This window comes from Desulfitobacterium hafniense DCB-2, assembly GCF_000021925.1.
Classification (GTDB): Bacteria; Bacillota; Desulfitobacteriia; order Desulfitobacteriales; family Desulfitobacteriaceae; genus Desulfitobacterium; species Desulfitobacterium hafniense.
The window spans coordinates 4,323,525-4,438,867 of the sequence record NC_011830.1 but is presented as its reverse complement, the minus strand read 5'-3'; the positions used below and the strand labels follow the sequence as shown (position 1 = coordinate 4,438,867).

Below are 115,343 nucleotides of genomic sequence, written 5' to 3'. Positions count from 1 at the left end.
TCCAAACGGCTGAAGGAGCTTTGAATGAAACTCACAGCATTCTCCAACGGATGCGTGAACTGGCTGTTCAAGCGTCTAACGATACCAACTCCACCACAGACCGTGATGAAATACAAAAGGAAATTGATCAATTAACTGATGAAATCGACCGGATTGCCAATACCACCGAGTTCAATACCCAGAAGCTTTTGGATGGATCTAAGAAAGGTCTTGTTAAAGCAGAGAATGCTAAAGCTGAAATTGAACTGAACACTAAGGCTAATATTACTGGTGTTTCCGTTACTACTAGTGCAGGAACAAGTGCGACGATCATCATCACTCGTACGAATGATTCTTCTACCGGTTTTGCAGCTGGTGACTTTAGCATTGGAGATCCGTCTTCTACTTCGGCTAGCTTAACCTCGGGAACAACAATCTCTATGGCTGGTGGCGCTACGATAACATTATCGGGCGACGATCTATCTAAGCTTGCTGTTGGTGAGAGCATCACAATCAGTATCAAGGCTAAGGTCGATGTAAGCAATAATGTAGAAGATGCTTTCAGCATGCAGATTGGTGCTAACAGCGGGCAAAATATTCTCGTGGGTATTAACAACATGAAAGCAGAAAAAATCGGAGTCCGTGGTACGGATGGCAAAGCACTTGATGTAAGTGACTATAAAAATGCAACCGCTGCCATTAAAACAATTAACAATGCTATTGAGACAGTATCGGCAGAGCGTTCCAAACTTGGGGCTGTTCAAAACCGCTTAGAACACACTATTAACAACCTGGGAACATCCTCTGAAAATCTAACCGCCGCTGAATCCCGTATCCGTGATGTAGATATGGCGAAGGAAATGATGAACTTCCAAAAGAACAACATTCTTTCCCAAGCTGCACAAGCGATGCTGGCTCAGGCCAATCAACAACCTCAAGGTGTTCTTCAGCTTCTTCGTTAATTTTTAGGCAAACCTTTAGAGGCCAGAGTTTTCATCTGGCCTCTTCTTGTAATGAAAGAGGATTTAGATTATGAAACTATCTGCATGTATGATTGCAAAAGATGAAGAAAAGAATATAGCACGGTGTATTGGAAGTTATAAGGATTCGGTTGATGAAATTATCGTGGTAGACACCGGTTCTGTCGATAAAACCGTAGAAATAGCTGAGACATTAGGTGCTAAAGTTTATCGCTATGAATGGAATAATCATTTTGCGGAAGCGAAAAATTACGCCATAGATCGGGCAAAGGGTGATTGGATCATTTTTTTAGATGCGGATGAGTATTTCGTTAACGATACGGCCCGTAATATTGTTCCTTTGATCCGGCGATTACCGGCCCACTTTAAAGCAATTGCTTGTAAAATGAAGAATATTGATTACACCAATGGTAAACTATTGGATGAAATTACGCATGTTCGTATTTTTCGTCGCGATAAGAATATTCTCTATATGAACAACGTCCATGAATGCTTGACGCATAAAACAAAAAACAAGGCTATTGAAGCTTTCCTTGCAGATGATAAAGACCTGCTTATTTATCATGAAGGATATTCCTTAAGCGATCGGGGGAAAAAGTCTAGGAGGAATTTAGAGCTTCTGCTTAAACGACTGGATAAGGCTCCGGAAGATCCGACCATTTATCAGTATATTAGTGATTGCTACTTCGGTATGGAAGAATGGGAGAAATCCATTGAATATGCTCGGATGTTTATTGCCAGCGGTGCCCGGTTTGTTGGCTATAATGTAAAACCTTATCAGAATGTAATTGACTCCATGCTACGTTTAAAGTGCAACGCGAATGATATTTTAGAAGAGATTTATGCTGGGGTCAATAAATTTCCATGTCATCCTTCTTTTCATTTTTATTTAGCTAATATGTTATTCGATTTGAAGAAATATGATAAAGCACATAGTGAATACAAAAAAACATTAACACTTCAAGAAAAATATGATGATATAGAAATTAACTCTATAGTGCCAAACCTTTATCATGTTTATTATTATATGGCAATTATCGCATCTCATCGTAACGAGCATGAAGATGCCTTGAGTCATTTTGTTGAATCTTTAAAAATGGAAAAAATGCAATATGATTGCTTACGCAAACTTTTGCTGGCTATAAAAAGCTTTCCTGCCGAAGACATTATTTTGTTATTAAACAGTATTTATAATAAAGAGGGTAAAGAGGATTTGGATTTTATTGTCACCGTTCTGACGGGGGTCTCTCTGCCCAAAGTACTTGCCTATTACTCAGCTTTGCGTATAAAGAAATATGGCAGCGAGGATTTAACCGTGGTGTACATGCTTTTGGCCAATGGACAGTATAATAAAACTTTTGCTGTCGCCCAAAAGTGTTTGGATGCAGATCCTGATAATAGAACTTTTGGTACTCTAGCGGTAGTATCGGCTCTTTTGAGTGAGCACGGAGAATACATGGCTTGGGTAGGGGCACAGGCTTCGGAACCGATGCGGCGTTTTGTCAGAGGATTGACTAAGCATGAGATTTTTGTGTTTTCCAAGGAAGATAAGGAAGACTATCTGGATTTGATTACTTATCTGCATTTATTCGGAACTAAGGAAATATTGAATAAAGCTATTGAATTGGCTCAAGATTTTGACGAAAAGGTTATTTATGCGGAACTAGGGAATCTTTTCTTTAAGCAGGAGTGTTATGCGGAGGCTTTGAAATTATACCAACACTATATAAAGCAGGAAGAAGCAAAAAAAGAAAAACAAATCACTCAAATCTATGCCAAGGGTATTTGTTGGTATAAGCTGCGGGAATATGAGAAGGCGGCGACTGCGTTGATCGAGGCCTATGAACTTGGGTATAGACAAAATGATATCTATGAGTTTTTGCGCTGGAGTGTGGATAAGCTTCCGAGTGGCAATAGGTCAGGGGAACGCGGCTTGGAGATAATTGCCGAATCGAAGTGGCAGGAGAGTGCGTTTTTAAAGGTCTAATTTTATTGTAAGTGAGTGACGTGAAAATGAAGGTTGTTATTCTTGCCGGTGGATATGGGACCCGCATTAGTGAGGAGTCTCATCTAAAACCCAAGCCCATGATTGAGATTGGAGAACGTCCTATCTTATGGCATATTATGAAACTATATTCCCGCTATCGGTTTAACGATTTTGTTATCTGCTTAGGTTATAAAGGGCATATGATTAAAGAGTATTTTGCTAACTATTTTTTACATGGTTCGGATGTTACGTTTGATTTGGCCAACAATACCACCTGCACTCATTCCAGTGCCGAAGTGGAACCGTGGAAGGTCACACTGGCTAATACCGGCCTGGATACCCAGACCGGCGGCCGGCTTAAACGGATTAAGAAATATATTGGCGAAGAGACATTTCTGTTTACCTATGGTGATGGAGTCGCTGATATTAATATCGAGGAACTGGTTGCTTTCCATAAATCCCACGGCAAGCTGGCCACGGTGACGGCTGTTCAGCCCAGCGGCCGGTATGGGGTACTGGGGCTGAATGAGGATGCCAGTGTTCTGGAGTTTATCGAAAAGCCCAAGACCTTGGATGCCTGGATTAACGGTGGTTTTTTCGTCTTAGAGCCGGAAGTCTTTGACTATATTGACGGTGATGGGACTGCTTTTGAAGGGGAACCCCTTACCAAACTGGCCGAAGCCGGGCAAATTATGGCCTACCATCATAGTGGCTTTTGGCGGTGTATGGATACGCAAAGAGATAGGGTTATCCTGGAAAATTTATGGGCGAGCGGTCAAGCGCCTTGGAAGGTATGGATGTAGTTTGCGTTTTGAAATACTTAAGAAAGCCTATTCTGGGCGGACGGTATTAGTGACAGGCTGTAGCGGTTTTAAAGGCTCCTGGCTTTCGATATGGCTGACAACTCTGGGAGCAAAAGTTGTCGGGTATGCTCTTAAACCGCCGTCGGAGCCGGCCATGTTTCGCACTTGCAGTATAGATAAGCATATCATCAGTATCGAAGACGATGTTCGCGATGAGGCTGCCTTGATGGCAGCATTTAGAACCTATAAGCCGGATATCGTCTTTCATTTAGCGGCTCAGCCGCTGGTGCGTTATTCGTATCTTGAGCCTAAGGAGACATTTGAGACCAATGTCATGGGCACCGTTAATGTATTGGAGGCAGCCAGGAGCACGGAGACGGTCCAGTCCATCGTGGTAATTAGGGCTTGCTTCATCCCATAAAAAATCAAGCTTTTCCCTGGATTCACAAGGGTTTGCGGGCTTATTGGTCGAATTCTAAGTCCAAGGAAATAGCCATTTTGCTTAAAAAAACCGTGCACTTGGAGGTAAAACCATGTACCGTAAACCGAGTCCTCAGCTTACTATAGATGATTTCATTCTGCCTTTTGCAGGAAAGCTAGACGCCAAGAACCGTTGGGTCCAGCTGGCTTCGCTCATCCCCTGGGATGAATTTGAGGAGGACTATGCTTTCATGTTCCCCAGCGACCGGGGCAATGTAGCCAAACCCGTCCGCATGGCCTTAGGTACGTTAATTATTCAGGCTCGTTGCGGTTATACCGACCGGGAAACAGTGCAACAACTCACAGAGAATCCATACCTGCAGTACTTCATCGGGCTTAAAGAGTTCCAGCTGACGCGGCCGCTTACGCCAGCCGCCTTGGTGAAGTTTCGTAAGCGTTTCAAAAAAGAACGGATGATGCGCATCAACGAACGCATTCTCTTGTCCGAGCAAGCTGCCCAAGCCGCTGAGACTCAGGCTCCAACAGACCGAACAGATGATGAGGAGGATCATGATCATCATGACCCGCAGGATCCGGGAGGTTCACAAGGCCAGTTCACGGAAGATGAATCATCGGCTGACGCTGCCGCAGAAGAAACCAAGCCCAATCAAGGAATCTTGATCCTCGACGCCACGTGTACCCCGGCAGACATCAAATACCCTACAGACCTGGGGCTGCTTAACGAAGCCCGGGAGAAGCTGGATGAGATGATTGACACCCTGCATCAGGCCAGGGGTAGAGCAGCGAAGAGACCCAGAACCTATCGTCAAAAAGCGAGGAAAGCGTATCTTAACCTATCCAAGCAGAAAAGCCCGAGAAAAAACCAGCTGAGAAAAGGCATCAAGCAACAACTGCAGTATTGCAAGCGCAACCTTCGGCACGTGGAGCGCATGCTCAACGGACGTTCTGCAGATGAGGACCTCTTAAGCAACCGACACGTCAGGCTGTTAGAAACCCTACGGACCCTCGTCACACAGCAGGAAAGCATGTATAAAACCAAGCGGCATCAGATCCCGGCTCGAATCGTCAGCCTTTACCAAGACCATGTCCGACCGATAGTAAGAGGCAAGGCCGGTGCCAAAGTAGAATTTGGGGCCAAAGTAGCCATCAGCATCGAAAAGGGCATGTGCCGCATAGAGAAGTTATCCTGGGATGCGTTTAACGAAGCCGACACTCTGATGGAAAGCGTAGAACGCTACAAAGCAAGAAACGGCTGTTATCCGGAAGCCGTCCTGGCGGATCGGATCTATCGCAACCGTAACAACCTGGCTTACTGCAAAAAGCACACCATCAGACTCAGTGGGCCTAAGCTGGGAAGGCCATCGGGTGAGGCGTTGAAGAAAATCGAGAAACAGCTGCAACGAATGGATGCCAAGCTGCGCAATGCCGTAGAAGGAAAATTCGGAGAAGGCAAGAGGAACTATGGATTGAACCGCATTTATGCCAAACTCAAAGAAACGGCAGAATGCATGATCAGCATGCAATTCTTTATCATGAACTTAGAGCGCAAGCTCAGAGTTCTTTTTGTCCAATTTTGGAGGAGATGCTTTTTAGGCATGGCTTTTTCGCCAATTGCTGGATGAAACGAAGATAGGGGTTTGGTTGGCAAGCCCTAATTACATCTGACAAATGCTATGAAAACCGGGAGTGGGTCTACGGCTATCGGGAAACCGACCCCCTGGGCGGTTATGACCCCTATAGTGCCAGCAAAGGTTGTACGGAACTGGTCGTCTCCGTCTTTCGCAATAGTTTTTTTGAACAGCGGAGTAAGTCTGGCCATGGTCGGAGCAGGAAATGTCATTGGCGGCGGTGATTGGGCGGAGGATCGCCTGTTGCCTGATTTTGTTCGAGCAGTTGTGGAAGATCAGCCGATTCGGATCAGAAATCCGCATGCTACCCGTCCTTGGTAGCATGTACTGGAGCCACTGTCCGGTTATCTGCTGCTGGGAGCATTACTTTCGGCTGAGCCGGAAAAGTACAGCGGTGCATGGAATTTCGGCCCAAGAGATACTGATGTGTTGGCGGTAGAAGAGATTTTCAAGCTGGCAATCGCCGAATGGGGAGCGGGAAGGATAGAAAAAGAAACTGTCAGGCAGCTTCATGAAGCGACTTTGCTGAAGCTTGATATTAGCAAGGCCGAGGTATATCTTAATTGGCATCCGGTCTTTTCCTGCCGTGAGGCAATCGAGAGGACGGTTGCGTGGTACAAAAGGCACTATAAAGAGCCATCTGGTAATATGTTTTCCTTTACTGTGGAACAGATCAGGGAATGCGAGTGTATTGTCATGTAAAAGTTTATTAAAAAAAGTCGCCACGTAAAATGATAGCCTATTAAGAACTTTGTTTATTCTGGAGAGGAGCAAATACAAATGATTGATTATGAAGCACAATACATAAGAGATAAGGCAGAAAATATTCGCAAGATGAATATTGACACTGCGCCCAGCCATACCGCAAAGAAATTTATGGAAGCGGTAGGCCCGTATCAGTATGTCAACCATTACACGTGGATGGGACGTCCGATTATTCAGCTTCCTCAGGATATAGTAGCCATGCAGGAAGTTATTATGAAGGTTGCCCCAGATCTTATTATAGAAACGGGTATTGCTCATGGTGGCAGTGCAGTCTTTTTTTCATCAATGTTGGAACTTCTAGATATATACGCGGGATGTGAGATTCCCAGAGAAGTTGTAGCTATTGATATAGAACTGCGGTCGCAGAATCGCACAGCACTTGAAGCACACCCAATGTATAAGCGCATCACAGTATTTGACGGCTCGTCAACTGATTCTAAAATAGCTGAACAAGTCCGCGAAATTGCGTCACGGCATCGTGCGATTATGGTTGTGTTAGATTCCAACCACAGCCATCAGCATGTTTATGATGAGTTAAATATTTACGGTCAATTGGTTACTGTTGGATCTTATGCGCTGGTTTGTGATACTTGCATCGAGGTTTTTGGTGACACCCGTAATGACCGGCCGTGGGGTAAGGGCAACAACCCCTATACGGCGGCAAAACAGTGGCTTAGTGAGCATGACGAATTTGTATGTGATAAGACATATGACGAACAATCGTTGATTACTTCTAATCCAGGAGGATGGCTTTTACGAGTTAAATGATTATGGACAGTGGAGAGTGCGTGGCTCAAGGAATATAAACATGTACTGCAATTGCGAGGTTGAAATGAGATGAATAAGGTTCTTGTGACCGGAGCGACTGGCTTTATTGGATCAAATCTGGTAAAACGTTTGCTGAAAAATAATCTGGAAGTGCATGTCGTTACCCGTGACCGTTCCCATGTAGAACAATCTGCTATCAGTGATTCCCCGGTGGTGATTCACCAGCATGACGGCACAACCGCAGGAATGATAGAAATTTTTCAAGCGGCACAGCCTGAGGTGGTGTTTCATCTGGCTGCTAAGTTTGTGGCTGAGCATGAGAGTCAGGATATAAATGAATTGATGGACAGCAACCTGCTATTTGGTGTACAGCTTTTGGAGGCTATGGCGGTAACAGGGGTTCAACAACTGGTTAATACCGGGACCGCCTGGCAGCATTTTGAACAGGAAGCCTATAATCCGGTTAATCTGTACGCGGCAACCAAGCAGGCATTTGAAACACTGGCCGCTTATTATGTCCGGACCGGTTTGTTGAAGATGATTACGTTAAAGCTTATTGATACTTATGGGCCAAATGATCCAAGAACCAAAATATTTACGTTGTTTAAGCGTATAAGTTTGAGCGGGGAACGGCTTAACATGTCTCCCGGTGAGCAGCGGTTGGGACTTGTTTATATTGACGATGTGGTGGACGCCTTTTTGATCGCGGGACAATATGTTGAAGACTTAACGGATTGCGAAATGCTGTCCTACACAGTTGCCCCTGAGCGGCTTTACTCCTTGCGGGAAGTGGCGGCTTTGTATGAAACGATCAGCGGCAAACGGATGAATATCGGCTGGGGTGAGCGGCCATACCGGAGCAGAGAAGTTATGGAACCATATGTCGGTCCTACGCTGCCCGATTGGGAAGCAAAAGTCAGCTTGGCAGAGGGGATAAGGAAGTGCTTGGATGCTTAAAAAGCAAGAGGGTATACCAGTTATTGTTGCTGGTTTATGAGATTGAGCGGCTATAGCGTAGAAATGTGTGTATAATCGGCGGGCCTCTTTTTTGGGAGTGGGAGATTCTTTTGCTACTCATATTTTAACTGGGAAGTGATATAAATGGCGATCCGGGCAAAAACAAACAACTTAATTCAAATCCGTCCATTAACCGGTCGGCGCTTGGCTAACTCGGAACATAACCGTCAGGAAATGAAGAACGGTGCGACAGTTTTGACAAGTAAACCTCAGAGACTGGTATTTGAGCTGACAAATGCATGCAATTTGAATTGCTTGATGTGCGGGAGAAACTCGGCAACCTTTGAACTGACACGGTTTAATTCTGAATGGTTTAAGAAGTTTGAGCCAATTATGAGTGATATTGAGGAAGTCACGTTGATGGGATGGGGTGAGCCAACTATTCACCCCCAATTTAAGGAGATGCTTCAATATTTACATGAACGCGGAATACGCAAATATTTTTGTACCAATGGCATGCGGCTTGATGTGTTGAAGGATGCGATTTTCGATTATGAAGTGGATGTTTTTGCCGTAAGCATGGATGGAGCGGATGCCAAAACAAATGAATTTTTGCGGCGCGGATTGAACTACCAAAAGGTGATTGAAGGGTTGAAAGCCATAACGAATGAAAAAGCTTTGCGTGGGTTGAATTTTCCGCATATTAATTTCGTTATGACAATGATGAAATCGAATATAAGACAACTACCGGACATGGTTGATCTCGCTGCCGAGTTAGGGTTGAATGAAGTCAAAGGTGTGTTTCTAACCGCGTTCAGTGAGAATCTGCTTGAAGAGACATTATTTGATGATATGGATTTAGTGCGTTATTGCTTCGGACAAGCCGAGGAGCGGGCGGCAAAACTCGGAATCTTGTTAAAGCTGCCTCATCAGCGCGGAGAAGATCCGGCCGGAGACGCGGCGCATAAACCGTGTTTTACTGCGTGGCGTGACTTTTTTCTTGGTTCGGATGGCTATGTCAGAGCCTGCATGTCATCGCCAGAAAAGCTTTTTCATATCGACCAATACCCTGATTTTGAATCAATGTGGAATAGTCGAGAATATCAGGAGTGGAGAGCACAGGTCAACGTTCCGGGTAAGATGTGTCCCAGTTGTGGACGTTGTTATCAGTCGTCTTTCGCAAACTGGAATAAGGAACATGCTTTTATTCAGATAGACACGGAATTTTCACCAAAGTGGGAGAAATAGAGAATTTCGTAAGACTTGGATATTTGAGAGGTTAGTGATGGAAAAGACTAAGGTGGATGTTCATGGCTCTTGTGTCAGCAGGGACATATTTAATCATCCTGACAATAAGCATGCAGATGTAAATCTTTATTTTGCAAGGAACAATATCGTGTCTTGTATAATGCCTCCTGTCGATTTCAGCATCGATGTATTGGATAAGAATGAAATGAATTATTCGGATTATCAATTTCGCTGCTTAAGATATGCACTAGAAAAACAAACAATTCCCATGCTGTTGGATTCAAATTCTCAGTTTTTAGTGATTGACCTTTTTGATTTTTGCCAAGACGTAGCTATATACAAGCAGACGACTTTTTCAACATATGATTATACATTTTATAACAGTTCATTTTACAAAAACAACGCGAACCAGTTTGGTTCGTGTAATATTCTGGAATTGCCTGATTTTATTTGGTATAGCTATGTTGATTTATACTGGCAAAATATCAAGTTGAAATATAAGGACAATATTGTCTTAGTAAGATTGACTTGCTGTGATAGCTATATTGACAGCAACAAAAGAATAAAGTTAATTCCCGATAATAAATTGTTTTTTGGGAATGCAAAGTATAATGAAAAAATAAGGAATATTGAAGATTATATTATAAGTAAATATGAGCCGTACATTATTGATGTATCTAAATACTTCATTGCAGATTACACGTATAATCATGATGTTACCCCGGTTCATTATCAAAGAGCATATATCGATACATCATGGGTGATAATGCAATATATCATAAATGATCACCCGAAAACAAAATATTATGATTGTATCTTGCCCGCGATTTTAAGCTGCATGCTTGATGATGATTTTGAGGATTTTGAATTAAAAAATCTGCTTAGCAAATTGCCCAATCTATTTTCCAGCAGTGAATTTGTTGATGAAATCTTCAGGACGTTTTCTGTTGATGAGATCGTAGATAACAGAAAATTTATTTCTTTTGTGTATGGACAACTCAGCCGGGCATCTTTCATGAGTCAATTTGACCTTGAAATCGACGAAATTAAAACGCTAATAGAAACACTCAATAAAATGGAACCTATCAATGCATTATGTTCCGACGTGGTTGCTTTTTTAAATAACAAATACAAGCTTTTGTCCATGGATGTCAAGCAATTATTGACCAGCTTTCATCAAGCATTTGATTCTGGTGATTTGCAATGGATAACAATATTAAGTTGTTTACGTATTAAAGATTTTTATAATGATGAGGTATTATTATACAGCCAACACTATTACAGCGCTCTTAATGATAAAGATAACGAGCTTAAGTTTTTACAATTGCGAAATGTTGGTAACAACAGAGAAAGTCTATAGGAAGATTAGGGTGGTGTCTTTGCGCTGTTGAAAGTGTTAAGTTATTGATTTCGCTTAACAGATTCAAAGCGATAAGGAGGTAGGATTTATGATTTGCACTTTTTCTGAAATGAGTTTTGCAGATAATAGGGGATAAGAAGTGTTTATCAAATAATGAATGGACTTAAGGATATGGGGGAATCAAACAAGTGAAAAGCGACTATTATAAAGAGCCAATTGTCATTAATACAGACGCCCTGATACCGCCCTCGCCATCTGATGATATGTGGAAAAACCGTAAAAGAGCCTATTATATGTATGATGCACCAGATGTACCGACATGTTCTATTGTCGTGACGGGATATAACCGTCTGCATAAGACTAAATACTGTGTGGAATGTATCCTAAAATATACCCGGGACGTGGACTACGAGCTCATATTGGTTGATAATGGCAGTGATGACGGGACGTTGGACTTTTTCCAGTCGGTGCCATATGAAAATAAGACGATTATCCGTATGACGCAAAATAAGGGAGCAACGTTGCCGTTTAAATATTATATTAATATTCTAAAAGGAAAATATATTGTCAATATATCTAATGATATTTATGTAACTCAGAATTGGCTAAGCAATCTGCTGAAGTGTTATCAATCTGACCCGAAGATTGGTTTTGTTGAGCCTGTTTCTTCTAATGTGTCCAATTTACAGGAAGTTGATCTTGGCTTTTCTGATTTTGATGATATGCAGAAAAAGGCAGCTGCATTCAATCAAAGTGATCCGGCAAAATGGGAGGAACGCCTCCGGCTCATCAGTGTAATTAACGTTTTCTTACGGGATGTTTTAGACAATGTTGGGATAAATGATGCCGCCTATTTCTATGATTTTATTGAAGATGATCTTTGCGCCCGCATACGGCGCATGGGCTATAAACTTGTCCTCTGCCGCGATACGTGGATTTGTCATGATCATGATTTTCGCAATCTGGAGGATAAAGATCCGGTGGCATTCCAGGCAAGCTTAGAGCACGGACGAGCCGTTTACCGCAAAAAATATTATGGTATCGATCCGTGGGATGATATAAACAACTTCGAACTGACGCTGCTTGCGCAGCTTGATACGGCAAAAATACCAAGAGCGGTAAAAGCACTGACTGTTGACGTACGTTGTGGCGCTCCGGCCTTGGAGATACGCAATCGCCTGAAACGGCGTGGGATTACCGACGTTGCATCATATGCCTTTACCACGGCGGCCAAGTATTATCTTGATCTGCAAACGGTGTGCAGTGAAGTCCAATGTGACAGGATTGATTTTATCCAGCAGCATTATGCCAATGGGACATTTGATCTTGTTGTACTCGGCGAGCCGGTTAATACCTATCCCCTGCCGGTTAGACTTTTACAAAATTTATACGATTTCTTAAAGCCGGGAGGGCTGTTACTTTTTAAGGTCCGCAACACCGATGATTATCGTGCGTTTTTGCGCTCTATCGGTATGGAGGTGGCGTCTGATCCTGATTTGCCTGCGAGCACACCGTTGAACGAGGTCTTGGCGTGTCTGAAACTTTTCGGTGCTGTTGATTGTACTGTTGCTGGTGAATTGGAAAGTATATCCGTTGCTGATCAAGAATTCCTGATGAATAAGCTAAAGGCGGCTAATCCAAATGCTGATCAGGCAACGCTGAATCGGTTATGCATCAAGGATTATTGTATAAAGGTTATCAGGAAGTAGCTATGTTTAAAGCTATGGGGTTCATAAAGATTAATTAGCATATTGTTAAATCGTATGATGAGGAGCGCGTAATTTATGAACAAGCTTGAAGCGAAGAGACATGTTCTCGAAACGTTAAACATGCCGCAATGTTATTCTTATGATTTAAGTAAATATATTGATGTCAATGAACCTGTTATTATTTACGGAGCCGGTAATGTTGGAAAACATACAGGCAAAATATTTAAAGAAAAAGGTATTATCATATATGCTTTTTTAGATAGGATGGCGATTCCCGGTCAATTGGTATTGGATATTCCTGTGTATTTGCCTGACGATAATATTTTGGATGCCAGTATTAGAAAAAAAGCAAATGTTTTTATTGCTATTAGTTTTTACCCTGATGAATGGCATAAACGTCAAGAGATTATAGAGTATTTAAAGCATTTAGGCTATGAAAACATATCATTTGGTTATTCACATCTGTCCTCACTTTGTGTTCCGCAACCGTTCAGCTTGGAGGCTATCGATATAGAACTGTCAAACTCGGGTGAAACAAGGATACTTCGAGCATTAGACTTGTTACAAGATGATCATAGCAGAAGTGTTTTTGCAAGTAATTTACGTGCGCATAGGACGTTTGATTACGATTTGACAGTGAATAGCTATAATACAATACAATATTTTAAACCTGATGTTCCATTGAAGAAAGGATATTCACGGTTTGTTGATTGTGGAGCAATGAACGGCGATTCTTTAGTAAAATTACTAAACTATTATAATTGTGATGAATACTATGCTTTTGAAGCAAATATAAAGATTTATGATGACTTGTCAAAAACTGTAGATGAATTAAAAGGAAAAATAAAAGAAAAATATATGACATTTCCCTTAGGAGTCGGAAAAGAAACTAATGAAGTTAACTTTAATATAAGAGCTTCAGGGTTAAGCTATTGTGATTTGGAAGAAAGCAAAGAAGTTGACCTGGGTTATGAGATTTTAGAAACGGATAAGATAAAAATCGTTCGGCTTGATGACGTATTGATGGAAAATAATATTGTGCCAACTATGATAAAAATGGATATTGAAGGAAGCGAAATAGATGCGATAAAGGGATGTCAAAAGATAATTGTAAACGCAGAGCCGGATTTGGCGATTTGTGTATACCACAAGGTTGCTGACTTATGGGAGATACCGTTATTGCTTTATGAATTAGTGCCAAATTATCAATTCTATTTGCGCAGTCATCATCTAAATACTTGGGAAACAGTTTTATACGCTACGCTATAAGAACTTAAAAAGGGTGGGGAATATGCTGGATCAATTCAACAAGTTAATGGGAAAATATCTAAATATTTTAGAAGATGAGAACTATCTATCTGAATCAGTCATATTAGTAAAAGAGCTGTTGAAAGATAAAAAAATTATAATATATGGCGCGGGTTCTTTAGGGGCTACTTTATATAGAGTATTAAAAGCACATGAAATAAATATAGGGTATTTTATTGATAGAGGTGCAGAGAAAATAACCGGTGTTTGTGGCGTTAATGTATATGGTCTGGACAAGCTGTCATCATTGCCGGCTAATCATGTTATTATTATTGCTATTAATTCTAAAAGCATAATAAATAGTGCAGTTATAGGTATTAAGCAATTAAATAGTAATGCTAATATTATAAAATACGGTCATGAAATAGCGCATATTTTACGATATAGTAAATGCTTAGCGAAGAATAAAGATAAAGAAAGCTTCGATATAGTAGATTGTTTAAGTTGTGGCGCCGAAGAACGGGGGTGTAATATATTTCATGATTACCTGCGCAGGATTTCCCCGGCTTGTCCTGTAATTCCCAATGCGAGCCAGGCTTATAGCAAAAGTTATCTAAAATTAGGTTATATCTTAGGTCAGTATTGTACGTTGAAGTGTAAAGCCTGCTGCGAACTTGTTCCGTACCAAGAAAATCCGCATTTTGTGGAAAAAGCTACGGTATTAAATGACATAAAAAAGGTAGTAGAATCATGTGAGTTTGTCGCATTGCTCGAGTTTATTGGCGGTGAACCACTTTTATATCCGGAGTTAGAAGAGCTGTTGCAGGAAGTTTTAAAAATTCCTAATGTAGGTTGTATTCGTTTGTTTACTAACGGGACTGTTGTTCCTAATGAAAAAATATGTGCATTATTAAAGCATCCAAGAATAACCTTGCAGGTTTCAAATTATACGGATACCGTTTCGGAAAGATTAAGAACAAGAATCAGAAGTACAATGGAACAATTAAAGAGCCATGAGATTGATTATATGTATATTTCAAGTACTAACTGGGTGGATTTTACCCCTTTTGATAAAAGAGATGCGGCAATTGAAGAACTGGAAAAAGGCTTTGCCAATTGTTTTATTTCTATTTGCTCCAGACTGCATAACGGTATTTTATATAAATGCCCTCATCAGTATGCGGGAGTCACAGCAGGGAAATTATCCTTGGGGGAAGAAGAACACATAAAAATACATGATTTTAATGCCGGTGAATTAGCGAGCAAACTAGATCAATTTAGTTCGTTATCATATATTAATGCTTGCCGGATGTGCAAAATAAATGCCGGCACCGCAAACGAAATACCTGCGGGGGAACAGATATAGGAAGGAATATAATTATGCTAAGCTTAGCAGAGAGCCGGTTTTTAATTGCTTTCGAAGATAATTTTTCCCAATACAAGAAACAACGAATCGCTCTCTATGGTATAGGTGAAAAAACAAAACTGCTATTAGAACATATTAGTGGCTATGATATTGTAGGTTTGATGGATAAAGATGCCGTTGGCAATATCGTCTACGGCTATAATGTTTTATCATACGATGATGCTATAAAGGACGTTGAATTGATCATTATCGTTGCCAATATCTCTGTCAGCAGCATAATTTATCAAAGGATTGCTTTCCTTTGCCAGCATGGAATAGAGATTCTTTATATAAATGGTAAGCGGCCGGAGCCTAATCCTGCCACAATGGATAATGATTATTGGGATAGAACACTCGAAAAGCTTAAATCAGCGATAGACAAACATGATGTGATATCGTTTGATTTATTTGATACTTTGATAATGCGAAGAATCTTAATGCCGGCAAATATTTTTGATTTAATAGAACGTGAATTGGCTGAACGATTTAATATACATATCAACTTTAAGATTTGTAGGATAGAAGCGGAAAAATACTGCTTCGCCAATATAGATCGACATTTTACCATGGAGCAGATATACAACAGGCTTCAAGAAACGTTGTGCCTTACAGACGAGGTAATCGATCAGATCAAATCTATGGAATATGAATTTGAGTTAAAATATTGTACGCCAAGACATGCCTTAACCGAATGTTTTAATTATGCAGTAAATAAGAAAAAGAAGATTTGTATTACAACGGACATGTATTGGAATAGCGCCGCAATTAAGAAGCTGCTTAAAATGCATCAAATAGCAGGCTATGAAAATCTGTTTATCTCTTGTGAATTAAAAATGTCTAAGACTTCGGGCACCCTATGGGAATATGTAAAAGAAATATATAGTGGAAAAAGCATCTTGCATATAGGAGATAACCGGCAGTCCGATATTGATATGCCACGGAAATATAATATCAGTACATTCGAAGTGAAGAGTGCCTATGATCTAATGTCAATGTCAGTATTAAACTCTGTACTCGTTAAAGCACAGAGCATCAATGACTGTGTAATGCTAGGTCAGTTTGCCGGTCGTTTTTTAAATAGCCCCTTTGCCATTAATAAAGGTAAAGGCAGATTCGCAATCGATAACGCATTCGACTTAGGCTATGTATCTTTTGGGCCCCTGGTTTTGGGTTTTATTTTATGGCTGATCAGAATGGCTAAGAAAAACGGCATTGATAAATTGTTGTTTTTTGCGCGCGATGGTTATATTCTTGAAAAGATTTACCGCAAATTGGTGGATCATTATAACTTGGAAGCGCCTCAGGGAATCTATTTTTTAATATCAAGAAGAGCTGCAAGCGTAGCAGCGCTCAAAACCAAAAAAGATGTAGAGTTCATTGTAAAAACCCTTTGTAAGACTAAAAAGATAAAAATTAGACAACTTTTACTCCATGCTTTCGGCGTATATGCTGAAGCGGAGGATTTGATTGCTGAGAAATATTATTATGAGCTGTCTGAAGATGATCTTATTGATTATATTCTATATAAGTATCAAAGTAAGATACTTATTAATGCTCACAACGAACGAACTAATTATTTAAATTACCTAAGCAATTTAAATATTAGCAAGATTGAAAAGATCGGTGTAGTTAATTTTGTTGGTCGCGGAGTTACACAGCACTTTTTAAGAAAACTATTAATTGACAATGAATTGACTGGATATTATTTTGCAATAGAATATGATGCTTTAAGTATTTTAGGATCAGCCCAGCAGAGTTATTCGTATTACCCCGAAATGGCGTCACCTCATATTGGGGAAACAAATTTAGCCGCAAAATATTTATTTGGGGAAGTTGTTTTTTCGTCTCCGGATGAGCAGCTTATTAAATTTGATAAAAATAATGCCCCGATTTTTGATGCCGGTATTATTGAAAGAAACTTTTCAATGATTCAGGAATGTCATCGAGGTATTGAGCAATATATTGATGATATGGTGGAAATAGATAAAAATTTGCTGGAAAGAACCTTCGATATTAAAATGGTTGATGAGTTTTATGGAATGTTTTCCAATGCCAATTACATTTGTTCGAATGAAGTGAAAAGGATGTTTGTTTTTTCTGATTATTACAATCCGGGTGTTCAAAATCTATTTTAAGAGTTTAAACTTATCGGAAGACATGAGTCAGCTGAGGATGTTAACCGGAGTTTTATGATGAAAGGTGAGTTTCAGCAAAGTGAACATAGTACATATTGCCTCACATATGGGCAATGGGGCAGGTAAGGCAATTGGCGGTATGGCGATATTAGGCAAAATGTCTGGCGAGAACACCCACCGCATTGTACTGCTTGACACACCGCAGAAGTTGAACCACATTGTGCGGTGCCGGAATGCGGGTGTTGAGGTCGTGGAATACGATAAAATACAGATGGTCATTGCCGATGCAGATGTAGTTGTACTTAATTGGTGGGGCGGCAAGCTCATGGATTCGTTTTTGGAGGAATTTCCCGATGTGCCATGCCGGGTAGTTCTGTGGAGCCACAAGAATGGCTATTTTGATCCGCCGCTTCCTGATCTGCTTATCAACGAATGTGACTATCTCCTGGCGACGTCACCACTCACATTGGAAAATCCTAATTGGTGTCGGAATGCCTCGCTTGTATATGGCTGTGGCGATTTCCAGCCGGAGCTTGTGTTGCCTAAAAATGACTATGCTTTAATACAAGATAGATTTACCATAGGCTATGTTGGCTCACCAAGCTATAAAAAGTTGCCGCCGGATTATCTTGATTATTGCAATTCAGTTATTAGGCAGATCCCCAATTGCCATTTTATCCTCGCCGGCGAAACAACGACTGAGTTGCAGAGTGATATTCTGCGGTGCGGTATGGAGCGGTATTTTACTTTAGCCGGCTGGGTGAGTAATGTTGATGCACTTTTGAGGACTTTTGATGTTTTCGGCTATTTGCTGCACCCTCATACATTTGCAACAACGGAAAACGCAGTCCTGGAAGCCATGGCAGCGGCTGTCCCAACCGTGATTTCACGCGACCCTCTGGGAATGTATTTGCTGGAGGATAGGGTTTCGGGTTTTTTGGTTGGCAGTCCTGAGGAATATGGCTCTATTATGCGTGAATTGTACGAAAGTGAAACGCTGCGAAAACTTATGGGACAAGCTGGGCGCATACGTACGATACAGACCTATCGGCCCAGTGAGAACTTTGAAAGGTTCAATATCGCCTGTAGCTTAGTAGCACAGATGGAAAAACGCGTTCACAGCTTCAGAAGAAAGGAATGATGATGTACGTGGCAGTTATCAAACCATCCTATGACACAAACAGAACAAATTTGCGGGATGTTATACCGCTTAGCGGTCCGTTTGGCATGTACATTGAGCCGACACGCATATGTAATATGAGGTGCTTTTATTGCATGCACGCAACTCGCGGCGATAGCGAAGGTGCGCTTGCCAAAACAGGGTTTAAGCTTGCGCATATGGATATGGAATTATATGATAAAATAATTGACGGTATTATGAAGTTTCCCGATCAGCCTAAACGGGTAACGTTTTCCGGGTTGGGAGAACCGCTGACCAATCCAAAGCTTGGCGAGATGGCCAGAAGGTTGCGGAAAGCGGGCTTTACGGGACGCAATGATATCATTACGAATGGTTTGGCGTTTACCCCCAGGCTGGCAGACGAACTGGTTGATGCGGGGATAAACCGTATTCAAATCTCGGTGCAGGGCTTAACAAGCGAAGCGTACAGCAATATAGCCGGTGTATCGGTAGATATAGGAAGCTATATTGAGAATATAGCGTATCTGTATAAGCATAAAAAAAACACTGAAATTTTTATTAAAATTATTGATGCGAATTTAGAGGATGAATCTGAGAAAGCGCGTTTTTTTGAAATGTTTAGCGCTATTTGCGATACGATATTTGTGGAACATCTGGTCGTTATGGAGCATCAGATGGGGGATCACGGCGGTAAGACAGATCGGTCACTGAATTTAAACGGCGAACCTTTTAAACCTTGCCAAGTGTGCGGTATTATGTTTTATTTTTTTCAGATTAATATTGATGGCGATACCTTTCCTTGCTCCACTCCGGGGCTGCCTACCGGTTTCTCAATGGGAAATATTCAGGAAAATACCTTGCAGGAAATCTGGGATGGGAAAAAACGAAACAGTATGCTCCGTACCAATCTGCGAAATGGCTACCGCACGTTTGCCGCTTGCCGGGAGTGTTCGTCAGTCGTATGTATTACCGATCCGGCAGAACGTTTGGACGATTGCCGCGAGGAAATGCTCAAGCGGTTGCCAGAATGAAAGAAAGAGGTATAGTATGCAGTTAGCTGAAACACAACAGGTACTGATGTCGGCAATATCGAAAAAAATGCAAAACCAGCCCTTCACGCTTGCAGGTTTCCTCGCAGATATTGCTCACATACCTGTCTTTCTCTATGGGGCGGGTGCGTTTGGTCGCCAAATGTTCCGCTTGCTTGCCCAAAATGGCATTAGGGTACGCGGTTTTCTTGACCGCAAAGCGCAACCGGGACAAATGTTATACGGCGTTCCTGTATATTCGCCGGACTCAGTGGATATTAGTCAGGAAGAGCGAAAACGTTCGCTGCTTATTGTGTCGATTGTGCTGACGCTTGAGGAAAGGATGCCGCTTTTTCAATCCTTAAATAAACTGGGTTTTTCACAAGTGGTTGACGGTCAATCTATCCGCGCCAGGGAAGTGCCATTCAGTGCAGCGTGTTATGAGGCAAATTGGTCGGATAGTGAGTTGACAGGAAAAATCTGTGCCGCTGCGGAACTTTTGGCCGATGGGGCAAGTCGTGAGGTTTATGCGCGTAATTTACGTGCTCATATTTTACGCAATTACGATGATTACATGGAAAGTACGGATTGTTGTCAATATTTTACGGAAGATGTCCCTTTGGCTAAAGGATTTACACGGTTCGTAGATTGTGGCGCGTATATTGGAGATACATTAACGCAACTGGTGAAAAAATTTGGCAATGTTGAGACTTATGTTGGATTTGAGCCGGATTGCGAAAGCTTCGGACGGCTTGCAAGTACGGCTGCTGCGTTACGGCATAATCTTTCCCAGGCATTTCTCTATCCTTGTGCGGTAGGCGGAGCTAACCAGATGGCTTCAATTATGCTTGCGGAAGGATCCAGCGCGCTTTCTGAATCAGGTGAAACCAGCGTTCAAGTTGTCAGCCTGGATAACGTATTTGTCGGCTTTGCGCCAACATTTATTAAGATGGATATAGAAGGTGCTGAAGTTGCGGCATTGCATGGCGCGGAAAATGTCATTCGTACCTCCCGTCCCGATCTTGCCGTTTGCATATATCACAATATAAGCGATTATTTTGAGATTCCGTTGCTTCTTCATCGCTGGAATCCGAATTATTTTTTTTATTTGCGCGCACACAGCTCCTGTACAATGGAAACTGTACTTTACGTGACGGAAAGGAGAAAACAGCAATGACAGTTCCCGTACGCGTTCCCTTGATTGAACATTTACCGCTTGCCACACCGTTTGCCGTGCATATGTTTACCTCTTATTATTGTAATTTTAAGTGTAGATATTGTATACACAGTTTAGACAAAGAAGAGCAGGACAAATTGCGTTTTAAGAAGCAAACAATGCCAATGGAAATTTTCCAAAAAACGGTTGATGATCTACAGGCATTTCCCTCACAAGTAAAGGCGATGATTTTTGCCGGGCATGGAGAACCTTTAACGCACCCGGCGATTGCTGATATGATCAGTTATGCCAAATTGCATAATGCCGCCGAGCGTGTCGAAATTGTATCGAATGGGAGCCTGCTCACGCCTTCCTTATCCGATAAGTTAATTGAAGCCAAGCTTGATCGCTTGCGGATTTCGCTGCAAGGTTTGAATGAAGAAGATTATCTGCGGGTGTGTGGCACTAAGATTAATTTTTCAGAGTTTGTTTCTTATCTGGAATACTTCTTCCGGCACAAACAACATACAGATACTTTTATCAAGATAATTGATATTGCATTGAATAATCCGACTGGTTCAAAACAATTTCACACAATATTTGATTCGATTTGCGATACGGCGGCAATTGAGTACCTGTTCCCGTTTATTGATCAGATAGATCATAAGGAACTCAGCGGCGAATTGCAAAATACAAAGCATGGAGACGGTAAGGCAATGCATGTTGATATTTGTGCGATGCCGTTTTATATGTTGGTTGTATTGCCAAATGGTGATGTAACCGGATGTTGCGCCATTCAGCCACCTGTTATTTTTGGCAATGTAATGAAAAAGACCTTACTAGAAATTTGGAATAGTGAAGAACGTAATGAATTATTGGTAACACAAATTCTTGGCAGAGCCGCGAATCCTGTGTGCAAAAATTGTACTGTTCCTGATTACGGTATGCAACAAGGCGACTATTTGGATGAATATCGCGCGCAATTGTTAAGGATATTTCGGATAGAAGGGCAAAACCATGGGACAAATGGTCGAATCTCAGGGCGTGATTAGTGATCATGGAATTGATGTCGTATATGTTACGATAACAACAAGTATTAGTACAGAAATTATGAACAGTATTCAAAAAGATTTTTCGCACGTTAAGCGAGTGGAAATCATAGGCGGATTGTTTTTTCCATCATTTAGCTAGAGCCTGGAGGGAGGTTGTCAAATGGCGCAAATTAAGCCGATTTCCGGTGCGGAAGATCGCGTGCTGCTTGCCGAGGCATTACCGTTGGTTTCGCCGTTTACGTTGAATGTATTTCCGACAAATGCCTGCAATTTTAAATGTTCTTATTGTGCTCAAAGCCTTGGTGCTGAAGCACTTGCCGCAACTTATGGGATGGACAGGGGTTTCATGAGTTTGGAAACTATGGAGTTGATTGTTGAACAAAGCAAAGCGTTTGCTCCGTATAAGCTGTTATCTTTTATGGGGCATGGTGAACCGCTGTTAAACAGGGATTTGCCGAAAATGATTTCCCTTGCAGCGCGGGCGGGGATTGCTCAACGCATTGAGATTATTACTAATGCTAGCATGCTGACACATGAATATGCGGATGAATTGATTGACTCCGGTCTTACCAACCTGCGCGTGTCTTTACAGGGGTTAGATATGGAATCGTATAGGAAAATCTGTGGTGTTGCCTTGGATTTTGACCGTTTTATGGAGCGTCTGGTCTATTTTTATACCCACAAGAAAAAAGATATGGGATTGTTCGTTAAAATTATGGATGTTTCACTGCCTATCGGCGGAGCAAAAGAGTTCTATAAATTATTCAATAATATTTGCGACCGCATGTATGTGGAGAATGTTCAGCCTGTGTATCATGCGGTTGATGTTCACAGCAGTAACGGGAGTGATCTTACGCGATATGATCGTTATGGCAACGCCCATCCGCCCAGAACGGTTTGCCCGCTTGCATTTTTTTCGCTTGCTGTATGGCCAAATGGTGACGTTCAACCTTGTGACGCGATTTATAAACCATGTGTTCTTGGCAATGTCCATAATACAAACCTACGTGAAATGTGGGATAGTGAACTGCTTAAACAATTTCGTATTAGGCATTTGCGCGGTGAGAAGGAGATCATTACCGGTTGTTCAAACTGCTGTGCACCGGATGATGTAAGCCATCCTTTGGATGCGCTGGATGATCGCAAAGACGAAATTTTGTGCAGATTATTTGGATAGGATAGTAAATAATATTCCATGGCGGTTATAAGATGAAAATCTGGGGAGAGCGATACGATGAAAATTACAGCAACAAAAATAGCAGGTGCTTATCTTGTCAAACGTGAACCGTTTGCCGATGAACGGGGGACATTTTCACGCCTGTTCTGCCGCCGAGAACTGGAAGCGGCTGGGCTATGCGGTGAAATCTCCCAAATGAATCTATCAACCAATCGTAACAAAGGTACATTGCGGGGATTGCACTCTCAATCCGGTAATGCGGCGGAAGATAAGCTGGTGACCTGTGTTCAAGGCGAGGTATTTGATGTGTGTGTGGATGTCCGCGAGGATTCACCGACCTATTTGCAATGGGTTGGCGAGACACTCTCGGCGGAGAATGGAATGGGTCTGTATGTTCCGAAAGGTTGTGCCCATGGGTATTTAACCATGACGGACAATGCGCAGGTGTTGTATCTGGTGACAGAGTACTATACCCCGGATACAGAGGTTGGATACCGGTTTGACGATTCGGCATTTGAGATAGCATGGCCAATAATGCCTCCGTATATCATGAGTGAGAAGGACAAAAATTGGAGGTATATAAGCAACTCGTAATTGTGAGGGGTGTTGAAGAGACTGTACCGGCAAGAGATGTGGATAAGGCGGGATTTCGATATGAACGATGTTGAGAATGAGGCGGAAGCATCAATACTCGGCACATACCGTAAACCATTGGTATATATCTCTGGCATTAGCCTGCCGAGGAAGAAGTAAAAGCAAGCAATAGTTGGTGAAGTCATGTTATAGGTCGTGTCAGATTCGAAACCGGTTTCGAATTTGGGACATCTTCATTAATAATGCGCTTAGTATAAAATATGTATCTTTCTGTTAGGTGTGATGGTTAGCGTGCCCCAATGGGCTTCAATAATTTCAAGACATTGGCCGGAACAGGCGATTCGGCAGAATCAGTAAGGCTGCATGTCACGAAATAATCCGCTTTATGCCGCTTAGCGTTTCTTTTACATCCGCAGGTACAAGGTCGATCAGCCGAGCGGAGAAAAGTGATAGGGTACGGTTCATTCCGATCAGGCGGGCAATGGACAGTCCGTTACAGCTAGCCAATAACGACTACCCTCCGCTCATAAGGGGCGGAGGGTGATGTTCAAATATTCTCCAAGTAATCAGGGCAGGGTGTCACGACTAAATCACACCTCCAGCTCGCTGCCTGAGTTCCCCCGGATTGGTTTGGGGAAGAAGGTGGAAAAAGGAATCCGTCTTCTGCTGACTTAGAGGTTTGAAGAGACAGAAGATATGATATAATGAAGCTGGCAGGTTATGAAGAACTGTCCCAGGAGGTGCAGGGATTCATTCCCGACTATAAATATTTGCTCTATGATCTTTCGGAGTATACGGGTGAGGAAATAAAAGGCCAGGTCATTAATATAATAGTCATGATCATCATGAGGGATATCCGGAAAAGGGATATGAGAGTCTATTAAAGTCAACCTTTAAAGCAGCGATGTATTTGCGTGAGCTTGAAGATCACCAAACAGGGATAGGCTATTTTGAGACCCTGATGAGATATCTGTTCAGTATCAGAGCCGACCTGACCCGGGATGATTTCCATGAATTAGTTGCGGAGATGAAAGAGCTCCGAATAGCCGAATTAATCGTATCTAAGTATAATGAAATGGTGGGGTAACAGAGGTACTGGCGGTCTAAGACCTTGAAGAAGCTTCATGGGAGGGAGGGTTTTCTCGTGATCATTTACAATAATATTCCTGGACTGAAGGCGTCTAACGCATTAAGTAAGAATATACACAAAGCCGGCACACCCTTAGCAAGGGTGTCGTCCGGCTTAAGAATCAATCATGCGGCTGATGATGGGGCAGGACTTAGTATCAGTGAAAAGATGCGAGGGCAAATCCGCGGTCTCATGCAGGCATCCAGAAATATTCAGGATGGACTTAGCTACCTGGATACTGCCGATGGCTATCTTGGCAGTATTAATTCGCCCCCGCTGCAACGGCTGCGGGAGTTGGCGATACAGGCCGCCAATGATACCTTAACCACCCAGGATCGTGAGACTATTCAGAAAGAAGTTCTGCAAATACAAGAACATTTAGAAAGACTGTTCCGCACAGCCGAATTCAATACCCATAAAATCTTTGCCCAGGATATTAAAAGCACAAAAACGCCAACTCCCGGAATATTGCCGGGAGATACGCTGATTCGTCAATATGGTTTGCAGGTAACAGCCGGCAGAAATGACCGCTTAACCTTTCGTTTGGATGAGCAGCCCTTGGAAATTCATTTGGATCCCGGCAACTATACTTCAGAACAGCTTGTGCATGCCCTGAACGAGAAATTCAAAGGGGCTGGTACTGATGTAACGGTGGGGTTTGAAGGGGATAGCTTGGTGTATCATTCGCCGACCAAAGTTCTGGACAGCTTTGGCGGCTCCATGATTGAGATCGATTCCCCTGCTTCTTACACGTCCATTATTTATGATAACAGTAAACCCGGTTATATTTCCGGCGCCTATTTTTTAGGTGCGGAATATCTATCCGGCGACGTAACTATTGATAGTTCGAATAATACCCTGACTTTTCGTGTGGGTGATAGCGGCACCTATACTAATGTTTCGCTTACCTTGGCAGATGGCACTTATTCGGCCCAAGGATTAGTAGATGCTCTGAATCATCATTTTAATACCAATGGCATTGATGTCACAGCGACCAAAGATGCTTCCAACCGCCTCAAGCTTCAGCATAATAAGTGCGGTGCGGGATATACCCTTGACCAATTAGGCGGAACGGCGAAGCAGGTTATCTTAGACAGGCTGGTCTCTAATCATTATTCTGAATACATACACCCCGGCACGAACGGCTCTCCTGCTGTATTTACCGGGTATAAATCACTTGCAGGAGGCATCACCATTGAGGCTGGGCGCAATGATACTTTGCGTCTGAATGTAGGAGGTACTGTTCATACCCTAACTTTAGCCGCAGGCACCTACGATCAGGCCGGAATCATGACTCAGCTCAATCAAGTGTTTGCCAATCAAAGCCTTCAGGTTGAAGCTAAACTTAGCGGAGACCGTTTACAGCTGGAGTATACCGGTGCAGGTGCGGGGTCGGTCGGCTCTGTGTCAGGGGGTGCGGCCTATACTCTTATGGGCGAACCGGTTTCCGGTCCGAGTCTTATCCCTGGCTCATGGCAGCTGGTTGAAGGAAATACCACCCCAATCGCTGTCGGCAAGGCAAGAGCGACCGGACAAACTAACCTGGCTAATGGCGTACAGATCATTACCGGCTATAACGATACTTTGACCTTTGAGTTGGACGGTCAGGCAAAAAGTATTGCTTTAGATGCTAAATGGTATAGTGCTGCCGAGTTGCTATCGGCAATTAATACCGAGTTAAGCGGTATGGATGTAACAGCAAGCTATGTGGGCCCTTCTTCGCAACAATTAGTATTTGAACATAAAAAAGAAGGCGGCGGTATCCCGGAATTCCCTTATTCGCTGAAAAATTTCGGCGGTAATGCTTTGTCCACGCTTATGACGACAAACATGCCGATGGGGCAGGCCTCCGGGACTACGCCTTCCGCCAGCTATCTACGCGGCACAGCCAATATCAGCAATATCACGATCAGCGCCGGGGTTAACGATTCATTAACAGTAAGTGCCAACGGTAATCCCTATTCTTTTACGCTGGACGCTGGGACGTACAATACGGCTCAATTAGTGACCCAAATAAATGGCAAACTTTCAGCTGCTGGCTTAGGAGGTATGATTGAGGCAACTTCATACAGCTCGTATTTAGAACTTCGTTCCCAAACAACCGGCACAACGACCCAAATCAATTCCGTTTCGGGAAATTCGGTCAATACTTTATTCCGTAGGGTTGATCAGTATTACCAAAATGCCGGCTATATTCCGCCAAGTACATCGGACACCTATATAGATGGGCGTGTCGATTTACGCCAGGGGATTACGATTGGAACCGGAGTCAATGATAAACTTGCTTTTGATCTTCATGACGACGGCACAATTGAACGGAAAACCATAATCCTTGATGCTGGGGAGTATAGCGAAAATGGCCTGATCGATATGATCAACGCCAAATTGCAGGCGCAAAACCTGCAAGTAGCCGCTGCCATCAAGAATATTAATACGCCCCAAGGGCCTAGGACCGTTATGACCTTGACCTACTCTCCAGGCAAAAACGGTTATTTTGCCATCGACGGAGTAGGCGGCAGCGCCTCCTATACTGTGTTTTATCCCGGGCCATATGATATCACATATACCGGCGGAATGGATCTTAAATTGCAAGTCGGCGCAAATTCCGGAAATATGGTCTCAACAGGGACGCAATATATGATGAATACAGAAATCCTTGGCATAAGAAGATTGGATTATACCACCCGCATCAGTGCCGATCGGGCTATCGACACAGTTGCTGATGCTATGGCCATGGTAAGTGCCGCCCGCGGGCTGAACGGAGCCAAGCGCAATGCCCTTGAATCTCTCTATTACAATGTAACCCAGTCGGCAGAAAATTTACAGGCCGCCGAGTCAAGAATCCGTGATGCCGATCTCGCCAAGGAAATGATGGCTCATGTAAAGCAATCTCTGCTGTCACAAGCCGCCGAAGCCGTATTGGTCCAAACAAAGCAGCAACCACAGATGATTCTGGAACTCTTAAAATAACTACTCAATCGAATTTGCCGACACCTCATCGTTCAGAAGACGCCAAACCCAAATGATGCGAAGGGTTTAGGGACTCCCAATCTCCTCCAATGTAAGCAAGATTTCCTGATATCCGCTCCTTCCAAGAGTAAGCTATAAAGTTAATGTGGACAACGTAGGATTGTCACCACTCATCGATGGAAGCGGCATTTCTAAGGAACTTGGGTTCTGTCCAGAATGCGACAACGTTGTCGCATTCTGGACAGAACAGTAATATTTCAAAATTATAGGTCTTTAGGCCTAAAGTCTTATCCCGATTGATCCGATAACTTATATAGAGAGAAAGTACAGCAGTTAGATTTTTACACCAAGTGGATCAACATATAGAGAGTTAAAGTGTAATATGAAGGAGGACTATATATGGCAATACGTACCTACGGCCTAAGTGGTTCGGGCATGGATGTGGATCAAATGGTTAAGGACATGATGTCGGCCCGGCGGGAGCAATATGATAAGCTCTGGCAAAAGAAAACTCAGCTGGAATGGAAAAAAACCGACTATAATACCATGTACAATACAATACAAAGTTTTCGCAATACCACAGCGTTTAATTATCGGTTGTCCAGTACCACAATCCCTAAGATCGTGACATCATCGGCAGAGGGCATCGTTACCGCTACAGCCAATGCTGACGCGGCCAATGTGAGTCGCAGTATTACTGTGGGTCAGCTGGCACAGGGAGCGAATGTCACCAGTACGGGGAAGATTACTGAAGAAGGAAGAACTAAGGACAGCTTAATGTCCCAGTTCGGATTGGAGGAAGGGACATTTGCGGTAGTGCTTGGCGATGGGAGCACCTCCAAAACCATCCAGGTGGATACCAGCAAAAGCATCTATGACTTTGTCAGTGACCTGAATAAATCAGGATTGAAGATTAGAGCCAGCTATGATGCCACTTTGGATCGCTTTAATATCAGTACCACCGGTACAGGGGAAGACGTGGCCATTGATTTTACTGGAACCACAAGTGAAAAAGGTAAAGAGTTTTTGGAGAAACTCCAATTACATGTTGTAAAGGAAGATGGCGGCGGAGGAACAACGACGGAACCCATAACGTCAGAAGCCATAAAAGGCAAGGATGCCGAGGTTGTGTTGGATGGCGCAACCATTACCCATTCCGGCAACACCTTCACCGCCTTTGGCGTCACCTATACCCTGAAAGCAACAGGTGACGCGAATATCCATGTCTCAGCGGATAATGACAAAGCCGTATCTGTAGTCAAGGATTTCGTTGACCAATATAACGCCTTGCTGGAAACCATCAACAGCGAATTAAATGAAGCCAAATACAAAAGCTACATGCCCCTGACCAACGAAATGAAGGGTCAACTGGGTGATTCTCAGATTACTCAGTGGGAAGAGATGGCCAGAAGTGGGCTTCTGCGCAATGATTCCACCCTGCAGTCCCTGATCTATAAGCTGCGCAACGATATAGCGACTCCTGTCAGCGGAGTTGAGGGCAAATATAACTCTTTATCTGCCATAGGCGTGACCACAGGAAAGGATTATCTGGAAGGTGGTAAGCTTTATCTCGATGAAACCGAGCTGAAGAAAGCTTTGGAAGCCGACCCGGATATTGTCAACAAACTGTTTGGTTCTTCCGGAGAAGATCGGAATAGCCAAGGGGCAGCGGTGCGCATCTATGATAGCTTAAAATCAACGATGGATAACATCAAGGAAACAGCAGGTATCACCGGTACCATTAAAGGTGATACGGAAAGTACTCTGGCCAAGCAAATTCGCGATTATGAAGACAGCTTAGATCGCATGAACGACCGCCTTTCCCAAATGGAAGAACGCTACTATAAACAATTTAATGCTATGGAATTAGCTCTGAGCAAGTTAAGCCAGCAAAGCAGCTGGTTGGCCAATATGTTCAGCAGTGGAAACTAAAAGGGAGTGAAAGCATGTTGAATTCCCAAATGGCGGCCGCTTACAAAAACCAGCAGATCATGACGGCTTCGCCGGAGCAGTTGACTTTGTTGCTTTATAACGGAGCTTTAAGATTTCTTAGCGAGAGCATCCAGGCTTTGGAAAACGACGATAAAGAAAAATCTCATCATGCTAATCTTCGCGTACAAGCCATTATTCATGAATTTATGGGTACCCTGGATATGAATTATGAGATCTCCCAAAATTGGGCGGCACTTTATGAGTATATCGAGCACTGCCTAATTGAAGGCAATATTAAAAAAGATGTGCAGCAGCTGCGCAACGCTAAAGAGATCCTGGAGGATATGCGCAATACCTGGCAGGAAGCCATGAAGCTGGCCCAGCAGGCTAAGGTGGCCGGGGTTTAATGAATAGCTCGCTCCTTTTAAGTTTTCTGTTTTGGATGTATACTATTGGTGAGGCAGACAATTCCTTCGATGGAGAGGAGCGACTTCGATATGACGGATAGCATTCAAAACCTGCTGAGCCAGTATACATCAGAAATTAAAAAGATTTATGGGTGCCATTTGAAAAGTATAATTTTATATGGGTCTTATGCTCGTGGAGATTTTACCAACAATTCGGATATAGATATCATGTTGCTGGTGGACCTGACTGATGTTGAACTGGATAATTACTCGGACGATCTAGCAGAACTAGGATTTAAGTATAATGTGGCATACAATATCTGGATGATGCCTGTTGTCAAAAATGTTGTTCATTTCCATCAGTGGGCAAAGGTGTATCCTTTTTATATCAACGTGCAGGAAGAGGGTGTGATACTTTATGAAGCGGCCTAATGACCCTGACGTTGGCAGTTTTTTTGAACTCGCTTATCATCGTATTGATGTGGCCGGGGAAGATTTAGATAGTGCCAGACTCCTTTTTGAGGCGAACCGATATCGAGGCGCAAACAACCGTGCCTACTACTCGATTTTTCACTCTATTTGTGCAGTACTATCGATAGAAGGTAAAGCTTTCAAACGACATAAAGATACGCTGGCCTATTTTAACAAGGAATTTATTCACTCCGAAATATTTCCAAGAGAACTTGGACGAAAAATAATAAAAGCGGAAGAAATTCGCCATGCCAGTGATTATGATGCATTTTATATTGCATCTAAAGTAATTGCTGCACAGCAGATAGATACTGCCGACCATTTGCTTTTTCTTGTTAGGAAATATATAGAAGAACGGAAAGGCGGACCGGGGTATGACTGAGAGAACGCCGCAATCCTTATGGCAGGACTATCTTTTCCTCACAAAAGAAATGCTGAAATGCCTTAACAAACAGGATATGGAGTTGTTCCACGATCTGATGAATCAACGGGAACGGATGCAGACCCTCATTGAGGAGACGCCCGACCATGCTTTCAGAAGTTCCCCTCAGGGGAGAAAGCTCTTGACTGAGATCCGGGGGGAAGACCAAATCCTCATGAGTCACTTTCAAGCGACTCATAGTAAAGCCAAGCACCATCATCAAGTAGCGGAAGCCTACTCCGGCGGGAACCAGCAGCCTGTGAACCACCGAAACTGGGTGCGCTAACCCTAACTACTCAGTTCAGTCCTGAAAGGAGGAATTCTCATGATCGTCATTGAGCCAATTCAGCCTAATCATCAGAAGACCATGATGCCTGTGGATGCCTATCCCGGCCAAAAACTGGAACGATCTCAGGAAATACCCCGGCCGGTTGTCGAGCGCAAAAATGAAATTCCCAATGCCCGGGAAGAGATTCCCCGTGAAGAAGTTGAGAAGGCTGTGGATAAATTGAACCGCTTTATGGGCTTGATCAATAAGGGGATGCGGTTCGAGGTTCATGAAGAGGACGAGGAGGAGATCCTGGTGCGGATCGTGGACCAGGACTCGGAGCAGGTTCTTAAAGAGTCCACACCGAAATGGGTGATGGAGCTGCTCCATAATCTGACCGATGTCGCCGGATTATTCGTTGACCAAAGAGTTTAAAGGATCCATTGATGATAACTGCCTCAATCCTTGGTTGACCAAAGGATTGAGGCAGTGCTTTTGTACAAGCTTTTTGAAAGGAGCAACTCAGAATGCGGAAAAGAATATTAGGATTAATTTTAAGTTTCGTTCTTGCGTCTTCAATTGCTTTCCCAGTCTATGCTTCAAACTCACCAGCAATAATCCGATTAGCAGGAGATGATAGATATGCTGTATCGTCGGCAATTGCTCAACAGTGGGGTCAGTCCGATTATGCAGTTTTAGCTTGCGGCAATGATTTTCCCGATGCATTATGTGCCGCTCCTCTTGCGAAGAAATATAAGGCGCCCATTTTGTTAACTGCCACGAATAATTTACCAGATACAACAAAACAAACCTTAATAAGGTTAAATGTTAAAAATGTTTTTATCATTGGTGGAACAGGGATTATTTCTGCGAATGTTGAAAATCAACTGAATTCAATGCAGATCCAAACAGTGAGGATATATGGGACAGACCGATATGACACTTCTGTTAAGATAGCGAAGCAATTGGATACTCCGACACAATTGGTTGTCTGCACCGGCAATAATTTTTCGGATGCCCTATCAATGGCCCCAATTGCCGCTATAAAACAGATCCCTATAGTATTAGTCCCTAAAAATTCTCTGCCAGATTCAACAAGGGAATATATTTCTTCATTAAATGGTGTAATAAAGACCTATGTGATTGGTGATTCCAGCATAATCTCAGATAGTATTGTTGACCAGCTTCCCAATGCGGAAAGAATTACCGGTTCGAATAAGTATAGCCGTAATGTGGCTATTAATCAAAGATTTGATAGTACATTAGGGAAAGATAAAGTTTGTTTAGCCACTGGAGAAGATTTTGCAGATGCTTTGACAGGGGCTGTATTTGCTGCTGAAATGTCAGCGCCTATTATTCTGGTTAGAGGGGTTAATCCTAGTGAGACAAAAAGTTATTACTGGGCCGGATTAAGCGACATTAATACTGTTTATGTTTTGGGGAGCCCCGACAATATTTCGGACAATTTTATTAGTAACTCAACTTTCGCACCCCAGTTGAGGGAATAGAGCCTTGATATAACTGGGTAATGCAGCAATCCACTTTTGTAATTGACTGAGTGATTCGTTATTCTCTGGTTTATTGGGTAGTAGATTAAGAACAAACGTCATTAACTGACGTAGTGCTGTTTTCAAGTCTAAATCCATAACCTCATCAGCAAAAAGATAAAAGAGTCCCCCAAGAGAGCGTTCATCATTGTTTTCTCTTCGTTCCCACTCCAGGATGAGGTAACGGGTAAAGACTATGGTTGTGTGACTAACCATCATATCGAAGGATCGGCCCTGAAATTCAGTTCCTAGCTTCAAATGCGATTTGGCCATTTTGAAAAACGTTTCGATACTCCAACGCATCCCGTAAATTCTTACGACTTCAGTAGTTTCTAAGGAAAGATCGGTGGTTAAGATCGCTAACCACTCTCTTCGGTTGTTTCGATTCTGGACGAAAACAACTTTTAAAGCTAAGCCTGAAGGGGTATGAACACGCACTGAACCCAGTATTTCTGCTTTCGGGTTCTTTGGGACTCTCGCGTAGAGCTCTCGTAAACTGAGTGATTTTCCTTCAAAGAGATAACGCTGCTTAAGTTCTTTAACCATTCCAATAACGTGAAGCTCCTTATCCCTTAGCTTTTGCAAAAGTGGAGCATGGGTAAACCAACTATCCATTAGGACGTAATCCGCTGAGAATCCGGCTTTGAGAGCTCGTTCAAGCATTTGAACCACGGTGTCCGGTTTAGGGCTCATCGCTTCCAGGCGACGCTTATAGCCTACGGAGCGTTTGTCTAAGTCCTCTCTCATTTCACAAAGACGATTTTTAGCTTTTGCAGAACTCATCAATGTAAAATCAAGGGGTGCGAAGCTGAACCCGTCAGACCAGCCCAAGGTTAGTAAGGTGTAACCGCGAACAAAGCGGCCCGAAACATGGTCAAACACTCGGGCTAAGAGTTCAACTTTCTTGCTTCGTTCGCGCTCCATTACAGAATCATCTACGATAAAAACACGGATACGCTGCGCAGAGGTGAGCTTTTCAAAGCGTCCGACCATCTTGAGGCTGAGTAACTGGTAAAAACGCCTCCAGTTATACCGAGAGTCATTGAGAAACCGATAAACAACATCTTTACCTGGAAGAGATTCTGCCCGGCTTCCTTCTAACAGCCGAAACAGATTTCGACCTTGAAAAACGAGTTGGAAAATGATTTGGAAGACAACGAAGCTTGAAACCCCATAGGACTTGCGGATCCCAGCGGCTCGAAGCAGCTGACTAAGCTTAAGGGAAGAAAAAATTAAAGAAAGCTGATTTTGATGCTGTTCAGGCAGAGAGTTGTGTTGTAACATGGAGATACGCACCTTTCTGTTTTGGAAATTATGGTTGTTTGGTCACTTCCATTTTACCAATTCGAAAGGTGTTTTTCTGTCAATGAACAAAATATTTTTAGCCTAATCCAGTAGTAGACTGAGTTTGAACAGATTTTCGCGCTGCGAAAGTTGAGTTAGTAATTTAGGGAATAGACAAGAAGAGGTCCGTCTATCAGAAACCTATTTATATCTATTTATTGACAGCAATAGTTTGGAATATGAATGGAAATCGCCGGCGGAAATCGAAGAAAAGAATCAATATTTCTCTTGGTTTTATCTGTTTGAGGATATTTATTATTTTAAAATGGGTGGAAGGCTTGAAGAATTTTTTGAAACAAAGCAAGGTGGATGGGTCGTTGTTCCAATCTCTACTATCCAAAGAACACTTTCCCAATATTTTGACGGTATCACCAGAGAAATGATTATTGATTCTTCACAATCATGGTATGATAAAGAACTTGACGCAGTTGTATATGGCGGCGGACGAGGGTCCAGACCTTACAGCCCATTAGTCCTATCCTATGAAATAAAGGATCATATTTTGACTATTGATTACACTCTCCGATATGATTATGACGAGGGGGCTATAGCAAATGATGCTGAGAGATATCGCCTGACCATTGAATTAAAGACCGATGGGTCATATCGATACCTTTCCAACAAACAAATGCAATGACGGGGTAAAGCGTTATAAAACCTGTTCGATAAAGACTGTTCGCTCCTTGGCCAAATCCATATCCACAGGGACGCGCAGGGGCATGTTGACACGATTGTAGTAGATTCTTACAATAGGCCGGGGACCTAGGTTCTGGCGGACATTGATCACGACGCCTACCTGCCCGGTAGACAAGCGGACAAGGGAGCCCAGAGGATAGACGGCCAAATTATTCGTGAAGGCTTGGACAACATGGGGATCGAAATAAAATCCCCCACCGCCATAAAGGTATTCAATGGCCAGGTAATGAGGGATTTTTTCTTGACGGAGCTTCCGGTTATATTGTTCGCAAACAGCTATAATCCGGGAACCAAAGGGGATAGCTTCCCCGGACAGATTTTTCGGGTAGCCCTCTCCGTTCCAGCTTTCATGATGGTGGAGAATATATTTGCAGACCTCTTGGGGCAGACCGGATTCTTTGGTGAGGTAATAGCCGTAAAGAGAGTGCTCTTTCCAGAGATTTTCCTGATGAAGTTGCATTTCAGCCATGTTGATCAGCTGAGGCATCTCACATAGCCCTATATCGTGAAGAAGAGCTGCCATACCGATATGATACAGTTCCCTTTCATCGACACCGAAAGAACCGGCGACAAGCAGACTGAGGACGCATGTTTCCACGCTGTGAGGCAATAAGAAATCATCATCGACAAGTTTGATGCGCATTAAGGAATCTAAAACGACGGAGTTGTCCAATAGTTTAAGAGCTGTTTGACAGGCGACTTGAGAAACCGTGAGCATAAAATCGGAGGTGTTTGCTTCCTCTTTCTCGGGGGCAAGGCGTGTTATCTCTGTTATAAGCCCTTTTTTGAGTTCTTTAACAAGAGAAGAGGTTGGTTCTATCAGTAAAGTATAACGCTCCGTAACGGTAACCGAGCGTATACCCCATTTCTTTATGGCAGCAATATGGGATTCGGTAAGTACTGTTCCATAATTCAACAAAAGATTATTGGTTGTTCCGTCGAATAAGGGTTCGGCCAAAACCATGCCTTCGGAAAGCTCAAAACTGTATAATCTAATCACCTTGCCGCTCCTTTTCAAGGGTTGAATACATTATTATCTATATGATACAGCGGCAATGTAAATGCCGTATTATTTCTTCGTAAATTCTGTGTATGACCTTTAGGGTGTCTAGCTCAACTATTTTAACCGTTCGTCTATTGGGACTTGTTGTTGGTTTGATGTGTGGGTTATAATGGAAGTATAGCAAACCAATGCAAGGGAGGTACTGTCGTGACCAACGAAGAGTTTCAAAAGCTGGTGCTGGAAAAGCTGACGGGTCTCGAACAAGGGCAATCCAAGCTGGGAGAGGGCCAGGTCAAACTGGAGCAAAGGCAGGTCAAGCTGGAAGAAGGCCAGGTCAAGCTGGAGCAAAGGCAGGCTAAGCTGGAGGAAGGCCAGGTCAAACTGGAGCAAAGGCAGGTCAAGCTGGAAGAAGGCCAGGTCAAGCTGGAGCAAAGGCAGGCTAAGCTGGAGGAAGGCCAGGTCAAGCTGGAGCAAAGGCAGGCTAAGCTGGAGGAAGGCCAGGTCAAGCTGGAGCAAAGGCAGGCTAAGCTGGAAGAAGGCCAGGTCAAGCTGGAAGAAAGACAAGTCAAACTGGAGAAGAGAATTGACGAGGTCGAATCCACACTCACTGCCAAGATTGATGCACTGGATGCTAAGGTCGAACGGTACGGTCAAAGCCAGCAGGATGATGTGAAGGGTCTCTTGGAAGTGATGAATAAAAAACTGGACCATATTAGTGCGGTTCAAACCATTCAAGGCGAATCTATCAATATTTTGGCTCTTCGCCAACTGCAGACTGAATCCGAGCTGGCCGCCTTGAAAAAGGCTCTTTAAGAGAGCAAAGGAAAGTGAACCATAGGGAGCTTAGGCATATAGCCGGAGGTCTCTTATTTTTTGCTATTTTACATGGAAGATCGAGCCTCTTGAGTCAAAAAACACTTCGCTTATCGGAGTGTTTTATTTTTCCTGGGAGAAATTAGGATGAAGGTCCTATATAAACAGGACACGTTTATGAGTAAAATAGAATTTGTATCTGAGGAAAATGTAGTAATGTTTTATTTACACTTGAATTAGAGTAGTGTTAGTATTATTAACGTAAAAAAAAACATATATTGGTGAAATGCAAAGATTAGTTGATAGACTCCTTGCTTGGAGGAATTACAAAAAGCATGGCGAATAAAGAACAATGGGCGATTCTGCCCATAAGGCTTACACCGATTACATAATGGATTGGGTATATCATATTGGTTTAGTTCGGGTCATTTTTTCATGTAAAAGAGGAAGCAAAAGTTAGGGGTGGATCTGCATATGAGCCAGGAAGATAATCAAAACTTGGGAGTCGATTTGGGAGAATTTCTGGATTTTTATCTTCTCGATTCACAGGAGCAAATCGAAAAACTGGCAGCAGGGTTGCTGCAACTTGAAAAAGAAGGCAATAATGTCGGATTGATTAATGATCTCTTTCGTTCTGCACACAGCTTAAAAGGAGCCTCCGGAACCATGGGGTTTACTTCGATAGTGGCTTTGACACACTCAGCTGAGGATTTACTGGATCGGCTGCGCCAAGGCAAGATGGAAGTTTCGCTCCCCATGGTTGATGTTCTTCTGGCGGTTACTGATCGCGTCAAGGAGATGTTAAGCCAAGTGGAAAAGCGGGTGGAAATCACCGCAGAGTATCAGGATTTGGTGGATGAGATGCGGGCACTTATGAATGGCGAAACACCTGCTCCGGTTAAAGAGGCGGATAGTAACGATATGAAGGAGAATTTAACCTCAAATTATACGCGGGTAGATTTTCAACTGTCTCTTGAAGTGGCGGAACAGGTCAAAAGTTCACAGGATATGGGGCATGGAGTGTATCAAGTCGATATTAAATTTGCTCCCAATACCTTGATGAGGGCAGTTCGTGCCGTCATGGCCGTACAGCGGATGGAGAATCTGGGTAAAGTGGTTAAGCTCCGCCCCAGCGTGGAAGAGCTGGAAGTGGGCAGCGAAGAAGGCTTTGCCATGCTGATTTTATCTGATGATCCCCCTGAAGAAATTCGTGGGGAGATTCTCCTTGTTTCTGAGCTGGCAGAGGTTGAGGTTCATCCTTACCGCATAGGTGATGCTGTTGACGGTTATGGCAGCGAAGAAGTGGCGGCGGCTCAAGCTGCTGAGTTGCTCCCGGTTGTGGAAGCGGCTCCTTCCTTACCTGTGCGGCCTGAGGCGAAACCTGTACAAGCGGCACCGGTCATTCCGGCAGCGCCGGCTGCCCCTAAGCCCGCCGCCGGCAACGGCAACAATGCTGCCACAGACGGGAATAACCAGGTCCATACCATTCGGGTGGATACTGTACGTATGGATAATTTAATTAATTTAGTAGGCGAGATGGTAATTACCCGTACCCGCCTGGTTCAAATCGGTCATGAGCTCAAGGAACAGTATCGCATGGATGCCTTGGTGAATAACTTGAATGAGACTACTGTGTATCTGGGACGATTGATGAGTGACCTGCAGGAAAGTGCTATGCGTTTGCGCATGGTTCCTATCGGCACCGTATTCAGCCGCTTTCCCCGCTTGGTTCGGGACCTGGCCCGTAAGACCCAAAAGGAAATGGAGCTGGTCCTCCGGGGGGAAGACACGGAACTGGATAAGACAGTGGTGGAAGTTATCGGTGATCCCTTGATGCATTTAATCCGCAACTCCGTGGACCATGGCATTGAGACTCCGGAGGAACGCCGGGCGGCCGGTAAACCGGAACTGGGTACCATCACCTTGGATGCTTATCATGAAGGAAATCATATTGCCATACTGATTTCCGATGATGGCAAAGGCTTGGATCTGAACAGAATCTACGAAAAGGCGCTGAGCCGTGGGCTGGTTGGCGAGCGGGAAGGCCTCTCTGAGCGGGATATTGCCAACTTGATTTTCTTGCCGGGGTTTAGTACGGCTGATAAAGTAACAGATATTTCCGGTCGGGGCGTAGGCATGGATGTGGTTAAGAAGGCCCTGAACAATTTGGGCGGAATGATCGACATCACCACCCGCCAGGGGCAGGGCACTACGTTTACTATTCGCCTCCCCTTAACCTTAGCCATTATTCAAGCGTTATTGGTTGAAGTCAGTACAGAGATTTATGCTGTTCCACTATCTTCGGTCTTAGAGACCTTGCTGGTAGAACGCAAGGATATTAAAAATGTGGGCGGATTACCCATGGTTCAGCTGCGCGGTAATACACTTCCCCTGATCTCCCTCCGGGACAAATTCGAGCTTCCTGCTCCTGAAGCAGAAGCAGAAGAAGTCTTTGTCGTGGTCGTAGGGTTGGGAGATAAGGCACTGGGCCTGATTGTGGACGGATTGCGCGGTCAACAGGAAGTGGTGATTAAATCTTTAGGCGACTTCCTTAATAACTTACCGGGTATTGCCGGAGCAACCATCTTAGGGGATGGCAAAGTTACCCTGATTCTCGATATCGGCAGTTTGATTCAGGATATCCTTGTAACAAGGAAGGGCTAAATATGTCAAGGCAGCTTGGTATGGAATAATAAGGTGCGAGCTGATTTATGAAGGAGGAGACTAAGATGGCGGAAGAACAATTGGTAACCTTCGGTCTGGGTTCCGAGGAATTTGGTGTGGATATTATGTGTGTACAGGAAATTATTCGTATACCGCCTATCACCCGGGTGCCTAAGGCTCCCGAATATGTAGAGGGGGTTATCAATCTGCGGGGCAATGTCATCCCCGTGGTGAGCCTGCGGACTCGTTTTGGGATGGAACGGGTGGAAGAAAGCGATTTAAGCCGGATTATCGTGCTGCAAGTCCAGAATAAAGTCTTTGGCATCCGGGTGGATGCGGTGACGGAAGTTCTGCGTTTGGATACCGAGTCCATCGAACCGCCGCCGCCTGTTGCGTTAGGAATGGATTCCCATTTTATTCGTGGAGTAGGCAAGATAGGAGAACGCTTGCTGATTCTTCTCAACCTTGATCATATTATGGGTGGAGAGATGAATCATGAATCAGCCTAAATCCCCAATCACCGTTTTGATTGTGGATGATTCACCTTTTATGCGGTTAACTTTGCAAAAAATATTAAGTCAGGATCCGGAGATTAAGGTACTGGATACGGCCCGGGATGGCAAGGAAGGCATAGAAAAGCTTCAAGCCCTCCGCCCCCAAGTGGTGACCATGGATATTGAGATGCCCCAGATTGACGGGCTCCAAGCCCTGGGTGAAATCATGCGCTGGCAGCCTACTCCCATCATTATCCTTAGTGCTTTGACCACAGAAGGAGCACAGGCTAGTGTTAAAGCCTTGGAGGCAGGAGCTTTCGATGTGGTTGCCAAACCTTCCGGGGGACCGGGGGCGGATATTCAGGCTTTAGCCCGGGATTTAATCGATAAAGTGAAAGCAGCTGCACAGGTGAATCTAGGACGATTGGGCAAAAAGGGGGCCGTAAGCCGAATTTCGCCTGCTTCAGGAAGCCGGCCCCCCTGGACTGCCGGGGCTGCCAGTGAAAACACGAATCGATTATCCTCTCTGGGCAGTACGAGCTCAACCTTAGGAAGTGCGAAAGGACGTTCTTTGGATAGTGGAGAAGCCTTGCCCAAGTATCCTGTCGAGATTGTAGCGATTGGTACTTCTACCGGGGGACCGTCGGCTTTGCAAGCGGTCTTAACCCAGCTGCCGGGAAATCTCCCTGTGCCGGTATTGGTGGCACAGCATATGCCGCCGGGGTTCACGGCCCCCTTGGCCCAGCGCCTTAATGGGATGTCCCCCCTCACTATCCGGGAAGGAGTTCATGGCGAGGCTCTGAAAGCAGGCACCATTTATTTTGCGCCTGCCGGCAAACAAATGCAGGTGCAAAGCCGTGGCTCCCAGCTCATTCTGCATATTGGCGATGAATCTCCGATTACCACTCTCTATCATCCGTCGGTGGATGTCATGTTCATGTCTCTGGCGAAGGAAGTCGGTAAAGGCACTTTAGGTGTGGTGATGACCGGAATGGGCAATGACGGACTTAGGGGAATGCGGGAGATCAAGGAACGGGGAGGCTATGCTATCGCAGAGGCTGAAGAGACCTGTGTGGTTTATGGTATGCCCCGGGCCATTGTGGATGCGGGGTTAGCCAATCGGGTGGCTCCTTTGGGAGAGATCGCCCGGCATATTGTTGAATGTGTGCAAAGGAGGTAGGGACTATGGGTATATTTGGGTCAATGGATATCAGTGCGTCGGGATTAACTGCTCAGCGGCTGCGGCTGGACGTTATATCCAATAATATTGCCAATATCAATACGACACGAACGGGACAGCTGACCGAAGCAGGGAATCAAATCCCCTATCAGCGTCAGGTGGTCGTGTTTAAAGCCAGAGGCACAGAGTCCAGCTTTGCCGAGACCTTGAATCAGGCCCTGCAGGGCAGGTCGGTGAGCACTACGGCCTTGCTTCAGGGGCAAACCACTTCAGGTGCCACCGGCAACGGTGTGGAAGTCCAGGCAATTGCCGAAGATACTCTGCCTTTTCGCTTAGAATATAATCCGGATTCCCCGGATGCGGCACAAACGACCGAGGATGGAATTCCTGCCGGTTATGTACGGATGCCCAATGTGAATATCGTGACCGAAATGGTGGATATGATTTCGGCCTCCCGGGCTTATGAGGCCAATGTAACAGCCTTGAACGCTTCCAAAGCCATGATGAGTAAAGCACTTGAGATTGGGAAGGGGTGATTAAGCCATGGCTTTTAATCCGATTGCACCTGTCCATCCTTTAATGCTTCAACAAAACCTGAATCCCATTCAGGAAAATAACCCTGTTGAAGGGAGCGGACCGCAAACTCCTGCCGGAGCGGCCAAAGTAGGCGCTGATTTCGGGCAGTTTTTACAGGAAGCCCTGCAAAAAGTAGACAACCTTCAAAAGGAAGCCGATGTAGCCAGTCTCGGCTTAGCCACCGGGCAGATTCAGGATCTTCATACCGCAGTAATTGCCATGGAAAAGGCCGGACTTTCTTTATCCTTAACTGTGGACGTCCGCAATCGAGCCTTGGATGCCTACCATGAAATCATGAGGATGCAAATATAAGGATGTACAAACATAAAGGTCTACATTAATAGTGTACGGTTTTTCACGAAGGAAATTAGGGGGTTAATGTAAATAGTATCTAATATATAATCAGATGATTAATGTTTGAGGAAAGGAGGAGCGATATTGAATTTTTCGTGGGCTGAAATTAAACAATCAATTCTTGGATTTTGGGGCAAACTCTCCCGCCCACAGAAGATCATTACCGTTGCCGCTCCTCTGGCTGTAGCAATTGCGCTGATCTCATTGCTTTACTGGGCAAGCAACCCCAGTTATGTAGCCATTTTTACAGAATTGACGGACATTCAAGCCGGAGAGATTACTTCGGAATTAGATGAATTAAAAGTTAAATATAAATTGGGAAGTAATGGTTCGGCCATTTTAGTTCCTGAGAAAGAGGCAGCAGGGGTTCGCTTGAAACTGGCCAACTCAGGTCTGCCTAAAGGGAGCGAATTCAGCTGGAGTGAGAGCCTAAATAAGACGCGCGTTGGGGAGACGGAATCTGACCGGCGGCTGCGTTACAACCTCGGTTTACAAACTGAGCTGGAGGCCACCCTGAAGACCTTAAGCAATGTCAAAGACGCCCGGGTCCATTTGAACATACCTGAAGAGACCTTGTTTATCGAGCAGCAGGAAGCCACAACGGCTGCAGTAACTCTGACTCTTAAAGAAGGCAGCTCCATTACGGAAGATCAGATCCGGGGGATCGCCAATTTATTGGCCGCCTCGGTAAAAGGACTGAAACTTGAAGATGTGACTATCCTGGACTCCAATGGCAATACTCTTTCCGATGTTCTGAACGAAGACAATCAGCCGGGAAAAATGACCGCTACCCAAATTCAGCTTAAGCAGCTCACCGAAGAAAATACCCGTAAATCTGTGCAAAGCATGCTGGACAAAGCATTTGGAGCAGGGAAAACTATCGTCAGGACGAATGCCACCTTGAATTTTGATCAAGTGACGACTGACACCGTAACCCATGGTCCCGGCTCAGTGCTCAGTGAATCCCATACCACAGAAAATACGACCAACACCTCACCTGGGGGAACCGCTCCGGGAGTCGACACCAATGTGCCGGGCTATTTGGCGCCGGACGGGACCTGGATTACTTCATCTTCTGAAAAAACTTCGGACACGCTCAATCATCAAGTGGATACGACCCAGGAACAACGGATTAAGAGTCCAGGCGATATTGCCCGACTCTCTGTTTCCGTGCTCCTGGATGCCGACAGCATCAGTGCCGATCAGATAGACGATCAGATAGAAAAGATCGAAGCCATCGTCGCTTCCGCTGCCGGAATTGATCGCGAACGCGGGGATGAGATTCAAGTGGCTGCTTTGCCTTTTGATAAGACAGGCGCTCTGGAACAAGAGCAGGCCTTGGCTGAAGCGGCTCGCAAGGAACGGCTGCGCACCTATATCGAATGGGGTGTGGGAGCACTTTTAGCCTTAGTATTCTTATTCGTTCTTTTCCGTATGCGCTCCAAACGCAAGCAAGATGCAGAGTCCCTGGAGCTTGGTCAAGCACTTCAGCCTGTTCCCCTGGCAGCGACGGAAGAGCTTCTGCTTGCTCAGCAGGAAGCTGAAAGGGAAGCTGAGCTTAAACTTGCCCAACAAAAGCAGAAATCTGCTGAAGAAATCCAGCGCCAGAAGATCAAGGAATCTGTGGATATCTATGTGCAGAACAATCCTGATGAAGTGGCACGTCTTGTTAAAACTTGGTTAGCGGAGGAAAAGTAAGATGAGCCAGCAGCTTACTGGGATTCAGAAAACAGCCATCCTGATGATTGCCTTAGGGCCGGATAAATCAGCCAAGGTGGTACAGCATTTAGCTGAGAATGAAATTGAACAGTTGACGCTGGAGATGGCCAATGTGCGTAAGATTTCAGCGGAACAGCGGGATAAGGTCGTCGATGAGTTTTACCAGATGTGTGTAGCCAATGATTATATCGCCCAGGGCGGTATAGATTATGCCCGGGAGGTTTTGGAGAGAGCCCTGGGTGAACAGCGGGCCTTTGAGATCATTACCCGCCTTTCTTCTTCCTTGAAGATGCGCCCCTTTGATCTGGTGCGGCGCACAGACCCTAAGCAGTTATTATCTTTTATTCAAGGAGAACATCCCCAAACCATCGCCTTGATCATGACCCATTTGCCACCGGATAAAGCGGCCATTCTCTTATCCAGCTTACCCCAGGAAAGACAGGCCGATGTGACCAAACGGATTGCTTTAATGGGCAGAACAAGTCCTGAAGTTCTTAAAGAGATCGAGAAGATACTTGAGCGTAAGATATCCAGTCTCGCTCCTACGGATTATACAACATCCGGTGGAATTCAAAGTGTCGTGGATATTCTGAACCGCAGCGACCCGGGCACCTTAAAGGTGGTCATGGATTCTCTGGAAGTGGATGACCCTGAACTGGCCGAGCAGGTTAAACGTCAGATGTTTGTCTTTGAAGACATCGTTATGCTTGATGACCGGGGAATTCAGCTGGTGCTGCGTGAAGTGGATATGAAAGATCTGGCCCTGGCCCTTAAGGGCTCTAATCCGGAAGTGGGGCAAAAGATTATGGCCAATATGTCATCACGGGCATCCCAAAACCTGCGGGAGGATATGGAATTTATGGGCCCGGTCCGTTTGAGGGATGTGGAGGAAGCGCAGCAGCGTATCGTCAAAGTAATTCGCCGCCTGGAAGAAACAGGTGCAATCGTCATTTCAAGAGGTGGCAGTGATGAGATTATATACTAGGACGAGAGTGGTTAAAAGCAATGCAGTAGAGGTCAGCGTGCCCTGTATTGTGGAATGTCGGACGGAAGAATTTCAACTCTTGGGCAAGCATCTTTCTGTAGTCCATGAGCGGAGTGGAAGCCTGTCTCAAGAAGATGAATTTCCCCGGCTTGAGGGTGAGGAAAAGTGGGAGCCTTTAACTGTCACAGCCGATGAAGCAGAGGATGAGAAAGCAAAGGAAATCATGGCCGAGGCCGAAGCCATCCGTACTCAGGCGCAGACAGAGCTTGAAAAGGCTCGGGAAGAAGCTGCGGAGATTTTGGAAAAAGCACGGGTGCAGGGGGAAGAAGCCGCCCTTAGGCTTCGCGAAGAGGTCTCTCACCAGGCTTATGAGGAAGGGTATGCCCGAGGCTTGGCCCAAGGGCTTCAGGAAGGCACAGCTCAGGGAGAACGGGAAGCTGAACGTATGAAAGCAGAAGCCCGGGATATCCTGGCTTTAGCTCAAAGGGCTGCCCATGAGGAATGGAGTAAAGTGGACGAGACATTGCTCCGATTGGCTTTGAAGGTTGCTGAGAGAATTCTTCGTGTCCGTATATTGGAACATCCTGAGCAGTTGCTGCAACGTATTCGCGCTTTGTCCCTGCTCCCTGAAGAACGGGAAGGCTGGAAGCTTCATGTATCCACTGCAGATTATCGATGGCTTTCTCAATGTTCGGATGAGATTAATATCCCCTTCCTGGAAGATCAAACCTTAACCTCTGGAGATTGTTTCCTCGAATGCACCGAAGGTATTTTTGATGCTCGCGTAGAGGTACAGCTGGAACGCTGTGAACAACTCCTGAGAGAGGAGCTAAGGCATGACCGATTGGAATAATATGCTTCATAAAATGAGTGATTTGGATTTAATCGTCTCCCATGGCCGGGTGGCCAAAATCGTCGGACTGATGATTGAATCCGATGGACCCCGGGTCAGCGTAGGGGAATATTGCCGGATCCATACTCAGCAAGGGAAGGAGATTCCGGCTGAGGTGGTGGGCTTTCGCAACTCCACTACCTTACTGATGCCTTTAGCGGAATTGGAAGGAATCGCTCCGGGGGATCGGGTGGTCCCTCAGCAGCATAAACTGGAAGTCGGAGTCGGTCAGGCCCTTCTGGGCAGAATTCTCGACGGGCTGGGCAGACCTTTGGATGGACGTCCTATGGTTACCCAGAGGGATTACCCATTGCAAAATGCTCCCCCCAGTGCTTTTCTAAGGCCAAGGATCAGGGACCCCCTCAGTGTGGGAGTGCGCACAGTGGATGGGATACTGACCATTGGCAGAGGACAGAGAATTGGCATCTTCGCCGGTTCCGGAGTGGGTAAAAGCACTTTGCTGGGCATGATGGCCAGAAATACCACAGCCGGTGTGAATGTGATCGCTTTAGTGGGGGAACGGGGAAGAGAACTGCGGGACTTCATCGAGAAGGATCTGGGCGAAGAAGGCTTAGAGCGCTCCGTACTGGTGGTGGCGACCTCCGACCAACCCGCCTTGGTTCGCCTTAAGGCTGCTTTCACAGCCACGGCCATTGCCGAATACTTCCGGGACCAGGGACAGGATGTGCTCTTAATGATGGATTCCGTGACCCGTTTTGCCATGGCTCAACGGGAAGTGGGCTTGACCGCCGGCGAACCTCCGGCAACCCGCGGCTATCCGCCTTCAGTATTTGCGATGCTGCCCAAACTTCTTGAACGCTCCGGGATGAGCGAGATCGGAAGCATTACGGGTATTTACACCGTCCTTGTGGATGGGGACGATCATAATGAACCCATCGCCGACACAGTCCGGGGCATCCTGGACGGACATATTGTCTTGACCCGGGAACTGGCCATGCAGAACCACTATCCCGCCATTGACACCCTTCAATCCGTGAGCCGGGTTATGAATGACATCATTGCCCCGGAACACAAGGAGCTGGCCGGAAAACTTCGGGAACATCTGGCAGTCTACCATGATGCCAAGGATTTAATCGACATCGGAGCTTATGTAACAGGCAGCAATCCCCGCATCGATGCCGCCATCCGGCATATTGAAGGAATCAATGGTTTCCTTCGCCAGGATGTGGAAGAGAAAGTTTCCTTCGACCAAATGCTCCGGCAGCTTCAGCAGGCCCTTAGGTAAGATAAGGAGGCGATTCGATTGGCCAAATTCAGATTCCGCCTCGAGGCAGCCTTAAGGCTGGCCGAACGCAGCCTTGAAGAGCAGCAGCGGCTTCTTGCTCAGGAGATCCAAAAGCATTTTTCTCTCCAAAAGGCCTGTCAGGATCAAGAGAGAGTGTGGCAATTTGCCTTGCTGGGTCAAGAGGAGGCTTGTCGAACCTCACCTCAGGATCTGGGTCTATGGCAAAGCTTTACCCAAAAGCAGATCGAGCTTCTGCGTTATATAGCGGAGGAAGTATCCCAACAGGAAAAAGTGGTCACACAGCAGCGGCAAAGGCTTCTTGAAGCCCACCAGGATACTGAGAAGTTGAAGAAGTTGAAGGAGAAACAAAGGGCGGTATTCAATCTTAAAGAACAGCGGCGTGAACAAGCTGTCCTGGATGAAGCAGGCCAAATAATGTTTGGACGGAGGAGTAGCTTATGATCGAAGTCACCCGCATCAATGGTAAAAAACTGGTTCTTAATTCGGACCTGATCGAAAGCATGGAAGCAACCCCGGATACGGTCATCACCTTAACGGGAGGAAATAAATACGTTGTCAAAGAAACGACGGAAGAACTCATTCGCAGAGTGACGGAATATAAAAGACATTGTCATCCGTTATTTCGAGAAGAAGGGGAGATGTCAGAGCAATGGACCGAAAGTTAATTATTGCAATTTTTCTTGCCGGATTTTTAGGATCGACCATTGGTGTCGTCGGCACCTTGGGTGCCCAAAAGCTATTCTTCTCAGACAGCCCCAGCCCTACAGGACAGGCCGTGATCAAGAAGGAAGAGGGCCCCGTTATATCTGTTGGAGAATTTACTGTCAATCTTCAGGGCGGAGCTTTTCTTAAGACCTCAATAGCTCTTGAAGGAATGAACGAAAAATCAGAAGCTGTGCTTACAGCTAAGGATGCCTTTATTAAGGATCGGATTAATACCGTTCTTTCCAGCAAGACCTTAAAGGATATGCAACCCGAGGTCCGTGAAGATCTGAAAAACGAACTGATTAGCCAACTTAATGAAGTCACAGGCAACCAGGTTCAGGGAATTTTCTTCTTATCCTTTGTTTATCAGTAAGCATTCCAACTGGAAAATACTGCTTAACTGTGAAAAATGCTGTTGTTTTTGACATACCTGCATTACTATAATACGTAAACAAGAATGTTTGAGAGGGGGGATCTTATGGGAGAGGTATTGTCACAAGACGAAATTGATGCCCTGCTAAACGCACTTTCTGATGGTCAAGTCGATGCTGAGGAAATTAAAACCACGAAAGTACAGAAGAAAGTCCGAGTTTACGATTTTAGACGACCGAACAAATTTTCCAAAGATCAGATTCACTCCCTCCAGAATATTTATGAGAATTATTGCCGGTCCTTGACCACCTACTTGTCGGGGCATCTTCATTCGGTTATCGAGACTAAAGTGAGCTCCATTGAGCAAATAACCTATGATGAGTTCATCCGTTCCTTGCCCAATCCGACGATCCTCAGTTTATATACTTTGAATCCCCTGGAGGGAACACTGCTGATGGAGATGAGTCCGGCCTTGGCTTTTGCGATCATTGACCGGTTGCTGGGGGGGCAGGGACAAGGTTCGGAGAAGAATCGGGATCTGACGGAGATTGAGCGAACGATTATTTCCCACCGGGCGCAACAGATGATTAATCTGATTGGGGAAGCCTGGTCTGAGGTTATTTCCAATGAGCCGGAGTACATAGTTCTGGAAACCAACCCTCAGTTTACTCAAATTGTGGCCCCCAATGAAATGATCATCCTCGTCACTTTGGAGGTTCAGGTGGGAGAAATGGTGGGAATGGTCAATATGTGCCTGCCTTATCTGGTGCTGGAGCCTGTCTTAGACAAACTCAGTACCTTGTTCCTCTTTTCGACTCAGGCCAAAGTGACCTCCAAGGAACAGGTTAACGCCATTCGCAGGAAGATCGAATGGGCAAAAGTGGATATGACCACCTTGCTGGGACATTCGGAGATTTTAGTTCGTGACCTTTTGGAATTGGCACCAGGGGATGTGATCCCGCTGATGCAAAACGTTAAAGAAGCGCTCCCTGTTTATGTTGGGAATTTTAGAAAGTTTAAAGGAATTCCTGGTCTGCATGGGGAACATCTCGCTGTTCAAATAACAGAAATCGTTGAGGAAGGAAGGGATCAGGATGGGTAACGGGATGCTTTCCCAGGAAGAAATCGATGCCCTGCTGGGAGGGAATCAGCAAACGGATCCCCCAGCGCAAAAGGAACCGGCGGTAGAGTTCAGTGATATGGAAAGGGATGCTATAGGAGAAATTGCCAATATCTCCATGGGAACAGCAGCCACAACCCTGTCCCAGCTCTTAGGAAAGAAAGTCGAAATTACCACCCCTAAAGTGGATATGGCCAGTGCAGAGCAAATCCGCAAGGATTATCCCATTCCTTCGGTGATCGTCGATGTCCGGTATAAAGCGGGAATTGAAGGGTCTAATCTTCTCATCCTTTCCCAACGGGATGGAGCGGTTATCGTGGATCTCATGATGGGAGGAACAGGGGAGAACCCCCCGACAGAGCTTTCAGAGCTCAGCATCAGCGGCATCTCGGAAGCCATGAACCAGATGATGGGTTCAGCGGCTACCTCCATGTCCACCATGTTTAATTCTGTCGTGGATATTACACCACCCCAGCTCGTCTTGAATGATATGTCTCCCCAGGATGACGACATTATTACCAACGTGCTTCAATCCCACGAAGAACTGGTGCGGATTTCTTTCCGGATGGTGGTGGAGGATGTCATTGACAGCATTTTAGTTCAAGTGATTCCCATTCATGTAGCGAAAGGAATGGTTGGCAAGCTTCTGGGGACCATGGGAGGAAGCGGTTCGAAACCGGAGCCCAAACCCGCCCCTACCCCTACTCCGGCTCCTTCCCTCCAGATGGAACAGCCTCAGGCACCCGTCAGCGGCTATGGGCAGCCAGCGGCACCGGCCCCCGGTCACTTTATGCCTCAGGCTCAGCCGGAATATCCTCCTCAGCAGCAGCAAGGGTATGGCGGGCCTGCTTATGGGCACAATCAAGGCGGTTATTATACTCCAGGCTATGGGGTTCCGCCTACACCGGTACAACCGGCCCAATTCGTTCCCTTAAAGCCTGGTGATCCCCTTCATGGGCAGGAGAACCTCGAACTTATCTTGGATGTTCCTTTGCAGGTCAGCGTGGAGTTAGGCAAAGCCAAGAAAACCATTAAGGAAATCCTTGAGTTGGGACCCGGCTCAGTCATTGAGCTGGATCGCCTGGCTGGAGAACCGGTGGATATGATTGTTAACGGTAAACTTATCGCCAAATGTGAAGTCGTTGTCATCAATGAAACCTTTGGGATACGCATTACCGATATTGTACAGCCCGGTGAACGCATGACAAAGGCCATGGGGTTTCAATAAAACCCCAGTAAAGATTTAAGATTTATCCCGTTTTTAATAAGTCCTTCGGTAATATGTCAAGACTCTAAGCGAGTCAAATTTTCAGTTAGCTAATAATCAGTGGGCAAAAAAGGCAACAAGAAACCATCTCATTCCCAAACTATCGTGGGAAAAAGTTACAAAAATGGAGTATCGGTTAGCGCAATTCATGCTTGGTTTGCATTCCCCCTATTGCCATGTGGCCTATAGATTTGGTTGCTGCGTAGCAGAGCATCAACCATACGGACGAGTTTGCGTGCAGTAAGCACGAGAGCACGGCGATGATGATGAGTCTTACTTTCCGAAAATTTACGTTGGTAGAAGACCTTGTACTCTGGTTCCTTTTGGCGTACTAAGTTAGCAGCCTGGATGATATAACTGCGCAAGTAGGTGTTGCCAGTTCGGGTTAAGGGTGTGTCATCGGCTGTAAAATCACCTGACTGGTGGGTACGCCAGGTTAACCCAATAAACTTTGCTAAGGCTCCTTCATTCGGAAAACGACGGATGTCTCCGATCTCAGCAATAATACCAGCTGAAAGCACAGGGCCAATACCGGGAATGGTAATGAGCGTATTCGGGAAATGCCTGATTTCTGCTTCGATTGCCTTATCGATTTTCTTTACCTGCTTCTCCAAGGTGTGGATGGTTTCAATGCTCGTGGCCAGGATAAGGTTAATGGGTTGCAATAGGCTTCCACGCAGTCGATGGGCCTTGCGGGCAGCTTCCTTCAACTCTCTGGCTTTGGTTTCCGGATCCTCGAAATGACGTTTTCCTTTCTCCATGAGGAAATCAATCAGTTCATCAAGCGGTCGAGCCGCAACCTCTTCTGGAGAAAAAAACTCAAGTGTCAAGGATTCAGAAGTAGCGCCGAAAGTGTTACTAAAAACCGCACCTTGGGCAAGCGTGCTAAACTTCAAGAACAAGTTCGTGAGAAAATAATTCTTCTCTCTGGAAATCATCTCAATCAAATGACACCGAAAGCGAGTGAGGCGCTGTAAGGGTAAGTAGCGGAAATCGACCTGAGAGCCCTCTGGGAGCCGACCGAAGCGTAGACGTTCGGCAATGACCCAGGCATCAATCCAATCGTTTTTCGGAAGGTCCACATAAGCCTTCTTGAAATTAGCAACGACCTTGGGGTTAAAGGAATAAATTTGGGGCTGCAAAGGGGCTAAAGAATGGTCTTCCGCTAAGAACATTTGTAACGGCCAACTGTATACGGAAGTGGCCTCTAAACCAATAACCAGCCGGTCCACATTCACTTGAGCACAGGCGTCAAAGAGATATCGGGCAACTTGCTCACAACCAGGCTGATCATTCAAAGCCCGTAGCCTTTTAACCGGTTCATTACCACGCTCATCTAAGATTCGCACTTTAAAATCACTGGAACTCACATCAATACCGACAAATAAACTCAATTAAAATCACCTCACTTTCTGAGCCAAACAATTTGTAAGATTAACGTTGGGACCAGGCACCACAACAGGTCAACAACCTCGCCGAATCAGCACTTGTCCTAAAAAGACCTTGGATCCAACCGATCTGCTACTATCGGAGGAGTTCCCTTTAAGCTGTGCAACCTTCGAGTTAAAAGTTCAAATTGTGGGCTGGCAGTCAGACTTAAAAAGAGGTCAGAGCCTCAAGGAGGAAAAGGCTTTGCCAGAACGAACCTCACGGTACCATTTTGCTTGAAATCCCAACAAACTTAAATACTTTTTTGTTGTCAAAGAACGATCTGAGGAATCTCAGGTATTCCTCATCCTGAGCCTGTGGACAGTGCCAGCCTGTGGAAAAGCCCTTTGGGGTCTGTCCTAAAAGAGCTTTCCCAACAGGCTTTGGACAAGTCGAATTTGAAGTATGCCTTGGGGTTGACTTGTCCACACTGCCCACAGGCACGACGGCTGCATGGGGTATGCGTTATCCTGTGTGCATCTTGTTGCGGTTGACCATATCTACTGAATTTCCAGTTTTCTATGGTCATTTAAATACCCCACGTTCCATTAGTTTTTGGGACTCGTGGGGCAGGAACTAAATCAATTATACGAGGAGGAAAAATTGTGGGTGCTAATGTTTTAATTGTTGATGATGCTGCGTTTATGCGGATGATGGTCAAGGATATCTTAACCAAGAACGGCTTCACAGTGGTTGGTGAGGCAGAAAATGGGGCTGTGGCCGTGGACAAATTTGTTGAATTGACCCCGGATTTAGTGATCATGGACATTACCATGCCTGAAATGGATGGACTGCAGGCCGTTCGTGAAATTCGCAAGAAGGACCCTCAAGCCAAGATCATTATGTGTAGTGCCATGGGCCAGCAAGCGATGGTTATCGATGCCATTCAATCCGGTGCCAAGGACTTTATTGTAAAACCCTTCCAAGCAGATCGGGTGGTTGAGGCTGTAAAAAAGGCGCTGAAGTAAAATGCCAAATATCCAAGTGAGTATAGATGAAAAGACGCCCTTTCAACCTCAGATGACGGGTGAAGTTAGTAGAAGTGTATCCGATCCCTCCTACTGGGGGGGGATCATCGGGACGATTCTCGTCTTTCTCCTTATTCTGATAGTTGCTTTATGGGTCATCCGCAAGATGAACCAGGCTTCTTTCCGGGGCATGCAGGCGCCTTGGGCGAGAGTTCTGGATCGGCAAATGCTTAGTGCCAGCCAATCTCTCTATTTAGTGGAAATTGCCGGAAAGCTCCAGATCCTGGGGGGAACGGATCATCATTTGACGAAGATCGATGAGATCAATGACCCTGAACTGGCGGCCGAGATCCTGGATGAGCTGGCCCACCGGCCCGCTGAGCGTGTAGAGGGCATTCTATCCGGAATTGCCCAGCGCACCTTTGGCGGTAAACGACGCCGGGGGAAAGAGCCCTTTGCCGATGAGCTTGAACGTTTGCTTGAGGAGGTGGACCAATGACAGCCACCGTGAAGGCATTGGGTTCAGCAAAGAAGCGAAATATAAAAGCTTTGCTGCTGTTCTTTTTGATTTGGGGAGGAATACTGGTCAATACAGATTCAGTTTTGGCCGCAGGATTAACCCTTGATTTCGGGACGACAACGGCTGAGCAAACCAGTTCAACCCTGCAAATCCTGCTTTTATTGACCGTAATCTCTATCGCCCCGGCTATTCTTGTGCTGATGACCTCTTTTACACGGACGATTATCGTCCTCTCCTTTGTGCGCAATGCCCTTGGTACACAGCAGCTGCCGCCCAATCAGGTACTTATCGGTCTTTCTTTATTCTTAACCTTTTTCGTCATGGCGCCCACTTGGAATGAGATCAATACTCAGGCCCTTCAGCCTTATATGCAAAATCAAATAACCCAGGCCGAGGCTCTGCAGCAAGCGGAAGCCCCTTTAAGGCAATTTATGTTCGAGCAGACCCGGGAAAAAGATCTTACCCTGTTTGTCGGTCTGGCCAGAATGGAGCAACCGCAAACTTACGGCGATATTCCCACTTATGTTCTCATTCCTGCCTTTGTGATCAGTGAGCTGAAGACAGCCTTTCAGATGGGCTTTGCCATCTTTATCCCCTTTATGGTGATCGATATGTTGGTGGCTTCTGTGCTGATGTCCATGGGTATGATGATGCTTCCCCCCATGATGGTTTCCTTGCCCTTTAAGATTCTTCTGTTTGTCTTGGTGGACGGTTGGCACCTTGTCGTCCAGTCACTTGTCACGAGCTTCTACTAACCTAAGGATGTGTATGAATGAATCAAAGTGACGTACTTTATCTGGCCAAAGAAGCCTTGATGACAGCCTTGATGATCGGAGGTCCTGTATTGGGTGTGAGCTTGCTTGTGGGTTTGCTGGTCAGTATTTTTTCAGGCCATGACCCAGATTCAAGAGCAGACCCTGACCTTTATTCCCAAAATCCTGGCCATTGCACTTGTTATGCTTTTATTGGGTCCGTGGATGCTTAATGTGATTACAGGTTTTACGACCAATCTTTTTAACGATCTGGCTATTTTTGGTAAATACTAATCATCGCGGAGGAGAGACATGGGCTTAGCAGAATTTTTGCAATGGAATCTCACGCTGTTCCTCCTTATTCTCTCACGTTGGGCAGGCATGATTATGCTGGCTCCGGTGTTTGGAGCCCGCGGGGTTCCCGCCATGGTCAAACTAGGCTTAGCGGTAAGCATTTCGATCATCCTCTATCCGCTCATCATGGCCGCCGGACCCCAGATTCCCAGCGAAACACTGCCCTATGCAGCACTACTAATCAAAGAAATTGTGGTTGGCCTTGTGATCGGCTTTGTCATTTATGCCATCACTGCCGTATTAGAAGGGGCAGGTCAATTAATTGACATGCAGATGGGCTTTAATATGAGCGGAGCCATCGATCCGATTTTTGGTGTGCAAAGTGCGATGATGGGTAATTTTCAAATGATTTTGGCCATTATGCTCCTCCTGGCTACCAACTCTCACCATTATCTTATTGCGGCTATGGTCAAGAGCTATACTTATGTCCCGATCAATCCGGGGGCTCTCCCCCAAGGACTTAATTATTATATCTTTCTCATTCGGGAAATCTTCACCTTATCCGTACAATTGGCCCTCCCCGTCATCGGTGCGTTGGTTCTGACGGATATCGGCGTGGGGCTCTTGATGCGCACCGTGCCCCAGATGAATATTTTTACGGTTATCTTTCCCGTGAAGATCATCTTCGGTTTTACCATTCTTTTTTTGGGAATCGGCTTTTTTGGCGAAACAGTCAACATGCTTTTTGAGCGGGCCATGACCTGGCTTTTAGAGCTGTATAAAGGGTGGCAGGGAACATGAGTGAAAAAACGTTTCAGGCCACGCCCAGGCGCAGGCAGGAAGCACGTAAGAAAGGCCAGGTTTTTAAGAGTACGGAAATGGTTTCCGCACTTATGCTGGTCAGTTTTATTGGGTTGTTAAAATTCTATGTGCCTACCATGCTGGAAAAGGTTAGCCAGATCTTTCCTTATGTCTATGGGCTATCTGCAGAATGGACGGCCCGCTCCGTTGCCAGTCTGATGGTGGATCTTCTCTGGCTGGGCGTTCAAATTGTCGCTCCCTTGTTTGTGGTGGGGGCTGTCATCGCTACCGGTGCAAATTACCTTCAGGTACGCTCCCTGTTTACATTGGAGCCTTTAAAACCCCAACTGAGCCGGATTAGTATGATTAGCGGTGCTAAACGGATGTTTGGCATGAAAGCCTGGGTAGAGCTGATCAAATCCCTGCTCAAGGTCACCTTTATCGGCTATTTTCTCTACGCCACCATCCGGGATAATTTCGAAATCTTTCCGGTCATGGCCCGTCTCACGGTTGGCCAGGGGGCGATGTTTATCGGCGGCTTAATCGTCGAATTGGGCTGGAAGATTGCTCTGTCCTTCTTCGTCATTGCGGCCATCGATTTTCTCTATCAGTGGTGGGATTATGAGAAAAATCTTAAGATGTCCCACGAAGAGTTGAAGCAGGAATATAAGCAAACGGAAGGGAATCCTCAGCTTAAAGGGGAAATTAAAAGAAAACAAAGGGCTATGTCCATGCGCCGCATGATGCAGGATTTAAAGACTGCCGATGTGGTGGTGACCAATCCCACCCACTATGCTGTAGCCCTGCGCTATGATCCCAAGGAAAATTCGGCCCCGGTGGTGGTGGCTAAAGGTGCCGATGAAATTGCCCAACGGATTAAGCAACTTGCCAAAGATTATGGCATCATAACCATGGAAAATAAACCGCTGGCCCGGGCCCTTTTCGCTCAAGCGGAAATCGGACAAGCCGTGCCTGCGGATCTCTATAAAGCCGTGGCAGAGGTTCTCGCCTTTGTGTACCGGCTTAAGCGCAAGAAATTTACCGGGTAAGAAAGGAGGAATCCACTCATGGCCACAAACGTCAACCGCCGTTGGTATAGTAATATTGACGTGCTCGCAGCTATTTTCATCGTGTCTATTGTTGTCATGATGGTTGTACCGATTCCTCCCCTGATGTTGGATATTTTATTGACCATAAGCATTTCTGCGGCCGTACTGACGCTGATGATCTCAGTCTTTACCAAAGACCCTTTGGATTTTTCAGTGCTTCCCTCCCTGATTCTGATTTTAACTTTGTTTCGCCTCTCCCTTAACGTGACGACGACCCGTTTAATTCTCGGAGAAGGTCATGCGGGTGAAGTCATTCAGCAGTTTGGAGAGTTTGTCGTTAAAGGCAGTGCGGTAGTCGGCTTTATCATCTTTGCCATCCTGGTTGTCGTAAATTTTATCGTCATTACCAAGGGTTCGGAACGGGTATCTGAAGTAGGGGCCCGCTTCACCTTGGATGCTATGCCGGGAAAACAAATGAGCATTGATGCCGACCTGAATGCCGGAATGATCACTGAAACCCAGGCCCGGGATCGCCGGCAAAAGATTCAAGCAGAGGCCGATTTTTATGGGGCCATGGACGGAGCCAGCAAATTCGTCAAAGGGGACGCCATCGCCGCTATTATCATCCTCTTTATTAACATTATTGGGGGATTTGTTACCGGAGTCGTTATGCGGGGTATGGACATCATGGAAGCCTTGCATACTTATACTCTATTGACCATTGGGGATGGACTTGTGACACAAATTCCAGCCCTTTTGATGTCTACGGCTACAGGTCTGGTGGTCACCCGGGCCGCCTCGGAAACCAACCTGGGTGAGGACCTCTCCAGACAGCTTTTCCACACGCCGAAGGCTCTTTACATAACCGCAGGGGTAGCCATGGTCCTGGCCATGTTCGGACTCCCTCTTTTGCCTTTGTTGATCGTTGCTATTGTCCTTGTGGCGCTGGGCAGAGTTATGGATAAAGGCAGTCAGAAAGCAGTGGTGGAAGAGAGCGCGGCGGCGCGGGAAACAGCCCTTGAAGAAAGTAAAAAACCGGAGAATGTCCTTAATCTTTTAAATGTGGATAATATGGAATTGGAGTTGGGGTATGCTCTGATCGCTTTAGTCGATGTTCAGCAGGGGGGCGATCTCCTGGACCGTATCGTCTTAATCCGGCGGCAGGTGGCCAGTGAACTGGGCTTTATCGTGCCGGTGATTCGCGTCAGGGATAATATGAATTTGCAGCCCAATCAGTATTCGATTAAAATTCGCGGTGCCGAGGTGGCCGGTGGAGAAATCCTGGCCGACCACTATCTGGCCATGAGCAGCGGCCTGGGGGACGATAATATTCCGGGCATACCCACCAAAGAGCCTGCTTTTGGACTGGATGCCAAGTGGATTAATGCAGTTTACAGAGAAGAAGTCGAGATGAACGGCGGGACTGTGGTGGATGCGCCCACCGTCTTAGCGACCCATTTGACAGAAGTGATTAAGAGCAATGCCTGGGAAATCTTAAGCCGTCAGGATGTGAAGACTCTTCTGGATCATGCTCGGGAGCAGGCACCGGCGGCAGTGGATGATGCCATGGAGCATTTAGATTTGGGGCATCTGCAAAAAGTCCTTGCGAATTTGCTGAGAGAACGGGTTTCCATCCGGGATATGGTGACCATTTTGGAAACATTAGCCGATTATGCTTCAACCACAAAGGATTTGGACCGCCTAACGGAATATGTTCGTCAGTCTTTAGCCCGGCAGATCGTTCAACCTCTTCTGGGCATGGACAAACAATTGCCGGTGCTTACCTTGGAGCCGAAGCTGGAGCAGCTGATTCTGGACAGCATCCAACCTTCGGATTTTGGAAGCTATATGACTCTGGATCCCCGTGTATTGCAGGAACTTATGCAATCCTTAGCCCGGGAGATGGAGAAAATGGTCCTCAAAGGGTATAATCCTGTCCTGGTCTGCGCTCCGGTAGTAAGGATTAATCTAAAACGGGTAACTGAGCGTCAGTTGCCCCAGCTTATGGTTCTATCTTATAACGAACTTGTGCATGGTGTGCAAGTTCAGGCAGTAGGGATGGTGACGACTGGAAATGCGAGTTAAGCGTTTTGTTGGCGATACAGTGGCCGAGACCATGGGCAAAGTGAAGAAGGAATTGGGTGCCGATGCCGTCATCCTTCAGACACGGCAATTTAAGGAAGGCGGAGTATTGGGGCTTTTTGGCAAACATAAAGTGGAAGTGATGGCGGCTATTGAAGAAGAACCTGTGAGCAAAGAACAAGCTCCTGTCAAATCGTTATACCCAGGGAACCCTTATGGGGTTCGGAAGGAAAGCCCTTTGCCTATGGAGCGCCCCGCTTATGCTCCAGGAAAGGGAGCGGAGCCCCTTGCGCTGGAAAAGACTCCCCGGGTTGAGGTAACCACTCCGAAGGGGGCGGAACTCAATGCTTTAGAGGCAGAACTGCAATCCATGCGCAAATTGCTGGAAAGTATGAACCGCCAAATTGAAGGTTTGGATGGAGAGCAAAGCGTATGGCCTGTGCCTTTGCAAAAATGGGCCGATCTGCTCAAAGAGCGGGGCATAAATCCCAAGCTGATCAAGAGAATACTTCGCTCAGTTCAGCAAAATGTCCGTGAAGAGGACTGGGGAGAGGATCATCGGGTCAGGGCCTGCCTAAAGGAAACCATACGCCGGATCTGCAGCAATACAGCGGCTATTCAGCCAGGGGTCCGCAAACCTAGGATAGTGGCTTTAGTCGGACCCACAGGGGTGGGAAAAACCACCACCATTGGTAAATTAGCGGCAGGCTTCAGCATCGTGGATAAACGGCGGGTTGCTTTAATCACTGCAGACACCTACCGAGTCGCTGCCGTGGAGCAGTTGAAAACCTTTGGGGAGATTATTGGCGTGCCTGTGGATGTGGTCATGACTCCCTCCGGTCTTCGGGAGGCCATTCAGCGCCATGAGGACAAGGAGCTTATTTTTATTGATACGGCGGGACGCAGTCCTCACCATGATCTTCATATGTCTGAATTGAAGGCTTTTCTGGAGAAGGCTCAGCCGGAGCTGACCATGCTCGTTATGAGTGCCGCCACTCAGGCCGCGGATCTGGCCAGGATCTATGAGCGCTTCGAGCCTTTGACGACCCATCTGATTTTTACCAAACTGGATGAAACAATGGGCGGGGGCACTATTCTTAATCTTTTGGAAAGAACCGACCTGCCTGTTGCATATATTACCAATGGGCAAAATGTTCCGGATGATATAGAAGTAGCAACCCCAGAGCGTTTGACTCGTTATATTCTGGGGGAGGGGGATCGGCGTGAATGACCAGGCAAAAGTATTAAGGCGTATCGCCTCCCGACATAAACCTGACCTTACTGCCAATTCTGATTCTCAACAAGAACTGCGTGTATTTGCTGTGACCAGCGGGAAGGGCGGCGTGGGCAAGACCAATTTCAGTGTGAATTTGGGCTTGGCATTGATTGATTTGGGCTATCGGGTCATTCTTCTGGATGGCGATCTGGGACTTGCGAATCTGGATATAGCCTGCGGCGTTACACCCCGTTATACTTTTGAGCACCTTCTCAATGGTGAAAAAGATATCGAAGAAATCCTGATCTATGGCCCGAAAGGGATAGGGATATTACCGGGAGGATCAGGAGTCCAGGATTTAGCCAACATCGAGAGGGAGCGGCTGGAAGAGGTCGTCAGAAATCTGGGACGCTTAGAGTCCCTGGCAGATATTATTATCATTGATACAGGTGCAGGTTTAGGGCATACGGTGCTCAATTTCTTAAGGGCGGCAGATGATATCATCCTGGTTACCACCCCGGAGCCAACCGCCTTAACCGATGCTTACGGCCTGCTCAAGGCTTTACAAAAGGTTAAGGATGGCGTTACGGTCAATGTGGTGGTGAATCGGGTGCAAAGGGAAGCGGATGCCAAAGACACCTATGAACGCCTGGAGAGCGCTGCGAAGCGGTTCCTGAATGCTCCCGTCAATTTATTGGGGTGGGTCTATGAGGATATATCCGTGGGCAGAGCCATTATGAAACAAGAACCCGTCGGAGTATCCTATCCGCAAAGTTCAGCTTATCAATGTATCCAATGGATTGCCGGTTCGGTGTCCGGACTTTATCTTAGTCCGCCGAGACAAGCAGGGGGAATTCGTGGCTTTTTAAAAAATCTTTTGCGAGCCTTTTAACTTTTCAATAGTTTTTCTTTTTTAATTCGGCTTAGGGGGTGAGGGCAGTGCAATATCTTGATAAATTAGTTTCCGGATTAGCTGTTGAGTTGCATGTTCCGGAAGGGGACTATGAAGGAAATTACAAGACACATGTCGATGAGATCGGCAAAACACGACTATCTGTATATGCACCCCATTACCAAGGGATGATCATTCCCCTGCAGGAGGGTACTCTTGTGGAGGTTACTTTTTGGGATGACGTGGCTTCCTACTCTTTTATGTCATCGGTTCTTCAGCGTGTCGCAACACCCATACCGATGTTTGTCCTGAAGATGCCGGATAGTATTAGAAGGGTCCAAAGGAGGAACTATGTGCGGGTTTCCGCCTCCTTCCCGATAACCTATCAAGTGGTGGAGAGGGAAGGATTAGGGGACCTGCTGAAGGGGAATATGCTGGATCTGAGCGGCGGCGGAATGCGTTTTCAGGCCAAGGTCAAGTTGGACAAAGGCTCCATCCTCTATGCCAATCTTGAATTACCCTGCGGTATCATCGGAACTCCGGGCCGGGTATGTCGGGTAGAGCCTATTGAAGACACCAAGTACTTTTCCGTGTCCGTAGATTTCTATCAAATTTCTGAACGTGATCGCGATCGCATCATCCGATGTGTTTTTGATATTCAAAGAGACTTGCGTAAGAAAGGATTGATCTAAGCATGGAAATTAATCAAATGCAATTGGATGCGTTGCGAGAGATCGGAAATATTGGCTCAGGACATGCCGCGACAGCATTATCCACTATGCTCAGCCGCCGCATTGAAATGTCCATTCCTGAGGTTAAAGCAATAGAATTTGAGAAGGCTCCTATGGTAATCGGTCATCTGGAGGTTCCCCAGGCCGTTATCTATGTTAAAGTCGAAGGGGATGCTTCGGGTAAAGCGGTGTTCTTTTTTCCCCTGGAAAGTGCGGAAATACTGGTACAAGCCTTATTTGGCTCCAATGAATCCTTTAACCTCTTTGATAATGAGATGGCTCAATCGGCCCTTAAAGAAGTGGGCAATATCATGGTGAGTTCATTCCTCATCGCTTTAACTGAGTTTTCAGGAATCCCTCTGCAACCTTCTGTGCCTGCTTTAGCCGTGGATATGGTGGGGGCAATTTTTGATGCGATTCTCCTGGAAGATGGCATACTTGAGGATACAGTTCTCTTTATTAATACTCAGCTTACCGGGATACCGCAAATTGAAGGAAAGTTCGTATTCTTACCTGATGAGGGATCATTGATAAAACTGCTGGGAGCTTTGGGACTATGAGCAATGTAATTAGTGTTGGTATGGCTGATTTGAAAACGACAAAAGCGCCTAATATTTTAATGACGGCAGGATTAGGCTCTTGTATTGGTATATGTGTTCATGACCCGATTCAGAAGGTCGGGGGTATGGCTCATATTATGCTGCCGACGGCGGGGAGTGCCCCTGGCGGAAACCCCGCTAAATATGCCGATACAGCGATGGATCTTCTGGTGACGGAAATCCTTCGTTTAGGTGCCTCCAAATCCCGCCTGCGCGCCAAAATGGCCGGAGGCGCTCAAATGTTTTCCTTTCCGGGAAAACCGCCGGTGTTAAAGATAGGGGATCGCAATGCTGAACAAGTGATTGTGGAGTTAAAGCGTCTGGGGATTCCCCTCCTCGTCTCCGACGTCGGGGGAAGTTTTGGGCGAACCATCCATTTTGATGTGGGCACAGGTGATCTTAAGGTTCGAACCATTAACCATGGCGAAAAGGTGATTTAATAGATGATGGATAAATTACGGCTTTGGGCATGGTATTTTGCACTTGTCGTTTCAGCTGTCTTAGCATTAATTAGCTTTTATAGTGGGGAAAACTTTATTTTCATTGTCCTTAGTGCCATTATCGGTTTTACCCTTATCTATGGTATATGCATGGCCAGTATCACCATTTTTGAAAAGACCGGCATAGAAATGGAGCTGATTGAGCCGGGTAACCTTTTAGACATTGCCGTGGGGCAGGAAGATAACTTGAATTTCGGTGGCGAAAAGCCAGAAGAAGGACAAATTCCAGCTAGCAGGGCAGGGCAATTGAATCAGGAGTTTGCCGAAGGGGAACCCAGTGTTGAGAAACAAGCGGAAATAGTGAGAAGAATGGGTTGGGGTGACTAGGATTGTAAGGAAGGGGGGGCCAACAAGATGTCGAATCCTTATGAAGCAGCCAATCGAGGTTCATGGAGAGTCGAGCAAATTGAAAAGTATTTGCCGTTAGTCAAGCGTATCTCCGGTCGGTTGCTTATTTCCTTACCTCAACATGTGGATGAAGACGATTTGATCGGCTACGGTGTGTTTGGATTGTTGGATGCCTTAGAGCGTTTTGACCCTGTTCGGGGAGTGAAATTTGAAACTTATGCTACGCTGAGAATCCGGGGAGCGATTATCGATGGTTTGCGGACGATGGATTGGGTACCTCATTCGGCACGGCAGAAAATCAAGCGCATCCAGGATGCCTTTGCCGAAGTGGAGGCACGGCATGGCCGTCCTGCCAGCAATGAAGAGGTAGCGGTTTTGCTGGAGATGGAGCCGCGGGACTTGGAAGCTGCCCTGCATCAAGGGCAAATGCTGACTTTGACCTCCCTTGATGAAGTGGCTGTAGGTGAGGAAGGGGAAGCCTATACCCCCAGGACACAATTGACGGACCCCATAGCACAGGAAGCTTTTCAGGAAGTTGAACTGGATGAGCAAAAAAAGATCCTGGCCGACGCTATCGAAAAGCTTCCTGAGAAGGAAAAACTGGTCGTGGCCTTATATTATCAGGAAGACCTTACCCTGAAAGAAATCGCTGTGATTATGAAACTTTCGGAATCAAGAATCTCCCAGCTTCATTCCCAAGCCATCCTGCGCCTAAGAGGCCGCCTCAGCCGCCAAAAGAAGAATTTATTCTAATGGGTGAAAAATGGGGACAGGTACCGTTTTTTATATGATGCTTATTGATGCAAAAAAAATTAAAGTTTTACCAGGTTTTTGCCGATAAGCTATATAGATTCAGTATTGGTGGAGGTGATGCCATGACAGGAATTAATGCCCTATCCACTCGGGGAGCCATCACAAGCACTGAAGATGGATCTCCCTTTACAAGTGGTTCACAGTCAGGTGCAGATTCAGCTGCGATGATGTTTGCAGCAATCTTTGGCGGTTGGCTGAACCAAGTCGGTGGACAGGGACAGGACTCTGGCAACCAGAGTCAGGAACCGGCAGGCAAGGATGCCAATTCCGGACGTCACGCCTTATTGGGTTTGGATGGGTTACAAGGACTTATGGGGATACTTCAAGGAAACGAAGGTTTCCAAGAGGTTTTCGTACAAGGCTTGCAAGGAGAAGGGGAACAGGGAGTCAATTCTGAGCAACTGAAGACTCTCATGACCCAGCTCGATGCACTACGAAATCAAGCCCTCCCAGCCAACTACTCTTCAGGCATATTAGAGGATGTACAGCTGTCAGGGATGACAGAACAGCCTCAGGGGAAGATTTTCCCCCAGTCGGAGTTGGATTTATATAAGAACGTGATATCCAATTTACTTAAAGAAATGTCAGGGGAAATGAAGCTTAAGCCCCAGAATCAAGCTGAGGCTAATCCTTTAGCCCAGCAGAAATCAGAACTTGCTGCCCAGCGCTATAACAGTGGTTTATTTATCACCATGGATGGCGAAGGACAAGAGCCCAGTGTAATGGCGACTCAGGCCAAGACAGATGCTGCACCAATGAATACAGTGCCAACTGACATGACCCTGACAGACACAGCAAAAACAGCAGCAAATACGTTTGTCCAGGTTAATCAGGGGACATTGCTGGCAGCCTTATTAGGTAAGTCGAAATCTGATCCCGATGGAACAGGATCAGATGAGACTGGATTAGATGAGAATCAGGTTAAGCCTGGAGTTGGTAATGGGCCTGAAGGAAGAACGGCTAAGAACCCGGAGATTCTCAGCTTGAATCAGGAGAATTCCGAGGATAATATGCTCTTAAAACAAGAAGCAGCCAAAAGCACCGCATCACCCCATAGCGCATTGGAAGAAAAGCTGGCAGAAAGCGGCTTGGTTTCTGCGAAAGGGACAGTTGCCAAAGGACTTCAGGATGATGAACAGCCTATAGAAACAAATAAGGGGAACAAATCTATTTTACCGGATGTTGCAGCAGGCAATCTAACCCATCAAGCCAAAGATATCGCTCAAGTCCAAGGGAAAGTTGCCGATAAAGGTGATCAGCCCATATGGACCCAAGTAGCCCGGGACATCTTTGACAAGGCTTATCTGGCCCGCCCCCAACTTCGCGAATTGACCATTCAACTACACCCCGCCCATTTAGGAGCAATTAATATCGCCATGAATTGGGATGAGGGACAAGTTCATCTGCGCATCGTGGCTTCGGATGGGGGAACAGGACAGCTCCTCCAACAGAATCTGTCTGAACTGAGAGACAGTCTGACTCAGTTGGGCATCCAATGCGGACAGATGGAGATGGGCTTAGGAGAGCAAAAAGAAGGTGCACAGGAACATCAGGGCCGGGAAGGCTCAGGCCACTCCCAGGAGAGTGGCGATGATGTTCTAGAGTCGCTTAATAGTGAAGAGCTTGAGAGAATACTGAGCAATGATGAAGTGATCCCAGGCGCTAGTCGGATTAATATCAAGGCTTAGGAGGAAACTATGGGTAATACAGTTGATACAAATTATAGTAAATACTCTTCCACCTCAGAATCCAAACAAAGCAGCGCAGTCTCTGACGCTACAAAAGAGGTTCTGGGTAAGGATGATTTTCTGAAGCTGTTGGTTGCTGAACTGACCAATCAGGATCCGCTTTCACCCATGGATAACAAGGATATGATTACCCAGATGGCTCAGTTCAGTTCCCTGGAGCAAATGAATAACATGTCTAAAAGCATGGAAAACCTGGTCGGTGCCTTTGGGGCCCTATTCCAGAATTCTCTGCTCAGTCAGGGAGCTGCTCTGATCGGCAAGCATGTAGAAGGAGCGAATATCGATGGCAGTGGCTTTGTGAATGGGATCGTCGAATCTGTTCAATGGCTGAATGGCAATCCCCAGTTGGTATTGGTCCTGGAGGACGGAAGTAAGGCTGCTGTAGATATGAGTGACATCACCTATGTCGCCGACCCTAAGGAGCCGGACCCCGACCCCGATCCTGTACCTGAAGATGATACGTCTGAGGATGACATTCCTAAGGATGATATTCCCGAGGATTAACGAGGATATCAGTGGAACGAAAAAGTTTAAATAAAGGAAATGGGGGAATATCCCGATGCTACGTTCTTTGTATTCAGCTATCTCAGGTTTAAAAAACCACCAGATAAAAATGGACGTTGTGGGCAATAACATCGCCAATGTCAACACCACAGGCTTTAAGCGCAGCCGTGTCACCTTCTCCACCATGCTGAGCCAAACTATGAAAGGGGCCGGATCGCCCTCAGCGAATCAAGGGGGAACCAACCCCGCACAGGTCGGCCTGGGTTCCATGGTGAGCTCCATCGACCAGATCATGACTACTGGAAGCTCACAGAACACAGGCAAAAGTACGGATGCCATGATTAATGGAAGAGGTTTCTTTGTCTTTAGGAATGCAGGACAGATCGTTTACGGCCGGGCCGGCGCCTTCTCTCAGGATCAAAATGGCTACCTCACTGATCCGGGGACAGGGGCTTTCGTTCTGGGGCAAATGTGGGGAGCTAATGACAGGGAGATTCTCGAATGGGGAAGCGCACCGCTGACACCCTTACGGTTCAATATAGGCTCATACCCGCCTGAACCTGAGGGGGGAATAATTAAGATTAATCTCGGAGATTTTGTGCAGAACGGGAGCAACTATGAGTATGTCAATCCGGCATTAATCGGTGCTTCAGCGACAGTTCCCGATGGTGGAACGCTTGACTCAACGACGGGTAAAATAACCTTTACTAAGGATCCGGCGGATGAAGCTAGTGGGGACCCTCCTGCCATTGAGATTACCGATATTGACTACGATAAGCTTACGATTCCGGCGGGGGATTTTGTGCAAAAGGGAAGCGTTTATGTCTATGAGAATCCGGACTTAGTCGGTGCTGATCTAGAGGACATAACCGATGGCTCCTTTGATCCAAAAACGGGAACAATAACCTTGAATGCGGCTCCGCCATCTGCCGGTGTTGAGATTGAGGGTGTAGATGGGAGACTCCGGGCAAAATTAGATGAAGTCACTATCGATGGCAACGGTATTATTAGCGGGATATACAGCAATGGCAAAGGATCTGCGTCCCGTCGCATCGGTCAGCTGGCCATTGCTAACTTTGCCAATGATGCAGGCTTGCAGAATGTTGGTAACAATTTTTATGCGGCAACCAACAACTCCGGTATAGCAGACATCGGTGCTGCTGGAACAGCGGGACGGGGAAATATCATTCCCAATTCCGTAGAGATGTCCAATGTGGATCTCTCTCAGGAGTTTACGGATATGATCGTTACCCAGCGGGGATTCCAGGCTAATTCACGGGTAATCACCGTATCGGACTCCCTGCTTCAGGAGCTGATCGACCTTAAACGCGGATAATAGGCTAAGGGCTTGGGTATAAGGGTAAAACCTTATGCCAAAGTCCTTTTCGGCATTTCTTTTCTGAGAGGAGGCACAGGATTTGCGCATTCTGAATACAGCAGCTACTGGGGTCCGGGCTCAGCAGACAGCTTTGGATGTACTGGGCAATAATATGTCCAATGTCAATACACCGGGATATAAGGCTCAGCGGGTGAATTTTGCCGAAGCTTTGGCTGCGGAAATGCGGCCGGCTGAACGTGAATTTAATGGACAGCCTGTGGGAGAGCGGATCGATGTGGGAGCCGGTGTGATTTATCCGACCATAGACACGGATTATCGGCAGGGAATCATTCGGGAGACAGAGAACCCCTTTGATCTGGCTATTGACGGGGAAGGCTTCTTCCCTGTGCGGACAGCCAATGGGGAGAGCCGCTATACCCGGGTGGGAAACTTTGAGTTGGACAGTCAAGGCAAGTTGGTTAATTCCGACGGTTATATTCTGGAAGTAAAGATTCCAGCCGATGCCATGGATTTGTATGTGGATGAGACAGGCAATATCACGGGATTTATCGATGACGAGGAAAGAGTTTTGGGCCGGGTTGTGGTCAATGATCCGGAGGGAGAAGGGTACCCGGTAGGACCAATTGATATGGATGAATTGGGCCGTCCCTTGGATTGGAATGGAGATATTTTACCCACAGCCTTTGCCGTTCCGGAAGGGGCTGAAGATGTTCAGATCAGCACGGAAGGAATTCTTAGTGCCACTATTGACGGAAGCCGCCAGACTTTGGGGCAGATCAATATAATTACCTTTGCTAACCCGGAAGGGTTAGTCAGGGACGGAGATAATCTCTATTTTGCTCCCGACGCGGCCGGAGTGACCGGGGACGAATTGGTTGGCACGCCGGGCAGTCAGGTGGAAGAACGGACCTTGGGTAAGCTCAAGACCCAATCTTTGGAACAATCCAATGTGAACCTTGCTTCAGCCATGACGGAGATGATCCAGGTGCAGAGGGCCTATCAGCTCAATGCCCGTATGATTACCAACGGGGACCAAATGTGGAGCATGGCTAACTCCTTAAGGAGGTAAATTAGATGTCGGATTGGTTGAATACACCGGTTATTAATATTCTGGAAAAAAGTCTTGATGCATCCAGTCTGAGGTATAAAGTCCTGGCGAATAATGTTGCCAATGTGGATACCCCGGATTTTAAACGTTCTGATGTGGATTTTGACCTGCTCCTTGGTGAAGCTATGGGTCAGACCGGAGGGGAGCTCCCCCTTAAAGTAACATCAGAGCGTCATCTCCAAAAAACTGGATTTAATTCCAGTGGGGTTGTGCAAGATCAAGGAACGACCTATCGAAACGACGGCAATAATGTGGATATCGATAAGGAAATGGTCAATGTGGCTGAAAACGGGATTTATTATAATTCCGTCACCCGGGCAATTTCCGCACAATTATCCCATCTGCGTACCGTGATCACCCAAAAGTAAAACTTTGTGCGATAGAAAGATGATGAAGGTGACGATCCATGATTAAAGGATTATATACAGGGGCGGCGGGAATGCTTGCTGCTCAGACCCAAAGCGAGATTATCGCGGATAACGTCGCAAATATCAGGACTCCGGGTTATAAAGGGGAGGAGTCCAGCAATAAAGCCTTTCCCGAAATGCTCATGATGAGAACAAACACGGAAAACGAAATCCCGGGCAATACATTAATCGGCGGTATAGGTACCGGGGTTGTCGTCGATCAGATTACGCGGATGAATGTTCAGGGAGTTCTGCAAACCACGGACATTCCTACGGATCTGGCCCTCACTGCTGAGGAAGTTTTCTTGGTGGTGGATACCCCCAACGGTGAGCGCTACACCCGTAATGGACAGCTGCAACTGAATTCTGAAGGAATGCTGCAAACAGCCGATGGCTATCCTGTTCTTGGTGAAGAGGGGCCCATTGGACCGTTAAGCAAGAATTTCCAGGTGGATGCTCAGGGGGGAATCACCGATCAGGGGGTCACTATGGACCGCTTGCGATTGGTGCAAATCCCGGCGGTCGGCCTTCTTCGCGAAGGACAGTCTCTGTATGCCTCTAATCAGCCGGTACAGGACTTTGCCGGTAATGAGGCCGTGCTTCAGGGGACGCTGGAGGGATCCAATGTGAATTTGCCAGGCCAGATGGTTAAGATGATCACAGTGATGAGAGCCTATGAAGCGAATCAAAAGGTGATCCAAACCCATGATGCAACTTTAGAAAAGGCTGTTAACGAAATTGGTAGAATTGTATAAAGTGAGGAAGTGGCTGTCATGGGAAATCAAGTGGTTATATTTGGACTAGGCCAGGAAGAGTATGGAATGCCCATTGAAATCGTCAGAGAAATTACCCGGTTAGGGGATATTCGCCCGATTCCCAAGGCCCCTGACTCGGTCAAGGGATTAATCAATCTGCGGGGGTCGGCGATTCCATTGATTGATTTACATGTTCGTTTTGGTGTGGAAAAGAATCGGACCATTGCCAAGGACGTGGAAGCCGCCAAGGAAGACTTTGCCTTGATTACGGAAGTCAATGGCGATCTGGTAGGATTTGCGGTTGACCAGGTGAGAGAGGTTCGCATCCTGGACAATATAGCACCGCCGCCTCCCTTAGTTACAGCTCCATTTATTGGCGGTATCGTGAATCTTCCCGACCGTATTATCATGGTGTTGATTCCTGACCGGATCTTAGCTAAAGATGAGCTTGAGGGAATTGCTAAACTCGTCTGATATCAGGAGGGGATAATCGGTGAATACGGCAGAACTAGTGCTGCTTTACCAGCTTCAAAGTATGAATCAGGCCTGGCAGGATACTTCAAGGAGTGAGTCCGGAAACAAGGATGGCTCCCAAGCTCTCCTCTTTGCCACCTTGCTCCAGTCCGCCCTTTCAGGAAATGATGGCTCCAGCTCAGGATTAGCTTTGGAAGCTTTTGCCGGACAAGAATTAGGGTCCGGTTCTGAGCAAGAGTCGCAGTCAACTGAGAATTCACAACTTCTTGCCGCAATGTTACTGGGAAGTCTTTTTTCCGGAAAGGATTCTCTCTTATCTGAAAATCTTCTCTCATCCATGAGCCTTACCGGAATGGGGCAAAATTCATGGACCTCTTTGACCTCGGCATATAATCCTTACTCCGGTATAGTAAACTCTCTCCAAGCAAACTCCTTAAGTTCTCAGCGGAGTTCAGATTACCGTTCCGATCAGCCGGCTATAGAACAGCTTATCGCGGAAGTAGGGCAGCGCCATGGGATAGACACGAATCTGATCCGGCAAGTGGTGATGGCTGAATCCAGTTTTAACCCCCATGCGGTATCGTCAGCGGGAGCTATGGGTCTGATGCAGTTGATGCCTGGTACGGCAAAGACTTATGGTGTGACCGATCCTTTTGATCCGGCTCAGAATCTTGATGGGGGAACCCGTTTTTTAAAGGATTTGTTAGTGCGGTTTAAAGGAAATGTCGCGTTTGCCTTAGCGGGCTATAATGCAGGCCCAGGGGCTGTAGATAAATACAATGGGATTCCACCTTACAAGGAAACGCAGAATTACGTGAAAAAAATACTTTCTGCATTAGGAAAAGTAGATACACAAGCATAAAAAATCAGGCGCATGAGGATCATGCGACCTGATTTTTTTTATATTGATCACTGCTGCTGTCAGCGGTTTAAAGAGATAACACCCGTCACAAAAAAATGGTGAGGGGATTTTTGTATTTTTATAGTCAAGTAAACAGATGGAAATTGTTATATTTTTTCAAAAACCTATTGACTTGGTTGAAAGTCCCTATTAAAATTTAACAAAACCTATAGGAATACTATATATTGTGAAATCTAAGGGGGAAGTGAAAGTGAAGAAATTTGAGAACCTGAAAGTAAAATCTGCAACCGGGAAAAAATTCGGGACAGCCGTTCTGATTGCGGCGTTGATTGTTGCTCTGACCGGATGCGGTGGCAAGGCGACGCCTGCCGATACAGCCGCCGGCGGCAAACCGCCGGTATCTCTGCTCAATGTCTCCTATGATCCCACCCGTGAGCTTTATCAGGAGTACAATATAGCTTTCAGCAAGTACTGGAAAGAAAAAACCGGCCAGGATGTGACCATCCAGCAGTCCCATGGCGGCTCGGGCAGCCAGGCCAGAACGGTTATTGACGGCAATGAAGCGGATGTGGTCACTTTGGCGCTGGCCTATGACATCGACTCCATCAACTCTCAAAAGAGCCTGCTCAATCCGGAATGGCAGAAACGCCTGCCCAACAATTCCACGCCCTACACCTCCACCATCGTCTTTCTGGTGAAGAAGGGCAACCCTAAAAATATTAAGGATTGGAACGACCTGGTGCAGCCGGGAGTATCGGTGATCACTCCCAACCCGAAAACCTCCGGGGGTGCCCGTTGGAACTACCTGGCAGCCTGGGCCTATGCCCTGGAACACAATAATAATGATGCTCAAAAAGCCAAAGAATTTGTTGAAGCTCTCTATAAAAACGTACCGGTACTGGATTCAGGGGCTCGGGGCTCCACCACAACCTTTGTGGAGCGGGGGATCGGTGATGTGCTGCTGGCCTGGGAAAATGAGGCCTTCCTCTCCTTAAGGGAATTCGGGGAAGATAAATTTGAAATTGTGGTTCCTTCCCTCAGCATCCTGGCCGAGCCGCCGGTAACGGTAGTGGATTCCGTGGTGGACAAGAAAGGCACCCGGGAAGTGGCGGAAGCTTATCTGGACTATCTCTACAGTGATGAAGGCCAGGAAATTGCCGCCAAGAACTTCTACAGGCCCAGAAATGAGGCTGTGGCCCAAAAATATGCCGCTCAGTTCCCCCAAATCAATCTCTTCACGATTGATGATGTGTTCGGCGGCTGGGCCGAAGCCCAGCAGGAGCATTTCGCCGACGGCGGCGTCTTTGATCAAATTTATGCAGAGAAATAAGCTTAAGGCGGTTCCGGGCCAGGAGTCCGGAACCAGCCCATCCTGTTTGATGAGGTGAAACCATGCAGACATTATCCTCCCGCTTCAGTCTGAAACAATACAGCGTTCTGCCGGGATTCGGGATCACCATGGGTTTGTCTTTGATGTATCTCAGCCTCCTGGTTTTCATCCCCATCGCTATGGTGTTCCTGAACAGCTCTCAGCTGGGTTGGGGGAAATTCATGGAGATTGTCCTATCACCCAGAGTCCTGGCCTCCCTGAAGATATCCTTTGGCGCCTCCTTCTTGGCGGCCACTGTCAACGCGGTCTTCGGGCTGCTGTTGGCCTGGGTTCTGGAGCGATATACCTTTCCGGGCAAGAGAATCGTTGATGGCTTGATCGATCTGCCTTTTGCTCTGCCTACGGCTGTAGCTGGTATTTCCCTGACTACTCTTTATGCCCCTAACGGCTGGATCGGCCGGCTTTTTGAGCCCCTGGGATTAAAGATTGCCTATACCCCTTTGGGAATTACCATCGCCCTGATTTTTATCAGCCTGCCTTTTGTGGTGCGGACAGTTCAGCCGGTTCTGCAGGGTATGGACCGGGAAGTGGAAGAAGCGGCGGCTTGTTTGGGGGCTACCCGGTTTCAAACCTTTCGCAAAGTGATTTTACCGGTTCTACTGCCGGCGGTCATCACCGGCTTTGCCCTGGCTTTTGCCCGCTCTCTGGGGGAATACGGCTCAGTTGTCTTTATTTCCGGCAATATGCCCATGTATACGGAAATCACCCCTCTGCTTATTCGGACCAAGCTGGAACAATACGATTATGCCGGTGGTACGGCCATTGCCGCTGTGATGCTGGTGATCTCCTTTATCATGCTGCTGGTGATCAATCTCATTCAGTGGTGGTCAGGCAACCGGGATAAGGGCTGATAAGGAGAGAGAAGATGAAGAGTAAGAAAAACAGTAAGAAAAACAGAACTCCCGGGTCCCACGCTCAAGGGATTCAATGGCTGCTGACCGGCATTGCTTTGCTGTTTTTTATCACCATGCTGATCTTACCCCTGATCCTGGTGTTCACCAAAGCCTTTGAAAAGGGGGCGGGAGTCTATCTGGCCGCCATTCAGGACCCGATGGCCCTGAAAGCTATTCAGCTGACCCTTCTCACCGTAGGGATCGCGGTGCCTGTCAATACAATTTTTGGCTTGGGGGCCGCCTGGGCAGTGGCCAAGTTTCAGTTTAAAGGCAAAAATCTGCTTCTGACCCTGATTGATCTGCCTTTTGCCATTTCCCCCGTGGTTGCAGGATTAATTTTCGTGCTGCTGTTCAGTACCACCCATGGCCTGCTGGCTCCGTTTTTGACGGCCTGGGGACTGAAGATCATTTTTGCCCCTCCCGGGATTATTCTGGCCACTTTATTCGTCACTCTGCCCTTTGTGGCCCGGGAGTTGATCCCGTTGATGGAGGCCCAGGGAACGGCAGAAGAGGAAGCGGCTTTGACCCTGGGGGCCAGCGGCTGGCAGACTTTTCTGCGCATTACCCTGCCCAATATCAAATGGGCTCTGCTTTATGGCATCATTCTGACGGCAGCCAGAGCGGCCGGGGAATTCGGGGCGGTCTCCGTGGTCTCCGGTCATATCCGGGGGCTGACCAATACCATGTCCCTCCACGTGGAGATCCTGTACAACGAATATCAGTTTTCCGCTGCTTTTGCGGTAGCCACCCTGTTGACGGTAATTGCCATCATCAATCTTTTGGTCAAAAACATTGCCGGCTGGAAAATCAAGCGGATGGAGGAAAAAACATGAGTATAGAAGTTAGCCAGGTCAGCAAGACCTTTGACACCTTTACGGCTTTGCATGAACTCAATCTCAAGATCCATACCGGTGAACTGGTGGCTCTGCTCGGCCCCTCCGGTTCCGGCAAAACTACGTTGCTCCGGATTATCGCCGGCCTGGAACCCCCGGACACCGGCAGCATTATTTTCGACGGGGAAGACAATACGGAAAAAAGTACCCAGGACCGCAAAGTGGGCTTTGTGTTTCAGCATTATGCCCTTTTTAAAAACATGACGGTCTTTGAAAATATCGCCTTTGGTTTAAAGGTCCGGCCGGCCAAGCTCCGCCCTAGCAAAGAAGTGATTCGCCAAAAGGTTCAGGAACTGCTGGCCCTGGTGAAGATGGAAGAGCTGGCTAACCGCTATCCGGCTCAACTTTCCGGTGGTCAGCGCCAAAGAATCGCTTTGGCCCGGGCTCTGGCGGTGGAGCCCAAGGTTTTATTGCTGGATGAGCCCTTTGGAGCCCTGGATGCCAAAGTCCGTAAAGATCTGCGGCGTTGGTTGAGAAAGCTCCATAACGAATACCCGATCACCAGTGTGTTCGTGACTCATGATCAGGAAGAAGCTCTGGATGTGGCCGATCGCATCGTCATTCTCAATGAGGGAAAGATCGAACAGATTGGAACCCCGGAAGAGGTTTATGACAATCCGGCTAATCCCTTTGTCTACAACTTCCTGGGCAATGTCAATTTGTTTCACGGCCGGATGCACGACGGCAAAGTGGAGCTGGGCTCCCTGCAACTGGAGGCGCCGGAGCATGCCGGAATCGGCAACGCAGACATTGTCAGCTATATCCGCCCCCACGACATTGAAATTTGTCTGGAGGATGAAGGCAAAGGCTTTATTGCCGCGGAGATTTTCTTTATCCGGGCGGTGGGACCCATCGTCAATCTGGAATTAAAGCGTTTGGATAACGATGAGTATATCGAAGTGGAAATCAGCAAAGAGGTCTATAGAAGTCTGAAGCTGAAGGCCAAGCAGAAAGTCTATCTCCGGCCCCGTGATTTCAAGGTGTATGTTCCTGAAGATTATGTTATTTGATATATTTTTTTACGGACTTGTTGCTAATTCGGTTAAAAGTTCTGGAGAAAAGAGATGAGGACAGGAGTGCTGATTTATAAAGATGTTTTAAGCAGCTTGAGTCCGGAAGCTAAAAAGATATTGGGCCTGATCCTGCATAAGGGAGGGATGACTAAAAGTCAGCTGGCCAAAGTGGCGGGATTAAAGCTTACCACCCTGAACCGGATGATGCTCCCTCTGGAGAAGGCGGATCTCATCCTCCCCACGGAAACCGGTGAGTCCACCGGCGGTCGGAAGCCGGTCATTTATGATGTAAATCCCCGCCGCTATTATGTGATCGGGATTGATATTTCCCGCCTCTACTCCCAAGTTGTTTTGACCAACCTGAAAATGGAGCTGATCGAGAAAGACCGCTTTGATATGGACCGGAATTCTTCGCCGCAAGCCACTCTGAACCGGATTCTGGACTGGATAGGAAGGGTTATGGAAAAGCGGGGGCACGGATATGTGATCGGCGTTGGGATCGGTACGGTGGGGCCTTTGGACCGTCAAAGCGGCATCATCCTCAACCCGGAAAACTTTGAGGCCCAGGGTTGGGAAAATATTCCCCTCAAAGCTATCGTGGAAGAACGAACGGGCTTGCCGGTCATCATCGATAACGGTGCCAATGGGGCGGTTCTGGCAGAAACCCGTTACGGGAGCGGCAAAGGGATGAAAAGCGTGATCTATTTGAATTGCGGGGTGGGAATCCGAACCGGCGTCATCTCCTCAGGAACTCTGGTCAGGACAATCAATGATGCAGATGATACTTTCGCCCATATGGTGATCGATGTCAACGGTAAACCATGTCATTGTGGCAATCAGGGCTGCGTTGAGCGCTACTCCTCGATTTACGCTATTATGGAAGCCCTTGCTGAGGAAATGCCCCAAGGGAAGGACCGCCGAAATCACAAGGCCGATCGCCCGGTCTCCTATCTGGAGCTCTGCCGGGAGGCTGAGGAGAATGACACCATCGCCCGGCAAGTACTGCAAAATGCCGCTGTACGGATGGGCACGGGGTTGGCTAATTTCATCCAGCTGCTCAATCCGGGGCTTGTGGTTCTGAGCGGACCGCTTATTTTGCATTCTCAGCTCTTCTATGAGGTCTGTGTAGAGGCCGCCAAGCGAAGAAGACCTTGGGATAAAGGGGGGCACCTGGTGTTCAGCCGGGGCGGAGCCTTTGAAGAGAATGCCATCTCCATCGGTGCGGCCGCTCTGGTGGTGGAGCATTATTTGGAACCGGAGACTCTTGGGTGAAGAACCGGACAGCTTTATGACTGAGTGGGGAATACAGAAAGGGAGAAGGAGAAATGAAATGGACAGATCGGATTTCAATTTGGATCTTGATGAGATAAACCGAGCCTTTGCCGGGGAAGACCCCCGCAAGCTTTTGGCCCATGTGGTGGAAAAAATCGGTCCGGCGCGGATTGCTCTGGCTTCCAGCCTTTCCATTGAGGATCAAGTACTGACCCAGATGCTATTAAAGATCGATGCCCGGGCCCGGATCTTCTTTATCGATACAGGCCGGAATTTTCAGCAGACTTATGATCTGATGGAAGAGACCATGAGTCGCTATGAGTTTCATTATGAGGTATACGCGCCGGAGAATTCGGAGCTGGAGCCATTTCTGGCGGAATATGGCCCCAACGCTTTTTATGACAAGGTTGAACTGCGCCAAAAATGTTGTGAGCTGAGAAAAGTCAGGTCCTTGCAGCGGGTCTTATCTACCGTAGATGGCTGGATTTGCGGACTGCGCAAGGAGCAGAGCCCCACCCGCCAGGAAATCGGTTTGCTGGAATGGGATTCCCGCCACGCTATCTATAAAGTGAATCCTCTGGCGGCCTGGAGCGAAGAGCAGGTTTGGGCTTATATCCGCCGGGAAAACATTCCCTACAGTTCCCTATACAACAAAGGTTTCCGCAGCATTGGCTGTCAGCCCTGCACCCGGGCGGTGGCCCCCGGGGCGGATGTACGCAGCGGCAGGTGGTGGTGGGAAGATCCCTCTAAAAAAGAATGCGGGCTGCATCCATCCCTGAACCCGCCTGCAAAGGAGGAAGAAAAGCGATGAACCATCTGGATAAGCTGGAAGCGCAAAGCGTCTATATCCTGAGAGAGGCTTACCGTGAATTTAAAAATATCTGCATGCTCTGGTCCATCGGCAAGGACAGCACCGTCCTGCTCTGGCTGGCCCGCAAGGCTTTTTTCGGGCATGTACCCATTCCCCTGGTGCATATTGACACCCACTATAAAATACCGGAAATGATTCACTACCGGGACCAACTGGCCCGGCAATGGCAGCTGACCATGATTTACGGGGAGAACAAGGAGGCCTTGGACGGGGGCAGAACCTTTCCGGACGGGAAAACGGACCGGATCAGCTGCTGTCAGGCGCTGAAAACGGAAGCCTTGAAAAATACCCTTTCCGGGGAATGGCCCCGCTATATTCTGGATCTGGAAACCGGCCAATATCGACCGGATGGCAGCCGGGAAAAGTACACCGGGGTGATTGTGGGGGTACGGGCGGATGAGGAAGGAAGCCGTTCCAAAGAGCGGTATTTCTCCCCCCGGGATCAGGAAAATGATTGGGATGTGGGGGATCAGCCCCCGGAATTCTGGAATCAGTTCAAAACCGATTTTGCCCCCGGCACCCATATCCGAATTCATCCCCTTCTGGACTGGACGGAGCTGAATGTCTGGGAATATATCGAGCGGGAGAAGATCCCGGTGACATCCCTTTATTTTGATCAGGGGGAGGGCAAACGCTACCGTTCCCTGGGCTGTTATCCCTGCACCTTACCGGTGGAATCCCCGGCCCGCAATGTGGAAGAAATTATTGAGGAGCTGCGCAGCGGCAAGTTTGCCAACATCGCCGAACGGTCGGGACGGGCCCAGGATAAGGATGACGGGGGCGGACTGGAAACCCTGCGGAGAGGCGGGTATATGTAAGATGGACAACAGAGAACAGATGAACATCGTGATTGTGGGCCATGTGGACCACGGTAAAAGTACGGTGATTGGCAGGCTGCTGGCGGATACCGGTTCCCTGCCCGAAGGCAAGCTGGAAGCGGTGCAGGAATACTGCCGCAAGAATGCCCGGCCTTTTGAGTATGCCTTTCTGCTGGATGCTTTAAAAGACGAACAAGCTCAGGGAATTACCATCGATACGGCCCGCAGTTTTTTTAAAACCGGCAAAAGGGACTATATCATCATCGACGCCCCCGGTCATATCGAATTCCTGAAAAATATGGTGACGGGAGCTTCCCGGGCGGAGGCCGCTCTGTTGGTCATCGACGCTAAGGAAGGAATCCGGGAGAACTCCAAACGTCACGGCCATATCGCGGCCATGCTGGGTATCCGCCAGGTGGTGGTGCTGGTCAACAAAATGGATCTGGTGGATTTTGACCGGCAGACGTTTGAGACTATCCGCCGGGAATTCGGTGAATTTTTGCATAAGCTCAACATCCAGCCGGTTAATTTTATTCCTCTCAGCGCCTTTAACGGAGACAATATCGCAGTCCGTTCCCAGCGCACTGCGTGGTATGAAGGGCCGACCGTCCTGGAACAGCTGGACAGCCTGAGCAACCGCAAAGGCAACCAGGAACTTCCTTTGCGGATGCCGGTTCAGGATATATATAAATTTACGGCGGCCGGAGATGATCGGCGCATTGTGGCCGGAACGATCCTCAGCGGCACCATCCGCAGTGGGGATGAAGTGGTTTTTCTCCCCTCCCGGAAAAGAAGCGTGATCCAGAGCATCGAAGGATTTAATGTCTCTCAGCGGAATATGGCCTATGCCGATGAGGCTGTGGGGCTGACTCTCAAGACCCAGATTTATATCAAACCCGGGGAATTGATGGTCAAAGCCCAGGATAAACAGCCCCAGATGGGGTCCCGTTTCAAGGCCAACATCTTTTGGGTGGGCAAAGCGCCTCTGATTAAAAACAAAACTTATAAGCTAAAAATCGGCACCCTGAAAATTGGGGTGAAGATGGTGGAAATCCTTAACATCATTGACGCGGCGGAGCTGAATATCGACACCTTCAAAGACCAGGCGGAAAAGCATGATGTGGCGGAATGCATTTTTGAGACCGCCAAGCCCATTGCTTTTGATCCGGTGACAGAAATGGAGCAGACCGGGCGCTTCGTGATTGTGGATAATTACGAAATCTCCGGCGGGGGAATTATCCTGGAGCAGGTCGATGATGACCGCAGCAGCCTGCAGGAGCATGTGCGGCAGCGGGAAACTCAGTGGGAAAAGGGACTGATTCAGCCGGCACAGCGGGCGGGGATCTATGGACATAAAGCCAAGTTCATCGTCCTGACCTCCGGCAGTGCCGACCATGGCCCGGTGATCGAAACCATCGCCCGGGAACTGGAACAAACCCTCTTCCGGCTCAATTACAAAGCCTATTATCTGGGGGTCAGAAACCTTCTGCACGGTTTGGCAGCGGAAGAGACAATAAAAGACTGGAGCAGGGACCGGGAGATCAGGCAGGTCGGTGAATTAGCCAGAATCCTCACCGACTCCGGGCAGATCTTTATCACCACGGTCTTTAATCTGGAGGATGATGAAGCGGAAAACTTAAAACTGCTTAACCAGCCCAGTGAGATACTGGTCATCACTATTGGGGAATCGCCATTCTATTCTTTTCAGCCGGATGCCAGCCTTGAGGTTGAGGGGGCCGTGGCGGCTGTGGGCGGCCTTTTGCAGAAGCAGGAGATTATTTTGGATTATTATTTGTAGGGTTTTCATAAATAGAGGAGGTTTCATGATGAAAATTACGGTAAATGGGCAGGATGTGCTTCTGGAGAAAGAGCTGACGGTGCAGGAGCTTCTGGTCGCCCAAAGGGCGGAGATGCCGGAATATGTAACCGTGGGAATCAATGAGGAGCTGATCGAGCGGGAGGATTTTGCCGACCGGAAGGTCAGGGCGGGAGATAGTGTGGAGTTCCTTTATTTTATGGGAGGGGGAAGCTTTGGGAAAGTTAAGGCCGCCAAGGCAGCAACCGGGAAAGAGGGTGCCGCCTGATGGGTTTCAGTGACGAACAGCTGGAGCGGTATTCCCGGCATATCATCCTTAAAGAGGTTGGGGTTAAAGGTCAGAAAAAATTGCTCCAGTCCAGGGTCCTGATTATCGGTACGGGCGGGCTGGGAGCGCCGGCAGCTATGTTCTTGGCGGCCGCGGGTGTCGGTACCATCGGGCTGGTGGACTTTGACGGAGTGGAGCTTTCCAACCTGCAGCGGCAGATCATTCACCTGACCAAGGATGTGGGCAAGCCTAAAGTGATATCGGGCCGGGAGACCATTGGGGAAATGAACCCGGATGTGGAAGTGGTGCCTTATCAGGAATGGGTCAGCTCCGGCAATATCCAGGATATTATCTGGGACCGGGATTATGATTTTATCATCGACGGCACGGATAATTTTCCGGCTAAGTTTCTGATCAACGACGCCTGTGTTCTCAGCGGGAAGCCTTTTTCCCATGCCGGGATCATCCGCTTCCAGGGACAGACCATGACTTATGTGCCCGGGCAGGGGCCATGCTACCGCTGCATTTTCAAGAATCCCCCGCCGACCGACAGCGTACCAACCTGCAAACAGGCAGGGGTGCTGGGGGTTATGGGAGGGATCATCGGCACCATTCAGGCCACGGAAGCCATCAAATATATTCTGGGCCTCGGGGACTTGCTGACCGGCGCCCTGCTGACCTATGACGCCCTTAAAATGGAGTTTCGGAGAGTTAAGCTGCCTCATAATAAAAAATGCCAGGTATGCGGGGAAGAACCCTCGATCACAGAACTGATCGATTACGAGCAGGCTGCCTGCGATCTGAATTGAGGAGGTCCGGCTATGATCACCCTGACTAAAAAGCAAATGGAAGAGATGCTGGCGCATGCCCGCCAAGCTCTGCCCAATGAGGCCTGCGGACTGCTGGGAGGCCGTAGGGATGGAGATGATCGGTGGGTAGAGCGGGTTTACCCCCTGAACAATCTGGATCAGAGTCCGGAGCATTTCAGCATGGACCCCCGGGAACAATTAACGGCGGTCAAAGATATGCGGAAAAACGGCTGGGTAATGCTGGGCAATTTCCACAGTCATCCGGCAACCCCAGCGCGGCCCTCGGCGGAAGATAAAAGGCTGGCCTTCGATCCATCCCTGAGTTACCTGATCATTTCCCTGGCCGAGCCCCAAAAGCCAGTCTGCAAAAGTTTTTTGATCAAAAAGGATGGGGTAGACGAAGAAGAGATTATTCTGAAGGAGGAGTAAACTGTGGCAGAGGTTGATTACAAGGCTTTAAAAAAAGGCGGCTTTATGCAACAGGTGCAAAAGGATCATTTTGCCCTGCGGCTGCGCGTCGCCGGCGGCCAGATCCAAGCCGACCAGCTGCAGAAAGTAACGGAGCTGGCCCGGACCTATGGGCAGGGTTATATTCATATGACCTCAAGGCAGGGTATCGAAATTCCTTTTATCCGGCTGGAGGACGTGGAGGCCGTTTTAAACGAACTGAAAGAGGTCGGGCTGGAGCCCGGTGCCTGCGGCCCCCGGGTCAGAACGATTACAGCCTGCCAGGGGGCGGCGATCTGCCCCAGTGGCCTGATCGACACCACCCGCTTGGCTGGGGAACTGGATAAACGCTATTTTGCCAGGGAGCTTCCCCATAAATTTAAACTGGGCGTTACGGGCTGCGGCAATAATTGCCTGAAAGCGGAAGAAAACGATCTGGGTATCAAAGGGGGCGTCAGGCCCAGCTGGCAGCAGGACCAGTGCATTTATTGCGGTTTATGCCAGGCGGTTTGCCCGGCCAAAGCCATCGAGGTTCACAGACAAGAGGAAACCCTCAGCCTGGACAGTCAGCTGTGCACTTATTGCGGCAAATGCGTTAAATCCTGCCCGACTTCGGCCTGGGAAGGAGAAAGAGGGTTTTTGCTCTCCTTTGGGGGGCTGTTCGGCAACCGGATTGCCATCGGTAAGCGCATCCTGCCTCTGGTCATTACTGAGGCTCACCTTTATCAGGTGATCGATAAAACTTTGGAGTTTTTCCAGAATCACGGCAAACCAAGCGAACGGTTCAGGAACACCCTGGATAGAGTTGGCTGGGAAACCCTTGCTAAAGAATTGGAGGGATTAGATCTTGAACGCTAAAAAAGCGGATCGGGTGGTGGATATCACCAGTGTTGTCTGCCCCATCACCTTCGTGAAAGTTAAAGTTGCTCTGGAGGAACTGGAACCGGGGCAGTTGCTGGAGATTCTGATGAAGGATGGGGAACCCATTCAAAACGTTCCCCGAAGCTTGAAAGACGAAGGCCATAAGCTGGTTCAGGTAGAAAACAATGGGAACGGAACCTATACCGTTTTCGTAGAAAAAGGAAATTAAGATAAATACTGGCTTTGATCCAGAGCTGGCGTATTTTCCAAGGAAGATGCGCCCTTTTTGTGTCCCTTCGGTTACCCATTACCCATGGAGGTGCTGCCGGTTGAAGATAATAGTTCTAATTTCGAAATTAATTTTTTGGATTGTATAAGTCGTTTCTATCACATATAATAATAGTGAAAATAAGAATATTTAATACTTGCGTAGATAAAGATAAGCAAGTTTTTCCTTCAATATCTGTATAAAGGAGGAAAAGGGATGAAAGCAGAGTGGGTTGAATTGAATCAGGAATGGCAGTCTACCCAATGGGTTGTAAATCGATATCTGTCGAAAAACCACAGCCTAAAAAGACATTCGCAAAGGGTCTCCTCTTTGTGCCAAAGTATGGGTGAGGTTTTGGAATTAAGTGAAGAAGAAGCTGCACAATTGGAAAAGGCGGCTTTGCTTCATGATATTGGCAAAGCCTTTATTGATGACCGTATTATTAATAAACCGGACCGGCTTAATGAAGAGGAATGGGTAGAAATCAAAGGCCACCCAGGGAAAGGTTTTGACATACTTTGTGCTTTTGAGAATATGGGGATGACGGCGCGGCTCATTTTAGCACATCATGAGCGATGGGATGGGAAGGGTTATCCCCGGGGATTAAAAGGGGAAGAAATCCCTCGCCTAACCAGGATAATCTCCATCGCGGATACATATGATGCTATGACGAGTTCGCGCAGCTATCGGAAGCCCTTATCAAAACGTAAGGCTATTGAAGAATTGAGACGCAATGCCGGGACGCAATTTGATCCTGATTTGGTACATATCTTTGTTGATAAGGTTATCGTGGGTGAAATAGAGAGAGTTCAATAAGGTATGGGAAACAAGAAGTTTATAGATTTTGCTTAGTGAAAGACCGATCATATACTTTGATCGGTCTTTTGCATAACAACCGGATCACAAGTATTGTTTGACCTTAAATGAAAGAGAATTTATAATAGCTCTAATAGAAGAACTTTCTGCCACAGGGGGAACAATGGGAGAATATTATCAGTATTTATGGAAGACGACGTGGATTGAGGCTTTAGGGATTCTTTTACTGGGCTTATTTATCTTAATCCGCACTATTTGGAAAGTCTATACTAAGGCACAAAAACCCTTAAGGCGCAAGGATAAATTGCTGCTGGCTGGCAAAGGGTTGGTTTGGCTTTTAATCTACGGGACTTATCTGTTGATCTTTAATGCCAGCGAACCGGATTGGTTTGCTAAGCCTGTTCAGGTACAGGGTGAAATACAAGGCAAGAGTATGGCTTCCGACAGCCGTCAGCCTTATAGTGTTGAGATTGAATGGGATTCAGGAAGAGAGACACTCCATTTGGATCCTTATACATATCGCGAGCTTGAAACAGGGCAGAGAGTGAATGTGACTTTTCTCCCCTATCGTTTGCAGGTTATATCTTGTGAAATTCTGCCGCCAGATAAGGATAAGAAAGAAAAAAGCGTTACTGAGCTCAATCAAGAGAATGGAGGGGGATTATGATTCCGGAAGTCTATTTTACCAGTATGAAAATCAATCAGGGGCAAAGCCTGCTGACGAAACTGGAAAAGCTTATCAATCGGTCAGGAATCCTGAAAGGAATCGAGAAGAATGACATGGTTGCCCTTAAAATACACTTTGGGGAACGGGGCAATTTAGCTTATATCAGACCACAATTTGTGCGGAGAGTCGTGGATCAGGTCAAGAAAAGAGGCGGCCGCCCCTTTTTAACCGATGCCAATACCCTTTATGTGGGGTCTCGCTCCAATGCCATTGACCATTTGGAAACAGCCATCGAAAACGGTTTTGATTATTCTGTGGTGGGGGCCCCTCTGGTGATTGCCGATGGCCTAAATGGGAAAGACTATGTATCAGTGCCTGTAAATTTGAAGCATTTTCAAGAAGTTAAGATTGGCAGTGCGGCGGTCCATGCGGATGCCCTGATTGCTGTATCTCACTTTAAAGGCCATGAAGCAACCGGTTTTGGCGGGACATTGAAGAACCTTGGTATGGGGTTAGGCAGCCGGGCCGGCAAGCAGCAGCAACATTCGGATATCCTGCCCCAAGTCAATGAAGAGCGCTGCACGGCTTGCGGGAAGTGTAAAAACTGGTGCCCTGCCTCGGCCATCACGGTGGCAGGCTTTGCCCGGATTGATGAGAAGCTCTGTATCGGGTGCGGAGAATGTGCGGTAACCTGCACCTTCAAAGCCATTGCTGTCAATTGGAAGACCACACCGGACGTGATTCAGGAAAAGATTGTGGAATATACCGTAGGTGCTTTAAAGGGGAAGGAAGGCAAGAGCGGGTTCATTACCTTTGTTAATAATGTCTCACCTCTCTGTGATTGCGTGAGTTGGAATGATGTTCCCATCGTTCAGGACATTGGTATACTTATCTCCCAAGATCCTGTAGCCATCGATCAAGCGGCTGTGGATCTGGTGAATCAGGCCCATGGTAATCCTCATTCCGTTTTGGGCGAGCGTCATCATGAGTCAGACAAGTTCCGCGTGATTCACCCTGAAGTGGACTGGTCTGTTCAGCTGGAGTATGGGGAAAAGATCGGCTTAGGGTCACGCCAATACCAGCTCATTACTATGGATTAGCAGATGGCTGTAGGCAGTACTGCCCAGCATTTGTAAAAACCTACAAAATATTCTCGCGTTTTAGCAACACAGAAGTGTCGTAATATGATATCATAAGAAATAAACTAGTGATATGACTGGAAAGGAGAGGTGGGGTTATGCGCATTCAAAAAGTCAACGAAAATACGATCCGCATCTTCATCTCCTTCGCCGAACTTGCCGACAGAGATATTACCATGGCAGATTTATTTCAACGTTCGCAAAGAAGTGAGCAGGTGTTTTGGGAGTTAATCTCTCAGGCAAGGGAAGAAGTGGAGTTTAACCTAGATCAACCCTTTTGGATACAAGCCACAGCATCATCCAATGAGGAATTTGTGATTACTGTCATCAAGCAAGAAGACACAACAGAGGTCATAACTAAAGAAAAGGAAAGCAAACGGCCAAGCCGGTCCAAGGTTATGGAGTGGGTGTATGCTTTTGCCGATATTGAGGATGTCCTAGCCGTTGTCAAGCGTATACCCGATTTTTCCCGTGTGCGCTCCAGTCTTTTTGAATTTGATGGGGAATATTATCTTGTGGTCAGTCATTTAGGTACGGGTAAGAAAAAACAGGTGGCAGAGGCTTTGCTCGACGAATATGGTGAGCTGGTGGATGTAGCTAAGCTCTTCTTGGAAGAGCACGGAAGAGTTATATTGAAAGAGCGCGCCCTGCAAACTTTGAAAACCCATTTTAAGTTCTAACTTGGAAGTATAAAAGGAAGTCGCAGGACTTCCTTTTTCCGTCTTTCGTAACTTTTCTAAGGGAGAATTATGTGACATAATGAGAGGGGACGGAGAACAATTCAGGAATATTCTGCAAGCACTCGGAACAAACGGTTTTTCCTTTGAAATTTTGTAAGAGAGAAGTTGTGTTACAAAAAATGCAGTGCTGGGCCTGTTTTTGACGCTTATAGGAGTCAAAGCAGAGGATTTCCCCTTGATTGGAACTGCTTTTTTGTTTCATGGTATTTTGAAGTGGCAAAAAATTGGAATGCATCGACATTAGTACCTCCTGTTTAACGATAGTGCTATAATATGCTATAACGGGTGTCGAAATCCTAAAAAGCCTGCGGGAGGATTATCAGAGATTCAGTCGGGAAATGGATAGTGTTTGTCATGAGGTATGGACAGGAAATAAGAGTACAAAGCCTGGTTAAAACACTTGTCCCATGATTTAGGAACTAAAGGATTCGAAAAAATCAGTCCAATAATGCCGAATAAAAGGTATAATAAGTTGTGAGACGAGATTTTTTTAATTAACTACTTGTGGAGTGATAGTGTGCGAAAAAAATCTGCTTTCAAAAGATTGGGTTTAACCTTACTGGTCATGGTACTTCTTGTGGGAGGAATCGTTCTCGGCTTCAGTGGACTCAGTATGTCCAAATCAAAACCCCTGCCGGGTGAGCAAAGTGGCCCTATGACTGAAGAGGAACTGAAGAACCGCATCAGTGTTCTTTTGATCGGTGCGGATCAGCGGCCTGGGGAACAATCATTCAATACGGATACCATCATCTTAGCGACCATTGATCCTAAAAGCGCCCGGGTCAGCTTATTGTCCATCCCCCGCGATACCCGTGTTTCTATCCCCGGACATAAGGATATCAAGATTAATGGAGTAGCTCCTTTGACAGATTTGGATAACCTGGTGGATGTGGTTTCTGATCTGGTGGGCATACCTATCTCCGGCTATATTCAGACGAACTTTAATGGTTTCAAGCAAATCATCGACACGTTAGGCGGAATCACCGTGGATGTGGAGAAGGATATGTATTATGAGACCGGAGATGATGAAGACGGATTTATTAATCTAAAAAAAGGCCTTCAGAAACTGGATGGCTCCAAAGCATTGCAGTATGCGCGTTTTCGCAATGATGGCTTGGGAGATATTTCACGCACTGCCCGGCAGCAGATAGTTCTCAAGGCTGTAGCTGGGGAAATGCTCAAGCTGGGCACTCTGCCTAAGCTGCCTTGGCTGATTCCTCAGTTGAATGAAGCGGTCAATACGAACCTTCAACTAGGTGATATGTTTAAGATTGCCAAGACCGCTGTTAAATTTAAAGATGTGGAGATTTATACCCAAACCTTGCCGGGAAGTTTCCATGATATGAATGGCCTCAGTTATTGGGATGTGGATCCTGAGCAAGTGAAAGAGGTGGTCAGCAACCTTCTGCGGGGAATCACCACGGATAAGGTTGTCGGGGACACGATTATCGATTTGCTTGAACCGGTAGAGCCCAATAACCCTCTGCCCCAAGTACCGGGAAGCCCCGGTGATCCTAATGGAACGGAATCTCCGGATTACCACATAACCGATCCTGACGATGAAGGCAACCCTGCTGAAGAGGAGAAGCCTGTGGACGACGGGACTGAGAATGAACCCGGTAAGAAGCCGGGCGATGAACCAGGAGATAAACCAGGAAAAGAACCGGGAGAAGGTACAGGAGAAGAACCAGGGATACCGGAGGAACCCAGTGCACCTGAGGAACCTAGTGCACCGGAGGAACCCAGTGTACCTGAGGGAGCAGGGGGTGGAGAAGCTGTCAATGATCCCAGTGAGTAAGCACAAAGAAGGTGGAGGGAAATTCCCTCTTAGAGGATGAGTGAGGTGAAGGATATGTCGGAAATGACAGATAATAATTCATCCAATGTCTGCCCGGTAATCTGGAAAGCAGAAGACAATAAATTTCTTATCAAAATGGGGGATTCTGTAAAGTTTGTTGTGCCTTTCCCCATGGCAGGTATACTTTCCTATAAAGGTCAAAGTCAGGAGACCGCCTTTAAAGTGGATGCCGGTGATATTATTGAGTTTTATCCGGAGTTTTTTCCGGGAGAATTAACCTGGGAAATTGAAGTCCGGGATCAGGGACTAACTGCAGTGGCCAAGGTCAATCATCTGAAACCGGGATTCTATGTTCTTCCTGAAACCCTCGACGATAATATTACCATCCGCTTTCAGGATCTCCTGATTTGGCAGGATACCAAGCCTCAAGGCCCCTACTGGGATCAGAGGAAGTTCCTTGGGGATCTGCAAGCTCACGGGATTGTGTTTGGGGTTTTGCCGGGGGCATGGTATAACATTTCCATGGTACAGGGTAAGAGAGAAGTGGTCATTGCCCAAGGGAAACCGCCTACTTTACCCGTTGCCGCTCAGCTCGTTGATCTGCTGACCAAAAAGGAGACTGCACTCGAAGAAGATCAACGGATTGATCATTTTGCTTCAAAGTTAAAATTAGTCAATGCGGGGCAGGCTTTGGCCCGGAAGATTCCCGGTGTGCCGGGAACTCCCGGGAGAAATGTTAAAGGGCAGGAGATACCGTCACAAAAGCCCCGGGATTTCCAATTTAAACTGAAAAAGAATGTTCAATTATCTGAGGACGGTTTGGAAGTTATGGCCACAGTGGCTGGATTGCCACTGCGCATGGATGAATTGTCCTTTGGGGTGGAGCCCGCTTATATCCTGAATCAGGATTTGGATTTATCTATAGGCAGCATTGAATTTCCGGGAGATGTATTTATTTCCGGAGATGTTCATGATGGTTTACATATTTTCTCGGAGGGAAAGGTGGAGATTCGTGGCTCCTCTTCCCGGGCGGAGATTCGGGCGGAAAAGGGACTGACCATTTATCGTAATGTTTTGGCGGGCAAGCTGGTGGTTGGAGCACGCTATGTGGTCCGCTCCAAGCTTCTCCATGATTTGCAGGCCCTCCATGATGATTTGGTAGCCTGCTTAATGATTACGGAGGATTTCATTAATTCGCCTCATGGCAAGGATCTGAAGCCGGGTCAATGTCTTAAATTGATTATAGAACGAAGGTTTCCCGGCTTGCCCAAGCAGGCCAGCGATCTTGAGAAGTTCCTTCTGGCGACCAAGGACGAATTGATTCAGCAGGACTTAGTCATCTCTGTGCGCAGTGCCAAGCGTTTTTTAGGCGGATTAGGACCACTTGATCCGCAAGCTCTTCCTCTGCTTGGACGGGTAAGTCAGGCTTTTGAGCAAATCATTGGCAATATCACCCTGGATGTTCCGGAAAAGCTTGAATGTCAAGTGGACTATGTTCAAGGTGCTTTAATTGAATGTGCGGGGCATTTTTCCTGCCGGAAAGGGACCTATAATTCGATCATTCAAGCTGCCGGGGACGTTAGGATAGAAGGGGTATGCCGGGGTGGCAGGATTATTTCCGGAGGCAATGTTGTGATCAAGGAACTGGGAGGTTCCGGAATCACGGCGACCACCGTACAATTCCCGGGAACCAAGCGTTTGAAAGTGGGCTATTGTTATGCTAATGTAGTTATTGTTGTAGATAAGGAGATCATAACGATTGATGAGCCCTATAAATCTCTCGAGATTTACCGTGAACATGGCAAGGTGGAAGTTGAGCGATTAAAGGGTTAAAATGTCACGGATGAGATCTCGATAAGAGGTGAAAGCTATGGAAACTATGATTTCTCTTGAACGGGCTTTGGAGGTTATCCTCCATAGGATAGAGCCCCTTGGCGTTGAAGAAGTGGGCTTGGGACAGGCTTATAACCGAGTGTTGGCCAAAGATGTCCAGGCAGCAATTGATATGCCGCCCTTTGATCGTTCCCCATTGGATGGGTACGCTTATTGCGCCCAGCCAACAGATAAGGCTCCTCTGACCCTTGATATTGTCAGTGAGATTCCTGCAGGAACATGGTCTGAGCGGGAAATTCGCCTTGGGGAGTGTGCGCGGATTTTTACCGGGTCACCACTTCCTAAGGGAGCAAATTGCGTGGTAAGACAGGAAGACACGGAGCGTTCGGCTGGCCAGGTCACGATTAACCAGCCGGTTAAGCCTCAGGCCAATATAGTTTATCAAGGGGAAGAAACAAAATGCGGCGATATCGTCTTAAGAGCGGGAGAGTATCTTTCCCCTGCCGCTGTTGGGTTGTTGGCTTCCTTAGGAGTTGAGACGGTGGAAGTCTATCGCCGTCCCAAGGTGGGGATTTTATCTACAGGTTCTGAGCTTCAGGATGTAGGCAGTCCTTTGTTGCCCGGAAAGATCTATAACAGCAATACATATACCCTCAAAGGCCTCCTTCTGGAGGCAGGGTGTGAGGTGAAGGCCGCCCCCTTTGTGGGAGATGATCTGGAGGAAACCATCGAGGCTTTAAAGGCCTTGGAAGATACGGATCTTGTAGTTACTACCGGAGGAGCTTCGGTGGGTGACTATGATCTGATTCGCGACGCTTTGGTGGGTGCGGGGTGTGAGCTCCTTTTCTGGAAAGTGAATTTTAAACCCGGAACCCCGGTCGCTCTTGGCGTTAAGGGAGAGAGGCTGTATTTCTCCTTGTCGGGAAACCCTGCGGCGGCAGTGGTGAATTATGAACTCCTGGTCCGCCCTGCCTTGCGCAAGCTTAAGGGCAGAACAGCTCAGGAACGGATTTTTCCCGTCTATATGGATGGTGATTTTGGGAAATCCGGCAAGCAAAGAAGGTTCCTGCGGGCCCGGGCTGTCTTTCGTAACGGAGAGATCTGGGCGGATCCCAGCTTTGCCCAAGGCTCCGGTGTTATCCGCTCCATGAGAGGAAGCCATCTTCTGGTGGATGTTCCGGGCGGGCATGGACCGGTTCAGAAGGGCGAGCGCCTGCAAGGCCGCTGGATCAGTTCATGGGAGGAAGATTAAATGGTTCCTGTGGTATCGATCGTTGGACAGCGCTCCAACTCAGGTAAAACCACTTTGCTGGTTAAGCTGTTAGCAGAAGCCAAACGCCGGGGCTGGCGGGTTGCTGCGGTTAAGCATGATGTCCATGGATTTGAGATGGATAAACCGGGCAAAGATACTTGGCGGTTTGCCCAGGCCGGAGCGGATGTGGTCGTTATATCTTCTCCTGAGAAGATGGCTATGATTGAAAAAGTTCAGGAGGAGCGGACCTTAGAGCAAGTTCTGGAGCGCATAAGGGATGTGGATCTCATCTTTACCGAGGGATATAAGCACGGGAACCAACCCCGGATTGAGGTTTTTCGCTCAGAGGTCCATCAAGAGCTCCTATCCGATCCGGAGCAGCTGCTGGCCATTGCCAGCGATGTGCGATTTGAGTTGGGGATACCTTGCTTCGATCTGGATGATGCCCAGGGCATCTGCGATTTTCTGGCAAATCGATATGGATTAAAGTGAGACAGGGGGCATCCTGTCTCACTTTTTTAGGGAGGCCCCGGAGCCCTTTGCTAAGGAATTTCTGGGGGCATTTTCAGGGTCTTTCCTCAGAGCAGCTGGTCATGTAGCTTAAATGGCATCAGTGGAAAGGGAAAACGTGTTATCCGGGTTGTGTAGCTTTACGCCCAACGCCTACTCCATAGCTCCGGGGCTGGTTCACTCGCTTTCTTAACAGACGAGCCAAACCTCAGGGTAATACCTGATGTGAACCGGTGGCTCGTCTAAGTTAAGAAAGCCTCGTTCACCCGACCGCCCCTCCGCTAAATCCGTCTGCTTTTGTGCGTAAAGCTACACGTTGCGGGTCTTTTTCAGCACAGCTGACCTTGCCGCCCAAGCCGCCACGTCACAGAGAATGACTTAGCGGCGCAGGTGCATCTTTCGGAGCGGAGGGTTTTTCGCGTTAGTTTTGTCCGCGCAGCTTATGGAGCGACCGGTGTAAAGCAAAATCCTGGAGACTTCCGGCAGATCCCCCTGCTTGCGAAGAGGCTGCCTCACCGTATCCGTTCCAAAATTCAGCACCCTGCTAGTCAAAGGCAAGCAGGGTGCTTTTCTAATGAATAGTTTCTTTCTGTTATGCTCCTCCTGGCTCATATCAGATTGCAGGGGATAAAGCAGTTTTGCTCATCGATCGGTACCACTTCCTCACATAAGCAGAGGATTCCTCCGTGGCCGCGCTTGATAGACGATTTATCCAAAATGGTGTACTTGTTGATCTCACGGCTGTTGGGACTTGCGGATTTTTTGATTTCCAATGGGTGAAGCTGGTTGTTTGCTTCGACAATGATGTCAATCTCCTTGGCGTTGGAGTCCCGGAAGTAAGTGATAACCGCCTTCGAGGCGGAATAGGCGTAGCTTTTCAGCATTTCCGCCACGACATGGTTTTCAAAGTAGTGTCCGCTGGCCGCGCCGTTCATCAATGTTTCAGGGGTCAGCCACATGGAGAGGTGAGCGCAAAGTCCGGTATCGCAGAAATATAGCTTAGGGGCTTTGGTGAGACGCTTGAATGCATTATTGGCGTAGGGTTGCAGGAGGTAGACGATACCCAGCCCTTCCAGCAGCCGCAGCCACTCCTTTGCTGTTGGCTGCGAAATGTCCGCCGCTTCGCTGAGGTTTTTGTAGTTCACCTGCTCTGAGGTGAGCGCGGCACAGGCAGTCAGGAATTTGGCAAACCGCAGTGAGTCGGTAATGCCGCCCAATTCGGCGACATCGCGCATCAGATAGGTATTGACATAGGCGTTATAATACTCCTGCCGCTGTTCGGCGTCGGCATGAAGCACCTGTGGCATGCCGCCCCGCCAGATGTGTTCAAAGACTTTGAGCACATCGTTTTTTTCAGCAATTCGCTGCCGTGCAAACAGGCATTCCGGAGAAAAATCCAGGGAATTTTCAAATTCTATACCATCTTTTTCATTTTTGGAAAGGCTGTACAGCGTCATTATGCCAATTCGGCCTGCCAGAGTTTCACGCACGTTTTTCATCATTTCAAATTGCTGTGATCCGGTGAGCCAAATAAGGCCCGGTTCCTCGCTGCTATCACATAGGATTTTTATCTGGCTGAAGAGCTCCGGCGCGTATTGCACCTCGTCGATGAGGACAGGTGGCTTGTAGGTTTGAAAAAACAGTACAGGATCGGTTTTAGCCAGGTTTCGCGCCATTAAGTTATCCAGTGTGACGTAGGTACGGTTTTGCCCTTCGGCCAAATGTTTAAGCATAGTGGTTTTGCCGACCTGCCTTGCGCCTGTTACAAGTACCGCCTTGAAAAATTTGCTCATATGCAGGAACTTGCGTTCAAGGCTCCTTTTTATATAATTCATGACACATCCTCCTACGCGGATTTAGGATAATATAAAGTTTGTTTTATATTATCCTAAATCCTTGCGAATGTCAACCGCCGCTGACCTTGCCGCCCAAGCGGCGTCGGTAAAGACGGAAAAAACGACTTAGACAAGGCACCTTTCCCTATATTTCCCTCAACGCCTCGCCTTCATCATAATCAAATCCACCAGTTTTAGAAAGTATAATTTAATATAGTGGGTATTTTTCGATTTCCCCGCCTGTCAAATTCGACACTGGTGTCGAATTTGACAGGCGGTAATGAATCGTGAAGCTCCTGTACAAAAGGCGGGGCTCATCATCCACTATGACTGCAGCTTATTCTTTCTGCCGAGACCTTGTCCAGGATGTCCCAGATGGCTGCTGGCTGGGCCGGTTTATTCAAGACCCGGAGCGGCGACACGGCTGCAAAATCCTCTTGCTCCTCCGACGCCGTTATAAAAACGATGTGACAGGCTTTATTGCGCTGCCTTATGTAGGAGGCAGCCTCAAGACCGGTGATCTTTTTCATCCGGTGATCCAGAAAGAAAAGATCAAATAGATTAGGGTTTTCGTTGAATTTCGCCAGCAGTTCCTCTCCGCTGCTGAATTCATAAAGGTTAAACCTGACTCCGCATCTGCTTTCATAGTCCTGAATGATAAGTTTCACGTACGCTCGCTGAAGTGCACCGTCATCACACAGGCTGATATTCAACCCGGCGGTCAGCATGGCTTCCGCCGGGCCTTTCTCTTTGGCCCTTGGCCGGTTCCTGCTCTGCTATCCATAACTCTATTTCCCCCTTTTCCGCCCGGCACCGGACCGGACCCCACTCAAGGGTCCGTTTCCGGCAGCCCGGCGTGATCAGGGGAAATTAAAAGACGCATGCAAGGGTTTATCCCTACACATGCGCCTGAATTCATACTGTCTCATGTTTACTGCTCTCAAGTCGCACACAATCAGCACTCCCCTGAGCGGCAGTCCGATTATACCCCCTGGCCGCCCGTACTGTTGTACTGGAGCGAAGGGCATTGTATAATGGATCTGTCGTCGCGGACAGCTTGCTGTTACGTGTAGGTGTGCACACACCTTGCGCGTGCCTGGAAGTGTTCCACCACTTTCGGGCCGCGGCGGCCTTTTAATTTCCACCTGTATCCATTATAGAGGTATTGGGAGGGAATTACAAGCTACGTGATGCTGAGGCAGGAATTTTCGTTCAAGGGAGTCTTTTTATATAGGTTCACGCTACATCCTCGTAAAAATCTAGGATAATATAAAGTAGGCATTATATTATCCTAGATTTTTACGATGTCAACCGACGCCGTTGCCCTTGCGCCTCCAGCGGCGTCAGTAAAGACGGCCCCGACAAGGCGGTTTATCCCGCGTTCTTGCAACGCCCAGCATGCACAGGCTTGAAAAGCAGCCCAAGGATTTTGCTTTACAGAAGGGAAGCGAATTTAAGCGAGCGGAAACAAAACTTCGCGAAAAGCACGCAGCGGAGAAAGGTTGGAAACAGGACGTTTCCAACTGGCTATGAGAACAAGTGCGAAAGCAGTGCTTTCGAGGAGCCGATTTAGCCACGAAACCCGGACGAGGGTTTCGCCCAAGCCGCCACGTCACAGAGAATGACTTAGCGGCGCAGGTGCACCTTTCGGAGCGGAGAGCTTGAGCGTTAGTTTTGTCCGCGCAGCTTATGGAGCGACCGATGTAAAGTAAAATCCTGGAGACTTACCTGCAGAGCCCTCCCCATGCTGTCTGAGATACCTGCAAAAAGAAGCCGGCTCAGCGTATCCGCTCCAAAAGCCGGGCCGCCAGAGGCAGAAAAGGCATGGCAATGAGAGAGGACAGCACATTGAAAAGGGTATGAGCATTGGCAACCTGAAGACTGACAGGCCCCCCGATCCATTGCAGGAAAAGAGCGAGTGGCGTTAGGAAGGGAAAGAAAATAAGTGCACCGAAGAGGTTTAAAAGGACGTGGAAGAGGGCTACCCGCTGGGCCGCCCGGTTAGTGGCCAATGAGGCTATGACGGCTGTAAAGCAGGTGCCGATATTGGCTCCGAAGATAAAGGCGATGGCTGTAGGCAGGGTAATACAACCGTCAGAAGCGAGAATCATGACGATTCCCGTGGTAGCGGCTGAGGAGTGGAGGACGGCAGAAAGCAGAGTGCCGGCGATGATCCCCTGGAAATGATGATCTCCCAGTTGATGGAGTAATTCCTGCACCCAATCTACCTCAACCAAAGGAGCCATACCGCTTTCCAAAAGGTTTAAGGCAAGAAAGAGAAAACTTAAACCCAGGCAGGAAAGGGCCAGATAGCGCCAGCGCTGGGGGAAAAAAAGGTAGCCTAATCCACCTATTAAAAGGGCGTAGGGAATCATCGGTTCCAGGGGCAGGGCCAGCAGTTGGGTGGTCACGGTCGTACCTATATTGCTGCCTAAGATCAGCCCTAAAGCGTTGCGAAAGGAAATAAGGCCGGAATCGACAAAAGAGACGGCCATAACGGTCAGTGCCGTGCTGGATTGGAGTACAGCTGTCGCCAGGGTTCCGCTCCAGAAGCCCCGCCAGGGGGTGGCGGTCATTTGATAGAGGAGATTGCGGAAGGTGTCTCCGGCAAAGGCTTGAAGCCCATACCGCAGAATATGCATACCATAAAGGAGAAAGGCAAGCCCCAGGGTTAAGGCAAGGAGAATGGTCAAGATCGCGGCCTCTCCTTTCTTTTATAGAGTCTATAGAGTCTACATCTGTCCGCTTAAGGAATCTCTTCGAGGCATCCATAAATTATATGGGTAAATTTTCGTTAGCAGAACAGGAGCATCTCTTCCCGGAGGAGCGTAAATTATCCCAAGGGGTGATGGTATGCTCATTCGCCAGGGAACGGTAAAGGACTGGCCATTTATGTATGAACTAGCCAAGAGGGTTATTCCGGTGAATATTTCACCATGGCGTCAGCAGCCCATGGAAGAGACCATGAAGTATCGGATCAAGATGCTGAAAAACTTCTGGACATGGATCAATCAAAGCGGCTCCAAGGTGTTTATTGCTGAGATGGAGCAAGAAAAGCCGGCAGGCTTTTTAGTTCTTTATCCCAATGCTGTGGAAGAGCTGACGGGATTACCTCAAGGATGGGTTATGGATATTGCGGTTCTCGAAGACTATCGCAACCATGGCATCGGCAGGGTTCTGATGGAGGCCGCAGAAACCTATTGCCGGGAGCAAGGGATTGAATATCTTGGTTTAGCAGTTAGTTCTCATAACGTCCAGGCCGTAAAATTATATCAGAGCCTTGGTTTTGCGGAAGAGCGGAAGCTCATGGTCAAGGTGCTTAAGTGAAAACGTAAAAAACGGGGTGTCGCAAAACGTTTATGAGAAATGATATGCTCCCTTCTAGGTAGACAAGTGAAATAATAAAAACTTGTCACATAGGGGGGAGCATATTTTTAATGGCGTTTAAACACAAATACTCCTATTCAGAAAAAGAGAAAATTATTATTGAATATCTCAATAACACTCATGGTTTTCGGGAATTATGTCGCATATACGGAATGAGCCAAGGAGAGCTTAAAGGTTGGATTCGCTTATACAATGCCTTTGGATTTGAAGGATTAAGAACAGGCAGCAAGGCACGTCATTATTCATCTGAATTAAAGCAGGCGGCTGTTAATGATTACCTATCTGGAAAACTTACAGCTCCTGAAATACTGAAAAAATATAAAATCAGCTATAAATGAGCAAAAATGCTTCCATTGTTTTTCCAAAAATAAAAAAGAGACACTCTGCTTCCTTCTGTGGTATAAAATAAGTCTACCACAACCAATCCATCCCAAGGAGGAAGCCAATGTCTCATAGCACTATCTTACCAAAAAACGAAGCAATGTTCAATTTCTTTAAAAGCCATCGACTGCCCTTATATTTCTCAAAGCCTGTTTTACGACATATTCAAGAATTTATTGTAGCGGCCACGGCTAAAGGATATCGTGGTAAGATAGTCGACATCGCGGAGTGGAGTTCGGTTCATCGAACCTCTATTGGTCATTTCCTCTCTCATGGGGTATGGGATGAATCTTATATCCAGAAAATTGTTAAACAGGAATCTCTTCAATTTGTCGTAGCCCACTCCCAAAAGACGGAGCAGCCCATCTTTGTGATTCATGATGATACTGTTTGCAATAAGACGAAACCTTCGTCACAGGCACAACGTCCCATCGAGCAAGCAGATTTCCATTTTTCGCACTTAGAGGGTAAGAGTGTTTGGGGGCATCAGGTTCAAGCAACCCTTGTTCAATGCGGTGACCACTCGCTCATTCATGATGTTCATCAATACGATAAAACCAAGCTAAGCAAAATTGATGACGCTTGTGAATTGGCTAAAACCATGCCGATTCCCCCTAAGTCAGGCTATGCCTTGGTTGATTCTTGGTATACCTGCGCCAAGCTGATTAACACCTATGCTGCACGAGGATACCAGCTGATTGGAGCTCTTAAAACCAACCGCATTCTCTATCCCCAAGGGATTCGTGTTCGTCTCGATACCTTTGCCTCCTATGTGAACCCAAAGGAAGTTCACCTTGTGACCGTGAACGGTTCATCCTACTGGGTTTATCGCTATGAAGGGGCTCTAAACGATATTGAGAATGCCGTAGTGCTGTTTTGTTGGCCTAAAGATGCTTTTCAGGTGTCTAAAGCCTTGCATGCCTTTTTGTGCACCGATGTTTCATTAGAAACACAAACTATTTTGGCTTACTACAGTAAGAGATGGCCCATTGAGATCTTCTTTCGGCAAGCCAAGGGAAATCTTGGTTTTAACGGCTACCAAGTACGCTCAATCCGTTCCATCGAAAGATTCTGGGCTCTACTTTCTTTCACTCATTTGTACTGCACCATGGGTTTAGGGAAGCCGCTGCTCTTTGGTGAAGGATTGCGGAAAGTCCGAAAAGAGGTAAAAGGGCAATACATTCGATGGATTTATGAGTGTAGTAGAAATGGAGTGCCTTTGGAAGATGTTTTAAAACGTCTTAAAGCTGCATAGGGGGAAGTCTAATCCCTCCTCTGTAAATATTTGTTATGAAAAATGCTCGTTTATAGAAATCAGGTCAGAAACTCAACTTAGAGGGTGGATAAAAAAGTATAATGGTCATGAAGGACTAAAGTCTTCTGGAACAGGAGGAAGCGCCATCATGACCAAAGGAAGAAAAACCACGTTTGATGAACGGGTAGAAAGCGTGCAGTACTGTATTGCACATGATCATAATTACGTAGAAACATCTGAAAAATATCAAGTATCCTATCAACAGGCACGTAACTTTACCCTTAAATATGAAGCTTACGGAGTTGAATCATTAAGAGACCATCGGGGCAAGAGAAAGTCTCAGGATAATTCCAAAGAATGCTGTGAGGAACCGTACATCAAAACGGGAATATACTTCGTATCCGGCCCAAACTGTACCACCTTGTTCATGTAGAGGAAAGGGGAAGTTGGTTGGGTAGAATAACGGATTGGCGAATAAAGGTATATTCTGGTATAATAAATCTAAGTCGATAAATTTTCAGACGATTTTTAAACCTCTCGAATTCGACTGGTTTAAAATCTTAGGTAATCAAATTACTTCGTGACAGAGGTAATTTATTTTATAGTACGGAGGATTGAATATGTCGGACTTAAATGCTGAGGAATACAAATCATTTGAAAGCATTAAACATATTCGGGAAAGCGGAAGTGAATTTTGGTATGCCCGCGAGCTTGCAAAGGTCTTAGATTATACTGAATGGCGTAATTTCCAGAAGGTTATTGACCGAGCCATACTTGCCTGTAGGAACAGTGGTTTTGCGGTTTCAGATCATTTTGTTGAGGTCAACAAAATGATAGAAATAGGCAAGGGTGGAAGAAGAAAAACAATTGATTATGAGCTGACGCGATATGCAGGTTATTTGATTGTTCAAAACGGCGATCCGCGAAAACAAATAATTGCTTTGGGCCAAACTTATTTTGCCATACAGACACGGCGCCAGGAAGTTCAAGATGCCTTTAATCAGCTTGATGAAAATAACAAACGATTGGTTGTTCGTGGAAATGTCAAGCAATGGAATCAGCTTCTTGCAGAAGCAGCACATAATGCTGGGGTACTTACTGACGAGGAATTTGCGATTTTTCAAAACGCCGGATATATGGGCTTATATGGGGGCATGACTGTCTCAGACATCCATACCAAAAAAGACTTGAAGAAAAATGAAAAAATCCTTGATTATATGGGAAGTACAGAGTTGATTGCCAATCTGTTCAGAATTTCTCAGACTGAGGAAAAACTGAAACGAGATGAAGTATCGACTGCTGTCGACGCAAATAACACACATTATGAGGTAGCCGATAAGATACGTAAAGCTATTATCGAAATGGGGGCAACACTACCAGAGGACTTGCCTGTGCCGGATAAAAGCATTCAGACTATTGAGCGCGAGGAAATACGTAAACTCAGAAATTCAAAGAAAAAGCTGATGCTGGATGAATAGAGGTGTTTGAGTTGCTAAATATGCCACTTTCAGAACAACAACTAAAATCGGTTTGTGCTGTTTTGGCGGATACCAACAGGGGTCTGACGAAAACAGAACTTACTCATACTCTCCAGCACTGCGGATCGTAGCCATCGATGATGGTAACAGAAATATTGGTAATGGTATGTACTATCAGGTTGGTTTGAACAAGAAAAACTGGCTGTACAACTGCTTTGACTGCTTTTTATGCCCTTTTTTTGAGAGCTAAATAAAAATAATTGAAGGAACTAACATGTTAAAGGATGGCATTGACTCAGAAAACCTGAACACTCGCATATCGGCAACCATATCTTCCGTTCAGTAACTTATAGTTTACGGCAAAAGAGGGCTTCTGACATCTACCAGTCGCCCTCTTTTGTTATTTTTCTGACTATCTTACTGCGACAGCCCCTTTTTCATCCATGGCATGGCAAAAAAAAGCTTGCGACAATCAGCCGCAAGTGAAGTAAAAGAGAGGAGTGGGGATAAAAAATTGGAAAACGTGAGACTATCTTCATTGTGTCCCAGGAAATTTGCCAATATACATGTAGGGTAAAATTTTTTGGTGCGAAAAGTAGCTCAGAATTTCATAATGAAGATTATGTTAAGCAAGGACAGTGGTATAATAGAGAAAAGCTTGTTAATGGAGGAATAGTGTGGATCAGAAAGAAATATCAGACATAGTGCAAAGGATCCTGCAGGATGGCCCCCAAACCCAGGAGGACGGTTATTGCCTTGTGCGTGCTCAGGCGAGGCGTGAATGGTCCCTAAGGCTTAACAATGGACGTTTTGAAAGAGTGTCTACCGCCAGAGAGAGGGGAATCGGTGTCCAGGCCTTTACTCCGGAAGGAGCCTCAGGATTTGCTTCTGTGGATGCTTTGACGGTGGAGGCAGGAAGAGAGGCTATGAAAAGGGCCATGTCCCTGGCCGAACATAACGCTAAATTGGGAGCGGAATTAAACCGCGCCATCTACGACGCTTCTCCTTTAAAGACTGAAGGTCCCAATCCGGCCAAACTGGAGTTTGAGCATTTTTCTTTAGCGGAATTGCAGGAACAGGTGATGTTTTTACATAAGCGTCTGCTGAACCGGAGCCCGGAACATTCCTGGCAGACCAGTTATCGCCAGGTGGAAGATAGTTGGTGTATCGGGCGGACCGATGGAACCTTAGTGTCCTATGTAGTTCCCCGGGCCGTGCTGATGCATCAGGGGACGGTTAGGGTGCAGGGGCGGGCTAAGAGTGCCCTTGTACAACGGAGCGGGGTGGATGCCGGGCTCCTGCTTTTAGAAAAAGAGGATTCCGATCTGGAGCGAAGAGGGGTTGAGCGGGGAGAATTTGCCAAGCAGGTCTGTGTGGCTCCCCATTTGCCCAGCGGTCATTATCCGTTGATTATTGATTATGGATTGGCCAAGGGGCTGGCTCATGAAGCTTTTGGACATGCGGTGGAGTCGGACCATATGCAGGAGTCCGTCCTGGGGGAAGCAGGGAAGCTGAGAAAAGGCCTGCAAGTAGCCCGCCCCGGGGTACATATTATCGATGGTCCTTTGGAAGGGGATTGGGCCTATCAGCCTTTTTCCGCTAATGGTCTGGTACGGGAAACGGTGGAGATCGTGAAAGACGGCGTGCTGCAGGCAGGCTTAGGCGATATCTTTTCAGCCCATAAGGCCGGTATGCCTGTTTCAGGGGCCGGAAGGGCGGAAAGTTATGGACATATTCCTCTGCCGCGGATGACCAATATTCGTTTGCTGGTGGATCATGTCCTTCCTTTAGCCCCTGCCTCCGATTTGATGGCAGAGATCTCTCAGGTGCGCCAGACGTTGAGGGCGGCGGGGGAGCTTCATGATGAAAGAAAGCATCTCCTGCTTTTAGGGTATCGGGGAGGTCAGGTTAATCCGAAGACCGGGGACTTTGTCTTCCAATGTGACGGAATTATCGATGTAGCTGATCCTAATTTAACCATCTACCAGCCCAGCATTTTTAGTGGTAAAATTCTCTCGGCGTTGCAGGCTATTCGGGTCGGATTGGGCGGGGGATGTTATGACGCTATCGGAACTTGCGGTAAAGGGGGACAATCGGTTCCCTCCAGCGGTGGCAGTCACCGCTACCTCCTCCTTGATCGGGATGAATATGTGACATTGGGGGGAGAGCAATGATGAAACTTGTGACACAGCTTGAGGGATTCCTCCAAAGGGCCCAAAAGGGACCCTTAAGCAATGAACTAAGAATCCGGGACTGGAGATTGATGATCCAGGAAGCTAGGCTTATCTCCCTGGGAATTAAGGAAAACTCACCAGGCAGTGTCTACACTCCGCCCAGCAGCCGTCAAGGAGAGAGTGGTGAAGTCTATATTATTTGGGAGGATGGACGATTAACCCAGGCTCAGGTCCAAACTCCTCCTCCCCATGAGGGAAGCGCATATTGGCAGAGTCAGCTGGAGGAATGGCGCCAGGCTGCTTACGAAGATCCCGGGGGAGCAGATATCCCCGCTCCTGAGCCTTTGCCATTAGTAACCGTAGAAGATCGGGGAATAGAGAGGATTTTGGCCGGTGAGGATGGAATTCTCTTCGAACAACTGGCCAAGCTGCTGGGTGACATTCCCTCAGGAATTCATCTCAATGCCGGTATTCAAGCGAGCTGGGGGTATCGGCACAATCGGAACTCCCATGGCTTAGCCGTCAGCCACCAGCAGTCCCAATATGCCCTTTCCTATTCCTTTGACAGCTTGGTAGGAGCAGGATTTGCCAAGCGCAGGCTGATTCGCCCTGAAGAATGGGAAATTCTTTGGCAGCGAACCCTGGGCTATTATGAGGTATTGCAGAAGGAGTCTCCCGGGATCAATGCCCAAACTGCGGTGGTATTTTCACCCAGTGTTGTCGGTGAGCTTTTGGGGCAATTTATCTATCCAAATCTTGTTGGGCAGACCATCTTGGAAGGACAAAGCGCTTTTAAAGTCGAAGATTTTAAAAATCACCAGCTGGTTTTTCATGAAGATCTGAGTCTCTATGTAGATCCCCTTCGTCCTCTGGAATGGAGTTCTTATCTCTTGACGTCGGAAGGAGTGCCGGCTAAGCAAACGGTACTGATTCAACGGGGAAGCCTGCAAAGCCCCATCCTGCGGATGAAGGACGCCAAAGCCTGGGGAGCACCTCCCACAGGCATTTCCTACGGAACCTCAGGACTCTATCTTAAGTCTGCTCAGGAGAAGCCCTGGGAAGAGGTGCTTGAGGGGATTGAGGATGGAATTCTGATTCTCTCTGTCTTGGGGATGCACACCCAGAACAGTGTTTCCGGGGATTATTCCCTTAGTGCCCCGCAAAGTTTGCGTATTCTGAAGGGTAAAATCGTTGGCAAACGGGATGTGAAGATCAACGGGAACTTCTTTAGAGATTTGGCTGGGGCTGAGACTGTCCTGGGGAAAGCTGAGATTGAGCTGAAGCCTTATCTTGTGGTGAAGACCGGGGTGCAGAATAGTTGAACGGAGGGCCAAGGGATGTTGGATATGCATGTACACCTTACCGGTCATGGGGACCGTTTGGCCACGGCGGAAACGATCCGGGAGTTTCTGGATCAAGCCCGGAGGGTGGGCCTGAAACAGATCGGCTTCGCGGATCATGATGTTTATTATAGCGAGCTGAACCTGCCGCTGATCCGGGAAGTGGCTGAGGAGTATCCTGATCTGAAGGTTGCTGTCGGCCTGGAAGTGGATTATCGACCATCAGATGAGGGGAAAATCAAAACCTTACTTGCGCAATTTTCTTTTGATTTTGTCATAGGCTCTGTTCATGAACTGAATGGGTGGGCCTTCGATTATCCTGAGGAGGAAGCCGTTCATCGTCAGAAAGATCCGGACGGGATGTATGAGGAGTATTTTCGTTGGGTGGAGATGGCGGCTGCCAGCGATCTTTTTACCACCATGGGTCATTTCGATCTCATAAAGCTTTTTGGAGTCCGGCCCCGGACGGATATTCTTCGTTTAGCAGGCGGGGCATTGGAGCAGATTCAAAAAAAGGGGTTGGTTATAGAGCTTAATACCGCCGGACGGTACAAACCGGTAGGCGAATATTACCCTGAGGTGAAAATCATTGAAGAGATTAAGCGTCGCGGCATTCCCATGACCTTGAGCTCAGATGCCCATCGGGCGGAGCATGTAGGACGTGATGCAAAGAGGGCTGTCCAGCTTCTGAAAGATTTGGGAATAAAGGATATTATCGGCTTTGACCATGGACAAAAGGAATATTACCCGCTGTGAAAGCCGATTGGCAGCAGTGGGCGGAATAGGGTAAGAAACCTGCTCCCCTGTTCCCGAATGGCGGAAAGGAAATCATGTATGTACGGTAATGAAATACGGCAGCTGCTCACGGACCTGGCGTGGGTGGATGATATAAGCTATTATCATAGCTTAAGGGTAGGCTATCTGATGAGCCGTTTCGCAGAAACGGACATGGGAAAGCAGTTTGTCAAGCAGGCTTGGGTTACACGGAATGAATTTGTGACGGCAGGACTTTTGCATGATATCTCCAAACTCCGCTGGCCTATAGAGATCCTTCTTTCCGGTGAACGTTTAAAAGATCTTGAACGGGAGGCGCTGCTCAGACTATGGGGCTATATGGTCGAGCATCCTCTCGGCTCCGAAGAGATTGTCATGGACTATTATAAAAGGACCGGCAATCGTTTCTGGGAGAGGATTGCCAAAGGTGTGGCAGCCCATCACGAGAACTATTCAGGAGACGGCTATCCCTATCGCTTGAAGGGCACGGAAATTCCCTTACTGGCACGGGGGCTGCGGGTTTTTGATCATTATGTCAGGGATATTGAGGTCCGCCGGCATAAGAATAAATCCCAGGACCCCGGTGCAGTCATTAAAGAGATGCACTCAATATTAGGAGTCCATTTTGATCCCTATTGGGGTGAAAAAATATTGGACTATTTGGAGGCGACTCCCGCCTTTCCGGCTAATCTTGACCAATGGCTGGACGAGGAATTAAAGAAGAATTTTTAGCCTCGGTAAATTCTCGGCATAGAAATCCTGATCCGAAGCCAAACTATGGAAAACATAAGATCAGGATAGGAGAGAGTGTATGCCGTGGATGGAATTATCCTTAAATCCCTTGGGGGATTGGGATGAAGAAGGTTTGACCGATTGGGCCGAAGCTTTGGGAGCTTTTTTAACGGAGCGGGGAAAAGAAATCAAGACCTCCTTACAGCTGCTCCCTGGATATCAGATTCTGCGCATGGGGGAAGAGCAGAGCGCGGGGGAGCTGCTGATTAGTTCCTCGGAACGATTGATCGTCATGATGGGATTAACAGTCAAGAATGCTGGTGAACGTGAATTTGCTGAAATGGTCACCCGCTTTGCCCGGCAAATGGGAGCGATGGCTTTGCGGGCGCCGATAAACTATGTTGCCGAGAAGGAGTTTTGGCGGGGGCTTGGTGCTCAGGATGTTCTGGAACCCTCTCTTTTGCGGGAGGAGATTCAAAAGGACAAGGTAGGGGTAGAGCCTTTATATAAACAAAGTTTGCTGGTGACTTACAAAGATAAACCGGCACTATGTCTGGAGCCGATTTTCTGTACGGCTCGCCCCAATGGTCCGGTGAGTCTGGCAGCCCGCAGGCTGGAAAAGCTGCTCGGCGGAGGACGTCCCATCGGCTTTGCCAGCCGGGTATCGGCCTATTCACCCTGGGAATTCGAAAGAAGAAAATGGGATGATCTTCTGGCCTACAGCCGCCTTCAGGCTTATGAAGTGCTGGAGCAGCTCATTATCCAAAGCCTTCCCCTGGAATATTCTACGCCTTTTAACGGCTAGTACTCATCAGGCAATATGAGTTTTAAGTGTTACAAAGTATGAGGCGAAGGATTTTATGAGGTGGTTATTGAATAATAAGAGAGTAAGGTTAAAGCGGAAGAGGGAGAGGGGTTGGGAAGATGTCTATTTACGAGACAGCCCAGCAATTGGCTCAGCAAATCAAAGAATCTGATGAGTATCGCGACTTTATCGTCGCCAAAGAGTTGATGAAAGCTGATGAAGGCCAGTACAAAATGATTCGCGATTTCCAGATGAAGCAATTTGAAATCCAGCAAGCACAGCTTTTTCAGCTGGATATCTCACAAGGCAAGCAGCAGGAGCTTGAACGTCTATACAGTTTGTTAAGTCTTAATCCTGCGGCCCGGGAGTACTTGGAAGCAGAATTTCGTATATCGCGCATGATTAATGATGTACAGAAAATCATCGGGGAAGCCATCATTGATGTATTGCCCCTGGGCTTCGAAGATAATGACCAGCCACAAATATTGGCTTAGAAGAGCGCATAGCTGCACATATCTGCAAATTGTAAAATCCGTAAATTCCTTGGGGGAGCTGCGGATTTTTTTCTAAAATCACCAAAAAGTAAAAGATTCACGAGGAGATTTCTGAATTTTCATAATGTTGGTTTCGTGTTATGATGGATACTATGGAGGAGGAGAGCTCATGAAATTGGATATTTCCCTGGATCAATTTGAACAGGAATTGACAAAACAAGGCTATATAACGGAGAAAGAGGATCGAATCGCCCTCACGGCCTATTTAGCTGCCCAACTGGAAAAGCCGATTCTGGTAGCCGGACCTCCCGGTGTGGGAAAGACAGAAATTGCCAAAGTGTTGAGCCAGGTATTTGCCGCGCCTCTCATTCGTCTCCAGTGTTATGAGGGACTTGATGAGAACAAAGCTCTCTATGAATGGAATTATCAGAGGCAGCTGATCAGAATTCAAATGAGAGAAGAGGGTCTTAAGGAAGAGGACTTATTTGGGCTGGATTACCTCTTGCCCCGCCCCCTTTTGCAGGGACTGATGAGTGATGAATACACCATATTGCTGATTGATGAGATCGATAAGACCGATGCGGAATTCGAGGCTTTTCTGCTGGAGGTGTTAGGTGAATTCCAGGTAACGATTCCCGAAATGGGGACGGTCAAAGCGAAAAAGCGTCCTTTTGTAATTCTAACCACCAATGGTGAACGGGAATTATCTGACGCCCTCAAACGGCGCTGTATCTTTCTCCATGTCAATCCCCCCACTGTGGAGAAGGAAGTGAGGATTCTCCGTACCAAATATCCTGAGTTACCCGATAAATTGGCCTTTCAGGTGGCTAAGGCCGTCGGTATTCTGCGGGAGCGCCTGGCTTTGCAAAAGCTTCCTTCCATAGCCGAGACTATGGATTGGGCCAAAGCCCTATTGGTCATGGGGAAAACGGAGCTTGACCCTGCCTGGGTGGACGCTACTCTGAATCTGCTCCTCAAAAGCAAGGAAGATCTGGAGCTTTTCTATCGGGAGATGGGAGCAGAGCGGCTTATCTGGGAGACGAAAGGGATGTAAGGGGGGCATCTTCAGTGCAGCGAAGCGAACTGGATCGTCATCTGCTGGAGTTTATTGATCTTCTGCGTGAAGGGGGCATCTCGGTCAATCTCACTGAGTTTCAGGATGCGCTGCAAGGGTTAACTCTCATCGGCATGGAAGATAAGTCCCGGGTGGAAGGGATTCTGCAGAGTACTTTGGTAAAATCCGTGAATCAGCTTCCCTGGTTCCAAGAGGTCTTTCGTGTGTTCTTTGCCCCGCCTGAGGCTAAGTCCGCCTGGCAAAAGGAAGCTCAGGAGAAAGCGGCGAGCTGGGAAAAAGGAGTGGCCCAGAGCCGGGAGGAATTGCGTTTTCAGGGCGAAGAGCTGAAGTTCTCCGATGAACAGCTGGCAACCTATATGAACCTTCCGGAAGCGGAAAAAGAGCGGTTGAAGCAGTTTCTTGAACGTTCAGAAGAGGGGACGAGAAATGGGATGCAGCTGGATCACTCTTTCCAACCCATGGTGGAAAAAATGCTTCACGGCTCTTTGGAATACTGGAAGCGCAAGCTGGGAGAAGATTTTCCCATCACACCTCCGGGGCAGGAAGGATTATTGAGCGAAGCCCAACGGGCCATGCGCCAAAAGGAAATGCATTATCTGACCAAGGATTTGAAAGATATACCCCCGGAGGAATGGCCTGAGGTCAGTAAGTTAATCCGCCGTTTATCCCGCCGGCTTGCTTCCCAGGTCTCCCGCAGATTGGGTCAGGGAAAACGGGGGAGCCTGGATATGCGGCGCACCGTCCGGGAAAATCTGCGCTATGGCGGAGTCTTATTAAAGCAAACCTATCGTAAGCGGCGCAAGGGTAAGCCCAGATTTGTGCTTGTCTGCGATATGTCGGGCTCCATGCTGAAATATACGGAGTTTATCCTGCAATTTATCTATGGCTTAACCAGCTTGGTTTCCGGAATTGAGACCTATGTCTTTGCCAGTCATTTGGTTAATATTACCTCTAAACTGAGAGGCGCTCAAACTTTTCAAGGGATGCTCAACACCTCGATGACGGATTTAGTGGGGGAATTTGGCGGGGGTACTAATTTTGCTGTGTCCCTGGAGGAGCTCCATGAGCATTATGGGAGTTCCCTCAGCCGTCGGACCGTGCTCTTCATCCTCAGTGATGCCCAAACCCTTGAAGGGGAAAAGGCCGCCGCATATTTAAGGAAGACCCGCAGCAAAGTCAGGGAGATCATCTGGTTGAACACCTTACCTGAGAAACGCTGGAAAGATGTCAGAGCCATCGAGCTTTTTCAACCTTATTGCCAAATGTTTGAATGCAACACCTTAGGGCATTTGCAGGATATCCTGAAGAAATCGCCGGGATTTGTTTAAACCCTGGATTTGTGAGGCATACTATAGGTGTAAACACATCGTTCATAAGCTCACAAACTAGGAGGTTAGTCAGGGTGTTAGAAAAATGTCGTTCCTGCGGATTTGAACATGAAGATTTGGACAGAGTGCTTTTTCGGAGAAATCATGTCAGCAATCGGATGCTGCCCTATTGCGCCCAGTGTATGAGGAGACTCTATCAGGTTCCTTATCGGCCGGATCGGGATCTCTAAGGTCCTGATGGCTGGGGATGCAAAATGAATAAGTTTTTCTGAGCTGGACAAAATATTGGATTACATATTGCCTAACTTTCTTTCTTTATGTTATAGTGACAATTGAGAATGGGGAGAAAGGGGTTGTATACAATGGCATATGTAATTAATTCTGAGTGCATCAGCTGCGGAGCTTGTGAAGCAGAATGTCCAGTAGGTGCGATCAGCGCCGGAGATGATCTTTACGTCATTGATGCCGATACTTGCACTGATTGTGGTTCTTGTGCTGGAGTTTGCCCGACTGGCGCTCCAAATCCAGCTTAATTCATGTTCTTAAAAAGGGAGTCTGTTGACTCCCTTTTTAATTTATCAGCCGAGCTGATGATAAAAAGTGTTTCACTAGGACTAAAGTCCTAATTTTAAAGAAATATTGTTTTTTTATCTTGACAATTTATATATTTTTCATTAAACTAAAAATAATAATTATTTTAAAATGCAAGGAGATGAGTTCATGACTGCCATCGAAATTCTTAAGCAGCTTAAGGACAAAGGGGTACGGTTTACTCCCCAGCGTCAGGCTATTTTAGAGTTTCTTTTAGGTACGGATACTCATCCGACAGCTGAGGAAATCTATCATCATGTCAAGGCGAAGTTTCCCGGTGTAAGTTTGGGAACTATATACAATACCTTAAACATGTTGAAAGAACATGGACATATCTTGGAGCTTTCCTATGGGGATATGTCAAGCCGTTTTGATGGGAATCCTAGCAATCACTACCATGTAGCGTGCACTGAATGTGGGAAAATTGTCGACTTCCATCGTCCTCTGCTGGAATTGGAGAGAGAAGTGGGTTCCCATACAGGCTTCCAAGTCCATGGACATCGTCTTGAGTTCTATGGGGTCTGTCCCCAATGTGCAGCACGGGATATAAAAAAGATGAATTAAATGATAGTCGATTGATTAAAGTCTGGTCATGGATCGGGCTTTTTTTATTGTGCGGATTGTTCTTAATAGAAGGATTCCTTGAAGGAATTTAACGGATCGTCTAGAAATTAAGAACGAACAAAAGGAAAGGTTTACACCGATTATGTTTAATAAACGTCTTTACTTATTGGTTTTGACTTTTGCGATAGCTTTGGGACTGTTGATTTGGAATTGGAATTCTACACCCGGAGTGTTCCTGAAAACTTCCTCTTTTTCAACCAGCGCTGACCGCTGGGAAATGGACCTGGGAGGGCAGTGGAAGATCTACCCTTCTTTGCGCCAAGCCTGGATTACGGAAACGGAGCAGGAAGGAAAGGGGATTGACTCGCCGATCACGGGCGGGGAATACGGCTATCTTCCTTCAAGCAAGGAATTTCAAGTGGCGCTGAAAACCTTTAAAATCCCGGCTGAATGGAATGCCCGCAGCATTATGCTCCAGATCAATGGCGTATATGGCCATTGTGATCTTTATCTTAACGGGATGGAAAGTGCCCATCGCATTGGCAGTATAGTCGGCGAGGGGGGGAGCGAGCGTATCCAGATTCCTGTCACAGCCTTAAACCATGGTCAGGATAATTTGCTCCTGCTGGAACTTTCTGCACCTTCTTCTCAGAAAGCCACCTTTTTAGGCTCAGGTTATCCTGATAAAGGCAGGATTACCGGGCGCATAGCTTTACAAGCAGTTATGGAGACCAGTCTTGAAAACCCGCGCACTCAGGTGACATGGGAAGATACTATGGCCCGGGTTCAAGTTGATTTTCAGCTGAGTCATCATGGGTTTTCCGAATATGGACCATGGACTGTTCAGGGGATAATTTCTGATGGCTCTGCGGAGATTGCTCAAGCCGTAACTCAAGTTCACTCCGATGAAAGTTCTGTGCAGAATGTGAGCCTGGCTTTTCAGATTCCTGACGGACATCTTTGGAGTCCGGAAGATCCTTATCTCTATCAAGTGTATTTGACTGTAAGCAACTCGCGGGGTGATCGTGACGATATTGCCTTTGCTTTAGGGCTTACATCTTTGGCATATCAGGATGGGATCTTTCTTTTGAATGGGAAGGAATTACCCATTCAAGGGCTGGCCCTGTCTCCGGAAAAAGAGGTTGAACTGAGAAATCAAGGCGATATTGCCGCCTGGCTTAAGGAGTGCAAGGAGCAAGGTTATAACCTTATCTACTTTCTCGGCCAGCAGCCGGATGAGTATTGGCTGATGGAAGCAGATCGGGCGGGGATCGGGCTGTGGATAGAGCTGCCAGGCAGTGCCATGGTTCCGGCTCAACGTCTTCCTGAGCCCAGGGTGTGGGGGGAGTGGACGAAAATAGCCAGTCTTCACCCCTCGGTATGGGCTTATACTTCCGGAATCGGTTTGGAATACAACTCCCAGTCCCTGGTAAAAGCCTATGAGCAGGAAGTCCAATCTGTAACGGCGCCAGTCCCCACTTTCAGCTTAAATCTGACCGATGGGGAATCAATGGTCGGGCCTTGGGGAGAAATTCAGCAGCCTCAAGGGACTCAAGGGAGCCGAGGGGGATTATGGCCTGCAGAAAAGTGGGTCAGTAAGATCTGGGCGGTTCTTTTGGTCATCGTAGCCTGGTCAAATCTGGCGGCAGTGAACTGGCGGTACAAAGAGCTCCAGAATAAGAAGCCTAAACGGGCTTTGCGCATGGCGTGGTTCTGGCAGGGCTTGGCCATGATTACCCGGCAAATGACCCTGGCCGGTATACTGACGGCCCTTCTTTTTAACACGGAGGTGCCCTGGGCGCAGTGGGTTCCCAATCAATGGCCCTTATGGGAAGGAATAAGGATGCAATCCCCCTGGTTGATATGGGTGATTTTGGGCAGTTTGTTTTCTTTATTGCGTTTGCTGCAAGTGGGCGTGGTGGCGCCGCATCTGCCTGGGGCTCCTGATACCAAAGGCTTGGCGGCTTGGCTGGAAAGAAGGTACTTCTGGAATTGGACGGTGGGTGTGTTGTGGGCCTTGCAGGCCTGGGGGATACCCCGCTCAGTGCCTTTCTTGGTCTATATGGGCTTTAACTTTCTTTTCCTCCCTCTCAAGGTTCGGGATGTCCATCGTATTGGCGGTGGTTATGCCGCTTTTCTGTGGGTGCCTGGTATCATTCTCCTGATCGCGGCGGTGGTGGCTGCTTTCCGCTGGGAAGACATCCTCTATGCCGTCCATATGGTTCAGCAGTCCAATTGGCTGAGGCTGATCTTGTTTGATGGCTGAAAGCGGGCCGAAAGCTGAGTTGACCAGCTCCGGAGCTATGGAGTACGTGAGTCTCCGATCAAGAAACCTTCCGGTGGAAGGTTTCAGGAGATCACGCCCGAAGGTCCGTTGTGCGCAAAGCTACGCAACCCAAGCAAACGCTTTTTCCTCCGTTGACGCCTCGCAGCACGAATGAAGGCACGAAGACACCAAAAAGTTGAACAAGTAAGCAAAATAAGTTATAATAAATCCGACCATTTTAGTGAGAATTGTAAGAGGGAGTTAGGAGGTTTTGGCTTTGATCACTAAGGACATGACAGTAGGTCAGGTTTTACGCAGCTATCCTCAGACGGTGCAGACTTTTCTGGAATTAGGCATGCATTGTTTAGGATGCCCTTCATCCACGATGGAAAGCATTGAAGGAGCAGCACTTACCCATGGCAAGAAACCGGATGAGCTGGTAGAGAAGCTGAACAAGGTGATTGCAGCGAATTAAATAGATAAGTATAGGTGGAAAAGGAGAACCTATTTTGTGTTGTGCAGAATAGGTTCTTTTTGTAGGGAAGAAGGTAGGCGTGCCGGAGGGAAGACCTTGGAATTATTCAGAAATTTTAGTTAATTTAAAAGGAATAAGCAAATTCAAAGAGAATCATTTAGACAAAAGAATAAGAAAAGTCTGGGATAAAATCACCAGATCTATGAGGGGGTATCTCAATGAGCCTTGTGATGAATGGCTCCGAGGATTTAAAGCAGGTTAGCCTTTTCAAGTATATCGGGCAGACCTTGAAGGTTGTCATTCCTTCAGTTGTCGTGATAGCCGCGGTGATTCAATTTATTCTGAAACTACCTCAGTTTGAAATGTTGGTGGTTTGCGGGGGGTATCTGATAGCGGGTTTGGGGATTGCTGTAGCGGCTTCTTTTCGGAATTATAATCGTTTTTTAAAGCCTATTCAGCAGATGGAAATCGGGATATTGCAGGTGGCGGAGGGTGAGCTGAATACGCAAATTCAGGTTACCAGTGCGGAAATGGCAGCAGTGACCCAGGCGTTTAATGCGATGACAAAAAACTTCCGGGAGATTATTCATAAGATCAGAATCATGGCCAATGAATGGGTTGAGTCCATTGATGAGCTTTCCGCAAACTCGGAGGAGATAGCGGCTAAGAATGAAGAAGTCAGCCAACATATAGCGGGAATGTCCAATGGGATGGCCCAGCAAAGAACGGTTATCTCCCGGGCCATGGATTCCTTCAGGGCCCTGCAGGATACCATTCAGATTATTGCGGAGCGAGCCCGTTCGGTGGCCCAGGAAGCAGGCATTTCTCAAGGAAATGCTGAAAAGGGATTGAATGGTCTATCGGGAATTGTCCAGGCTATGCAGGATACCAATACCACGGTGGATGAGGCCTCCGAACGTATCAAGAATTTAGATGAGCAATCCCAGCAAATTGTTTCGATTACGGCGACCATAGCTTCCATTGCGCGTCAGACCAATCTTTTGGCTCTCAACGCTGCCATCGAAGCAGCCAGGGCCGGCGAGCATGGCCGGGGTTTTGCGGTAGTAGCTGATGAGATTCGCAAGTTAGCGGAAGGGGTATCGGTCTCTACCGATGAGGTAGCCGAGATCACCAATGGTATTCAGGAAACCATTACAGCCACGGTGGACGCCATGAAAGTGGCCGATTCGAAAGTGGAGAATTCTTTACAACAGACCTTGGCGGCCCGGCAGGCTTTGGAGATTATTGTGAAGTCCACCAAACAAGTGTCCAGTGATATTTCGGAAATTGCCGCTTCCGGCGAGCAAATCTTAACTCATATGGAAGGGGTCACCAATCAATCCCAGCAAGTAGAATATATCGCGGCGGAAGCCGAAGTGTCCACAAGGGAGATCGAGCAGGCTTCGGCTGAGGTTGCGGCAAGTATGCAGAATATTGCCGAGGCTGCGCAAAGTTTGGTAAGTATGGCTATCGAACTTAGAGAACAGGTCGCGGGTTTTAAGGTATAGGGAGGAAGAACTAAATGGAACAGTATCAGGTTGGCATCTTAGGCGGAGGTCCCGGGGGCTATGTCTGCGCCTTACGCGCTGCCCAGCTTGGCTTATCCGTCGTTTTGGTTGAGAAAGAGCGTTTGGGGGGGACCTGTCTGAACAAAGGATGCATTCCCACCAAGACCTTGGTCAAAAGCGCGGAGTTATGGCGGGAAATAAAGCATGCCGAAGAATTCGGCATTCAGCTTGGGGGCGCGTTGCTTCATTACCCGCAAATTGCCGCAAGGAAAAAGGAAGTGGTCAATACCTTAGTAAGCGGCATTGAGCAGCTCATGAAGGCGAAAAAGATTACTGTGCTAAAAGGGTGGGGAGAGGTAAAAGAGGCCAATCGGATTGAAGTCACGACCGAAACGGGTAAGGTTGAGCTTCATGTGGAGAATTTGGTTTTGGCCACGGGATCCATCCCGACCAAAATTCCTGTACCCGGTGTGGACCTCCCGGGAGTGGTGACCAGCGAAGAGCTTCTTGAACAGGAAACCCTTCCCGATAGCCTGGTGGTCATCGGCGGTGGCGTGATTGGTTTGGAGTTTGCGTCCATTTACCACGAATTTGGCGTCAAGGTCAGTGTGGTGGAAATGCTTCCTTCTCTTCTTCCCAATATCGATGAAGAGATACCCAAACGCTTAGCTCCTTTGCTGAAAAGAAGCGGGCTGGAGATTTTGACGAAGGCTTTTGTAAGGGAAATCAAACCTAAGGAAGAGGGTTTGGTGGTTATTGTTGAGGATGGGAAGGGCTTGAAGGAATTACCGGCCCAACAGGTGCTTTTGGCTACGGGCAGAAGACCGAGTCTCAGTGGCATCCATGGGGATGCCTTAGGACTTGAGCTGGACCGGGGAGCTATCAAAGTCAACTCTCAGATGCAAACCTCGGTCCCTAAGGTGTATGCTCTTGGGGATGTAGTGGGTGGGGCGATGCTTGCCCATGTAGCCTCCATGCAGGGGATGGTGGCAGCTGAGCATATGGCGGGGCAGCAGGTTAGTATGGAGGGAAGGGCGATACCCAGTGCCATCTTTACCTACCCGGAGATTGCCGCTGTCGGTGAGACTGAGCAGGCTTTAAAGGCTTCAGGCCAAAACTATAAGGTCAGTAAGTTCCCTTTCAGCGCCAATGGCAAAGCCTTAGCATTAGGGGAAATCATGGGATTGGTGAAGCTGTTGGCTGATGAAGAGGGAGTTGTAATAGGCGCCAGTATCATGGGACCTCAGGCCAGCAGCCTGATTCAGGAATGTGTGCTGGCCGTGGAGAAAAAGATAAAGGCTGAAGATCTGGCTAAGATCATTCACGCTCATCCCACTTTGCCGGAGGCCATTATGGAGGCTGCTCATGGGATTTCGGCAAAACCGTTGCATTTGGCCTAGTAGTGAATCAAAGGTGAATCAAGGGGACAGGTCCCCTTGATTCAAGAAAATATCCGAACGAAAGAAAAAAACTGTAGACTAATGTTCGGAAGTAAAGTATAATACATTCATTAAATGCCGTTGCAAGTCTGTTTATGACGAATAATGGCAAAGATAACAATAAAACAGGAGGAATCAGAGTGGAAAATTTCTTCAAACTTAAGGAAAACGGCTCCAATGTCCGCACTGAGCTCGTTGCCGGACTCACTACATTTTTCGCAATGGCCTACATCATCATGGTCAATCCGGCTATGCTTTCTCAAGCGGGTATGCCTTGGGGTGCAGTATTCCTGGCTACGATTATCGCAGCGGTTATCGGAACATTAGTCATGGGTCTAGTTGCTAATGTACCTTATGCCCAAGCGCCAGGTATGGGGCTTAATGCTTTTTTTGTTTTTACAGTTGTCTTTGGTCTTGGCTTTACTTGGCAAGAAGCATTAGCCATGGTTTTCTTATGCGGTCTTATTAATATTTTAATCACAGTGACAAGCATTCGGAAAAAAATTATTACATCCATTCCTTTAAGTCTGCAAAATGCTATTGGCGGCGGTATTGGTATTTTTATTGCTTATATCGGTATTAAGAATGCCGGCTTGCTTTCCTTTACCTCCGACCCCGGAACTTATGTTCAACTGGGTGAAGGCGGAACGGTTATCGCAAGCTCCAGTGCTGTTCCGGCCCTTGTTACTTTAAATTCTCCTTCCGTACTTCTGGCTATTTT

At 47.0% G+C, this 115,343-nt stretch carries 116 protein-coding genes and 1 pseudogene (2 of these 117 cut by a window edge); 111 read left to right on the top strand and 6 right to left on the bottom strand.

Annotation, left to right across the window (positions count from 1 at the left end; all coding sequences use genetic code 11):
• The 31 genes from DHAF_RS20895 to DHAF_RS20750 form a co-directional block, all read left to right on the top strand.
• A protein-coding gene (locus tag DHAF_RS20895; RefSeq protein WP_015945093.1) for a flagellin N-terminal helical domain-containing protein crosses the window boundary here: on the top strand, window positions 1–941 show its 3' portion. The gene continues 217 nt to the left of window position 1, outside the view; 941 of the gene's 1,158 nt are visible here — the last part of the coding sequence; its start codon lies off the left edge, out of view; it ends in the stop codon at window positions 939–941.
• A 70-nt stretch (window positions 942–1,011) separates the two neighbouring features.
• Window positions 1,012–2,946: a glycosyltransferase family 2 protein gene (locus DHAF_RS20890; protein ID WP_015945092.1), complete on the top strand. Its 1,935-nt coding sequence runs from the start codon at window positions 1,012–1,014 to the stop codon at window positions 2,944–2,946.
• Between the two features lie 26 nt (window positions 2,947–2,972).
• Window positions 2,973–3,749, top strand: a complete 777-nt coding sequence (gene rfbF / locus DHAF_RS20885) for a glucose-1-phosphate cytidylyltransferase (protein ID WP_015945091.1) — start codon at window positions 2,973–2,975, stop codon at window positions 3,747–3,749.
• A gap of 49 nt (window positions 3,750–3,798) precedes the next feature.
• Window positions 3,799–4,170 carry a GDP-mannose 4,6-dehydratase gene (locus tag DHAF_RS20880; RefSeq protein WP_242659908.1) on the top strand — a complete coding sequence of 124 codons (372 nt, stop codon included), beginning with the start codon at window positions 3,799–3,801 and terminating at the stop codon, window positions 4,168–4,170.
• Between the two features lie 112 nt (window positions 4,171–4,282).
• On the top strand, window positions 4,283–5,812 hold the full coding sequence (locus tag DHAF_RS20875) for an IS5-like element ISDha14 family transposase (RefSeq protein WP_015945090.1): 1,530 nt from the start codon (window positions 4,283–4,285) through the stop codon (window positions 5,810–5,812).
• Between the two features lie 51 nt (window positions 5,813–5,863).
• Window positions 5,864–6,139, top strand: a complete 276-nt coding sequence (locus DHAF_RS25845; RefSeq protein ID WP_148213296.1) for a hypothetical protein — start codon at window positions 5,864–5,866, stop codon at window positions 6,137–6,139.
• A gap of 105 nt (window positions 6,140–6,244) precedes the next feature.
• Window positions 6,245–6,520, top strand: coding sequence for a CDP-glucose 4,6-dehydratase (locus DHAF_RS24800; RefSeq protein WP_049769585.1), 276 nt, complete (start codon window positions 6,245–6,247; stop codon window positions 6,518–6,520).
• Between the two features lie 78 nt (window positions 6,521–6,598).
• A complete protein-coding gene (locus tag DHAF_RS20865; RefSeq protein WP_015945089.1) occupies window positions 6,599–7,351 on the top strand; it encodes a cephalosporin hydroxylase family protein in 753 nt (250 codons plus the stop codon).
• A 69-nt stretch (window positions 7,352–7,420) separates the two neighbouring features.
• The gene (locus DHAF_RS20860; protein ID WP_015945088.1) at window positions 7,421–8,308 is read left to right on the top strand and encodes an NAD-dependent epimerase/dehydratase family protein; all 888 of its coding nucleotides are present in this window, start codon (window positions 7,421–7,423) and stop codon (window positions 8,306–8,308) included.
• A 144-nt stretch (window positions 8,309–8,452) separates the two neighbouring features.
• A complete protein-coding gene (locus tag DHAF_RS20855) occupies window positions 8,453–9,556 on the top strand; it encodes a radical SAM protein (protein WP_015945087.1) in 1,104 nt (367 codons plus the stop codon).
• Between the two features lie 37 nt (window positions 9,557–9,593).
• A complete protein-coding gene (locus DHAF_RS20850; RefSeq protein ID WP_015945086.1) occupies window positions 9,594–10,916 on the top strand; it encodes a DUF6270 domain-containing protein in 1,323 nt (440 codons plus the stop codon).
• A 188-nt stretch (window positions 10,917–11,104) separates the two neighbouring features.
• Complete coding sequence (locus tag DHAF_RS20845; protein WP_015945085.1) at window positions 11,105–12,625, top strand: glycosyltransferase; 1,521 nt, start codon at window positions 11,105–11,107, stop codon at window positions 12,623–12,625.
• 75 nt (window positions 12,626–12,700) lie between these two features.
• Window positions 12,701–13,894, top strand: a complete 1,194-nt coding sequence (locus DHAF_RS20840; protein ID WP_015945084.1) for an FkbM family methyltransferase — start codon at window positions 12,701–12,703, stop codon at window positions 13,892–13,894.
• A 22-nt stretch (window positions 13,895–13,916) separates the two neighbouring features.
• Window positions 13,917–15,239: a nucleoside-diphosphate sugar epimerase/dehydratase gene (locus tag DHAF_RS20835; RefSeq protein WP_015945083.1), complete on the top strand. Its 1,323-nt coding sequence runs from the start codon at window positions 13,917–13,919 to the stop codon at window positions 15,237–15,239.
• A gap of 14 nt (window positions 15,240–15,253) precedes the next feature.
• Window positions 15,254–17,413, top strand: a complete 2,160-nt coding sequence (locus DHAF_RS20830; RefSeq protein ID WP_015945082.1) for a haloacid dehalogenase — start codon at window positions 15,254–15,256, stop codon at window positions 17,411–17,413.
• A 79-nt stretch (window positions 17,414–17,492) separates the two neighbouring features.
• Window positions 17,493–18,554: a glycosyltransferase family 4 protein gene (locus tag DHAF_RS20825; protein WP_015945081.1), complete on the top strand. Its 1,062-nt coding sequence runs from the start codon at window positions 17,493–17,495 to the stop codon at window positions 18,552–18,554.
• Window positions 18,551–19,585, top strand: a complete 1,035-nt coding sequence (locus tag DHAF_RS20820; RefSeq protein WP_242659907.1) for a radical SAM/SPASM domain-containing protein — start codon at window positions 18,551–18,553, stop codon at window positions 19,583–19,585. The genes DHAF_RS20825 and DHAF_RS20820 overlap by 4 nt, the downstream gene beginning before the upstream one ends.
• 16 nt (window positions 19,586–19,601) lie before the next feature.
• Entirely contained in the window at window positions 19,602–20,759 is a 1,158-nt protein-coding gene (locus DHAF_RS24795) for an FkbM family methyltransferase (protein ID WP_015945079.1), read from the top strand.
• Window positions 20,756–21,790, top strand: a complete 1,035-nt coding sequence (locus DHAF_RS20810) for a radical SAM/SPASM domain-containing protein (RefSeq protein ID WP_015945078.1) — start codon at window positions 20,756–20,758, stop codon at window positions 21,788–21,790. Before DHAF_RS24795 ends, DHAF_RS20810 begins: the two co-directional genes overlap by 4 nt.
• Before the next feature lie 160 nt (window positions 21,791–21,950).
• Entirely contained in the window at window positions 21,951–22,967 is a 1,017-nt protein-coding gene (locus tag DHAF_RS20805) for a radical SAM/SPASM domain-containing protein (RefSeq protein WP_015945077.1), read from the top strand.
• A gap of 57 nt (window positions 22,968–23,024) precedes the next feature.
• Window positions 23,025–23,561 (top strand): dTDP-4-dehydrorhamnose 3,5-epimerase, encoded by a 537-nt coding sequence (gene rfbC, locus DHAF_RS20800; RefSeq protein ID WP_015945076.1) that lies wholly within the window; start codon window positions 23,025–23,027, stop codon window positions 23,559–23,561.
• A gap of 704 nt (window positions 23,562–24,265) precedes the next feature.
• Entirely contained in the window at window positions 24,266–24,445 is a 180-nt protein-coding gene (locus DHAF_RS20795) for an Rpn family recombination-promoting nuclease/putative transposase (protein ID WP_015945074.1), read from the top strand.
• A gap of 26 nt (window positions 24,446–24,471) precedes the next feature.
• Entirely contained in the window at window positions 24,472–24,648 is a 177-nt protein-coding gene (locus DHAF_RS25940) for a hypothetical protein (protein WP_158304535.1), read from the top strand.
• A gap of 57 nt (window positions 24,649–24,705) precedes the next feature.
• A complete protein-coding gene (locus DHAF_RS20785) occupies window positions 24,706–27,660 on the top strand; it encodes a flagellin N-terminal helical domain-containing protein (protein WP_015945072.1) in 2,955 nt (984 codons plus the stop codon).
• 399 nt (window positions 27,661–28,059) lie between these two features.
• The gene (gene fliD, locus DHAF_RS20780; RefSeq protein ID WP_015945071.1) at window positions 28,060–29,592 is read left to right on the top strand and encodes a flagellar filament capping protein FliD; all 1,533 of its coding nucleotides are present in this window, start codon (window positions 28,060–28,062) and stop codon (window positions 29,590–29,592) included.
• Window positions 29,593–29,606: 14 nt separating this feature from the next.
• Window positions 29,607–29,999 (top strand): flagellar export chaperone FliS, encoded by a 393-nt coding sequence (gene fliS / locus DHAF_RS20775; RefSeq protein ID WP_015945070.1) that lies wholly within the window; start codon window positions 29,607–29,609, stop codon window positions 29,997–29,999.
• Window positions 30,000–30,089: 90 nt separating this feature from the next.
• Entirely contained in the window at window positions 30,090–30,431 is a 342-nt protein-coding gene (locus DHAF_RS20770) for a nucleotidyltransferase domain-containing protein (protein ID WP_015945069.1), read from the top strand.
• Window positions 30,418–30,852 (top strand): HEPN domain-containing protein, encoded by a 435-nt coding sequence (locus DHAF_RS20765; RefSeq protein ID WP_015945068.1) that lies wholly within the window; start codon window positions 30,418–30,420, stop codon window positions 30,850–30,852. The genes DHAF_RS20770 and DHAF_RS20765 overlap by 14 nt, the downstream gene beginning before the upstream one ends.
• A complete protein-coding gene (locus DHAF_RS20760) occupies window positions 30,845–31,177 on the top strand; it encodes a hypothetical protein (protein WP_015945067.1) in 333 nt (110 codons plus the stop codon). The genes DHAF_RS20765 and DHAF_RS20760 overlap by 8 nt, the downstream gene beginning before the upstream one ends.
• A gap of 39 nt (window positions 31,178–31,216) precedes the next feature.
• Window positions 31,217–31,594, top strand: coding sequence for a flagellar protein FlaG (locus DHAF_RS20755; protein WP_015945066.1), 378 nt, complete (start codon window positions 31,217–31,219; stop codon window positions 31,592–31,594).
• A 92-nt stretch (window positions 31,595–31,686) separates the two neighbouring features.
• The gene (locus DHAF_RS20750) at window positions 31,687–32,667 is read left to right on the top strand and encodes a cell wall-binding repeat-containing protein (protein ID WP_015945065.1); all 981 of its coding nucleotides are present in this window, start codon (window positions 31,687–31,689) and stop codon (window positions 32,665–32,667) included.
• Here the strand turns inward: DHAF_RS20750 and DHAF_RS20745 are convergent.
• Window positions 32,638–33,990: an IS4-like element ISDha5 family transposase gene (locus DHAF_RS20745; RefSeq protein ID WP_005808317.1), complete on the bottom strand. Its 1,353-nt coding sequence runs from the start codon at window positions 33,988–33,990 to the stop codon at window positions 32,638–32,640. The genes DHAF_RS20750 and DHAF_RS20745 overlap by 30 nt on opposite strands.
• A 232-nt stretch (window positions 33,991–34,222) precedes the next feature.
• Between DHAF_RS20745 and DHAF_RS20740 the strand changes: the two genes are divergently transcribed.
• Window positions 34,223–34,687 (top strand): hypothetical protein, encoded by a 465-nt coding sequence (locus DHAF_RS20740; protein ID WP_041272014.1) that lies wholly within the window; start codon window positions 34,223–34,225, stop codon window positions 34,685–34,687.
• A gap of 12 nt (window positions 34,688–34,699) precedes the next feature.
• Here DHAF_RS20740 and DHAF_RS20735 read toward each other — a convergent pair whose 3' ends face one another.
• The gene (locus tag DHAF_RS20735) at window positions 34,700–35,746 is read right to left on the bottom strand and encodes an HD-GYP domain-containing protein (RefSeq protein ID WP_015945064.1); all 1,047 of its coding nucleotides are present in this window, start codon (window positions 35,744–35,746) and stop codon (window positions 34,700–34,702) included.
• A gap of 210 nt (window positions 35,747–35,956) precedes the next feature.
• Here DHAF_RS20735 and DHAF_RS20730 point away from each other — a divergent pair, with 210 nt between their 5' ends.
• The 15 genes from DHAF_RS20730 (at window position 35,957) to fliY (ending at window position 50,118) form a co-directional block, all read left to right on the top strand.
• The gene (locus DHAF_RS20730; protein ID WP_015945063.1) at window positions 35,957–36,562 is read left to right on the top strand and encodes a DUF4097 family beta strand repeat-containing protein; all 606 of its coding nucleotides are present in this window, start codon (window positions 35,957–35,959) and stop codon (window positions 36,560–36,562) included.
• Between the two features lie 474 nt (window positions 36,563–37,036).
• Complete coding sequence (locus tag DHAF_RS20725; RefSeq protein ID WP_015945061.1) at window positions 37,037–39,226, top strand: chemotaxis protein CheA; 2,190 nt, start codon at window positions 37,037–37,039, stop codon at window positions 39,224–39,226.
• 65 nt (window positions 39,227–39,291) lie between these two features.
• Entirely contained in the window at window positions 39,292–39,735 is a 444-nt protein-coding gene (locus DHAF_RS20720; RefSeq protein ID WP_014795285.1) for a chemotaxis protein CheW, read from the top strand.
• Window positions 39,722–40,900 (top strand): protein-glutamate methylesterase/protein-glutamine glutaminase, encoded by a 1,179-nt coding sequence (locus DHAF_RS20715; protein ID WP_015945060.1) that lies wholly within the window; start codon window positions 39,722–39,724, stop codon window positions 40,898–40,900. The genes DHAF_RS20720 and DHAF_RS20715 overlap by 14 nt, the downstream gene beginning before the upstream one ends.
• A gap of 5 nt (window positions 40,901–40,905) precedes the next feature.
• On the top strand, window positions 40,906–41,436 hold the full coding sequence (gene flgC / locus DHAF_RS20710; protein ID WP_015945059.1) for a flagellar basal body rod protein FlgC: 531 nt from the start codon (window positions 40,906–40,908) through the stop codon (window positions 41,434–41,436).
• 7 nt (window positions 41,437–41,443) lie between these two features.
• The gene (gene fliE, locus DHAF_RS20705) at window positions 41,444–41,788 is read left to right on the top strand and encodes a flagellar hook-basal body complex protein FliE (protein ID WP_005816234.1); all 345 of its coding nucleotides are present in this window, start codon (window positions 41,444–41,446) and stop codon (window positions 41,786–41,788) included.
• Between the two features lie 126 nt (window positions 41,789–41,914).
• Window positions 41,915–43,528, top strand: coding sequence for a flagellar basal-body MS-ring/collar protein FliF (fliF, locus tag DHAF_RS20700; protein WP_015945058.1), 1,614 nt, complete (start codon window positions 41,915–41,917; stop codon window positions 43,526–43,528).
• Between the two features lies 1 nt (window position 43,529).
• The gene (gene fliG, locus DHAF_RS20695) at window positions 43,530–44,534 is read left to right on the top strand and encodes a flagellar motor switch protein FliG (RefSeq protein ID WP_005816231.1); all 1,005 of its coding nucleotides are present in this window, start codon (window positions 43,530–43,532) and stop codon (window positions 44,532–44,534) included.
• Window positions 44,518–45,387 carry a FliH/SctL family protein gene (locus tag DHAF_RS20690; RefSeq protein WP_015945057.1) on the top strand — a complete coding sequence of 290 codons (870 nt, stop codon included), beginning with the start codon at window positions 44,518–44,520 and terminating at the stop codon, window positions 45,385–45,387. Before fliG ends, DHAF_RS20690 begins: the two co-directional genes overlap by 17 nt.
• A complete protein-coding gene (fliI, locus tag DHAF_RS20685) occupies window positions 45,371–46,672 on the top strand; it encodes a flagellar protein export ATPase FliI (protein WP_015945056.1) in 1,302 nt (433 codons plus the stop codon). The genes DHAF_RS20690 and fliI overlap by 17 nt, the downstream gene beginning before the upstream one ends.
• Before the next feature lie 18 nt (window positions 46,673–46,690).
• On the top strand, window positions 46,691–47,134 hold the full coding sequence (locus DHAF_RS20680; protein ID WP_015945055.1) for a flagellar FliJ family protein: 444 nt from the start codon (window positions 46,691–46,693) through the stop codon (window positions 47,132–47,134).
• Complete coding sequence (locus tag DHAF_RS20675; RefSeq protein ID WP_005816224.1) at window positions 47,131–47,358, top strand: flagellar FlbD family protein; 228 nt, start codon at window positions 47,131–47,133, stop codon at window positions 47,356–47,358. Before DHAF_RS20680 ends, DHAF_RS20675 begins: the two co-directional genes overlap by 4 nt.
• Complete coding sequence (locus DHAF_RS20670; RefSeq protein ID WP_015945054.1) at window positions 47,343–47,771, top strand: flagellar basal body-associated FliL family protein; 429 nt, start codon at window positions 47,343–47,345, stop codon at window positions 47,769–47,771. The genes DHAF_RS20675 and DHAF_RS20670 overlap by 16 nt, the downstream gene beginning before the upstream one ends.
• A gap of 105 nt (window positions 47,772–47,876) precedes the next feature.
• Window positions 47,877–48,872 carry a flagellar motor switch protein FliM gene (gene fliM, locus DHAF_RS20665; RefSeq protein ID WP_015945053.1) on the top strand — a complete coding sequence of 332 codons (996 nt, stop codon included), beginning with the start codon at window positions 47,877–47,879 and terminating at the stop codon, window positions 48,870–48,872.
• The gene (gene fliY, locus DHAF_RS20660; protein WP_015945052.1) at window positions 48,865–50,118 is read left to right on the top strand and encodes a flagellar motor switch phosphatase FliY; all 1,254 of its coding nucleotides are present in this window, start codon (window positions 48,865–48,867) and stop codon (window positions 50,116–50,118) included. The genes fliM and fliY overlap by 8 nt, the downstream gene beginning before the upstream one ends.
• Window positions 50,119–50,303: 185 nt before the next feature.
• On the opposite strand, the gene DHAF_RS20655 is transcribed toward fliY, so the two are convergent.
• Window positions 50,304–51,551 carry an IS110-like element ISDha12 family transposase gene (locus DHAF_RS20655; protein ID WP_005808714.1) on the bottom strand — a complete coding sequence of 416 codons (1,248 nt, stop codon included), beginning with the start codon at window positions 51,549–51,551 and terminating at the stop codon, window positions 50,304–50,306.
• Between the two features lie 639 nt (window positions 51,552–52,190).
• Here DHAF_RS20655 and DHAF_RS20650 point away from each other — a divergent pair.
• From DHAF_RS20650 to mobB, 43 genes and pseudogenes are all read left to right on the top strand, one after another.
• Window positions 52,191–52,553 (top strand): response regulator, encoded by a 363-nt coding sequence (locus DHAF_RS20650; protein WP_005816218.1) that lies wholly within the window; start codon window positions 52,191–52,193, stop codon window positions 52,551–52,553.
• A gap of 1 nt (window position 52,554) precedes the next feature.
• A complete protein-coding gene (fliO, locus tag DHAF_RS20645) occupies window positions 52,555–53,052 on the top strand; it encodes a flagellar biosynthetic protein FliO (protein WP_015945051.1) in 498 nt (165 codons plus the stop codon).
• The gene (gene fliP, locus DHAF_RS20640) at window positions 53,049–53,828 is read left to right on the top strand and encodes a flagellar type III secretion system pore protein FliP (protein WP_015945050.1); all 780 of its coding nucleotides are present in this window, start codon (window positions 53,049–53,051) and stop codon (window positions 53,826–53,828) included. The genes fliO and fliP overlap by 4 nt, the downstream gene beginning before the upstream one ends.
• A gap of 17 nt (window positions 53,829–53,845) precedes the next feature.
• A pseudogene (gene fliQ / locus DHAF_RS20635) lies at window positions 53,846–54,119 on the top strand (flagellar biosynthesis protein FliQ).
• Window positions 54,120–54,137: 18 nt separating this feature from the next.
• The gene (gene fliR, locus DHAF_RS20630; RefSeq protein WP_005816212.1) at window positions 54,138–54,920 is read left to right on the top strand and encodes a flagellar biosynthetic protein FliR; all 783 of its coding nucleotides are present in this window, start codon (window positions 54,138–54,140) and stop codon (window positions 54,918–54,920) included.
• Entirely contained in the window at window positions 54,917–55,969 is a 1,053-nt protein-coding gene (gene flhB, locus DHAF_RS20625; protein ID WP_015945049.1) for a flagellar biosynthesis protein FlhB, read from the top strand. The genes fliR and flhB overlap by 4 nt, the downstream gene beginning before the upstream one ends.
• 18 nt (window positions 55,970–55,987) lie before the next feature.
• Window positions 55,988–58,054, top strand: a complete 2,067-nt coding sequence (flhA, locus tag DHAF_RS20620) for a flagellar biosynthesis protein FlhA (protein WP_015945048.1) — start codon at window positions 55,988–55,990, stop codon at window positions 58,052–58,054.
• The gene (flhF, locus tag DHAF_RS20615) at window positions 58,044–59,282 is read left to right on the top strand and encodes a flagellar biosynthesis GTPase FlhF (protein WP_015945047.1); all 1,239 of its coding nucleotides are present in this window, start codon (window positions 58,044–58,046) and stop codon (window positions 59,280–59,282) included. Before flhA ends, flhF begins: the two co-directional genes overlap by 11 nt.
• Entirely contained in the window at window positions 59,275–60,159 is an 885-nt protein-coding gene (locus DHAF_RS20610; protein ID WP_015945046.1) for a MinD/ParA family protein, read from the top strand. Before flhF ends, DHAF_RS20610 begins: the two co-directional genes overlap by 8 nt.
• Before the next feature lie 47 nt (window positions 60,160–60,206).
• Window positions 60,207–60,851: a flagellar brake protein gene (locus DHAF_RS20605; protein WP_015945045.1), complete on the top strand. Its 645-nt coding sequence runs from the start codon at window positions 60,207–60,209 to the stop codon at window positions 60,849–60,851.
• Between the two features lie 2 nt (window positions 60,852–60,853).
• Complete coding sequence (locus DHAF_RS20600) at window positions 60,854–61,450, top strand: chemotaxis protein CheC (protein ID WP_011460745.1); 597 nt, start codon at window positions 60,854–60,856, stop codon at window positions 61,448–61,450.
• Window positions 61,447–61,929 carry a chemotaxis protein CheD gene (locus tag DHAF_RS20595; protein ID WP_005816201.1) on the top strand — a complete coding sequence of 161 codons (483 nt, stop codon included), beginning with the start codon at window positions 61,447–61,449 and terminating at the stop codon, window positions 61,927–61,929. The genes DHAF_RS20600 and DHAF_RS20595 overlap by 4 nt, the downstream gene beginning before the upstream one ends.
• Window positions 61,930–61,932: 3 nt before the next feature.
• Window positions 61,933–62,316 (top strand): hypothetical protein, encoded by a 384-nt coding sequence (locus tag DHAF_RS20590; protein WP_015945044.1) that lies wholly within the window; start codon window positions 61,933–61,935, stop codon window positions 62,314–62,316.
• Between the two features lie 27 nt (window positions 62,317–62,343).
• Window positions 62,344–63,090: a FliA/WhiG family RNA polymerase sigma factor gene (locus DHAF_RS20585; RefSeq protein WP_015945043.1), complete on the top strand. Its 747-nt coding sequence runs from the start codon at window positions 62,344–62,346 to the stop codon at window positions 63,088–63,090.
• Between the two features lie 122 nt (window positions 63,091–63,212).
• Window positions 63,213–64,838 (top strand): flagellar hook-length control protein FliK, encoded by a 1,626-nt coding sequence (locus DHAF_RS20580; protein WP_015945042.1) that lies wholly within the window; start codon window positions 63,213–63,215, stop codon window positions 64,836–64,838.
• Window positions 64,839–64,847: 9 nt separating this feature from the next.
• Complete coding sequence (locus DHAF_RS20575; RefSeq protein WP_015945041.1) at window positions 64,848–65,402, top strand: flagellar hook capping FlgD N-terminal domain-containing protein; 555 nt, start codon at window positions 64,848–64,850, stop codon at window positions 65,400–65,402.
• Between the two features lie 55 nt (window positions 65,403–65,457).
• Window positions 65,458–66,738: a flagellar hook protein FlgE gene (locus DHAF_RS20570; RefSeq protein ID WP_015945040.1), complete on the top strand. Its 1,281-nt coding sequence runs from the start codon at window positions 65,458–65,460 to the stop codon at window positions 66,736–66,738.
• Between the two features lie 82 nt (window positions 66,739–66,820).
• Window positions 66,821–67,810: a flagellar hook-basal body protein gene (locus DHAF_RS20565; protein ID WP_015945039.1), complete on the top strand. Its 990-nt coding sequence runs from the start codon at window positions 66,821–66,823 to the stop codon at window positions 67,808–67,810.
• 5 nt (window positions 67,811–67,815) lie between these two features.
• On the top strand, window positions 67,816–68,217 hold the full coding sequence (gene flgB, locus DHAF_RS20560; protein WP_015945038.1) for a flagellar basal body rod protein FlgB: 402 nt from the start codon (window positions 67,816–67,818) through the stop codon (window positions 68,215–68,217).
• A gap of 38 nt (window positions 68,218–68,255) precedes the next feature.
• On the top strand, window positions 68,256–69,011 hold the full coding sequence (gene flgF / locus DHAF_RS20555; protein ID WP_015945037.1) for a flagellar basal-body rod protein FlgF: 756 nt from the start codon (window positions 68,256–68,258) through the stop codon (window positions 69,009–69,011).
• Between the two features lie 18 nt (window positions 69,012–69,029).
• Entirely contained in the window at window positions 69,030–69,485 is a 456-nt protein-coding gene (locus tag DHAF_RS20550) for a chemotaxis protein CheW (RefSeq protein WP_015945036.1), read from the top strand.
• A 19-nt stretch (window positions 69,486–69,504) separates the two neighbouring features.
• Complete coding sequence (locus tag DHAF_RS20545; protein ID WP_015945035.1) at window positions 69,505–70,347, top strand: lytic transglycosylase domain-containing protein; 843 nt, start codon at window positions 69,505–69,507, stop codon at window positions 70,345–70,347.
• Window positions 70,348–70,597: 250 nt separating this feature from the next.
• A complete protein-coding gene (locus DHAF_RS20540) occupies window positions 70,598–71,677 on the top strand; it encodes a sulfate ABC transporter substrate-binding protein (RefSeq protein ID WP_015945034.1) in 1,080 nt (359 codons plus the stop codon).
• Between the two features lie 62 nt (window positions 71,678–71,739).
• Window positions 71,740–72,588, top strand: coding sequence for a sulfate ABC transporter permease subunit CysT (cysT, locus tag DHAF_RS20535; protein ID WP_015945033.1), 849 nt, complete (start codon window positions 71,740–71,742; stop codon window positions 72,586–72,588).
• Window positions 72,589–72,602: 14 nt separating this feature from the next.
• Window positions 72,603–73,463: a sulfate ABC transporter permease subunit CysW gene (cysW, locus tag DHAF_RS20530; RefSeq protein ID WP_015945032.1), complete on the top strand. Its 861-nt coding sequence runs from the start codon at window positions 72,603–72,605 to the stop codon at window positions 73,461–73,463.
• The gene (locus DHAF_RS20525) at window positions 73,460–74,533 is read left to right on the top strand and encodes a sulfate/molybdate ABC transporter ATP-binding protein (protein WP_015945031.1); all 1,074 of its coding nucleotides are present in this window, start codon (window positions 73,460–73,462) and stop codon (window positions 74,531–74,533) included. Before cysW ends, DHAF_RS20525 begins: the two co-directional genes overlap by 4 nt.
• Before the next feature lie 54 nt (window positions 74,534–74,587).
• On the top strand, window positions 74,588–75,808 hold the full coding sequence (locus DHAF_RS20520; RefSeq protein ID WP_015945030.1) for an ROK family transcriptional regulator: 1,221 nt from the start codon (window positions 74,588–74,590) through the stop codon (window positions 75,806–75,808).
• 58 nt (window positions 75,809–75,866) lie between these two features.
• Entirely contained in the window at window positions 75,867–76,619 is a 753-nt protein-coding gene (locus DHAF_RS20515; protein ID WP_015945029.1) for a phosphoadenylyl-sulfate reductase, read from the top strand.
• On the top strand, window positions 76,616–77,497 hold the full coding sequence (gene cysD / locus DHAF_RS20510) for a sulfate adenylyltransferase subunit CysD (RefSeq protein ID WP_015945028.1): 882 nt from the start codon (window positions 76,616–76,618) through the stop codon (window positions 77,495–77,497). The genes DHAF_RS20515 and cysD overlap by 4 nt, the downstream gene beginning before the upstream one ends.
• Window position 77,498: 1 nt before the next feature.
• Window positions 77,499–79,295, top strand: a complete 1,797-nt coding sequence (locus DHAF_RS20505) for a GTP-binding protein (RefSeq protein ID WP_015945027.1) — start codon at window positions 77,499–77,501, stop codon at window positions 79,293–79,295.
• A gap of 25 nt (window positions 79,296–79,320) precedes the next feature.
• On the top strand, window positions 79,321–79,581 hold the full coding sequence (gene thiS / locus DHAF_RS20500; RefSeq protein ID WP_005816175.1) for a sulfur carrier protein ThiS: 261 nt from the start codon (window positions 79,321–79,323) through the stop codon (window positions 79,579–79,581).
• Window positions 79,581–80,390, top strand: a complete 810-nt coding sequence (gene moeB, locus DHAF_RS20495) for a molybdopterin-synthase adenylyltransferase MoeB (protein WP_015945025.1) — start codon at window positions 79,581–79,583, stop codon at window positions 80,388–80,390. The genes thiS and moeB overlap by 1 nt, the downstream gene beginning before the upstream one ends.
• 12 nt (window positions 80,391–80,402) lie before the next feature.
• A complete protein-coding gene (locus DHAF_RS20490) occupies window positions 80,403–80,819 on the top strand; it encodes a M67 family metallopeptidase (protein WP_005816173.1) in 417 nt (138 codons plus the stop codon).
• Window positions 80,820–80,822: 3 nt separating this feature from the next.
• The gene (locus tag DHAF_RS20485) at window positions 80,823–81,695 is read left to right on the top strand and encodes a 4Fe-4S binding protein (RefSeq protein ID WP_005816172.1); all 873 of its coding nucleotides are present in this window, start codon (window positions 80,823–80,825) and stop codon (window positions 81,693–81,695) included.
• A complete protein-coding gene (locus tag DHAF_RS20480) occupies window positions 81,685–81,927 on the top strand; it encodes a sulfurtransferase TusA family protein (RefSeq protein ID WP_005816171.1) in 243 nt (80 codons plus the stop codon). The genes DHAF_RS20485 and DHAF_RS20480 overlap by 11 nt, the downstream gene beginning before the upstream one ends.
• A 255-nt stretch (window positions 81,928–82,182) precedes the next feature.
• On the top strand, window positions 82,183–82,782 hold the full coding sequence (locus tag DHAF_RS20475; RefSeq protein WP_015945024.1) for an HD-GYP domain-containing protein: 600 nt from the start codon (window positions 82,183–82,185) through the stop codon (window positions 82,780–82,782).
• Window positions 82,783–82,945: 163 nt separating this feature from the next.
• Window positions 82,946–83,449, top strand: a complete 504-nt coding sequence (locus DHAF_RS20470) for a hypothetical protein (RefSeq protein WP_015945023.1) — start codon at window positions 82,946–82,948, stop codon at window positions 83,447–83,449.
• The gene (locus DHAF_RS20465; protein WP_005816168.1) at window positions 83,446–84,549 is read left to right on the top strand and encodes a DUF362 domain-containing protein; all 1,104 of its coding nucleotides are present in this window, start codon (window positions 83,446–83,448) and stop codon (window positions 84,547–84,549) included. Before DHAF_RS20470 ends, DHAF_RS20465 begins: the two co-directional genes overlap by 4 nt.
• A 137-nt stretch (window positions 84,550–84,686) precedes the next feature.
• Window positions 84,687–85,268 (top strand): adaptor protein MecA, encoded by a 582-nt coding sequence (locus DHAF_RS20460; RefSeq protein WP_015945022.1) that lies wholly within the window; start codon window positions 84,687–84,689, stop codon window positions 85,266–85,268.
• Window positions 85,269–85,845: 577 nt separating this feature from the next.
• Window positions 85,846–87,126, top strand: a complete 1,281-nt coding sequence (locus tag DHAF_RS20450; protein WP_015945020.1) for an LCP family protein — start codon at window positions 85,846–85,848, stop codon at window positions 87,124–87,126.
• A gap of 36 nt (window positions 87,127–87,162) precedes the next feature.
• Window positions 87,163–88,959: a FapA family protein gene (locus tag DHAF_RS20445; protein WP_015945019.1), complete on the top strand. Its 1,797-nt coding sequence runs from the start codon at window positions 87,163–87,165 to the stop codon at window positions 88,957–88,959.
• Window positions 88,960–88,996: 37 nt separating this feature from the next.
• On the top strand, window positions 88,997–90,211 hold the full coding sequence (locus tag DHAF_RS20440) for a molybdopterin molybdotransferase MoeA (RefSeq protein ID WP_015945018.1): 1,215 nt from the start codon (window positions 88,997–88,999) through the stop codon (window positions 90,209–90,211).
• Window positions 90,212–90,703: a molybdopterin-guanine dinucleotide biosynthesis protein B gene (mobB, locus tag DHAF_RS20435; protein WP_015945017.1), complete on the top strand. Its 492-nt coding sequence runs from the start codon at window positions 90,212–90,214 to the stop codon at window positions 90,701–90,703.
• Between the two features lie 626 nt (window positions 90,704–91,329).
• Here the strand turns inward: mobB and DHAF_RS20430 are convergent.
• The 3 genes from DHAF_RS20430 to DHAF_RS20415 all read right to left on the bottom strand — a co-directional run bounded on the left by DHAF_RS20430 (window position 91,330) and on the right by DHAF_RS20415 (window position 95,249).
• Window positions 91,330–92,556: an ATP-binding protein gene (locus tag DHAF_RS20430; RefSeq protein ID WP_005816160.1), complete on the bottom strand. Its 1,227-nt coding sequence runs from the start codon at window positions 92,554–92,556 to the stop codon at window positions 91,330–91,332.
• Window positions 92,557–92,873: 317 nt separating this feature from the next.
• The gene (locus DHAF_RS20425; RefSeq protein WP_015945016.1) at window positions 92,874–93,284 is read right to left on the bottom strand and encodes a LytR/AlgR family response regulator transcription factor; all 411 of its coding nucleotides are present in this window, start codon (window positions 93,282–93,284) and stop codon (window positions 92,874–92,876) included.
• A 1,050-nt stretch (window positions 93,285–94,334) separates the two neighbouring features.
• On the bottom strand, window positions 94,335–95,249 hold the full coding sequence (locus tag DHAF_RS20415) for a Na/Pi cotransporter family protein (protein ID WP_015945015.1): 915 nt from the start codon (window positions 95,247–95,249) through the stop codon (window positions 94,335–94,337).
• A 160-nt stretch (window positions 95,250–95,409) separates the two neighbouring features.
• Between DHAF_RS20415 and DHAF_RS20410 the strand changes: the two genes are divergently transcribed.
• From DHAF_RS20410 to DHAF_RS20320, 21 genes are all read left to right on the top strand, one after another.
• Entirely contained in the window at window positions 95,410–95,883 is a 474-nt protein-coding gene (locus DHAF_RS20410; protein WP_005809777.1) for a GNAT family N-acetyltransferase, read from the top strand.
• A 110-nt stretch (window positions 95,884–95,993) separates the two neighbouring features.
• The gene (locus DHAF_RS20405; protein WP_015945013.1) at window positions 95,994–96,281 is read left to right on the top strand and encodes a helix-turn-helix domain-containing protein; all 288 of its coding nucleotides are present in this window, start codon (window positions 95,994–95,996) and stop codon (window positions 96,279–96,281) included.
• A 107-nt stretch (window positions 96,282–96,388) separates the two neighbouring features.
• On the top strand, window positions 96,389–97,579 hold the full coding sequence (locus DHAF_RS20400) for an IS701-like element ISDha16 family transposase (protein WP_011459419.1): 1,191 nt from the start codon (window positions 96,389–96,391) through the stop codon (window positions 97,577–97,579).
• Window positions 97,580–97,727: 148 nt separating this feature from the next.
• Window positions 97,728–98,012 carry a helix-turn-helix domain-containing protein gene (locus DHAF_RS20395; RefSeq protein WP_015945012.1) on the top strand — a complete coding sequence of 95 codons (285 nt, stop codon included), beginning with the start codon at window positions 97,728–97,730 and terminating at the stop codon, window positions 98,010–98,012.
• 187 nt (window positions 98,013–98,199) lie between these two features.
• Window positions 98,200–99,057, top strand: a complete 858-nt coding sequence (gene dinD, locus DHAF_RS20390; protein WP_011460715.1) for a DNA damage-inducible protein D — start codon at window positions 98,200–98,202, stop codon at window positions 99,055–99,057.
• Between the two features lie 677 nt (window positions 99,058–99,734).
• Window positions 99,735–101,231, top strand: coding sequence for a TldD/PmbA family protein (locus DHAF_RS20385; protein WP_015945011.1), 1,497 nt, complete (start codon window positions 99,735–99,737; stop codon window positions 101,229–101,231).
• Window positions 101,228–102,553, top strand: coding sequence for a metallopeptidase TldD-related protein (locus DHAF_RS20380; protein ID WP_041272010.1), 1,326 nt, complete (start codon window positions 101,228–101,230; stop codon window positions 102,551–102,553). The genes DHAF_RS20385 and DHAF_RS20380 overlap by 4 nt, the downstream gene beginning before the upstream one ends.
• Before the next feature lie 15 nt (window positions 102,554–102,568).
• Complete coding sequence (locus DHAF_RS20375; protein WP_015945009.1) at window positions 102,569–103,327, top strand: histidinol-phosphatase HisJ family protein; 759 nt, start codon at window positions 102,569–102,571, stop codon at window positions 103,325–103,327.
• Window positions 103,328–103,405: 78 nt separating this feature from the next.
• On the top strand, window positions 103,406–104,077 hold the full coding sequence (locus DHAF_RS20370; protein ID WP_015945008.1) for an HD-GYP domain-containing protein: 672 nt from the start codon (window positions 103,406–103,408) through the stop codon (window positions 104,075–104,077).
• 79 nt (window positions 104,078–104,156) lie between these two features.
• Window positions 104,157–104,882 (top strand): hypothetical protein, encoded by a 726-nt coding sequence (locus tag DHAF_RS20365; protein ID WP_015945007.1) that lies wholly within the window; start codon window positions 104,157–104,159, stop codon window positions 104,880–104,882.
• A 119-nt stretch (window positions 104,883–105,001) separates the two neighbouring features.
• Window positions 105,002–105,376, top strand: a complete 375-nt coding sequence (locus DHAF_RS20360; RefSeq protein ID WP_015945006.1) for a YlbF/YmcA family competence regulator — start codon at window positions 105,002–105,004, stop codon at window positions 105,374–105,376.
• 169 nt (window positions 105,377–105,545) lie between these two features.
• Window positions 105,546–106,430 (top strand): AAA family ATPase, encoded by an 885-nt coding sequence (locus tag DHAF_RS20355; protein WP_015945005.1) that lies wholly within the window; start codon window positions 105,546–105,548, stop codon window positions 106,428–106,430.
• A gap of 14 nt (window positions 106,431–106,444) precedes the next feature.
• Window positions 106,445–107,779, top strand: a complete 1,335-nt coding sequence (locus DHAF_RS20350; protein ID WP_005809800.1) for a vWA domain-containing protein — start codon at window positions 106,445–106,447, stop codon at window positions 107,777–107,779.
• Between the two features lie 74 nt (window positions 107,780–107,853).
• Window positions 107,854–108,009 carry a hypothetical protein gene (locus DHAF_RS26195; RefSeq protein WP_005809802.1) on the top strand — a complete coding sequence of 52 codons (156 nt, stop codon included), beginning with the start codon at window positions 107,854–107,856 and terminating at the stop codon, window positions 108,007–108,009.
• Window positions 108,010–108,141: 132 nt separating this feature from the next.
• On the top strand, window positions 108,142–108,312 hold the full coding sequence (locus tag DHAF_RS25415) for a DUF362 domain-containing protein (protein WP_005809805.1): 171 nt from the start codon (window positions 108,142–108,144) through the stop codon (window positions 108,310–108,312).
• A gap of 187 nt (window positions 108,313–108,499) precedes the next feature.
• The gene (locus DHAF_RS20345; RefSeq protein ID WP_011460706.1) at window positions 108,500–108,934 is read left to right on the top strand and encodes a Fur family transcriptional regulator; all 435 of its coding nucleotides are present in this window, start codon (window positions 108,500–108,502) and stop codon (window positions 108,932–108,934) included.
• Between the two features lie 142 nt (window positions 108,935–109,076).
• Window positions 109,077–111,200 (top strand): glycoside hydrolase family 2 protein, encoded by a 2,124-nt coding sequence (locus DHAF_RS20340; protein ID WP_015945004.1) that lies wholly within the window; start codon window positions 109,077–109,079, stop codon window positions 111,198–111,200.
• Between the two features lie 277 nt (window positions 111,201–111,477).
• A complete protein-coding gene (locus DHAF_RS20335; protein WP_005809809.1) occupies window positions 111,478–111,675 on the top strand; it encodes a DUF1858 domain-containing protein in 198 nt (65 codons plus the stop codon).
• Window positions 111,676–111,893: 218 nt separating this feature from the next.
• On the top strand, window positions 111,894–113,183 hold the full coding sequence (locus DHAF_RS20330; RefSeq protein ID WP_015945003.1) for a methyl-accepting chemotaxis protein: 1,290 nt from the start codon (window positions 111,894–111,896) through the stop codon (window positions 113,181–113,183).
• 14 nt (window positions 113,184–113,197) lie between these two features.
• Window positions 113,198–114,583 carry a dihydrolipoyl dehydrogenase gene (gene lpdA / locus DHAF_RS20325; protein WP_005809814.1) on the top strand — a complete coding sequence of 462 codons (1,386 nt, stop codon included), beginning with the start codon at window positions 113,198–113,200 and terminating at the stop codon, window positions 114,581–114,583.
• A 179-nt stretch (window positions 114,584–114,762) separates the two neighbouring features.
• On the top strand, window positions 114,763–115,343 hold the start of the coding sequence (locus tag DHAF_RS20320; protein WP_015945002.1) for an NCS2 family permease. It continues 832 nt past the right edge of the window; the window shows 581 of its 1,413 coding nt (coding positions 1–581); it begins with the start codon at window positions 114,763–114,765; its stop codon lies beyond the right edge, outside the window.

What these genes read in the sequence shown, in the direction of transcription:
- DHAF_RS20755 (WP_015945066.1), top strand. Translation starts at nt 31,217, where the DNA reads ATGATCGTCATTGAGCCAATTCAGCCTAATCATCAGAAGACCATGATG.
- DHAF_RS20460 (WP_015945022.1), top strand. Translation starts at nt 84,687, where the DNA reads ATGCGCATTCAAAAAGTCAACGAAAATACGATCCGCATCTTCATCTCC.
- DHAF_RS20440 (WP_015945018.1), top strand. Translation starts at nt 88,997, where the DNA reads ATGGAAACTATGATTTCTCTTGAACGGGCTTTGGAGGTTATCCTCCAT.
- cysD (WP_015945028.1), top strand. Translation starts at nt 76,616, where the DNA reads ATGAACCATCTGGATAAGCTGGAAGCGCAAAGCGTCTATATCCTGAGA.
- DHAF_RS20890 (WP_015945092.1), top strand. Translation starts at nt 1,012, where the DNA reads ATGAAACTATCTGCATGTATGATTGCAAAAGATGAAGAAAAGAATATA.
- DHAF_RS20525 (WP_015945031.1), top strand. Translation starts at nt 73,460, where the DNA reads ATGAGTATAGAAGTTAGCCAGGTCAGCAAGACCTTTGACACCTTTACG.
- DHAF_RS20330 (WP_015945003.1), top strand. Translation starts at nt 111,894, where the DNA reads ATGAGCCTTGTGATGAATGGCTCCGAGGATTTAAAGCAGGTTAGCCTT.
- cysW (WP_015945032.1), top strand. Translation starts at nt 72,603, where the DNA reads ATGAAGAGTAAGAAAAACAGTAAGAAAAACAGAACTCCCGGGTCCCAC.
- DHAF_RS20395 (WP_015945012.1), top strand. Translation starts at nt 97,728, where the DNA reads ATGACCAAAGGAAGAAAAACCACGTTTGATGAACGGGTAGAAAGCGTG.
- DHAF_RS20570 (WP_015945040.1), top strand. Translation starts at nt 65,458, where the DNA reads ATGCTACGTTCTTTGTATTCAGCTATCTCAGGTTTAAAAAACCACCAG.
- DHAF_RS20590 (WP_015945044.1), top strand. Translation starts at nt 61,933, where the DNA reads ATGATGGATAAATTACGGCTTTGGGCATGGTATTTTGCACTTGTCGTT.
- DHAF_RS20810 (WP_015945078.1), top strand. Translation starts at nt 20,756, where the DNA reads ATGACAGTTCCCGTACGCGTTCCCTTGATTGAACATTTACCGCTTGCC.
- DHAF_RS20365 (WP_015945007.1), top strand. Translation starts at nt 104,157, where the DNA reads ATGCCGTGGATGGAATTATCCTTAAATCCCTTGGGGGATTGGGATGAA.
- DHAF_RS20860 (WP_015945088.1), top strand. Translation starts at nt 7,421, where the DNA reads ATGAATAAGGTTCTTGTGACCGGAGCGACTGGCTTTATTGGATCAAAT.
- DHAF_RS20340 (WP_015945004.1), top strand. Translation starts at nt 109,077, where the DNA reads ATGTTTAATAAACGTCTTTACTTATTGGTTTTGACTTTTGCGATAGCT.
- DHAF_RS20345 (WP_011460706.1), top strand. Translation starts at nt 108,500, where the DNA reads ATGACTGCCATCGAAATTCTTAAGCAGCTTAAGGACAAAGGGGTACGG.
- DHAF_RS20750 (WP_015945065.1), top strand. Translation starts at nt 31,687, where the DNA reads ATGCGGAAAAGAATATTAGGATTAATTTTAAGTTTCGTTCTTGCGTCT.
- fliY (WP_015945052.1), top strand. Translation starts at nt 48,865, where the DNA reads ATGGGTAACGGGATGCTTTCCCAGGAAGAAATCGATGCCCTGCTGGGA.
- DHAF_RS20550 (WP_015945036.1), top strand. Translation starts at nt 69,030, where the DNA reads ATGGGAAATCAAGTGGTTATATTTGGACTAGGCCAGGAAGAGTATGGA.
- DHAF_RS20820 (WP_242659907.1), top strand. Translation starts at nt 18,551, where the DNA reads ATGATGATGTACGTGGCAGTTATCAAACCATCCTATGACACAAACAGA.
- rfbC (WP_015945076.1), top strand. Translation starts at nt 23,025, where the DNA reads ATGAAAATTACAGCAACAAAAATAGCAGGTGCTTATCTTGTCAAACGT.
- fliS (WP_015945070.1), top strand. Translation starts at nt 29,607, where the DNA reads ATGTTGAATTCCCAAATGGCGGCCGCTTACAAAAACCAGCAGATCATG.
- DHAF_RS20830 (WP_015945082.1), top strand. Translation starts at nt 15,254, where the DNA reads ATGCTAAGCTTAGCAGAGAGCCGGTTTTTAATTGCTTTCGAAGATAAT.
- DHAF_RS20585 (WP_015945043.1), top strand. Translation starts at nt 62,344, where the DNA reads ATGTCGAATCCTTATGAAGCAGCCAATCGAGGTTCATGGAGAGTCGAG.
- DHAF_RS20505 (WP_015945027.1), top strand. Translation starts at nt 77,499, where the DNA reads ATGGACAACAGAGAACAGATGAACATCGTGATTGTGGGCCATGTGGAC.
- DHAF_RS20445 (WP_015945019.1), top strand. Translation starts at nt 87,163, where the DNA reads ATGAGTGAGGTGAAGGATATGTCGGAAATGACAGATAATAATTCATCC.
- fliR (WP_005816212.1), top strand. Translation starts at nt 54,138, where the DNA reads ATGGGCTTAGCAGAATTTTTGCAATGGAATCTCACGCTGTTCCTCCTT.
- DHAF_RS25415 (WP_005809805.1), top strand. Translation starts at nt 108,142, where the DNA reads ATGGCATATGTAATTAATTCTGAGTGCATCAGCTGCGGAGCTTGTGAA.
- DHAF_RS20850 (WP_015945086.1), top strand. Translation starts at nt 9,594, where the DNA reads ATGGAAAAGACTAAGGTGGATGTTCATGGCTCTTGTGTCAGCAGGGAC.
- rfbF (WP_015945091.1), top strand. Translation starts at nt 2,973, where the DNA reads ATGAAGGTTGTTATTCTTGCCGGTGGATATGGGACCCGCATTAGTGAG.
- DHAF_RS20690 (WP_015945057.1), top strand. Translation starts at nt 44,518, where the DNA reads ATGAGATTATATACTAGGACGAGAGTGGTTAAAAGCAATGCAGTAGAG.
- DHAF_RS25845 (WP_148213296.1), top strand. Translation starts at nt 5,864, where the DNA reads ATGAAAACCGGGAGTGGGTCTACGGCTATCGGGAAACCGACCCCCTGG.
- DHAF_RS20840 (WP_015945084.1), top strand. Translation starts at nt 12,701, where the DNA reads ATGAACAAGCTTGAAGCGAAGAGACATGTTCTCGAAACGTTAAACATG.
- mobB (WP_015945017.1), top strand. Translation starts at nt 90,212, where the DNA reads ATGGTTCCTGTGGTATCGATCGTTGGACAGCGCTCCAACTCAGGTAAA.
- DHAF_RS20805 (WP_015945077.1), top strand. Translation starts at nt 21,951, where the DNA reads ATGGCGCAAATTAAGCCGATTTCCGGTGCGGAAGATCGCGTGCTGCTT.
- DHAF_RS20425 (WP_015945016.1), bottom strand. Translation starts at nt 93,284, where the DNA reads ATGCTGACCGCCGGGTTGAATATCAGCCTGTGTGATGACGGTGCACTT.
- DHAF_RS20595 (WP_005816201.1), top strand. Translation starts at nt 61,447, where the DNA reads ATGAGCAATGTAATTAGTGTTGGTATGGCTGATTTGAAAACGACAAAA.
- DHAF_RS20355 (WP_015945005.1), top strand. Translation starts at nt 105,546, where the DNA reads ATGAAATTGGATATTTCCCTGGATCAATTTGAACAGGAATTGACAAAA.
- flgC (WP_015945059.1), top strand. Translation starts at nt 40,906, where the DNA reads ATGGGTATATTTGGGTCAATGGATATCAGTGCGTCGGGATTAACTGCT.
- fliP (WP_015945050.1), top strand. Translation starts at nt 53,049, where the DNA reads ATGACAGCCACCGTGAAGGCATTGGGTTCAGCAAAGAAGCGAAATATA.
- DHAF_RS20670 (WP_015945054.1), top strand. Translation starts at nt 47,343, where the DNA reads ATGGACCGAAAGTTAATTATTGCAATTTTTCTTGCCGGATTTTTAGGA.
- dinD (WP_011460715.1), top strand. Translation starts at nt 98,200, where the DNA reads ATGTCGGACTTAAATGCTGAGGAATACAAATCATTTGAAAGCATTAAA.
- DHAF_RS20520 (WP_015945030.1), top strand. Translation starts at nt 74,588, where the DNA reads ATGAGGACAGGAGTGCTGATTTATAAAGATGTTTTAAGCAGCTTGAGT.
- DHAF_RS20770 (WP_015945069.1), top strand. Translation starts at nt 30,090, where the DNA reads ATGACGGATAGCATTCAAAACCTGCTGAGCCAGTATACATCAGAAATT.
- flgB (WP_015945038.1), top strand. Translation starts at nt 67,816, where the DNA reads ATGTCGGATTGGTTGAATACACCGGTTATTAATATTCTGGAAAAAAGT.
- DHAF_RS20855 (WP_015945087.1), top strand. Translation starts at nt 8,453, where the DNA reads ATGGCGATCCGGGCAAAAACAAACAACTTAATTCAAATCCGTCCATTA.
- cysT (WP_015945033.1), top strand. Translation starts at nt 71,740, where the DNA reads ATGCAGACATTATCCTCCCGCTTCAGTCTGAAACAATACAGCGTTCTG.
- thiS (WP_005816175.1), top strand. Translation starts at nt 79,321, where the DNA reads ATGATGAAAATTACGGTAAATGGGCAGGATGTGCTTCTGGAGAAAGAG.
- DHAF_RS20410 (WP_005809777.1), top strand. Translation starts at nt 95,410, where the DNA reads ATGCTCATTCGCCAGGGAACGGTAAAGGACTGGCCATTTATGTATGAA.
- DHAF_RS20760 (WP_015945067.1), top strand. Translation starts at nt 30,845, where the DNA reads ATGACTGAGAGAACGCCGCAATCCTTATGGCAGGACTATCTTTTCCTC.
- DHAF_RS20400 (WP_011459419.1), top strand. Translation starts at nt 96,389, where the DNA reads ATGTCTCATAGCACTATCTTACCAAAAAACGAAGCAATGTTCAATTTC.
- DHAF_RS20835 (WP_015945083.1), top strand. Translation starts at nt 13,917, where the DNA reads ATGCTGGATCAATTCAACAAGTTAATGGGAAAATATCTAAATATTTTA.
- DHAF_RS20580 (WP_015945042.1), top strand. Translation starts at nt 63,213, where the DNA reads ATGACAGGAATTAATGCCCTATCCACTCGGGGAGCCATCACAAGCACT.
- DHAF_RS20465 (WP_005816168.1), top strand. Translation starts at nt 83,446, where the DNA reads ATGATTCCGGAAGTCTATTTTACCAGTATGAAAATCAATCAGGGGCAA.
- flhA (WP_015945048.1), top strand. Translation starts at nt 55,988, where the DNA reads ATGGCCACAAACGTCAACCGCCGTTGGTATAGTAATATTGACGTGCTC.
- DHAF_RS20765 (WP_015945068.1), top strand. Translation starts at nt 30,418, where the DNA reads ATGAAGCGGCCTAATGACCCTGACGTTGGCAGTTTTTTTGAACTCGCT.
- DHAF_RS20600 (WP_011460745.1), top strand. Translation starts at nt 60,854, where the DNA reads ATGGAAATTAATCAAATGCAATTGGATGCGTTGCGAGAGATCGGAAAT.
- DHAF_RS20725 (WP_015945061.1), top strand. Translation starts at nt 37,037, where the DNA reads ATGAGCCAGGAAGATAATCAAAACTTGGGAGTCGATTTGGGAGAATTT.
- DHAF_RS20745 (WP_005808317.1), bottom strand. Translation starts at nt 33,990, where the DNA reads ATGTTACAACACAACTCTCTGCCTGAACAGCATCAAAATCAGCTTTCT.
- DHAF_RS20470 (WP_015945023.1), top strand. Translation starts at nt 82,946, where the DNA reads ATGGGAGAATATTATCAGTATTTATGGAAGACGACGTGGATTGAGGCT.
- fliO (WP_015945051.1), top strand. Translation starts at nt 52,555, where the DNA reads ATGCCAAATATCCAAGTGAGTATAGATGAAAAGACGCCCTTTCAACCT.
- fliI (WP_015945056.1), top strand. Translation starts at nt 45,371, where the DNA reads ATGACCGATTGGAATAATATGCTTCATAAAATGAGTGATTTGGATTTA.
- DHAF_RS20490 (WP_005816173.1), top strand. Translation starts at nt 80,403, where the DNA reads ATGATCACCCTGACTAAAAAGCAAATGGAAGAGATGCTGGCGCATGCC.
- DHAF_RS20360 (WP_015945006.1), top strand. Translation starts at nt 105,002, where the DNA reads ATGTCTATTTACGAGACAGCCCAGCAATTGGCTCAGCAAATCAAAGAA.
- fliG (WP_005816231.1), top strand. Translation starts at nt 43,530, where the DNA reads ATGAGCCAGCAGCTTACTGGGATTCAGAAAACAGCCATCCTGATGATT.
- fliE (WP_005816234.1), top strand. Translation starts at nt 41,444, where the DNA reads ATGGCTTTTAATCCGATTGCACCTGTCCATCCTTTAATGCTTCAACAA.
- flhF (WP_015945047.1), top strand. Translation starts at nt 58,044, where the DNA reads ATGCGAGTTAAGCGTTTTGTTGGCGATACAGTGGCCGAGACCATGGGC.
- DHAF_RS20430 (WP_005816160.1), bottom strand. Translation starts at nt 92,556, where the DNA reads ATGAATTATATAAAAAGGAGCCTTGAACGCAAGTTCCTGCATATGAGC.
- DHAF_RS20515 (WP_015945029.1), top strand. Translation starts at nt 75,867, where the DNA reads ATGGACAGATCGGATTTCAATTTGGATCTTGATGAGATAAACCGAGCC.
- flgF (WP_015945037.1), top strand. Translation starts at nt 68,256, where the DNA reads ATGATTAAAGGATTATATACAGGGGCGGCGGGAATGCTTGCTGCTCAG.
- DHAF_RS20865 (WP_015945089.1), top strand. Translation starts at nt 6,599, where the DNA reads ATGATTGATTATGAAGCACAATACATAAGAGATAAGGCAGAAAATATT.
- DHAF_RS20575 (WP_015945041.1), top strand. Translation starts at nt 64,848, where the DNA reads ATGGGTAATACAGTTGATACAAATTATAGTAAATACTCTTCCACCTCA.
- DHAF_RS20405 (WP_015945013.1), top strand. Translation starts at nt 95,994, where the DNA reads ATGGCGTTTAAACACAAATACTCCTATTCAGAAAAAGAGAAAATTATT.
- fliM (WP_015945053.1), top strand. Translation starts at nt 47,877, where the DNA reads ATGGGAGAGGTATTGTCACAAGACGAAATTGATGCCCTGCTAAACGCA.
- DHAF_RS20720 (WP_014795285.1), top strand. Translation starts at nt 39,292, where the DNA reads ATGGCGGAAGAACAATTGGTAACCTTCGGTCTGGGTTCCGAGGAATTT.
- moeB (WP_015945025.1), top strand. Translation starts at nt 79,581, where the DNA reads ATGGGTTTCAGTGACGAACAGCTGGAGCGGTATTCCCGGCATATCATC.
- DHAF_RS20715 (WP_015945060.1), top strand. Translation starts at nt 39,722, where the DNA reads ATGAATCAGCCTAAATCCCCAATCACCGTTTTGATTGTGGATGATTCA.
- DHAF_RS20795 (WP_015945074.1), top strand. Translation starts at nt 24,266, where the DNA reads ATGAAGCTGGCAGGTTATGAAGAACTGTCCCAGGAGGTGCAGGGATTC.
- flhB (WP_015945049.1), top strand. Translation starts at nt 54,917, where the DNA reads ATGAGTGAAAAAACGTTTCAGGCCACGCCCAGGCGCAGGCAGGAAGCA.
- DHAF_RS24795 (WP_015945079.1), top strand. Translation starts at nt 19,602, where the DNA reads ATGCAGTTAGCTGAAACACAACAGGTACTGATGTCGGCAATATCGAAA.
- DHAF_RS20675 (WP_005816224.1), top strand. Translation starts at nt 47,131, where the DNA reads ATGATCGAAGTCACCCGCATCAATGGTAAAAAACTGGTTCTTAATTCG.
- DHAF_RS20875 (WP_015945090.1), top strand. Translation starts at nt 4,283, where the DNA reads ATGTACCGTAAACCGAGTCCTCAGCTTACTATAGATGATTTCATTCTG.
- fliD (WP_015945071.1), top strand. Translation starts at nt 28,060, where the DNA reads ATGGCAATACGTACCTACGGCCTAAGTGGTTCGGGCATGGATGTGGAT.
- DHAF_RS20370 (WP_015945008.1), top strand. Translation starts at nt 103,406, where the DNA reads ATGTACGGTAATGAAATACGGCAGCTGCTCACGGACCTGGCGTGGGTG.
- lpdA (WP_005809814.1), top strand. Translation starts at nt 113,198, where the DNA reads ATGGAACAGTATCAGGTTGGCATCTTAGGCGGAGGTCCCGGGGGCTAT.
- DHAF_RS20375 (WP_015945009.1), top strand. Translation starts at nt 102,569, where the DNA reads ATGTTGGATATGCATGTACACCTTACCGGTCATGGGGACCGTTTGGCC.
- DHAF_RS20475 (WP_015945024.1), top strand. Translation starts at nt 82,183, where the DNA reads ATGAAAGCAGAGTGGGTTGAATTGAATCAGGAATGGCAGTCTACCCAA.
- DHAF_RS20380 (WP_041272010.1), top strand. Translation starts at nt 101,228, where the DNA reads ATGATGAAACTTGTGACACAGCTTGAGGGATTCCTCCAAAGGGCCCAA.